Annotated in this window: 70 protein-coding genes and 2 pseudogenes; 37 read left to right on the top strand and 35 right to left on the bottom strand. The window is 58.0% G+C overall.

The window, feature by feature from the left end:
• Positions 1-344: 344 nt before the first annotated feature.
• Positions 345-941, top strand: a complete 597-nt coding sequence (locus GOB85_RS08805; RefSeq protein ID WP_173577122.1) for a thioredoxin domain-containing protein — start codon at positions 345-347, stop codon at positions 939-941.
• Here the strand turns inward: GOB85_RS08805 and GOB85_RS08800 are convergent.
• The 8 genes from GOB85_RS08800 to putA form a co-directional block, all read right to left on the bottom strand.
• On the bottom strand, positions 930-1,442 hold the full coding sequence (locus GOB85_RS08800) for a c-type cytochrome (RefSeq protein ID WP_242011392.1): 513 nt from the start codon (positions 1,440-1,442) through the stop codon (positions 930-932). The two genes, GOB85_RS08805 and GOB85_RS08800, sit on opposite strands and share 12 nt — an antisense overlap.
• Positions 1,420-1,893 (bottom strand): c-type cytochrome, encoded by a 474-nt coding sequence (locus GOB85_RS08795; RefSeq protein WP_173577123.1) that lies wholly within the window; start codon positions 1,891-1,893, stop codon positions 1,420-1,422. Before GOB85_RS08795 ends, GOB85_RS08800 begins: the two co-directional genes overlap by 23 nt.
• Entirely contained in the window at positions 1,890-2,480 is a 591-nt protein-coding gene (locus tag GOB85_RS08790; protein ID WP_173577180.1) for a methylamine dehydrogenase light chain, read from the bottom strand. Before GOB85_RS08790 ends, GOB85_RS08795 begins: the two co-directional genes overlap by 4 nt.
• A 13-nt stretch (positions 2,481-2,493) precedes the next feature.
• Positions 2,494-2,721 (bottom strand): hypothetical protein, encoded by a 228-nt coding sequence (locus tag GOB85_RS19265; RefSeq protein ID WP_242011391.1) that lies wholly within the window; start codon positions 2,719-2,721, stop codon positions 2,494-2,496.
• A gap of 368 nt (positions 2,722-3,089) precedes the next feature.
• Positions 3,090-3,614 (bottom strand): MauE/DoxX family redox-associated membrane protein, encoded by a 525-nt coding sequence (locus tag GOB85_RS08780; protein ID WP_338421682.1) that lies wholly within the window; start codon positions 3,612-3,614, stop codon positions 3,090-3,092.
• A complete protein-coding gene (locus GOB85_RS08775) occupies positions 3,611-4,804 on the bottom strand; it encodes an amine dehydrogenase large subunit (protein ID WP_338421683.1) in 1,194 nt (397 codons plus the stop codon). Before GOB85_RS08775 ends, GOB85_RS08780 begins: the two co-directional genes overlap by 4 nt.
• A gap of 219 nt (positions 4,805-5,023) precedes the next feature.
• The gene (locus tag GOB85_RS08770) at positions 5,024-7,453 is read right to left on the bottom strand and encodes a TonB-dependent receptor (protein ID WP_173577126.1); all 2,430 of its coding nucleotides are present in this window, start codon (positions 7,451-7,453) and stop codon (positions 5,024-5,026) included.
• A 489-nt stretch (positions 7,454-7,942) separates the two neighbouring features.
• Positions 7,943-11,473, bottom strand: a complete 3,531-nt coding sequence (gene putA / locus GOB85_RS08765; RefSeq protein ID WP_173577182.1) for a bifunctional proline dehydrogenase/L-glutamate gamma-semialdehyde dehydrogenase PutA — start codon at positions 11,471-11,473, stop codon at positions 7,943-7,945.
• A 182-nt stretch (positions 11,474-11,655) separates the two neighbouring features.
• On the opposite strand from putA, the pseudogene GOB85_RS08760 reads away from it, so the two are divergent.
• From GOB85_RS08760 to GOB85_RS08725, 8 genes and pseudogenes are all read left to right on the top strand, one after another.
• Positions 11,656-11,862, top strand: a pseudogene (locus GOB85_RS08760) (winged helix-turn-helix transcriptional regulator); the annotation flags it as partial.
• Between the two features lie 170 nt (positions 11,863-12,032).
• Entirely contained in the window at positions 12,033-12,701 is a 669-nt protein-coding gene (locus GOB85_RS08755) for a glutathione S-transferase family protein (RefSeq protein ID WP_173577127.1), read from the top strand.
• On the top strand, positions 12,694-13,824 hold the full coding sequence (locus GOB85_RS08750; RefSeq protein WP_242011389.1) for a glycosyltransferase family 4 protein: 1,131 nt from the start codon (positions 12,694-12,696) through the stop codon (positions 13,822-13,824). The genes GOB85_RS08755 and GOB85_RS08750 overlap by 8 nt, the downstream gene beginning before the upstream one ends.
• Before the next feature lie 230 nt (positions 13,825-14,054).
• Positions 14,055-16,661 (top strand): TonB-dependent receptor plug domain-containing protein, encoded by a 2,607-nt coding sequence (locus GOB85_RS08745; protein ID WP_173577129.1) that lies wholly within the window; start codon positions 14,055-14,057, stop codon positions 16,659-16,661.
• 693 nt (positions 16,662-17,354) lie between these two features.
• A complete protein-coding gene (gene panB / locus GOB85_RS08740) occupies positions 17,355-18,203 on the top strand; it encodes a 3-methyl-2-oxobutanoate hydroxymethyltransferase (protein WP_173577130.1) in 849 nt (282 codons plus the stop codon).
• Positions 18,204-18,208: 5 nt separating this feature from the next.
• Entirely contained in the window at positions 18,209-19,048 is an 840-nt protein-coding gene (gene panC / locus GOB85_RS08735) for a pantoate--beta-alanine ligase (RefSeq protein WP_173577131.1), read from the top strand.
• Positions 19,049-19,366: 318 nt separating this feature from the next.
• Complete coding sequence (locus GOB85_RS08730) at positions 19,367-19,924, top strand: VOC family protein (RefSeq protein ID WP_242011388.1); 558 nt, start codon at positions 19,367-19,369, stop codon at positions 19,922-19,924.
• Positions 19,924-20,439, top strand: a complete 516-nt coding sequence (locus GOB85_RS08725; protein WP_173577132.1) for a cupin domain-containing protein — start codon at positions 19,924-19,926, stop codon at positions 20,437-20,439. Before GOB85_RS08730 ends, GOB85_RS08725 begins: the two co-directional genes overlap by 1 nt.
• A gap of 275 nt (positions 20,440-20,714) precedes the next feature.
• Here the strand turns inward: GOB85_RS08725 and GOB85_RS08720 are convergent, their stop codons facing one another.
• The 4 genes from GOB85_RS08720 to zwf all read right to left on the bottom strand — a co-directional run bounded on the left by GOB85_RS08720 (position 20,715) and on the right by zwf (position 23,907).
• The gene (locus GOB85_RS08720; protein WP_173577133.1) at positions 20,715-21,107 is read right to left on the bottom strand and encodes a hypothetical protein; all 393 of its coding nucleotides are present in this window, start codon (positions 21,105-21,107) and stop codon (positions 20,715-20,717) included.
• A 120-nt stretch (positions 21,108-21,227) separates the two neighbouring features.
• Positions 21,228-21,872 carry a ubiquinol-cytochrome c reductase iron-sulfur subunit gene (petA, locus tag GOB85_RS08715; RefSeq protein ID WP_173577134.1) on the bottom strand — a complete coding sequence of 215 codons (645 nt, stop codon included), beginning with the start codon at positions 21,870-21,872 and terminating at the stop codon, positions 21,228-21,230.
• Between the two features lie 50 nt (positions 21,873-21,922).
• Complete coding sequence (locus GOB85_RS08710) at positions 21,923-22,390, bottom strand: hypothetical protein (RefSeq protein WP_173577135.1); 468 nt, start codon at positions 22,388-22,390, stop codon at positions 21,923-21,925.
• The gene (gene zwf, locus GOB85_RS08705) at positions 22,390-23,907 is read right to left on the bottom strand and encodes a glucose-6-phosphate dehydrogenase (protein ID WP_173577136.1); all 1,518 of its coding nucleotides are present in this window, start codon (positions 23,905-23,907) and stop codon (positions 22,390-22,392) included. The genes GOB85_RS08710 and zwf overlap by 1 nt, the downstream gene beginning before the upstream one ends.
• Before the next feature lie 258 nt (positions 23,908-24,165).
• Here zwf and GOB85_RS08700 point away from each other — a divergent pair, with 258 nt between their 5' ends.
• Both GOB85_RS08700 and GOB85_RS08695 read left to right on the top strand, forming a co-directional pair.
• Positions 24,166-24,438: a DUF2312 domain-containing protein gene (locus GOB85_RS08700; RefSeq protein ID WP_173577137.1), complete on the top strand. Its 273-nt coding sequence runs from the start codon at positions 24,166-24,168 to the stop codon at positions 24,436-24,438.
• 128 nt (positions 24,439-24,566) lie between these two features.
• A complete protein-coding gene (locus GOB85_RS08695) occupies positions 24,567-25,391 on the top strand; it encodes a hypothetical protein (RefSeq protein WP_173577138.1) in 825 nt (274 codons plus the stop codon).
• A 121-nt stretch (positions 25,392-25,512) separates the two neighbouring features.
• On the opposite strand, the gene GOB85_RS08690 is transcribed toward GOB85_RS08695, so the two are convergent.
• The 4 genes from GOB85_RS08690 to GOB85_RS08675 all read right to left on the bottom strand — a co-directional run bounded on the left by GOB85_RS08690 (position 25,513) and on the right by GOB85_RS08675 (position 28,308).
• Positions 25,513-26,715 carry an ATP-binding protein gene (locus GOB85_RS08690; protein WP_173577139.1) on the bottom strand — a complete coding sequence of 401 codons (1,203 nt, stop codon included), beginning with the start codon at positions 26,713-26,715 and terminating at the stop codon, positions 25,513-25,515.
• 127 nt (positions 26,716-26,842) lie between these two features.
• Complete coding sequence (locus GOB85_RS08685; RefSeq protein WP_173577140.1) at positions 26,843-27,205, bottom strand: chaperone modulator CbpM; 363 nt, start codon at positions 27,203-27,205, stop codon at positions 26,843-26,845.
• Entirely contained in the window at positions 27,202-28,143 is a 942-nt protein-coding gene (locus GOB85_RS08680) for a DnaJ C-terminal domain-containing protein (protein WP_173577141.1), read from the bottom strand. The genes GOB85_RS08685 and GOB85_RS08680 overlap by 4 nt, the downstream gene beginning before the upstream one ends.
• Positions 28,144-28,308, bottom strand: coding sequence for a hypothetical protein (locus GOB85_RS08675; RefSeq protein ID WP_173577142.1), 165 nt, complete (start codon positions 28,306-28,308; stop codon positions 28,144-28,146).
• Between the two features lie 344 nt (positions 28,309-28,652).
• Between GOB85_RS08675 and GOB85_RS08670 the strand changes: the two genes are divergently transcribed.
• Positions 28,653-30,536 (top strand): Na+/H+ antiporter, encoded by a 1,884-nt coding sequence (locus GOB85_RS08670; protein WP_173577143.1) that lies wholly within the window; start codon positions 28,653-28,655, stop codon positions 30,534-30,536.
• On the opposite strand, the gene GOB85_RS08665 is transcribed toward GOB85_RS08670, so the two are convergent.
• Together GOB85_RS08665 and GOB85_RS19260 are read right to left on the bottom strand one after the other, a co-directional pair.
• The gene (locus tag GOB85_RS08665) at positions 30,530-31,378 is read right to left on the bottom strand and encodes an EipB family protein (RefSeq protein WP_173577144.1); all 849 of its coding nucleotides are present in this window, start codon (positions 31,376-31,378) and stop codon (positions 30,530-30,532) included. The two genes, GOB85_RS08670 and GOB85_RS08665, sit on opposite strands and share 7 nt — an antisense overlap.
• A gap of 1,285 nt (positions 31,379-32,663) precedes the next feature.
• Positions 32,664-32,813, bottom strand: a complete 150-nt coding sequence (locus GOB85_RS19260; protein WP_242011387.1) for a hypothetical protein — start codon at positions 32,811-32,813, stop codon at positions 32,664-32,666.
• Here GOB85_RS19260 and GOB85_RS08660 point away from each other — a divergent pair.
• The gene (locus GOB85_RS08660; RefSeq protein WP_242011386.1) at positions 32,803-35,631 is read left to right on the top strand and encodes a TonB-dependent receptor plug domain-containing protein; all 2,829 of its coding nucleotides are present in this window, start codon (positions 32,803-32,805) and stop codon (positions 35,629-35,631) included. The genes GOB85_RS19260 and GOB85_RS08660 overlap by 11 nt on opposite strands.
• Before the next feature lie 448 nt (positions 35,632-36,079).
• Here the strand turns inward: GOB85_RS08660 and aspS are convergent, their stop codons facing one another.
• Complete coding sequence (gene aspS / locus GOB85_RS08655; protein WP_173577146.1) at positions 36,080-37,873, bottom strand: aspartate--tRNA ligase; 1,794 nt, start codon at positions 37,871-37,873, stop codon at positions 36,080-36,082.
• A 299-nt stretch (positions 37,874-38,172) separates the two neighbouring features.
• Between aspS and GOB85_RS08650 the strand changes: the two genes are divergently transcribed.
• Positions 38,173-38,367 (top strand): helix-turn-helix transcriptional regulator, encoded by a 195-nt coding sequence (locus GOB85_RS08650; protein ID WP_173577147.1) that lies wholly within the window; start codon positions 38,173-38,175, stop codon positions 38,365-38,367.
• A 369-nt stretch (positions 38,368-38,736) separates the two neighbouring features.
• On the opposite strand, the gene GOB85_RS08645 is transcribed toward GOB85_RS08650, so the two are convergent.
• Positions 38,737-39,243: a hypothetical protein gene (locus tag GOB85_RS08645; protein ID WP_338421686.1), complete on the bottom strand. Its 507-nt coding sequence runs from the start codon at positions 39,241-39,243 to the stop codon at positions 38,737-38,739.
• A gap of 380 nt (positions 39,244-39,623) precedes the next feature.
• On the opposite strand from GOB85_RS08645, the gene GOB85_RS08640 reads away from it, so the two are divergent.
• The 3 genes from GOB85_RS08640 (at position 39,624) to GOB85_RS08630 (ending at position 46,086) form a co-directional block, all read left to right on the top strand.
• Positions 39,624-41,174: a M81 family metallopeptidase gene (locus GOB85_RS08640; protein ID WP_173577148.1), complete on the top strand. Its 1,551-nt coding sequence runs from the start codon at positions 39,624-39,626 to the stop codon at positions 41,172-41,174.
• Between the two features lie 534 nt (positions 41,175-41,708).
• Positions 41,709-42,995: an efflux RND transporter periplasmic adaptor subunit gene (locus tag GOB85_RS08635; RefSeq protein ID WP_173577149.1), complete on the top strand. Its 1,287-nt coding sequence runs from the start codon at positions 41,709-41,711 to the stop codon at positions 42,993-42,995.
• A gap of 1 nt (position 42,996) precedes the next feature.
• Positions 42,997-46,086, top strand: coding sequence for an efflux RND transporter permease subunit (locus GOB85_RS08630; RefSeq protein WP_408737060.1), 3,090 nt, complete (start codon positions 42,997-42,999; stop codon positions 46,084-46,086).
• 448 nt (positions 46,087-46,534) lie between these two features.
• On the opposite strand, the gene GOB85_RS08625 is transcribed toward GOB85_RS08630, so the two are convergent.
• The 5 genes from GOB85_RS08625 to GOB85_RS08605 form a co-directional block, all read right to left on the bottom strand.
• On the bottom strand, positions 46,535-47,188 hold the full coding sequence (locus GOB85_RS08625; protein WP_173577151.1) for an ABC transporter ATP-binding protein: 654 nt from the start codon (positions 47,186-47,188) through the stop codon (positions 46,535-46,537).
• On the bottom strand, positions 47,185-48,414 hold the full coding sequence (locus GOB85_RS08620) for a hypothetical protein (RefSeq protein ID WP_173577152.1): 1,230 nt from the start codon (positions 48,412-48,414) through the stop codon (positions 47,185-47,187). Before GOB85_RS08620 ends, GOB85_RS08625 begins: the two co-directional genes overlap by 4 nt.
• A 237-nt stretch (positions 48,415-48,651) precedes the next feature.
• Positions 48,652-49,722: a tartrate dehydrogenase gene (locus GOB85_RS08615; RefSeq protein WP_173577153.1), complete on the bottom strand. Its 1,071-nt coding sequence runs from the start codon at positions 49,720-49,722 to the stop codon at positions 48,652-48,654.
• Positions 49,723-49,765: 43 nt separating this feature from the next.
• The gene (locus tag GOB85_RS08610; protein WP_242011385.1) at positions 49,766-50,932 is read right to left on the bottom strand and encodes an amidohydrolase; all 1,167 of its coding nucleotides are present in this window, start codon (positions 50,930-50,932) and stop codon (positions 49,766-49,768) included.
• A gap of 4 nt (positions 50,933-50,936) precedes the next feature.
• Complete coding sequence (locus GOB85_RS08605) at positions 50,937-52,415, bottom strand: aldehyde dehydrogenase family protein (RefSeq protein ID WP_173577154.1); 1,479 nt, start codon at positions 52,413-52,415, stop codon at positions 50,937-50,939.
• A gap of 238 nt (positions 52,416-52,653) precedes the next feature.
• Here GOB85_RS08605 and GOB85_RS08600 point away from each other — a divergent pair, with 238 nt between their 5' ends.
• The 13 genes from GOB85_RS08600 to GOB85_RS08540 all read left to right on the top strand — a co-directional run bounded on the left by GOB85_RS08600 (position 52,654) and on the right by GOB85_RS08540 (position 66,943).
• Positions 52,654-54,033 carry an aminotransferase class III-fold pyridoxal phosphate-dependent enzyme gene (locus tag GOB85_RS08600; RefSeq protein WP_173577155.1) on the top strand — a complete coding sequence of 460 codons (1,380 nt, stop codon included), beginning with the start codon at positions 52,654-52,656 and terminating at the stop codon, positions 54,031-54,033.
• A gap of 71 nt (positions 54,034-54,104) precedes the next feature.
• A complete protein-coding gene (locus GOB85_RS08595; protein WP_146891284.1) occupies positions 54,105-54,404 on the top strand; it encodes a (2Fe-2S)-binding protein in 300 nt (99 codons plus the stop codon).
• Positions 54,389-55,774 (top strand): FAD/NAD(P)-dependent oxidoreductase, encoded by a 1,386-nt coding sequence (locus tag GOB85_RS08590; RefSeq protein WP_173577156.1) that lies wholly within the window; start codon positions 54,389-54,391, stop codon positions 55,772-55,774. The genes GOB85_RS08595 and GOB85_RS08590 overlap by 16 nt, the downstream gene beginning before the upstream one ends.
• Complete coding sequence (locus tag GOB85_RS08585; protein ID WP_173577157.1) at positions 55,771-56,925, top strand: NAD(P)/FAD-dependent oxidoreductase; 1,155 nt, start codon at positions 55,771-55,773, stop codon at positions 56,923-56,925. The genes GOB85_RS08590 and GOB85_RS08585 overlap by 4 nt, the downstream gene beginning before the upstream one ends.
• A gap of 186 nt (positions 56,926-57,111) precedes the next feature.
• A complete protein-coding gene (locus tag GOB85_RS08580; RefSeq protein ID WP_173577158.1) occupies positions 57,112-57,780 on the top strand; it encodes a haloacid dehalogenase type II in 669 nt (222 codons plus the stop codon).
• A 99-nt stretch (positions 57,781-57,879) separates the two neighbouring features.
• Complete coding sequence (locus GOB85_RS08575; protein ID WP_242011384.1) at positions 57,880-59,430, top strand: ABC transporter substrate-binding protein; 1,551 nt, start codon at positions 57,880-57,882, stop codon at positions 59,428-59,430.
• Positions 59,427-60,389, top strand: coding sequence for an ABC transporter permease (locus GOB85_RS08570; protein ID WP_242011383.1), 963 nt, complete (start codon positions 59,427-59,429; stop codon positions 60,387-60,389). Before GOB85_RS08575 ends, GOB85_RS08570 begins: the two co-directional genes overlap by 4 nt.
• Positions 60,386-61,201, top strand: coding sequence for an ABC transporter permease (locus GOB85_RS08565; protein WP_173577160.1), 816 nt, complete (start codon positions 60,386-60,388; stop codon positions 61,199-61,201). The genes GOB85_RS08570 and GOB85_RS08565 overlap by 4 nt, the downstream gene beginning before the upstream one ends.
• Entirely contained in the window at positions 61,201-63,027 is a 1,827-nt protein-coding gene (locus GOB85_RS08560) for an ABC transporter ATP-binding protein (protein WP_173577161.1), read from the top strand. The genes GOB85_RS08565 and GOB85_RS08560 overlap by 1 nt, the downstream gene beginning before the upstream one ends.
• A 23-nt stretch (positions 63,028-63,050) precedes the next feature.
• Positions 63,051-64,511, top strand: coding sequence for an NAD-dependent succinate-semialdehyde dehydrogenase (locus GOB85_RS08555; protein WP_173577162.1), 1,461 nt, complete (start codon positions 63,051-63,053; stop codon positions 64,509-64,511).
• Between the two features lie 76 nt (positions 64,512-64,587).
• Complete coding sequence (locus tag GOB85_RS08550) at positions 64,588-65,085, top strand: Lrp/AsnC family transcriptional regulator (protein ID WP_173577163.1); 498 nt, start codon at positions 64,588-64,590, stop codon at positions 65,083-65,085.
• On the top strand, positions 65,082-65,969 hold the full coding sequence (locus tag GOB85_RS08545; RefSeq protein WP_242011382.1) for a GNAT family N-acetyltransferase: 888 nt from the start codon (positions 65,082-65,084) through the stop codon (positions 65,967-65,969). The genes GOB85_RS08550 and GOB85_RS08545 overlap by 4 nt, the downstream gene beginning before the upstream one ends.
• A gap of 44 nt (positions 65,970-66,013) precedes the next feature.
• Complete coding sequence (locus GOB85_RS08540; protein ID WP_173577164.1) at positions 66,014-66,943, top strand: 2-hydroxyacid dehydrogenase; 930 nt, start codon at positions 66,014-66,016, stop codon at positions 66,941-66,943.
• Between the two features lie 81 nt (positions 66,944-67,024).
• Here GOB85_RS08540 and GOB85_RS08535 read toward each other — a convergent pair whose 3' ends face one another.
• From GOB85_RS08535 to GOB85_RS08515, 5 genes are all read right to left on the bottom strand, one after another.
• A complete protein-coding gene (locus GOB85_RS08535; protein WP_173577165.1) occupies positions 67,025-68,308 on the bottom strand; it encodes an NAD(P)/FAD-dependent oxidoreductase in 1,284 nt (427 codons plus the stop codon).
• Between the two features lie 20 nt (positions 68,309-68,328).
• Entirely contained in the window at positions 68,329-69,657 is a 1,329-nt protein-coding gene (locus GOB85_RS08530) for an MFS transporter (RefSeq protein ID WP_173577166.1), read from the bottom strand.
• 12 nt (positions 69,658-69,669) lie between these two features.
• Positions 69,670-70,380 (bottom strand): HAD-IA family hydrolase, encoded by a 711-nt coding sequence (locus GOB85_RS08525; protein ID WP_173577167.1) that lies wholly within the window; start codon positions 70,378-70,380, stop codon positions 69,670-69,672.
• 24 nt (positions 70,381-70,404) lie between these two features.
• Positions 70,405-72,936, bottom strand: a complete 2,532-nt coding sequence (locus tag GOB85_RS08520) for a TonB-dependent receptor (protein WP_242011381.1) — start codon at positions 72,934-72,936, stop codon at positions 70,405-70,407.
• A 471-nt stretch (positions 72,937-73,407) separates the two neighbouring features.
• Complete coding sequence (locus GOB85_RS08515; protein WP_173577168.1) at positions 73,408-73,932, bottom strand: hypothetical protein; 525 nt, start codon at positions 73,930-73,932, stop codon at positions 73,408-73,410.
• 578 nt (positions 73,933-74,510) lie between these two features.
• On the opposite strand from GOB85_RS08515, the gene GOB85_RS08510 reads away from it, so the two are divergent.
• The gene (locus GOB85_RS08510; RefSeq protein WP_173577169.1) at positions 74,511-76,148 is read left to right on the top strand and encodes a glycosyltransferase family 39 protein; all 1,638 of its coding nucleotides are present in this window, start codon (positions 74,511-74,513) and stop codon (positions 76,146-76,148) included.
• Positions 76,149-76,325: 177 nt separating this feature from the next.
• Positions 76,326-76,628 (top strand): hypothetical protein, encoded by a 303-nt coding sequence (locus tag GOB85_RS08505; protein WP_173577170.1) that lies wholly within the window; start codon positions 76,326-76,328, stop codon positions 76,626-76,628.
• A 120-nt stretch (positions 76,629-76,748) separates the two neighbouring features.
• Here the strand turns inward: GOB85_RS08505 and GOB85_RS08500 are convergent, their stop codons facing one another.
• Positions 76,749-78,692 carry a CocE/NonD family hydrolase gene (locus GOB85_RS08500; RefSeq protein ID WP_173577171.1) on the bottom strand — a complete coding sequence of 648 codons (1,944 nt, stop codon included), beginning with the start codon at positions 78,690-78,692 and terminating at the stop codon, positions 76,749-76,751.
• Between the two features lie 443 nt (positions 78,693-79,135).
• On the opposite strand from GOB85_RS08500, the pseudogene GOB85_RS19255 reads away from it, so the two are divergent.
• From GOB85_RS19255 to GOB85_RS08485, 4 genes and pseudogenes are all read left to right on the top strand, one after another.
• Positions 79,136-80,221 (top strand): annotated as a pseudogene (locus GOB85_RS19255) (carbohydrate porin).
• A 30-nt stretch (positions 80,222-80,251) separates the two neighbouring features.
• Positions 80,252-80,434: a hypothetical protein gene (locus tag GOB85_RS19250; protein WP_242011380.1), complete on the top strand. Its 183-nt coding sequence runs from the start codon at positions 80,252-80,254 to the stop codon at positions 80,432-80,434.
• A 179-nt stretch (positions 80,435-80,613) separates the two neighbouring features.
• Complete coding sequence (ppk2, locus tag GOB85_RS08490) at positions 80,614-81,510, top strand: polyphosphate kinase 2 (protein ID WP_173577172.1); 897 nt, start codon at positions 80,614-80,616, stop codon at positions 81,508-81,510.
• Positions 81,511-81,705: 195 nt separating this feature from the next.
• Positions 81,706-83,124, top strand: a complete 1,419-nt coding sequence (locus tag GOB85_RS08485; protein ID WP_173577173.1) for an FAD-binding oxidoreductase — start codon at positions 81,706-81,708, stop codon at positions 83,122-83,124.
• A gap of 27 nt (positions 83,125-83,151) precedes the next feature.
• Here the strand turns inward: GOB85_RS08485 and GOB85_RS08480 are convergent, their stop codons facing one another.
• The 4 genes from GOB85_RS08480 to GOB85_RS08465 all read right to left on the bottom strand — a co-directional run bounded on the left by GOB85_RS08480 (position 83,152) and on the right by GOB85_RS08465 (position 88,694).
• Positions 83,152-83,706, bottom strand: a complete 555-nt coding sequence (locus GOB85_RS08480) for a cytochrome b (RefSeq protein ID WP_173577174.1) — start codon at positions 83,704-83,706, stop codon at positions 83,152-83,154.
• Positions 83,703-84,803 carry a catalase family peroxidase gene (locus GOB85_RS08475; RefSeq protein WP_173577175.1) on the bottom strand — a complete coding sequence of 367 codons (1,101 nt, stop codon included), beginning with the start codon at positions 84,801-84,803 and terminating at the stop codon, positions 83,703-83,705. Before GOB85_RS08475 ends, GOB85_RS08480 begins: the two co-directional genes overlap by 4 nt.
• 193 nt (positions 84,804-84,996) lie before the next feature.
• The gene (locus tag GOB85_RS08470) at positions 84,997-86,085 is read right to left on the bottom strand and encodes a glycosyltransferase family 2 protein (RefSeq protein WP_173577176.1); all 1,089 of its coding nucleotides are present in this window, start codon (positions 86,083-86,085) and stop codon (positions 84,997-84,999) included.
• 215 nt (positions 86,086-86,300) lie between these two features.
• Positions 86,301-88,694, bottom strand: coding sequence for a TonB-dependent receptor (locus GOB85_RS08465; protein WP_173577177.1), 2,394 nt, complete (start codon positions 88,692-88,694; stop codon positions 86,301-86,303).
• 369 nt (positions 88,695-89,063) lie between these two features.
• Between GOB85_RS08465 and GOB85_RS08460 the strand changes: the two genes are divergently transcribed.
• Positions 89,064-89,549, top strand: coding sequence for a protoglobin domain-containing protein (locus GOB85_RS08460; RefSeq protein ID WP_173577178.1), 486 nt, complete (start codon positions 89,064-89,066; stop codon positions 89,547-89,549).
• The last annotated feature ends 153 nt before the right edge of the window (positions 89,550-89,702 follow it).

The following is an 89,702-nucleotide window of genomic DNA, read 5'->3' as shown; positions in this document are numbered from 1 at the left end:
ACTGCGCTCGGGTGATTTCAGTCCAGGCCATCTTGATCTCATCAGGTTATCGCAAACCCATGAATCATAACCCGCTGAAATCACTCAACTCATTTTCGGTCAGACACTCAGACAGCAAAAATAACTCACTCACAGGTTCGTCTTTCTACGAAGACCTGTGAATTACCACTTCCGCATCATTTCAACAAATTAATAGATCCTGAACCTAACCATTCACATAAAACTGTAATTCGTGGGACATAAAATCTGCTTTTGTCGGTCGAATGAAATATCATCGACCGCTAGCCATGAATTTGCGATAGTCCGAATTGTGATAATCGGGCAAAAGGAAAGACGGGCCAACCATGACGGAACTGATTGTCGCGCAGGGAACACTCTGGTTGCTTTTGGTAACGGTAGCAATGACGATGCTGCTGTTACTTTGGCGCATTCGCGAGTTTTATCGGCATGTTGCGCCTCTTGGAGCACTTACTCCGGCTCAACCTTCTGTCAGTCATCTGGAAAGGCATACTTTTATCGCATCGGACGGCTCCTGCTGTACCATCGGCGGTATCCGTCCTGATGGGCAACGCCAGCTACTGCTGTTTATATCCGGGACGTGTCCTGTTTCAAAAAAAATGATACCCGTCACACGTAGTTTTTGTGATCGGGAAAATATCAGTCTTATCTTTGTAACTGATGACACTGCAGAAGGCGAACAAAAGCTTGTCAGAACATTGGATATTGATAGTGGTCATCTGATCAATAATACAGAGACAGGACGCATGCTCGCAGTTGATCGTGTGCCGTTTGCCGTGCTTCTGAAGCAGAGCGGAGATGTCGAAGCACGCGGCCTGGTTAACAATCGTGAGCACTTGGAAAGCCTGCTGACCGTCACCGAAACCGGATATGAGTCTATCCAGTCCTTTCTTGCCGCTCACCCGCACGCTTTAGCCTCCTGAAACATTCTTTTCTGTGGATTTAAGGCAGAGCGCACGCGCACGCTGAATTACTGCTATGCGAAGTGTCATGATATCTGTCGTCGCAACCGGCTGGCGGCGCAGTTCGTGAATTTCCTGTACTGAGTATGGCTTTGTTCCAAGCGGGGTGCTTTCTCCCCCCATTCGGAACAGAACCAGATTCAGCACATCCGCGAGTTCCTGATCGTTCCGGATCAATGACATTGAGACGCCGGGAACGCGGGCAAGATAATGACGCCCTTCTTCTGAACAGGCGAACACACCGACGTGGTTACGAAGTTCGGGAACAAAAGTGCGACCAGAGATACCTTCAATGCCGTGACAGCCACCACAATGCGTCAGATAATTCGTTGTCGCGCGGTCCAGTGTTGCGGCCGGAGACGGCGAGACCGTTCCGACCATCATCATAATTGCTACCCGCATAATATGCAGGAGAGTAGCTGATGTCCCTTTTCGCTCTTTACGGAATAGGATGAGTAGCATTCAGGGCGTTCCGCTCTGCAAGGATCTCCTGATTTTTCTTTGGTGCGGCTCGCGCTGCGGCAATGTCGCCAGAACTGATAACCGGCGCAGGTTTTGTATCACCGAGGGATGACAGATAGGTCAGAATAGCAGCAAGTTCATCGTCAGAACGGGCTTTCATGGGCGTCATAAACCCGGCGTACGATGTTCCGCCCGCCGTTATGGGGCCATGCAGACCATTCAGCACCACATCGGCAAGATAAGTCTTTCCTTCCGCAGACGAACCAATTTTATCCACCCTCCCTTTCAGGACAGGAAACTGACCGGGCATACCGGCACCGGCGCTTTGATGGCAGACAGAGCAATTCGCGTTGTAGAGCGCGAGGCCGTCGGTGGCTGCGCTGGTGGATGTTGCAAAAAACGGCGTTGTGCCGGCGAGGGCAGCGAGGAGGAAAGACGCTTTCCTGATCATGTAGCATTCCCAACGATAACAGATGTCGAACAGTTGTAGATTAACGCACCGGTACCAAAGCACCAGATGATGTCATTATTTGCTTGCGGCCGGTAGCTGGGCTGGTCCCCCTCCATTCCGAGACATGGCGGCTGGCTGCATGCGTCCTGACCGCAGCAATCCCGATAGGCCACGAGATAGGAATGACCATCGGCAGGGTTAAAACAAGTACCGATCCAGGATGTCGGCGACGGACTGGTTCCTGGAGGGCAGCTATGCACACCACCACCACAGGACGCACAAAGATATCCATCAATGGCGCAGTATCGCCAGTAATTGCATGCTGTCGGATCGGTGGTCTGTGCCTGTGAGGCAAAAGGGGTTGGTGGTTTAGGCTTACCCCTGGCCTGTATAGCGGGAGATGCGGCAAATGCACGACTCACTGGCAGGGTCGGAATCAGGCTTCCAAATGTCAGCCAGGCACCAGCCCGACCCGCGAAGCTGCGCCGGGAAGAGTGACTTGCCATCTGGCGTGTCAGGTATTCCACCATATGGTCCAGAAGGCCGCTTACGGCCCGGACCGGGCGAACTGCTGCACGCTGTCCCATCAGATCGAACCTGTCAGACTGCGACATGAAGAGCATCCTCCGTTCGGGCCATTTCTGTGGCCGGGGGCAAGGTGGCAACCAGAGCTTCGATTTCCGAACGGGTTCCGGCCAGATCCCGTGCAACGATAACACCTTGCGGATCGAGAATGATCAGAGTGGGCAGGCGGTCAATCTGCATCAGAAGAAGAAGTTCGATGCTGGTCAAAAGCGGTGTGCCATGCAAGCGGGTCTGCTGTGTCATAACTAGGAGAGCTTCGACATTCCCTTCTCCCACAAGAACCAGATCAGCACCCCGCTTCTCTGCCGCAGCCTGAACTACTGGAAATGCCCTTTTGCAAACCGGGCAATCAGCGGACACAAACATCAGAATCGTAAACCGCCCAGAAGGATTAAGGCCGCCCACTGGAAAAGGAGTTCCATCCAGGCAATGGGCAACGATCCGGGGGAGTACCTGCCCTGATCTGAGGCCTGACAGGATCGGCTGCACACCAATTGGTGAGAGCCTTTCATGGAGCACGCCGATCTGTCGCGCCAGCACAAAGACAGAGGCAGCGAGTGCGAGGACACAAACCGTAAGCAAGACCGTTGAGACTGTCAGCACGGCCAGCATCACTCGCGAACTTCGCGGACAGAGAGATGCATCACGGCCAGAGCCAGCAGCAGCAGTGTCATCCCCAGACAGGCACCTTCGATACGCAACAGGATCGACGTAATAGCGTTGCAGAAGCCCGAAAGGGCCACAAGCACAGCCAGCACAATGTTACGCAGAACAGTATACCACGAAATACGAGCATCGGCGCCGGGAAGACAACCACAGTCCAGACCTGTACGACCCCGCAGAACGTTGACTGCCATTGCCCCGGCAAAAAACATAAACATGAACGCAGCTACGATACCGGCGCCAAGCGGATTCATACCTGAAAGCAGCCAGCCTCCAAGAAGGATTTCCACCCCCGTCAAAATACGGGCAGCCGGAAATGCGACGTCGAGAGGCAGCAGGCGCCAGGCGGCGATCCCGGAAGCTGACTGCGCCACATCAGAGACACGAGCAAAACCGTTTCCGAGGAAAAGTGCACCTGTGGCACTCCGTATCAGCATTCCGGCCATCGCCATGAAAGAAACGAACAGACTCACTCTCCGAGGGCCACAGTGAAATAAAGATCCTCGCCAAGATGAGGGATCTGGCGCAGGAATTTTCCGGTGGTGGCGTCCCAGATGCAGAACGCTCCGGCCTTATCCGTTGTAAACATCAATGGTCTGGCATCCTGGGTCACACCCACCATCGTGCTTGGATGTGGCAACCTGATGCGACGAAGAAGTCTGTGTGTATCGACTTCCAGTTCCCACACTTCGGTTCCGGCCTGCTTATGAGTCCAGAATGTCCCCATATGCATCAGAACGAACAGATGACCGGATGCATAGTGCAGAGCAGAAAGCTGCCACCCGCCAGGACGCCAGGTTTTCACGAAAGGCGCCTCCGCAGCGGGAGCCCGTTTCATACCAGCAGCTTCCTGAAGTGACCAGGCGGCCTCGATTTTTGTGTTGGCGGATAATGAGGCCGGATACACAAGCCCGCTATAAGAAATAAACCAGGTCCGGCCATCCGGGCGTCTTGTCGGGCTGTGCTCGAATACGGCATCTTTTTCAGGATCAAAGAAGGGCGTGGTATGTTCTGCGGTGGCGTGGTTGCCGCTGAGCGAAACATTTACCAGACCGCCATCCGCGCAGATCGACGTGAAGCCAGAATTACCCCAGGGATAAGTCAGCGAGCAACCGGGGACATCGACTGTCTGCGCGACTTTGTGGCTGATGCTCTCGACGACGTAGACAGCACTTGTCGGGACCATGGAAAAAACATAAATGTTTTTCCCATCATTACTGATTGAAAGATCGTTTTTCTTCGGCGTGATGAGCGCACGCCCAGGCAGCACTTCATCATTGGTGATTGTCAGGGTCTGAGGATCATACGCAGGCAGAAGATCAGCGCGGTCGCCACGGTTCCCCCGAGACCAGACCGTCTCTGCAACATAGAATGCCTTCCCGCCCGGATCCTGCACGACATTTGCATTATAAGCGGCCTGTACCATGCCCAGGAGCTTACCGGCATCGGCATCCACGACATACACGCGACCATCTTTCGCGTGCTCTCCGACCACATCCTGCACCAGGATACGATGAGAGGTGACTGGAGGAAGACGGATGACGTCACTTTCCTCCTCCTGCAGCACAGGTTCACCAGCAAGCGCCGGATCGGCCACGCTGCCGACCATGAAGGCTGTGGCCAGCATCACTGTCACGAAATAAAACCTCTGCGACAGGCTCACGATACTGCGTTCCTTACCTGATAAAACTGAAGAATGATCCAACATATTCTGATATGAAAAGAGCCTTTTCATGATCACACGTCCTGTCGCGACACAGTCCATCCAGCCTGTATTATGACCGCGAGATCAGCGAACATGGCTAACAATTCATAATACGATATCGGACACATGCGCACCGATAGCAGAGCATCCGGAATTTTACCCGAGACCTCGTGCGGATCAGAATTCGGCACTGACCGTTCCAAAGAACTGACGCACGGCACCCCGTTCCAGAGACTGATAATCACCAGACATCGGATTGCCGTTCTGCCCCATCATTGAGACGTATTTAGAATTAAACAGATTTGAGACATCAAAATGTACAGAAAGGTTCTTTGCGAAACCAACCTGCCCGAAATCATAACGCGCCCCGCTGCTGGCAAGCCAGTATCCAGGAACGGAAGTATCATTGACATAACTGAAGTAGCGCTTCGAATAGTAATGAACATCGAAATGCACCTCAAGCTTTTTCCATCTATAGGATAGGTTCGCTTTATACATAAACTGTGGATAATTGACGATTTTCTTCCCCTTCGTATAGTATATCTGATCCGGGGTGACAATATTTCCACCATATGTTGAATGATTGTAGCTTACACTGTTATAGATCGCGAGACCTTTGACAGGCGTGAGAGTGACAGCAGCATCAACACCATTCATATGGACGGTTGTCGGGACTACGGTTGAGATCGGATCTGTGATCGTACCTTCTGTTGCGGCTTGCAAACGGTTTCGTGCATCAGAATGATATCCTGCGAGGCTGGCCTGGATCAGATTGCTTGTGTAGCGATACCCGACGGCATACACCCAGTCTTTTTCCGGCGAGAGGTTACGCCGCAGATCATTAAAAGCTCCCTGATCCTGAACGGACCATGCAGAATTTCCGACACCATTGGGAAGAACCTGATAAGTCCGCATATTTTCAGCAAGATCGAAATAAAACTCATGATGTTTCATGAAATTCCAGCTTGCGCCCACATGCGGAAGGAAAGCGTCTGAAGCGGTAAGACTGCCATTCGGCAGGGCATCAACGCCGGTGTAGTCTGAATTGTTATAATTCGCGCCACCTGATGCCGTCGAAAGCATCGATTTAAATCCTGCTGTCACCCGCAGATTTGGCAGGGGACGCCATGTATCCTGCAAATGATAGGTAAAATTATTCGTATTCCACTGGAAACCGTAACCCTGCATGAAGGCCGGACCGTAGGTATCGTAAGGGCCGACAGTCTTTAGTGGCGCACCCTGCCCTAATGTCGGCTCGTTATACCAGAACAGACCTGCAGACTGGTTGTTATTCTCATACCAGACACCACTATCGATCGTATGATTGGCAATTTTATACTGTAACCCGGTAGTCGCACCATAACGCTCCTGCCGGGTCTGCCAGACCTCTTCAGAAAACGATGCCTCTGTGTCTGCTGATGGCGTCGCGTAATCAGAATATGTGTAGTAACCAGTCTGGCTCGTGCCGTAGATGGTTGAACGCCAGCGAAGCCTGTCCGTCAGAGCAAGATCGAAGTTCAGGCCGCCCGTCATATCTATTTCGTGCTGACCGGCGTCATAAAGAAACGGCTCGTCGCCATTGGCGATAATGCCGTCGGAAACCGGGAACAAATAACCGCCATTCTGTTCGGCCGTCGCTTCGGCGGTCGCCAGTGCGTAATTCGGATAGAGATGCGGCGTGCGCCAGCCGAGAGTATGGATCATCGCCAGAGACGTATCAGGATAGCCCCACTCCTGAAGATCACTCCAGTTAAAGAAAGCTTTCATGACACTGTCATTGCCGATCGGCTGCACGAGCTTCGCGTCAACCTGCTGCTGGAACTGCCGCCCGTTACCGTTCCACTGTCCTTCATCGTTACGTGCATAGGCGACCATGAATTTAGTACCGGTGCTGTTGAGCTTCCCGCTGTCGATGCGGGCATAGGTACGCCAGGAACTATAACTTCCGAAACTCTGGGAGACCTTTCCACCCAGCTTATCTTTAGGGTCTCCTGTTTCGAACTGCATTGTTCCACCCAGCGTCGAGGTCGAAGGAACCTCAACACCCCCCGGACCTTCAGAGACAATTGTTCGCTCGATATCATCAGGGATAGCTGCCTGCACTATATTCAGACCGTTATTGCTCTCATACGTCTGATCATTAAGAGGGATACCATCCAGCGTCGCGCCAAGCTGATCCTGAAAAAAGCCGCGCACGTAGATGCTCGCACCCCAGAGATCAATCCCCATAGGATCAGTAGAACTGAAACTGACACCAGGAAGACGATCGATCACCTTTAATACCGACGTTCCGGGCATGAACTGTTCAGCGACGGCCCGGGAGACGATGTTATCCGCACCACGGGATACATTCCGCCGGACACTGACACTGACGGCTTCATCCGCTCCGGATCGGAGCGATTTATCAGATACTTTTCTGCCTAATACCCGATCTGAAGCATGGTTTTCGGCGGAGGCCGGCTTCCGGGAGGCAGAGTGAACTGAATGCCCGCGATGTGACGCGGGTATTTGTTCTGAACGGTCAGTCGATGCGGCTGAAGAGATTCCTGATGCAATTAGGCCAGGGAACGTCAGCGCCGAGAAGGACAGGATACGGTGCAGAGACATAATACGCCGGCGCGCGGCAGACGGAGCAGCGGACCTTATTTTTTCTCTCACGCGTCGATCTTCCTCTCTGGGAACTGCTGTATGGGACAATCATAATTTTGCGGAGCCCGGCGGCACTGAAATCCGTCTTCTCCTGCACAGCGACGGATGCCTGCCGGTAACCCGGCCCGCACAGTCATATGGTCAGTCGGATACGCATGGAAGAGCAATTCATTATAAGAATGATATGAAGACCGGATGAGTGCGGCAATAGTTTTGTTAATGAACGACGGACCCGTGAAAAGATTATAGGGATGGAATGTGATATTCCGGATACAAGACAGTTGACACACCCTCAATGCATTTTTTGACCTTATCCGCACTCCGGAACCTGGATAAAAACTTTCAGGTCAAACCACTAAACTGGTGGAATCCACCGCATCCTCTCCATCCGGCACAGCCAGTCACGACAAACACCCATACGACGTTGCAACAACGTCTCCGCGTTTGTCACAGCGTCATCAGAGCAACATTTCCGCCCGCTGCCGTCGTGTTGGTACTGACGACCCGCTCCAGGACAAGGCATTCCAACCGATAACGTCCATCGGCAGAAGGTGTATGCAGCCCTATGATTTGCCCGGGTCTTTCTGCCAGTTGTCGCAGAAAGACCAGACGCTCCGCAGCATTACCTGCGATGAGAACTGCGTCAAAAACCGTTCCACTCCGACTTTCCATGATGATATCGACCAGTTCAGGAGGCAGATGTCCGAGTTGTGCCAGCAGGACGGAAGGTACCGCAACGTAATTGCCGGTTGCGAGTGCCGCATCAATCTGGCCGGGAAGGTCATTCATAGTCGGGCCAGCACACAGCACGGTGCCGCGAGGGAGAATATCGTAGATATTTTCCTCACCCACGGGACCGGGAAGCCGGAGAGAAACACCAGCAGGTGTTACCGTATGCGGCAGCCCTCCCAACGCCCTGTCGTAGCGCCACTCCCGGAATCTGCGGGCAGCAACCGGGACAGAGCCCACGAGTTCAGCCTTAAGTGGAGGAGCAACCCGGAGCAGGCGACGCAGATAGAGCGCGCCACCGGCTTTCGGACCAGTACCAGAGAGGCCACGCCCGCCGAACGGTTGTACGCCGACGACAGCACCGATCAGGCTTCTATTAACATAAACATTTCCGGCATGAGACCGACTGGTCGCTTCTGCTGCCATTGCATCGATCCGGGTATGGATGCCGAATGTGAGAGCATAACCAGTGGCATTCACTGCGTCGATGACGGGTAGCATGGCATCACGCTCAAAACGGAGCACATGGAGCACGGGACCGAAAACCTCCCGCTCAAGTGAAAAAACATTGTCAATTTCGATCAATGTTGGCGGGACGAAATAACCGTTCCCACATTCATCTGATACCGGCGCCTGATGCACACGGTGACCGCGATGACGCATAGCCTCGATATAGTAGAGAATTCCAGCCTGTGCTTCCGCGCTGATCAGAGGGCCGACATCGGTATTCAACCCGTCCGGACGCCCGGTTCTCAGCTCTGACATAGCGCCTTTAAGCATAGTCAGCACATGATCTGCGCACTCTTCCTGGAGACAGAGAAGCCGTAACGCGCTGCATCGCTGCCCGGCACTGTCGAACGCCGAAGCCAGCACGTCGGCGACCACCTGTTCAGCCAGAGCTGAACTGTCGACAATAAGCGCGTTCTGCCCTCCCGTTTCCGCAATCAGGGGCACAGGCGCGTCATCAGGATTCAAACGGCGAGCAAGCTGCCCGCGAATGGAACGCGCCACATCAGTCGAACCGGTGAAGACAACCCCACGTATACGGGTATCGGCTACGAGACTTGCACCGGTTTCTCCCGAACCGGGGACGAACTGAATGACCGCAGGCGGAATACCGGCGGCGAGGAGGAGCTTTACTGCTTCGCGCGCGATCAGCGGCGTTTCTTCAGCGGGTTTGGCAAGCACGGTATTGCCTGCCGCAAGCGCCGCTGAAATCTGCCCGACAAAGATCGCCAAAGGAAAATTCCAGGGGCTTATGCAGACGACCGGACCGAGAGGCTTATGGATTGTGTTGTCGAAGTCATCACGCACCTGCGCGCCGTAATAACGGAGAAAATCGACGGCTTCGCGGATTTCACCAACCGCATTAGCGAGGGATTTTCCAGCTTCACGCACAATAAGGCTGATCAGACGCGGGGTTTCCGCCTCAAGCAGATCAGATGCCCGAAACAATATTTCAGCGCGCTTAGCGGGCAATGTCACACACCAGGAGGGGAAAGCCGAGACAGCGGCGGCGATGGCCGCATCTGCCTGGTTGGATGAGGCGAGGGCAACGTGCCCGACGATATCCCTCAGATCCGCCGGATTACGAATAGTTTCGCCTCCGGAATCAGGATCAACCGGCAACGTCGGAAGCGTGACACCGAGCTCGCGCAGGACGTTTTCATCCGTGAGATCGAGGCCTGCCGAGTTGGCACGCTGCGGCTGGAACAGATCCGGCGGCAGCGTAATATCGACAGAAGAGGTTTCAGATGAGACTGCCTGCGCAGGGTCAGCAATCAGGTCATCAATGGTGACGCCATGATCCTGTATCTGGTTGACGAAAGAGGAGTTGGCGCCGTTTTCCAGCAGACGCCGGACAAGGTAAGCGAGAAGCGTTTCATGCGTACCAACCGGAGCGTACACACGGACAGGACGGTTGAGTTTATCAGGACCGACGACTTCCTTATACAGGCTCTCACCCATGCCATGCAGACACTGGAATTCGTACCGCGTGTCAGAGAAATCCTGCCCGGCGATGCCACAGATACTGGCAAGTGTCTGAGCGTTATGCGTTGCAAACTGCGGAAAGACCGCGTCCGGCGCGGCAAGGAGCTTGCGTGCGCAGGCGATATAAGAAACGTCCGTGTGGACCTTTCTGGTGAAGACGGGAAACTGACTCATCCCCTCCATCTGCGCGCGCTTGATTTCGGTATCCCAGTAAGCGCCTTTTACAAGGCGAACCATGAGACGGCGGTCGTTGCGACGAGCAAGGTCGATGATCAGATCGAGAACAAACGGCGCACGTTTCTGATAGGCCTGCACGACGAAACCCAGACCATCCCAATTCGTGAGGTGCGGGCTGGATACCATGGCCTCCAGAAGATCGAGCGATAACTCCAGTCTGTCAGCTTCCTCGGCATCGACGTTGAAGCCGATATCATAGTGTGCGGCCAGAGCTGCCAGCGATATGACTGCTGGCAGCAGTTCCGCCATCACGCGGTCGCGCTGCAAGCGCGAATAGCGTGGGTGAAGGGCGGATAGCTTTACGGAAATACCGGGACCGCGATACACGCCCTGCCCGTTCGAAGCCTTTCCAATGGCATGAATAGCCTGCTCGTAATCCTGATAATACCGTTTTGCATCCACTGCGGTTGTTGCCGCTTCACCGAGCATATCATAAGAATATCGAAAGCCTTTTGCATTAAAGGAACGACTGTTCTTCAATGCTTCCTCGATTGTCTGGCCAGTAACGAACTGCTCGCCCATCATCCGTATCGCGAGGTCTATGCCGCCTCGAATTACCGGCTCTCCGCAGCGGGAAAGAAGTTGCGCAAGCACACCATTCAACCCGCGGCGTTCAGGGGCTGTAAGTATTTTGTCAGAAATAGTCAGCCCCCAGGTGGCGGCGTTCACAAAAAGGGATGATCCGACGCCGAGATGGCCTTGCCAGTTTCTGCCTGACAGCTTGTCGCGGATCAGCGCATCACGCGTGGCAGTATCGGGAATCCGCAGAAGGGCTTCTGCGAGGCACATCAGCGCAACACCCTCTTTTGTCGAGAGATCATATTCCTGCACAAGCCTCTGCACGATCCCGGCGGGCTTCGCACGACGAAGAGCCTGAACGAGATTCCGCGCCGTTTCTTTTACCTGAGCAGCCATTTCCGGCGAGAGAGTCGCTTCCTTCATCAGTGCTGCGACGCGAGGCGGCTCCAGACAACGGGTATGATCAGTAATGGCGCAGCGCAGAACGAGACGGAACGGCATTACGGAGGTTATCAAAAAAAGCTGTCATCAGGATAACTCGCACGGAGTAACATTGCACTGTGATAGAGCATCTGTTTCTGAATTACCTTCGAAAGATCGGTTCACTGGCCGGATTTAATGTTTATGGATAAACCTGATCGAAAAATACTGTAGATTCTGCAATGTGAAAGACGAATGTTGAACTCGCCCGAACAATTCATCTCAGCCCGGCCGCGACACTCGAACGCATTCGCCGTCTGGAGCAAGCAGGCACAATCCGGGGTTATCTGGCCCACCTCAATCCGGATGCTTTACAACCTGGCCTTCTGGTTTTTGTGGAAATCAGCCTGGACCGGACAGAAGATGATCTGTCCAAACGGTTTTCGTCGGATCCGGCACTACCTGTGTAAAAGATCACGCCGAAGCACGTAAACCAAAGGGATCGAGAGCCTTTTTAGACTTTCAGGGAAGGTCCGGTTGTTATGAATGGTCCTGAATGCGCGACGGCCTCACGGGTGGCATTGGGCAACTTCACGAATTCCGGTTATAATTACAGCCATTGCCTTGTATGGAGACAGAAATGGCTGACGGACGGCTTGTTATCGGAACCAGACGCTATTCGTCATGGTCTCTGCGCGGCTGGCTTTGTGTGCAGCTGGCGGGGCTGGATGTTGTCGAAGAAATAGTCCCTCTGGCTCAGGAAGACACGACGACGCGAATTGCGACGCTCTCACCCAGCGGGAAAGTGCCTTATCTTGAGCACTGGCGTGTTCAGGTGTGGGATAGTCTGGCGATTGCCGAATACTGCGCGGAGATTGAGCCCTCTCTCTGGCCGTCAGACCCTGTCGCCCGGGGATTTGCACGTTCAGTTTCGGCGGAGATGCATTCGGGATTTCAGGCGCTGCGCCAGTCCATGCCGATGAATCTCGGCCGCGAAAACCGGCCGCTCGCCAGCGTCGTATCCGAATCCGTTGCTCGGGATATTGCCCGGATCGACGCGTTATGGACTGAGGCACGGGACCGCTTCGGGGCGCATGGACCGTATCTGTTCGGAGCAACATTTGGTAATGCGGATGCGATGTTTGCACCGGTTGTATCGAGATTTCTGAGCTATGGTATTGTGCTTTCCCCAAAGGCACGACGATATGCGGAGGCTGTTCGGGCTCATCCGCTTCTTGCCGAATGGTACAGAGATGCGGCGACTGAGCCGAAGGCGTGGATTGCGGCACGATACGAGTCCGTTGACTGAGCATTCAAACGGGCCAGCGGTCACAGTTCTTCCTCCACGGGAACGTTTTGCGCCAGGAGAGGCGGGAGCCATTGCGTTGCTGGTGCATCGTCTTGCCGAACCCGGTGAAATTGTCGTTGGCCCGCCGACACGGCGACCTCCCTTTTCTGATGTCCGTTTCGTGTCGGCTGGAAATGATGGCCTTCTGACGACCCGCTGGCCGAGGGGAGTTTTCTGGCCACCCTTCGGACTGCGTTTCGGGCCGCTGCGTTATGCCGCCGCAGTTGCAGGACGGATTGCCTCTCTCCGGCCTTCCATGATTGAAATTCACAACCGACCTGAACTGGCCATCGCACTTCGGGCCTGGTTTCCAACGATTCCAATGCGCCTTGTGCTACACAATGATCCGCAGGGGATGCGTCGGGTGCGAATACCAGGCGAGAGGGAGACACTGGCACAGAGACTTGCGGTTGTCTGTGTTTCGGACTGGGTTAGTGACCGTTACTGCGAAGGAACAAAATTGCGCCCGTCGGATCTGTTCATTCTTCCGAATTGCCTTGATCTGTCTGCCCTCCCCTCCCCTCTGCCGGTGGATGAACGCCAGCCGGTGATTCTGTTCGCGGGCCGAATTGTCGCTGACAAGGGGGCGGATGCCTTTGTTACAGCCTGTGCGGAGGTTCTTCCTGAGTTGCCAGGCTGGCGGGCGGAGATGATCGGGGCCGATCGTTTCGGAGACGACTCCCCTGAGACGCCGTTTCTGGCAGCACTACGTCCGCGCGCCCTGACGGCGGGGATTACAATGACGGGCTACCAGCCTCATGAAGCTGTGATGATGGCGATGAACCGGGCAGCGATGATGGTTGTGCCCAGTCGCTGGCCGGAGCCGTTTGGTCTGACTGCCCTGGAAGCAATGGCCTGCGGGGCGGCGCTTATTGCATCCCCTCGTGGTGCGCTGCCGTCATTGGTCGGGGATGCCGGGATTCTGGCTGATCCCGACCGAAAGTCGGATCTGGCCGGAGCAATCCGACAGATGGCGATGGATGCTGACCTGCGAGAGCATTACCGAGATCTCGGACGACGGCGGGCCATGATGTTTGATGTTGGTTCAGCACGGGCCAGACGACGAATGGCACCCGCTTTCTGATCGTCTTACATGGCAATGCCATTGCGTCATGGAGTTCGCACGGACTTTCAGAATCAAAAAAGATCCCTGAGGGTAGCCTGTCATCCTGCGTCATCACCGTGTCACCAAAAAGCAACACTCACCACGCAAGACGATACACAATCGCAATTTTCCTATTGCGTAATGAGCAGGCTCCGTATTCGTTAGGCTCATCAGGTTTCAAAAAGACCACATGAGGGCCACACCGGATCATGACGTCACGCCGCAGACTTTTCACTGCAACAATTCTCGCCGTTCCCATGCTGGGAGCATCTGTTGCGGCGCAGGCCGCTTCTGCGGAGAAGGCGACCTCCGTTCATGCACGGACACATAAATCCACCCCCGCCAGTAGAGTGCCGGCCCGGTCTTCGCGAAATGCGACAACGGCTAAGCACGCGGCGACGCCTGCCTCTCCGCATACACGACCCACGAATTATGCTTCTGACGCGAATGAGGCGGTCATTGTAACGGGAACACATAGCACAAACCGTAAGGCCCGGCAGAGCATCAGTCCGGTCACGGTTGTCTCGTCCGCTGTTCTGCAGCGTTCGGGTATGATGAACCTCGCCGATGCACTGACGCGCACCTATGCGTCGATCAACGTAGAGACGATGGGTGCAGATGCGGCGGCTCTGGTGTCGTCAATTCACATGCGGGGTCTGACATCCAACCAGGTTCTGGTCCTGGTAGATGGCAAACGCCGTCACACCACGGCCAACATCACGGCTGATGCCGGCCCGAACTTCGGCGCAACCGGCGTTGATCTCAATATGCTGCCCGCGAACATGATTGATCATATCGAGGTGCTGGAAGACGGTGCCGCAGCGATGTATGGATCGGACGCGATTGCCGGTGTGGTCAACATCATCACCAAAAAGACCAATCACGGCGTCAATGTAAGCGCCCAGACGGGTGCAAATGCCTACAACGGCGATGGCTGGCAGTATCAGTTCAATGCGGATGGTGGCACCAAACTGGGTGATGACGGATACCTCCATGTCTATGGCCAGATGTATCATACGGATCATTTCGTGCCGAAGAATGTTCGCGATCATCGGCTGATCGGCAGCCAGCCAGCCGATGCGAGTGCCACAAGCTACACCAGTTCGACGGCGTCGATTCCGAGCACATCCAACCATATTATGAGCACCCCGGAAGAGACGCGCGAGAACTTCGGTCTCGACTGGGGTAAGCCGCTCAATGACGATGTGATGTTCTACGGCAACATTACCTATGCTCATCGTCATTCTGAAGCTTATGAAAACTATCGCGTGCCGAATGTCGGTGGTGGTGTCGCTGAATCTTACTATCCTTACGGTTTCTCCCCGCTTGAGACGATTGAGGAAAATGACTACGCCGCGACAGTTGGTGCCAAAGGCGACAACTTCATGGGCTTTCAGTGGGACGCATCCTCAACCTACGGTGCGGATTACGATAAAGTCGGCAACAAGAACACCATTAACACCGGCATGCTGCAGTCAACCTGTTCGACGGACGCATCAAGTAGCTATTACTCTTCCGCAGGATGTGGATCGAGCCCGACGCAGGCTCGGGCAGAGAGCTACAACATGGCTCAATGGACGAATAATATCGACTTTCGGCGGCCTTTCAATATCGGTCATGTCGTGCCAATGACGCTGGCTTTCGGTGCGGAACAACGCATGGAATCCTATCAGATCTGGGCCGGCAATCCGACATCCTACGCACTTGGTGGCACACAGGGTTATGCGGGTCTGGCGCCACAGAATGCAGGCAAGTGGTATCGTGATATCTGGGCCTGGTATATGGATGGAGACTTCCATTTCACGAAGAAATGGGAAGTCGATTTCGCGGGACGCTTCGAGCATTACACCGATGTGGGCAATACCGAGAACGGCAAGATCTCTACGCGTTACGACATCACGAAACGGATTGCCCTTCGCGGGACGATCAGCACGGGATTCCGCGCTCCGACACTGGCTGAAGAACACTTCAGCGCGATGAACGTTTCACCTACGGGTGCGTCCGGCATGTTGTCTGCAGCGTCTCAGGGCGGACTGAAGCCTGAGCGTTCAACCAGCGAATCGGGCGGTATCGTGGTCGAACCGATAAACGGGTTGCATGTCGAGGCCGACGTTTATCAAATCAATATTCGTGACCGCATTGTTCAGGGAGCGCAAATTCAAGGTGCGGCAGCGATCGCCGCCATTGAGAACATGGGCTTCAGCCTTCCCGCCAATTCCTATACCGATAGCAACATTCAGGCTTACTCCCTGACGAACGGCGCCAGCACGCGGACACAGGGCGTGGATATCAAAGCTGATTACACTTTTCATCTGCATCAGTATGGCAATCTTCTGCTAAGCATGCAGATCAGCCTCAATCGAACCCGGCTGCACCACAACGGGATCGGTGCTAACGGCCCATTGCTGAATGCTGAAAATATCGGATACATCACGACGGCTTATCCACGCAGCAAGATTATTCTGAATGCTTACTACACGTATCGGAACTGGGATTTCAATATTCGCCAGACCCGGTATGGCCAGACCACGAACATGCTGCAGTATGAGGACTGGGCGCCCACAGCTCTTCAGTACAGTCTGAAACAGTTCTACAAGTTCAATAACTCCCCACACTGGCTGACGGATATTGAGGTCGGTTATCGTTTCAACAAGACGTGGCATCTTGCTGTGGGTGTTAACAACATCTTCAATGTTCGCCCGCGTCGTGTGAACGAAATTGCAAACTACCTTGGAGCTGAGATTTATGACGAAGCGTCATCTCAAATTCCGATGACCGGCGGTTACTACTACGGACGTATCAATGCTTCGTTCTGACGAGAAAGATCTTACTTTTTCGTCTCGGGAACAGAAAGCAGGCTTTGGCCTGCTTTTTTGTTGTCTGTTTTTACCTTACATTTTCCTGTGTGGGATGCGTTCCGTTTCCATGATGTAGACTGATATTTTACCGGATTGCCGACGTGGTACGGCAGTACACTTTTGTCTTTTCTCTCCATATTTTGAAATTACTATCTGACTGACATGTCATTAACCATGGTTTTTCTTTACAATTCTGCCTGCACCTTTCTTATACATGGTTTTCATAACTATCTTCCATAATTTCAGCAGATATTCATTTATAATTACCATTTATACCTGTGCGATCGTATTGATATCAGAAGTCGAGCCTTCAAACCCGGAGGAGGGACGATTACTGTTCACGGAATTACTCCAGGTTGTCGCGAGATGTACGATTTGGTCTGCAGCTCTGGCGGAATCTGTTAACTGGAAAATCAGTCAGATGCTTACGCTGGAATATCACGAACCAGATCCGGATCAGGAAAGTCGCGCGCAACTAACTGCGGCCATAGTCTCTGACAGCTTTACAGGTCACGTTAAGCATCATGCCCGGAACAAGTCCGGACTTTATCCGGACAACCCTCCCAAACATGGAAGCTGAGTTGCCGTGCGGACTTGAGTGAGTCACAACAGCGACCACGGTTTAAAACAGAATAACCGACGGAGACGAGTGTGCGGAACACAATTGCAAACGTGCAGAAGATGAAGCAGCAGGGTGAGCGCATTGCCATGTTGACGGCTTATGATTGTGCCTCCGCGCTGATCGCCGAGCGCGCCGGGGTTCCAATGCTTCTGGTTGGAGACTCTCTGGGGATGGTGATGCTTGGATATGACACTACCTTACCTGTGACGCTGGATGACATGGTACGCCACTCCAGTGCGGTCATGCGCGTCAGTCAGCAGGCACTCGTGGTCGGAGACCTGCCCTTCATGAGTTACGCGACTGTAGAGGATGCTGTCACTTCCGCAAGACGACTAATGCAGGAAGGCGGCGTACAGGCAGTCAAACTGGAGGGTGGAAGCGCAATTGTCCCGCAGATCAGGCGACTGGTAGAATCTGGTGTGCCAGTAATGGGACACCTTGGTCTGACGCCGCAGTCACAACATCAGATCGGATTACGGGTGCAGGCAAAACGAGCAGTGGAAGCACGCCGACTGCTGGAGGATGCACTGGCGCTGGAAGCTGCGGGCACATTTGCTCTGGCTCTGGAGGTCGTCCCAGCGTCACTGGCCGAGGTTGTATCGAAACGGGTCAGTATTCCGGTGATCGGGATTGGTGCCGGCGCAGGCTGCGACGGACAGGTGCAGGTCTGGCACGATCTGCTGGGGCTATTCGACAGAAAGACACCGCGCCACGCCAAGCGTTATGCCGAAATAGGAACTGCGATGGAAAAAGCAGTGCGCACTTATGTTGAGGATGTACAGAGAGGCGCATTTCCCACGGCTGCACAGAGTGCGATAATGGACGAAACTGAGCTTAAAGCTGCGCTGGATGCGATCGACGCAGGAAATCGGAACTGAAGCACATGCAGGTTTTTTCAACAATATCGGCCGTTCGGGCAGCACGACCCCGGATTGGAACACTGGGATTTGTTCCGACGATGGGATTTCTGCATGACGGTCATCTCAGTCTCGTCAGACGTGCAGTCACAGAGTGCGATAATGTCGCAGTCAGCATTTTTGTAAATCCGACACAGTTTTGTCCTGGCGAGGATTTCTCGCGTTATCCGCGCAATATGGAGCATGATCTCGCACTTCTTCGCGAGGCTGGCGTCACGTTTGTTTTTACGCCAGAACCGGCCGAGATGTATCCCCCTAGGTTTGCAACAAGCATTGATGTTGGCGCTGTTGCTCATCCACTGGAAGGCGCTGTTCGACCCGGGCATTTTTCTGGTGTGGCAACTATTGTGTGCAAATTATTCAATATTGTGCAACCTGCACGAGCGTATTTCGGACAGAAAGACGCACAGCAATGTGCTGTCATCCGGCAACTGGTGGCCGATCTGAATCTGCCGATTGAGATTGTTACCGGCGAGATAATCAGAAATTCGGAGGGACTCGCGCTTTCAAGCAGGAATAGCTATCTGAGTGAAGCAGATCGAACACGGGCAACAGTTCTTCATGCGGCACTGCAGGCAGCAAGGACACAGGTAGAAGCCGGAGAGCGCAATGTTGACGTTCTTAAAACTGTAATCAGAGACATTCTGACACGAGAACCTGATTTTCTGGTTGATTATATCAGTATTGCTGATCCTGACAGCCTGCATGAACTGAGCCGAATAGAGCATAAGTCGCTGGCTTCACTTGCGGTCCGCGTAGGGCCGACGCGACTGCTGGATAACGTGATATTACAACCAGTCCTATAAAACCCCGAATGTTCTTACTGTGGTAGTGTTTCCTGCAACCGCAGATCTGTTTGTTCACTTACTGGCAGTAACCATAAAGCACCCATTTTTATTGAAATCGATGATGAATTGATACTATTACAATTCTCATCGGCACAGCATCGTAGCATTAAAATCGAATGTATTTGCTTTTAGTTTTAGTCGTTTTTCCCACTAATCCCCCACGTTTTATCATATCACTTCCGTTTTTTGTGTACGGGATAATAGTACGCTCCATTCACCTGCAAGGAACTCATCTGATGTGGAGGTGTTAAATCTTCTGAAAGGGAGGGCACTGCCTTGACGACAAAAATTCCGGAAGACCACTCAGGTCTGCCGCGTGGGATCGATCATGTCGGTGTCACGGTTCCAGACATCAATGAAGCCGTTCATTTTCTTGAACGAGCTTTTGGTGCAGTTCCACTTTACCGCAATGTTACGCCGGATCATGCTCAGAAGGGACCTGAATCCGAGACAATTCTTGGCCTCGCAGCCGGAACGATTGTCCGCGAGGTGTGCATGATGGCGCTCGGATATGGACCAGGAATTGAGTTATTCGAAATGCATGGGCCCGACCAGTGTCCGGCATCACGCCCCTGTGACTTTGGGCTGCAGCATTTTGCAGTTTATGTCGATGACATCGAAGAAGGATGTAAACGCTTCATTCGGGCGGGCGGAACACTGCTGACTGAGCCTCAAAAGCAGCCTTTTCTGGAAGAAGGTCCCGGCAATCTGTTCTGCTACGGTCGCTCTCCCTGGGGCATGATTGTCGAGTTGCTCGCGACACCGAGCCGTGGGCGTTTTGACGCTGTTTCACCTGAAAGACGGTACGAACCACCGTTACGGCAGGCTTCGTAATGCGTATTTCTTTTTTTCTCGCTGTTGTATGTATTCTGGGTTTTACCAGAATCGCTCATGCAGACAGCCCATTACCGCGTCCGACAATGTGGTATTGGCATAACTGGACTGACCATGAAGGCGTCAGTCATATGACCCGGTGTCCTGTTCGCAATTTTGATCTCAAGACGATGTCGAAACCGGCTGGGCCACAGTGGCAGGATCGATTGAGGGAAGGACAGTCTCAGGTGATCTTTACGGTTCAGCCAGCACACTGGGACGGGTCCTGGCACCCGGACCCGAAAGTGCAATGGATCATTCCGCTGAAGGGTTCATGGTACGTTACAGCAATGGACGGGAAAAAAGTGGTTATGGGACCGGGCGAAGTGTCACTCGGCGAAGATCAGATGAGCCGCAGAGATACTCAGGGACATATCGGGCATTTCGCCGGAAATGTCGGCGACGACCCGGTTGAATTGTTTGTTATTCAAACAGATGAAATTCCAACAGTCGGACAGCCCTGTCGATTTAAATAACCTGCATTATATATCCTGCGGCAGGGCAAAGAAAAAAGAGGAGCATCTCTTCCAATTCATTACCATCTTTATGTCTGAAGACAATTATTGCACCAGAAGTTAGTATTTAATCAGTCATAGCTTTGCATTGAAACCGAATAAATGTCTCCGACAACGATTATCTGAATCACAGAACTGGTGTTCAGTGTAATGGCGTGAATTAAACTCTCTGCTGGAAATCGGCTCCTGCCGCAGCAACATCAGTTATTCCGGTCAGGCTTCTTTTGCAGTTCACCTCAGAAGCGCGATAATGGCAGTTCAAAATGATGATCAGGTTTGTCACCGACCATTTTCAGAACACCAAAATTCTCTGAAGTCATAGTAAACGTGACGGTCACTTTGGTATCTTTTGCTTCCCAGGTGTTGTCTATGGTGTGACTCAGCGCAAAATCAGCCTGACCGCTTTTCTGCAAATTCTGCGGAAGATGTATGAGCAGACGGCTTGCCGGACCCGCAGCGCGATTAGCAGCGATGACAACCGGCGGCATGCCCATGGATGTCCATGTTCCCGCAATGGCGGGAGCAGAGTAAATCGTTTCCTTACCAGCCGGGATATCAGCCGCTGCCACAGGCAATGTGCAGAAGCTGGCAAGTGTGAGGAGCAGGGCAGCAAAGAGGGTCTTACGCATGGGAATATCCTTAACCGGTGGGTTGGCCGTTGTCAGCGTGACAGGTCCATGTTTCGCCCCGATAATGGCCTGTCTGATGTGCCGCACCCGGGCGATACCGTCCAGACCGCAAGACGAGGTTCAGATCTGCACGATACTGTCAAAGTCGAACGACTGCCCGGCCGGGCTCTCGCCAATACGAACACGCGTTGCCGAAAGCATGCGGTGCGGCGGAACAGGCAGATTGTAAGGTGCCGGCACGCCCGCGAAAACACGGCCAGCGAGATCGAATTTTGATCCGTGGCACGGGCAGGCATAGCCACGTTGACCGGGATCAGCATTGCCAGAGCCATAGGTCGGGACACAGCCGAGATGCGTGCAGACGCCAACAAGAAGTCCGTAGTCAGGGACCAGTGAACGATGCCAGTTTACTGCGTAAGGTGGCTGCTGAAGGATCTTTGACTCGGGATCGCGCAGTTTTGCCTGCAATCCGGGTGATTTCAGACGTTCAAGAGATTCCGGTGTACGACGGGTAATGAATATCGGATTTGCTCGCCAGACGACGACGATCTGCTGACCGGGGGCAAGAGCGGAGAGATCGACATCCACAGGAGCATGCGCGGCTGCATTTTCTGGCGGGATCAGGCTGTCAAGAAACGGCCACGCAACACCACAGGCTCCCACTATCACCGTCGCACTGGTGACAAGGGTGAGAATATCCCGACGTTGCGGATTGGCGGGGCCGTCTTCAGTGGACGCGCTGGTACTGGATGAAGAGCCGGTCATGTCTGCTCTGCTAGCGTCACAGCCCCTTTCCGGCAAGAGCCAAAGCGTTGTCAGGGGATCGGATGGAACGTACCGGACGAGCCCTGATCTGTTTCGACGCGCTGCGCGGGACGATCGACTCTGAGCGTAAACAGCTTTGGCAGTGACAGGTCAGGCTTAGGGCATGTTCCGGAATGTTTTTCCATTACGTCGATCATGGTCGCGGATGGAGGAGAATTGCCGTTAACGACGAAGAGCAGGCAGTCTGGCCGGTCTCCGGTCATGCCGTTTCGGGTAACAGTCAGCCTCAGATGCTGCACAAGCGCCGTATCATCGAACCAGCTCGTTGGTTTGAACGTATATTGATCGACGAGCCTGTCCATCAACCCCGATTTCGCCAGGATAATCATGAGCACCGTGAGCGGCAGAACGAGGATCAGCCGCCTCATAACGTGCTGCCGCAATGTCCGGCCTTTGAAGGGACCGCTGCTAAAACGGCGGGGCGCGTTAGTGTCTCCGGGTGTTCCTGGAGTTGCCATCAGGCTTTTTCCTTCCATACGAAACCGTCATCCCGGAGCAGATTATCGGACGAGGCGGGCCCTCGGCTTCCGGCGGGATAGGTTTCCATCGGGCGGGCATTTTCTGCCCAGCCGTTGAGAATGGGTTCGATCCAGCACCAGGAGGCCTGCACCTCGTCGCGACGAATGAACAGAACCTGATCACCTCTCACGACAGCCATCAGCAGATCCTCGTAGGAGTCCGGGTAACGTGTTCCGAACGCCTTTATATACGACACATCCAGACTGGCTTCACGCAAACGGAAACCTTCAGCAAGAGGATCCTTACCTGACAGGGAGAGTGACATTCCCTCATCCGGCTGGATCCGGAGCACGAGCCGACTGGGTTCGGGAGAATCAACAAAGATCGCCCAGGGCTGGGGACGAAACTCAATGACAACTTCGGTTTCCTTATGTGCCATTCGTTTACCTGTCCTCAGATAAAACGGTACACCGGCCCATCGGGTGGTACGGACCTCCGCCCGGATAGCGAGGAAAGTCTCGGTATTGCTCATATCTGCGCCGAGATCCGTCAGGTACCCATCAACGGCTTTGCCGTCTATCTCGCCTGCCGTATATTGAGCACGCACCGTGTCGCATGCGATGGCCTCTGTATCCATGGGCTTCAGAGCTCTCAGAATTTTCAGCTTTTCATCGCGCAGGTCCATGGCGGAAAGGGCAGTGGGCGGCTCCATGGCCACGAGGCTGAGCACCTGCAGCAGATGGTTCTGTACCATATCGCGAAGCGCGCCGGCCGTGTCGTAGTAAGGACCGCGCTTGCCGACACCGACTGTTTCAGCAGCGGTAATCTGGACATGCGCAATGGAATCAGCATTCCAGACCCGTTCGAGGATCGGGTTTGCGAACCGCAATGCGAGAATATTCTGTACCGTCTGCTTACCGAGATAATGATCAATCCGGAAAATCTGTTCCTCGTTAAAATGCCGCCCTACGCCGTCGTTGATGGCTTTGGCTGACGCGAGATCGGTACCGATCGGTTTTTCCAGCACAATACGGGTCACGTCCGTGATCAGGCTGTGATCTGCAATCGCATCAGCCGTTGCAACGTAGAGTTTCGGCGCTGTCGCTACATAAAACACCCGAACGCGGGCCGCGTATGTAGCGAGAAGCGTTTCAAGCGGACTCCAGTCGGCAGCCGTGTTACTGGCGTCCAGTGAGACATAATGAACGAGTTCAAGGAACTCTCTGACAGCTTTTTCGTCCTGAGGCGCTGAGGTAGCGAACTCTTTCAGGGCGGCTTCGGCTCGCTGCCGATAGGTTTCGGTCGAAAGGTCAGAACGGGCCACACCGATGATTTTTGAATCGGCGGCAATCTGTTTCAGCCGGAAGCGCTCATAAAAAGCCGGAAGTAACTTGCGCATCGTGAGATCGCCAGTCGCGCCGACGATTACGAAGTCAAACGATGCCGGCTGCGATTCGTCCGGCCTGCTGTCGGTCGCGGCATGCACAGTTCTTGCTTTACCGGCGTTTTCAGCCATCTGCGGTTTCCCTTCTGGGTGAAATTACCTGGGACCAGGCATTGCCTCGCGGCTGCGGCATCACGCGTCGCATATCCGGGTAAGATGCGGCAAGAGCGGGCTGTGAGTTTGCGGTCATCTCAAAAACGGAACCACCCCGGTGAGGTTCCATTGCGTACGGATCGACAAATTCCTCAATTGACCCGCAGGGCTCCAACGGGATAATCCCCCGATTCAAGCTGATCCCCGCCGGGGATCGTCTGAATCAGGAGAGCGGGAATGGATAGCGATGTGATGTCAAACGGCGACGATGCCGCAGTTGGTGGCATCGCAGCCGATCGGCTCCGCAGTATTATCGAGCGTGTCGAGCGTCTGGAAGAAGAGCGCAAGGCGCTGGCCGGCGATATCAAGGATATTTTTTCTGAAGCGAAGTCCGCCGGGTTCGATGTGAAGGTGATTCGTCAGATCATCCGTATCCGCAAGCAGGAGCCTGCTGAAGTCGAAGAGCAGGAAACCCTGCTCGACATTTATCGGCGTGCGCTGGGCATGTGAAGCTTCGGCTCTCACTGTTTCGTGTGATCAGTTATGGTGCATTTTTCGCAACTGCGCGATGATCGTATTCTCTGGCTTTCGCACTTGTGCGGATTGCCAGGGCGTCCTTACGGAGCGTTCGTCTGACAATGTCACCAGTGCTTCCTGAATGGCTGCCTCTCTGGGCGCAATTGCTTGTTCTCGTGGCGGCAGCCGCTTTTGGCATGGCTTTTCTGCTCATGCCATTTGCCGTGTTTGGGCTCAAAGGACGACTGGCCGAGGTCGAACTTCAGCTTACGGATGCCCGGGCTGAGCTCCGGGTAATCGCCATGCGGCTGGGTTCAGCGTCTCAGGAACCGGGCCGCCGGCCGGAACAGTCTGCCCCGGTGATACAGAAGGAGTGGGTTCCTCCGGCAAAACCCGCATCGGTAGCTACTGAACCGGAGTTCCGGCCTGCTACAGCGCAAAAAAACGATACTCCGCCGGTCGCACAGCCAGATCTGGATCCCTCAGCACCGCCTCCCAAAAATAGTAACAATGGTTACTTTTTCCCTCCCTCTGCCGGGGAAGCCAGCCAGAGCGACAGAAAAGTACGGGATGGTTCAGAAAGGATCTCTGTTGCGGATCGCGAAGCAACAGAGCGCAGGGGATCTGGTGAAGTCACACGACCAGATGCCGATACTGCGTCACGTGTCACATATGGCTTTTCGCCAGCACCCCATGTGTCAGATGCGTATGAGCCCCGCCAGAATGTTTTGCCTGAACTTCGCGCTTCCCGACAGGACGATGCCGGGCGCGACAGGGAAACCCACCCGACTCACGATCAGATCGGGGAGGCTCGCCGCATGCCGTGGCATCAGCCGCCTGCCAGATCGCGAAACGACAGCCCCGGCCCCACTGAAACAAACGATGGACGCCTGCCCGGAGAACGTACGGAACCGATGCTCCGCTGGCCGGCCCGTCGCCCTGAGTAGACACGTCTCCATCGGAGAGCACATGACCTGACCATACATTATTATCGGAGAAGAGCGGTGAATGTCGCACATTCGGAAGAGATGCTGTAATCCGTCACTGTTTCCGGAACACCGGACAAAATCAGGTCGGATTCAGAACCTGGCCTGGAGCCTGTGATGGCATACGGAACAGGAATTGCGTTAGTCTGCCTTCCGTTTCAACGTCAAGTCTGCCTCCGTGCTCATGTGCGATTTCAGAGGCGATGTATAAGCCGAGCCCGAGCCCGTGCTGCTTACCGCCGGAGCGACCGCGACAGAAGGGTTTAAACATCTCCCGCACGATTTCCGGCCTAAGGGGTTCACCCTCATTGGTAACGGACATCTCCAGTTCGGATGAACGGCTATTGACCCTGACAATGATCGGCGTTCCGGGCGTGCCATAAGAAATAGCATTGCGAAGAAGATTGGCCAGGAGCTGAGCGATGCGACCGGTATCACATGGCACGGGCATTTTGCAGTCCAGTTCGGACCTGATGACCGCTTCGGGGAAAGCCGTGCGCGCCTCCTCAATGATCTGTTCCAGAGCTTCCGCGAGAGTGGTGCCATCGCTCCGCTCCAGCATGAGCCCGGACCCAAATCTGATTTCAGTGACATCAAGAGTGGTGCGAATGAGACTGTTCATGCGCGCGGCCACGCGCCGGATCTGCGGGATCAGCTCCCCAATTCGTTCGGGACGACGTTCAAGTAGTCTCAGACCAGATTCAAGGGCGGTTAGCGGGTTCCGCAGTTCATGGATAAGGACCGCGATGAATTTTTCACGGTTCGTTCCGTGTTCCTGTTCCTGCTCAAGCGCCGCCTCGCTTTTCCGAAGACGGCCCAGTGACTGCAGATTGAAACCAACCAGTTCAGCGAAGAGTCGGAAAAGGTCGCGGGTCTTTTCTGAGCCGACATTGCAGTGATCCCGGCTGAAACCGCAGAGCGTGCCAAAAAAATCACCGCCGGGTAGCAGGATGGGAACAGAAATATAGCTTCTGATCCCATAGCTGGCCAGAATCTCGTGCTGATGGTCATCTGACTGCGCCGTCACAGTGTCTATGATAACAGGCTCTCGTGAAGTCCGGACATCCCGACACACGGTTCGGCTGACGGGCAGAAAATCTCCCGGGACCAGTCCGAATTCAGCCTGGTCCTCAACGGCACAGGCAACCCAGCGTGCTTCGGTGACGTGAGCGATTGAAGCGAACGAAACACCGGACGTACGGCACACGGCGTCAAGGATCGTTGATACGCCAGGAATCTCTCTTACGGCGACAACTTCCGGGGGGAGATCAGTTTCACGGGTCACGGCGTTTGAAGATGCTTCACTGGAGCGCCTCTCATCTCGCGGACCCTTTAACAGTCATTGAATGGGAAGTCGATCGCCGCATTCCTTTGAAAACCTTAGGAAAACCTCAATAATCTCGCTTTTGTGTTCAGTTTTCGCGCTCGCGAGGAACTCCTTGCAGGGCATGGAGCAAAGCGGCTCTGATCTCACTGACCGGACCCGCTTCGGCGATCCGTTCGCCTCCATTCAGTGCCGCGGCCAGGAGACGCATCTGCCGGCGCGTGGTGTAGAGCTGATCGAGAAGGGACAGTACGACCGGAACGGCATCTTCTTCCACACCGAGATCATCACGCAGCTCCAGGATCAGACGCGCTCTGGCTTCATCTACTTCCTGGAAAACGTAGTGGCCCGGAACACCATCAGCCCGGAGCCACTCCCGTTCTATCCAGCCTTCGATCTCCACAGTGCTTATCCGCCCGAGACGGACAGCGAGTGTCTCGATCGTGATCATTTACCCTCTCCGTCCCCTGCCTCCGCGAGATCGGGCGCAGGCGCATGGTCCTTCAGGAATTCCCTGAACCTGTCATCGACCTTGCCGACATGCACTTCAAGAGTCACGTAGAGATTTCCTGCCTCATGCCTGCCATGCTCCTTCACGCCGCGCCCGCGGAGACGCATGACGGTGCCAGTGTCCGAACCAGCAGGAACATTCATCCGCACGGAGCCTGACGGGGTTGGCACTGTGATGGGACCGCCGAGAACCGCTGTCCGGACATCGACAGGCAGACGCTCCCGCAGATCGCGTCCGTCCCTGACGTAACGGGCATCGGGCATGATCGTGATGGTGATCAGCGCATCGCCGGTGGGGCCACCCTGGGTGCCTTCTCCACCTTTGCCGCGCAGGCGCAGCACCTGACCGTCTTCGATTCCGGGCGGAATTTTGACGTCGAGCGTCGACCCGTTCGGCAATGAGACGCGAGAGGTCGTGCCGAGCACCGAATCAACGAAGTTGATGGTCAGCGCATAGGAGCGGTCGGGGCCACGCTCGGGACCTGCCTGACGCCTGCCGCCGCGATTGCCGAACATGCCGCCAAAGATATCACCGAGGTCTTCCTGTGAGAAACCTCCGGCGCCCGGGCCACCGCCGTAGCGAAAGCCCTGCGCACCCTCTGCGAAATCACGGTAGCCACCGTTCGCGCCGTAGCCTGGCGGGGCGCGTTCCTGGCCTGCAGAGTCGATTTCACCACGATCGTAGCGGCCGCGCTGTGTCTCGTCCGAAAGAAGATCATTCGCACGGCTGATAGCCTTGAACTTCTCTTCCGCTTCCTTATCGCCCGGATTCAGATCCGGATGATATTTCTTGGCCAGCGCGCGGTAGGCCTTGCGGATCTCGTCCTGGCTCGCGGTTCGCGCGACTCCCAGCGTCTGATATGGATCGCCTGCGCTCACTCACTCCCCTCCTTCTGGCGGTGTTTTGATGCCGAAACTCTCTGTATCGAGAAGATCGATCAGAACAGCCACAGCCACATCTGCTGTGATGCCGTTCCTTGCAGCCTCCGCGATCAGTACATTCAGGCGTGGCTCAAGAAACGCCGCCGCTTTTCCCAGGGCCATAAGCCTGCTCCGATTCCTCTGCGCGGTCTGACCGCGAATTCATCTTCAGTGACCTGTCACCGGCTCCCTGCACGAGGCGAGCCTGACGGGTCTGTCTCCTTCTGACCAACCCGACACCTGCGATTAAGCGGGCGCACTCTGGTTTTACGGCCTCTTTCTAAAAATAATGGGAACGCGGCCCCGTCGGGTCAATGGTCTGCACGAAATGAAAGCGAAGCATCGCACGTTGTTCCGGATTTTTTTACCACGCGGGCCACGCGGTTTTCTGCTGTTTCGGCGGTGTGGGATGGAAAACCTGACCGGCTCAGGGCAGAGAGTGCCGGTATCCGCATTGCGAGAAGTGCATGACCCCGACTCTGATCGCCATTACCCTGCTTCTTGTGACGGGCCTTACGGGCGCGCTGGCCCGGCTGTTGCCGCTGGCCATTCCCCTCCCCCTGCTACAGATCGCTGCCGGGACGGTGGCGAGCGTTGCGGGGTTCAGCCTGCCGCTTTCTTCTGAATTGTTTCTGCTACTGTTGATTCCGCCGCTGCTTTTTCTCGACGCTTACCGGATTCCGATGCGTGAAGCGGGAGAACTGCGGGGGATCATTTTCTCTCTGGCGCTTGGGCTTGTTGTATTCAGCGCCGTTAGCGGCGGGTATTTCGTTCACTGGATCATGCCGGCGATCCCGCTCGCCGCGGCGATTGCCCTGGCTTCGGCGTTGTCGCCCACAGATGCTGTGTCGGTCGGCAGCATGTTATCGGGCGGAAAGACGCCGGCGCGGATCGTGCAGATCCTGAATGGCGAGGCGTTGCTGAATGACGCTTCGGGCCTGGTCTGCTTCAAATTCGCGGTCGCAGCGGCGACGACCGGGCTGTTTTCGCTCAAGGCGGCGTCCAGCAACTTCGTTTATGTCTCCTTTGGGGGCGTCCTTCTTGGCGCGGCGATTGCGTGGGCGTTCTGCCGCCTTGAGATCTGGCTGATCCGGCGTGGCTATGATGATCCTCCGAGCCACATCCTGCTCTCGCTGATGCTGCCGTACGTTATCTGTCTCACAGCGGAAAGCGTCAATTGCTCGGGCATTCTGGCGGCGGTCGCGGGCGGGATGACAGTGCGGCTGAGTGGCGTGATGAGCGACACGCAGATCGAGACCCGGCTGAAAGCCACCATGCTCTGGGATATGGTGGGGTCGACGTTTAACGGGCTGGTGTTTGTTGTGCTCGGGCTCCAGCTTCCGCAGCTTGTAGCGGAGGCCAGTCAGGTTGTGCGCTCCGAGGGGCTGTCGCCATGGGTTCTGCCGCTGACGATCCTTGCGATTCAGATTGTGCTCAGTGTGCTGCGTGCGGTGTGGATCACTGTTACGGGGGTAGTCCGGTGTGTTGTGGGCCGGTTGCGGCACCGGTCGGAAATGATGCCGTCCTGGCGGGGTGTTCTGGTGCTGACGCTGGCCGGGACACGCGGGGCGGTAACGCTGGCGGCGATCATCTCGCTTCCGGCTGAGAGTGACCTGCCGGGGCGCACGGTGCTGGTGGTGCTGGCGACCGGGGTGATCATCACATCGCTGGTCAGTGCGGCTTTCGGTCTGCCTCAGGTGCTGCATCTGCTGCCGCAGAACGAGGGGGAGACGCCGGCACAGCGGGAACTGATGGAGACGCGCATCGCGCTCACCCGCTCGGCCATTGCCGCGTTGCAGGCGGAGCAGGCGCGCAGGCAGCCTGATGCCTCACGCAGCAATGATGCCGTGTCGCTTCTGATGACTGAATTCACTGACCGGCTGCGTCGGCTTGACGCCAGAGCTGCTGATCCTGATGGCAAGCGGGCGACGAGCGTGCGGCAAAAGCGTGAGGAGGTTGCCCTGCGGCTGCGCGTCCTTCGGTTGCAGAGGCAGGTACTCAGGAGTCTGCTGTCTGATCGGGTGATCAATGATGTGACGGAGCGGGCGATCGGGCGGCAACTCGACGTTCAGGAGCAGGATCTTCTGATTGAGGCGGGTGACATACCCCGCCTGCCCGAACTGGTGCCTGGCGTGGTGAAGCCGGCGGCTCCTGCCGTGCCGGTTGCGTCACAGGAAGATAAAGCGGCGTTGCAGATTGTCTCGGACAGCCTGGCGACTGAGGAGGCTATGCCGCCACCGCGACCGAAAGTGCCGGAGGCGCAACCGGCGCGACTTGCTGTTCTTCGTGCCCGGTTTGCTGACCTGCGCCGGAGGATAGGAAGACGGATGCGGTTCGGGCAGGATCAGTGAGGGCAGCGTGTGGGTGCGGGGCGCATCTCAAGCGTGCGGAGGGTGGCGAGGATGCGGGTGCTGCTGAAGGTCATTTCGACCTGATCTGAGACGCCATTCGCGAAGAGGCGTGCGGCCATCTCGAAATCAGGGGTCATATCATCGGAACCGCTGGCATAGGACGCCAGGTGGAAGCGTATGGCGGGAAGGCCGGACAGGATTGCGAAGGGCGGCGGATCTTTCGGGACGGTCCAGCCGAGGAGCGTGGCGTAGCTGTCTTCGGCGCCATCGGGTGTGGTGCCATCGAAGATGGGACGACTGAGGCCGGTTTCGCCGTGCTGTGCGGCTTCGAGGATGGCGAAATTCTGGGCTGTGGGGAAAAGTGTGCCCTTTCTGAGCGGGACAGTCTTCTTTTCGGGCAGAATGTAGCTGACCGCACCGGTTCCGTCGCGGGCGAGCGTGGCTTCGCCGCGGATCATGCTGTCCGTCTGACCATTGGTGACGGAGCTGGACGCGAAGGTCAGATGGAGGCCGTCTTTTGTCTCGAGGCTGGTGTTATCGCCGACGGAATGGAGGGTTTCACCGCTGCGGGCGAAAAGATCCAGTTCCATGTGCTGCTGTGTGGACCAGGCGGAGCAGACGTCTGAGATAACCCAGGTCATGGTGCCGGAAGCGCCGCTGAAGGAGCCACTGGCGCCACTGGCCAGGCTCAGATCGTAGACCGCGCGGTGGGGGGCGACTGTGATCGGGGCCGGAGTTGCCGCTGTGGCGAATGTGGTGAGCATGAACGTCAGGAGCGCAACCAGTCTGGCGGGAGGCCGGGATGGGGGAAGCGTTCGGGGGGCTGCTGCGGAGGCGGTCATTCTGGGACAGTGACGTTATCCGGTGAGGGGATGCAAGATCCGGGACATGTGTGGTGAGACTCCTGTGTGAGGAATTTTGTGGCAGGATGCCTGTCTCTGTCCGGAAATGGGTTATTGGTTTGTTCTGGAGACGGGACGGATCCTGAGATGATTCCAGAAAGTTCCGGACATTTTTGGTTCATTATCAAAACATATTGGATGACCGTCAGAGTGCGGGAGTGATCTGGTCTGACCCGGGTGGTTCTCGTCTGTGTGAGCAGGAATGGCCTTCAGTAAAAAGCCGTAACGAAACGCACAGGACGCCATATAACCATATAACCGGTTTATCCGCTGGAGCTTCCCCCGGCTGGGATTTTTGAAGGTCTGGCAGAAAAAGCTGGCCGATCGGAGCAACAGATAATTGATGCGATTCACCTGAAAGCACACCGGACAGCAGCCTCCCTGTTCAAAAATGGGCTTTTCCCCGCCATATCGGGCACATCCGTGGCGGCCTGAACTCAAAGCCGCTTACTGCGCCTGCGACGGAAAAGAACGGCCTGTCCATCGGCACCTGACGACAGGCCAGGTCAGCAATTACAGGGTAGCCAAATGTTTCCTGCTGATCTGCCCGAAGAGGCCAGCGCACGCATCGGCGACCATGGATACGACAGGCGTCTTCACACGTTCGTGGCCGCTATCCGTCTCGCAGCAGAGTGCATCTTCTGCCTCAGATAACACGTCAGGAATCTGGAAAATCTAGTTAATATTAAGAATATAATCCGATAAAACGCATTCCGTAATATTGTTTTTTCCGGTTGTTTCCCGAGGTGCGGTTGGTCATCTGCGGAAAGAAAAATCCTGGGCAACACCAGCAATACATTGTTGTTTTTCAGCAACATTGAGTCGGGAAATGTATAGTGAGCACTGTTATCACGTTGACAGTTCCGCCTCCTGGAGACGTAAAGTTACTCATATCGAGTTCGAAATGTAACGCCGTGCCCCGAAAAAGCAGGGCTGGCATTTCCGGACGCAATAGCAGGTGAAGTGCGGTTTACGGGCAATACCAGCACTTCCCGGTTACGTCGTTTTTTATGCCAGTCCTCGCTCCTGGCTAAACTTTCTGAAACCGAGCACGTCGGAAGCGAGGAAATATTCATGTGGAAGCATGCGGAATGACCCATACGCCACCAAAGACTCTCCGTCATCGGAAGCTGTTTTTTCTTACTTTTTCAGCTATGAGCGGGATGATCTGTTCTTCCGCCTTTGCCCAGAGTACAGACACGCAGACTCATACGACCACCAAAGCTCATACCAAAAAGGCCAGAGTGGCCAGTAAAACGCCGGCGACAAAGACTTCCGGGGCAAATCCTTCAGCGCCTGCCTCAACAGCCCCCGCAACGACTGTGCGGGCAACGAATGCATCGGTCGTCTCAAGGGCTGCGGCCATGCACAGCATGGAGGCCAATCCGTCAGAGTCAGAAAACGTCGTCGTAACGGGCACACTATTTCATGACCCGAACGCTGCCAGCGCGGCACCGATTGAAGAGTTGACATCCCGCGATCTTCAGCGCCGCGGCATCAAGACTGTGACCGATGCCCTGCAGCAGTTGTCCTCGAACGGTTCGGGCAGCCTGACCAATGCGTTCGGCTCCAACGGCGCTTTTGCTGCTGGCGCGTCCGCTCCGTCGCTGCATGGCCTGACCAGCGATTCGACGCTGATCCTGATGGACGGTCAGCGCCTGTCCTACTATCCGCTGGCCGATGACGGAGAGCGTGACTTCGTCGATACCAACTGGATGCCGAACTCGATCATGGAACGGATTGACGTGAAGGAGGACGGCGGCTCCGCGACCTATGGCGCGGATGCGGTGGGCGGCGTGATCAACTTCATTACCCGCAAGGAAATCAAGGGGTTTGAAGGTAACGCCGAAGGGGGCCTGAGTCAGCTCGGGATTGCGGGACACCAGCGGCTCTATGCGACCTATGGTCATGGCGACCTGGCGAAAGACGGTTACAATGTCTACGTCAATGCGGAATACCAGCAGGACGACGCCGTCTATAACCGGGATGTCGGCTATCCGTACAACACCTCCAATCTGACCGGGATCGGCGGTACGAACTGGATCAATAACAGCAGCAATCCCAGTGCGACTTACGGAAGCACGCAGGCCATCGTCGCGCCCGTGGTCAATGGGCAGGTCGTCGGTTCCTATCGACCGCTGAACGCATCAGCGTCGTGCGGAAAATATGGTTCGCCTTCAAGCGGGACTCTTGGCGCGACGAACAATTACTACGGCAGCGGTTCGGCTTTCACAGGCTGCAGCACCGACACGACCAAAGCATATGGTCAGATCAGTCCGTCGCTTCAGCGCATCAATACCACAGCGCACTTCACGGCCAATGTCACGCCGCGGTCACAGTTCACAGCGATGTTCACCTACTCGCAGACTCTGACGGTTGCTCAGGGCACAACACCGGCCACTCTGCAGTCGCAGACCCAGTCCAAACAGGACAGTTCGTATGATCTGCTGATCCCTGCTGTTCTGCCCAACGGACAACTCAATCCGAACGATCCGTTCGCGGCACAGGGCCAGGCCGCGAGCATGAATTATATGTTTGGTGATCTCGTCCCGACAACCACTTATTACAACCAGAATTTCCGTGGTTCGACGCGCTACAATGGCACAGCGGCATCGAAATGGGGATCGGACTGGAACTACGACTTCAATTTCGTCGGCATGAATTCCGCTCTGACGCAGACTTATACTGGTTATCCCACGATCAACGGGATCGAAAACGCAGTTAATAACGGGACGTATAACTTCGTCAATCCGTCGGAAAATTCAAAGTCTGTTCTCAATTCGATCGCGCCGAAAGACGTGGTCCATGACCGGACCCAGGAATATTCCTATGAAATGACGGCCAGCAAGGGTCTGTTCCGGCTTCCGGGCGGCATGGTGAATCTGGCCATCGGCGGGAACATTCGCTGGGAATCCCTGAACGCCCCTAATGCAAATCCATACAATACCGCCGATCCGGGAGCACAGTACTGGACTATCAACCCTGTCAACGCGAAGGGCAGTCGCTGGGTGGAATCCGGGTTCTGGGAACTCGGGCTTCCCTTCCATAAGATGCTGAAGGCCGACCTTGCCGGTCGCTACGACCATTATTCGACCAGTACCGGGGTCGATTATCACCATTATACGCCGCAGGCCAACGTTGTGTTCAAGCCGGTCGATGAGTTCGCGCTCCGTGGCACGTTCTCCCGTGGCTTCCGTGTGCCCAGCTTTTCTGAAACAGGCGGTGAAACTGTCGGTTACATCCAGAACAGCATCAGTAATCCCGCCTGGCTGGCGGCGCATAGCAACAATTCCTATACTCAGGCTTACTATGTTGGCCTGAACTCGGTTGGCAATCCGAACCTGAAGCCGGAAATCGCGACGAATTTCAGCGGCGGCGCGGTCATCAGGCCTCTTCCCTGGATAACCCTCAGTGCCGATTATTATTATATCAAAAAATCCAACTATATTATGGGTAATCCCCTGGGACAGGACGCGGCGACAATCAGCGAAGACTATGTTACGGGTGCCGCGTTGCCCGCGGGTGTAACGGTCACACCGGATACAGCTGATCCGGCGAACCCGACCGCGACTGCACGGCCCGGCCTGATCAACTACAGTTACATCAACGCGCCATGGATGCGCACGGACGGTGTCCAGCTCGGCTTCACCGCTTCCCATCGCCTGCCCGGTGTCCTGCATGAAGTGAACTGGTACAGCAAAGGCGAAATGACCTTTGTCCGTCGTTTCTCAGTCGCTTTGCCTGACGGCGGCGGAGTTGAACAGTTCGCCGGGACGATCGGCCCGTACAACACCACATCGGCCTCCGGCACGCCGCGCTGGAAGGCCAACTGGTCCAATACGTTCATGTGGCGCAAACTCGCGGTGACGCCGACGGTCTATTACACCAGCGGTTATAAGACCGTTGCGCAGGACGCTGAGGGACCTGGTGTCACGTCCTGCTCCGCTGGCCTTACCGGCTGGGACCAGGTGCCCTCCGGGCAGTGTCATGTCAAAAATTACTGGGATGTTGATCTGACCGTTAATTATCAGATCAGCCCACGCTGGTCAGTCTACGCTAACGTCTACAATCTGCTTGGTTTCCGTTCGCCTTACGACTACGCGACATACGGGTCGTATCTGTACAACTCTTCCTGGTCGGGGAAGGGAATTGTCTATCGTTCGTTCCAGTTCGGCGTCAACGTGAAGCTTTAATCGGAACGGTCTGTCGGGAGCGGTCTTTTCCGGCCGCTCCTTTTATTTTAGTAGTTTGAAAACTTCTTTATTCGGGCAGATGAGATATCAGGAGCAGGGCCTGTTAACGGACCTGCGTCAGGGCAGCGCCTGATCACTGATAGTCTGACGGAGGCTGTTGATGAAGAGGGACGATCTGCCCGCCTGCATCTGAGCGCAGACCAGCGCAGCGATTAAAGGGTGCCGAAATACTTCCTGCCGATTTGCCCGAAGAGGTCACTGAGTTCATCAGCGACGGCGGATACGACAGAAGCGTTCACAGATTCATGTCTACCATCAATCTCGCAGAAGCCTGAGCCTTCTGTCTCAAAGAACGATTCCTGAACTTCAACAAAGCGCAGGCTCTGCCCCGTCCGCCGGAGGACAGGGCAGAGCCTCGTGAAATGTCCGGTCAGCAAATCTGCTGCGTTCAGGCCTTTGCGGTGGGTTTCGGTTTTGGAAGGTCGAGGGCGATGGACAGTTCTTTCAGGCGGGCGGGTTCGACGGGAGCAGGGGCGCCCATCATAAGGTCTTCGCCCTGCTGGTTGAGGGGAAAGAGGATGACTTCGCGGATGTTGGGCTCGTCGGCGAGGAGCATGACGATACGGTCCACGCCGGGAGCGGAGCCGCCGTGCGGCGGGGCGCCGTAGCGGAAGGCGTTGAGCATGCCCCCGAAGCGGGCTTCGACTTCGCTCTCGGGATAGCCTGCGATTTCGAAGGCACGGATCATCAGGTCAGGGAGGTGGTTACGGATGGCGCCGGAGGAGAGTTCGATGCCGTTGCAGACGATATCGTACTGATACGCTTTGATCGTCAGCGGGTCCTGGGTGTTGAGGGCTTCGAGACCGCCCTGGGGCATGGAGAACGGGTTGTGAGAGAAGTCGATCTGCTTCGTCTCTTCGTTCATCTCGTACATCGGGAAATCGACGATCCAGCAGAAACGGAATGCGTTCTCTTCGATGAGGTTCAGTTCGGTGCCGATGCGGGTGCGGACGAGGCCTGAGAATTTCGCGACGTCATCACCCTTCCCTGCTGCGAAGAAGACGGCGTCACCGGCTTTAAGGCCGGTTTTCTCACGGATGGCTTCGACGCGGTCGGCTTCGAGATTTTTGGCGATGGGGCCTTTGCCGCCGTCTTCACCGAAGATGATATAGCCGAGGCCGCCTGCGCCGCTTTCACGAGCCCAGTTGTTGAGTTTATCGAAGAAGGCGCGGGGGCGGTCACCGGCTCCCGGTGCGGGGATGGCGCGGATTTCGCCGCCGTCGGCCGCGATTCTGGCGAAGAGGCCGAAGCCGGAGCCGGCGAAGGCTTCGGTGACGTTGCTGATCTTCAGCGGGTTGCGCAGGTCGGGCTTGTCGGAGCCGTAGATGGCCATTGATTCGGCGTAGGGGATGCGCACGAACGGGGCCTGGCTGACGGTGCGGCCGTTGCCGAACTCACGGAAGATGCCTTCCATGACGGGTTCGAGCGTGGCGAAGACTTCGTCCTGTGTGACGAAGGCCATTTCGAAGTCGAGCTGGTAGAATTCGCCGGGGCTGCGGTCGGCGCGGGCGGCTTCGTCACGGAAGCAGGGGGCGATCTGGAAGTAGCGATCGAACCCGGCGACCATGGCGAGTTGTTTGAACTGCTGCGGGGCCTGCGGGAGGGCGTAGAACTTGCCGGGATGCATACGGGCCGGGACGAGGAAGTCGCGGGCGCCTTCCGGCGAGGACGCGGTGAGGATCGGGGTCTGGAACTCGGTGAAGCCCTGTTCGATCATCCGCTTGCGGAGGCTGGCGATGACATCGGCGCGGAGCATCATGTTGCGACGGACCTTGTCGCGGCGCAGGTCGATGTAGCGATATTTGAGGCGAAGATCCTCGGGGTAGTTTTCGCTTCCGGCGACCTGGAGCGGGAGGACGGCGGCGGCGGACTGGACGACGAATTCCTTTGCCTGGACTTCGATATCGCCGGTCGGGAGGTTGGGGTTGCGGGTGGTTTCCTCGCGGAGGACGACGTCCCCCGTGATGGTGACGACGCTTTCGACGCGGATGTGTTCGGCGGTTTCCATGACGGGGGAGCCTGCCGGGATGACGATCTGCGTTAGGCCGGTGTTGTCGCGGAGGTCGATGAACAGGAGGCCGCCGTGATCGCGTTTGCTGTGCACCCAGCCGGAGAGGCGCACGGTTTTTCCGGCGTCTTCGGCGCGGAGGGCGGCGCAGCTGTGGGTGCGATACGGATGCATGATCTGGTCCTGTCCGGTTCAGTTGGTGTGGCCGCTGCGGGGTCCGTCGGGACGGGCTTTGCGTGGCACTTTAAAGTGGGGTCGGAGGAAGCCGGTCGGGGTCTGTTCTGTCAAGTCCGAAGGCGGGTTTGCCGGGCGAAGTGCTTCTGTCGGGGACACGTTTTCAGATGGACCGGGGTGTTTTTTGTGGCGGACCAGGGGTTGTTTCGATGAGGTGGGATGGGGGTTTGCGAGGGTTGGGTGGCGGGAGAGGCATGGGTGCGGGCGGCCGATCTGCTGCTGGCTTCTGACGGGTCTTCATGCTGGTGAAATCTGACGTCAACGTCTCGTACGCCGCGTTTCAGGTCGGCTATGAGAGCCCGTCCCGGTTCAGCCGGGAGTATGTTCGGAGCTTCGCCGCAGCGCGATGTGACGGAAATGAAGTCAATCGCGGCCTGACGCAGGTTCGAGAGGTGCTCTCGCGCGGCAGTGAGGTTTCTGAAAAGCTTTGTTAGCATCAGGTGCTGGCGCTTTCCCGGGGCTTTGCCCGCGATGACCACCAGAGGTCACAGACCTTTGGAAAGGCTCTGTTGTCGTTAGGTGTTGATCTGTGATTTTTCAAAGGGTTAGAAAAAGATCGGGCTCTGCCCGAACCCGGAAGGGGTCGCGGACCCCTTCACCCCAATCTGTTGATAAATAAGCATGTTTCCAAAGGTCTGTGACCTTTGGTGGGTTCCAGGGCAAAGCCCTGGGAAGAAGCCAGCACTTAACGATAACAGAGCCTTTGGAAACAGTCTCCCGGACTCCGAAAATTGTGGGTTCAGAGCACAAACGCCAGGCCCGGCGATATTCGCATACAAAAATTCTGGCAAAAATTCTGGTCTTCAGTCGTCTTCGAGGCCGAACTGACCGGGATACGGCATCGCGTTTCGCCCCAGTTTCTTTTTTTTCCACTCCGCCATCGCCCTGTTGTATTCGACATGACGCAAGACGAACTGAAGTGCTTCCACATGGCGTTCATCATTGGCGTCCATCGTTTTGCGACGCCAGCCGGCCGCGATCAGCCAATGCTCACCGGCAAGCTGCCAGGAGCCGGCCTGATGGTATTTCAAAGCAAGCCGTTCGAGCCCGTGATACTCGTTATTCGGGTTGGCGAGTGCCTTCGCACTGATGATGAAGTCGTCGCCTTTCCATGTGAACGTCGATTTCATGTAGGGAAACTGCCGCGTCAGGCCGCCCGGATCACCGAAATGATCCTTAATCAGCATTGGCACGAGCCTGTCGTAAGATCGACGCCATTCGCACTGCACAGGCTGCTCCCTGAAGATCCCGTTGATGAATATTGCCCCTATAACGAAGCGGCAGGTCAGTGTCGATTTTCTGACGCGCACTCACAATGCAATCCCGGGAAAGACGGACAAAATCCCTTTCTCAGGGCGGATCTGCCGGCCTGAAGCGGGACGGCCCGCTTCCCTGGCGAGACCAGCCCTGTCTGCAACCTGCTGTAATTGCATGCTTCCACAGATCGGGATCAGAGGAATGGTGTCTCTGTGCGAGGTTCGGAGCGACGCCCTGAAGACGGTCTGGCTGTTCGATGACGGGCTGCGCGGGGGGCTCTTTATCGGAACGATATGCTAACGGGTTTGGGGTTTGGCCGACGAGCCTTCTGTGCTTCCATCAAAACGGCTTCGAAACGTGTGAAGAGTTCCTGTGAGCGATGGCAGTTATTCGCCGGGGCGCGGAGGGACGACTGCCATGAAGGGATATCGTTATGCGTCGCAGACTTGTTTTGAAGATGCTTCCGGCGGGGGCTCTTGCCGGGATGGCTGGTTTTTCGGGTGTGGGGCGGGCGGTGGGGCTGGTGCCGGCTTTTAAGGGGACGCCCCGGATTGCGGTTGGGGGGATTGCGTCGGAGTGCAGCACGTATAGTCGCATCCGGTCGCGGATGGGAGATTTCACGGTTCTGAGGGGGCAGGAGGTGTTTGGGGCGCCGCTGTCTTTGCCGTTACTTCGGTATGAAGTGCCTTTTCTGCCGACGCTGGAGGCTTCGGCGCCTCCGGGCGGGCCGGTGGAGCGGGGGACGTATGAGTCTCTGAAGGCTGAGTATCTGGAGCGTTTGCGAAAGCTTCTGCCGCTGGATGGGATTTATCTGGCGATGCATGGCGCTCTGAGTGTTGAGGGCATGGAGGATGCGGAGGGGGACTGGTATGAGGCGACCCGTTCTGTTGCGGGGCCGGACTGTCTGCTTTCGGCGTATTATGATCTGCATGGCAATCTGAGCCGGCGGGCTGTTGATACGCTGGATGCGATGACGGCGTATCGCACGGCGCCGCATGTGGATCGGGTTGAGAATGTGATGCGGGCAGCGGACATGCTGACGCATTGTCTGCGTTACGGGATTCGTCCGGGGATTGTGTGGGCGAGCATTCCGGCGTTGCTGCCGGGTGAGCAGAGCAGCACGGAGTGGGAGCCGGGGCGTCGGCTGTGGTCGGATCTGAGCGAGTATAATCGTTTGCCGGGCATTCTGGATGTGTCTCAGCTTGTTGGTTACGTGTGGGCGGATGAGCCTCGGGCGGCGGCTTCTGTGGTGGTGACGGGAACGGACGTCGAGGCGCAGAAGCGGATCGCGGCGGAACTGGCGGGGCGTTACTGGGCTGCGCGGCATGAGTTCCGGTTTGGCAGTCCGACGGGGACGATTGAGGAGTGCCTTGCGCGGGCGATGGCGGCGAAGACTCATCCGGTTGTGATTTCGGATTCAGGTGACAATCCGGGTGGTGGCGGCAATTCGGATCAGACGTTCTTTCTTCAGGCTTTGCTGAAGGCGGGGGCGAAGGATGTGTTGCTGGGCGGGATGACGGATCGTCCGGCGACGGATGCGTGTTACCGGGCGGGTGTGGGGGCGATGTTGCCGCTTTCGATCGGGGCGACGCTTGATCCTGTGATGTGCCGGCCTGTGCGTGTGAAGGCGGTTGTAAAGCATCTGACGGCGGTGACGCGGCCGGAGGATGGTGAGGCGGTGGTTGAGTTTGACGGGATTACGGCGACGTTGTCGGCACGGCGGCGGCTGTATCATTCGGCGGAGGCGTTTCGGGATATGGGGCTGGACCCGGTGCGGTTCCGGATTGTGGTTCTGAAATGCGGGTATCTGCATCCGACGATGAAGGCTCTGGCCAATCCGGCGCTGATGGCGCTTTCGCCGGGGGCGATTGACCAGGACATTGTGCATATCGGCAACCATCGGCGCAGGCCGACATGGCCGTGGGTGTCTGATCTGGCGTATGAGCCGGCGCCTTATGTATCGGCGCGTTTTCGCCAGAGGTAAGGCCGGAGGCCGGGCGCTCCTCTGAGCCGGCAGGGACCCTGCATCCCGATTTGTTTATAATAAAATGGTCTCCAAACGCTCTGTTGTCATTAAGTGCTGGCTCCTTCCCAGGGCTTTGCCCTGGGACCCACCAAAGGGCGCCGACCTTTGGAAACCATTTTGTTAAACAGATCGGGGTGCAGGGGCCGTCGTGCGCAGCACGCCTTCGCGTGACGGTCCCTGCCGGGTCCGGGCAGAGCCCGAATTCCGCCAGCCCTTTGAAAAATCATAGATGAACACGTAACAACAACAGAGCCTTTCCAAAGGTCTGTTACCTTTGGTGAGTGCCAGGGCAAAGCCCTGACGCTTCCCTGCCAGCATCAGCGATCCAGGTATGGTTCCGGCTGTACCTTTTTGTTTTTGCGAATTATTTTCAATAATTTTCGTATTCCGGCGGGGCTGGCAGGATTGATGGTCCCGTCGTAATCATGCGGCGTGCCTGTGCAGTGCCATGCGGATTTTTTCTGTGCGGTCATGTTCCGGGGCCGGAGCGTGATGAGGAGGCCCGACGATGCGGAGTTGGATGGAACGGAACGAGCTGTGTTTATTTCCCGGCATGTGGTCGCTGTCGTGACAGGTCTCTCCCCTCCCCTGCTTCTCCGGTCGATTTTTTCCGGTGTTGTTTTGCTGCCTCTGGCCTGCGGCGTGGCGTGCGCAGAGGATGGTGGCTCATCACAACCTGCGCCGGTTGTGATGAGTGCCGAGGCGCAGAAGATTGAGGGGCTGGAGACGGCGCGGGCGGTTATGGGGACTGTTGAGCGCGTGTTGCCGGCGATGGCGCAGATCAGGCCGGATGAGCGGGGTGTGGTGACGATCCGGCCCGCGGGATCTGGCAAGATTGTGGCGGTGCATGTGATGCCGGGGCAGCCGGTGAAGCGTGGGCAGTCGCTGATCGATTACATCGACCATGCGCTGCATGTCGCGCATTTGCGGAAGGATCAGGACCGGGCGACTCTGGCAGCAGCTGTTGCGACGCAGAAAGAGGCGCGGCTGTCATATGACCGGGCGCGGGTCTTGTCTGGCGGAGCTGTCGCGGCGGGTGAGGTTCGGCGCCGGGCGGCTATTTTGCAGCAGGCGGATGCGGCGGTGACGGCGCAGGAATCGGCTCTGGGGATGATCAATCATCAGTTTCATGAGGAATTTACGTCCGTTACCGAGCGGATTGTGCGGGATGAGTTGTCCGCGCTGATTTCGCCGGTTGATGGGGTTGTGCTGGATGTGAAGGCGGCGGCGGGCGGAGATGTGACGCCTGGGATGGATCTGGCGACGGTGGCGGATCTGTCACGGGTGTGGCTGGTGGCGTGGATCGCGCCGGAGGACGCCTCGCTTCTGACTGTGGGGGCCGGGATGGACGGACGTCCGGCGGATCAGAACCAGGGACTGGCGGGGGGCGCTGGTGGCTGGACGGTGCGGGCGCGGATCACGACGATTGCTCAGGCGGCCGATCCGGTGACGGGGCTGTTGCGGGTGATTGCGGAGGTGCCGAACGGAAGCGGGGCGTTGCGTCCGGGCGTGATGATGGATGCTGGGCTGCACACGACGGAGCGGCAGGCGGGTGTGGTTGTGCCGTCTGAGGCGGTGCAGCGGAGTGGTAGTCAGGATGTGGTGTTTGTGCGGGCGGGGGCCGACCGGTTTCGTCCGGTGATGGTGCGGGCGGGGCTGGAGGAGGCGGACCGCACGGTTGTGCTTTCCGGACTGCGCGCGGGTGACGAGGTGGTGACGAAGGGGAGTTTTGCTCTGAAATCGATTGGCGCTCTGGCGACCCTTGGCGACAGTGACTGATCTGATGAGGCGTTTTCTGTTGGCGCTGCAGGGCAGCCGGTTTGTTTTGCTTGCGTTGCTCGCGGGGCTTCTGATCGTGGGTGTCGGGGCGCTGTTCGGGCTGCCGGTTGAGGCTGTGCCGGATATTTCACCGCGTCAGGTTCTGGTCTCGGTCGTCGCACCGGGGCTGGCGACCGAAGAGGTTGAGAAGCTCATCACCTTCCCGGTGGAGAGTGCGATGACGGGGCTGCCGTCGCTGGTTGATCTGCGGTCGGTCTCGCGGTCCGGTGTTTCGGTTGTTTATGTTCAGTTCAGCGATGATACGGACATTGACCAGGACCGGACCTGGGTGAACCAGCGTCTGGACATTCTGCGGGGCGTTCTGACCATGCCGAATGTGAGCACCCTGATGGGGCCGCGTTCGACGGGCATGGGCGAGATCATGCAGTTCCGTCTTGAGGGCGACGGGTATTCGCCGATGGATCTGAACCGGATCATGACCTGGGACATTGTGCCGCAGTTGCGTCTGATTCCGGGTGTGACGGATGTGAACGTCAATGGCGGAGCGGAGGAGACCTGGCAGGTTGCGATGAGCAATGCGCGGCTGGTGGCGTATGGTCTTTCGACTGGCGATGTTTACCGGGCGGTGGATGCCGGCAATGCGGTTTCGGGTGGTGGCTGGATTGAGCATCATGCCGGGCAGCAGATCGTCGTTGGGCGCGGGCTGGTGCGCAGTCTGGCGGATTTTGGCGCGATCCCGGTGAAGACTTCCGGGGACGGAATTGTGATCCGGGTGCGGGATCTGGGACCTGTTTCGGCGGGGCCCCGGACGCGGCTGGGGGCTGTGACGCGGGACGGACTTGGGGAAACTGTTGTTGGCGTCGTGATGATGCAGCAGGGTGCGAGTTCGGATGCGACGCTGGCGGCGATCCGGGCGCGGTTGCCGGCGGTGCGGCAGTCCTTGCCGGCGGGTGTGAGGCTGGTTCCGTTTTATGAGCGGTCGACGCTGACGAACATGACGCTTGATACGGTCAGGGAGAATCTGATTCTTGGCGCGCTTCTGGTCATTGCGGTTCTGATTGTGGTGATCGGTGACTGGCGGGCTTCGCTGGTGATTGCGTCGAGCATTCCGTTTGCGCTGATCTGCGCGATGACGGGAATGCGGGTTTTTGGCATCTCGGCCAATCTTCTGAGTCTGGGCGCGATTGATTTCGGGATGATTGTCGACAGTTCGCTGGTGGTGATCGAGCATGTGCTGGCGCGGCGGGCGGGTGAGCGGGATGTGCCGCTGACGGAGCTGGTGGTGTCGTCTCTGGAGCAGGTGATCCGACCGGTCAGTTTTGCGATCCTTGTCATTATCATGGTGTATTTACCGGTTCTGACGTTGCAGGGCATCGAGGGCAAAATGTTCCGGCCGATGGCGCAGACGGTGATCATGGCGCTGGTGGCGTCGCTGGTCTGGTGCGTGGTGTTTATTCCGGTCATCGCGGCGATGGTATTGCGGGGAAGTCCGGTGCCGGTGATGGCGGAGGGGGCGCATCACGAGACGCGGCTGATGGTGTGGCTGCGGCGTCGGTATGAGCCGATGGTCGCGTGGGGGGAGCGTCATTCCACTGTGATGTTTGCTTCAGCGCTCGGTATTTTTCTGGTTTCCGTGTTTCTGGCGACGCGGCTGGGCGGGGAGTTTATTCCCCGGCTGGACGAGGGCACGCTGACGGTGACGACGACGCGGTTGCCTGCTGCGTCACTGACCACGGTGCTGGAGGGGGTGACACGACAGGAGCGGATTTTACGATCTTTCCCGGAGGTGACATCGGTTGTCACGACGACGGGGACGTCTGCCATTCCGACGGACCCGATGGGGGTGAATGAGTCGGACAGTTTTATTTTCCTGAAGGAGCCGTCCGGGTGGGTGACGGCGAAGACGCAGGACGGGCTTGTTGAGGCGATGAGCCGGAAGTTGCGGGAGGATCTGCCGGATACATTGCAGAACTGGAGCCAGCCGGTTGAGATGCGGATGGACGATCTGCTTTCGGGTGTGCGGTCGCAGATTGCGGTTTCGGTTTACGGGGATGATCTGGCGGAGCTGAGCCGGCTGGCGCGTCAGGTTTCGGACACGATAGCGGCGATTCCGGGGGCGGCGGATGTGGCGCCGCAGGATGATGGTCAGGTCTCGTTTATTCATGTTGATCCGGACCGGGACCGGGCGGCGCGACTGGATGTTTCGGTGAGCGACATTCTCGATACGGTTGAGGCTGTGGGCGGACATATCGGCAAACCGGTGACGGTGGGGAATGCGATTATTCCGACGCAGGTCCGGTTTTCGGCTGCGGACAGCGCTTCGGTGGATCGGATCGGGCAGTTGCGGGTGCGGCGGGCGGACGGGCGCGGGAGTGTGCCGCTGTCTTCGGTGGCGCATGTTGTGGTTGAGGACGGGCCGCCGCGGATCAGTCGGGACGGGATCAGGCGACGGGTTATTGTGCAGGCGAATGTTCGCGGGCGCGATCTGGGGTCGTTTGTGACGGAGGCGGAGAAGCGGGTTACGAAATCTGTTGTTTTGCCGCATGGATATCGGATGGAGTGGGCGGGGCAGTTCCGTAATCTCCAGTCGGCGATGGCGCGGCTGGAGATTGTGGTGCCGATTGCGCTGGCACTGATTTATGTTCTGCTGGTGGCGGCACTGGGTTCGGCTGCGGCGGCGGCGCTGGTGTTTCTCAATCTGCCGATGGCGGCGACAGGAGGAATTTTTCTGCTGTGGGCACGGGGGCTGCCGTTCAGCATCTCGGCGGGGATTGGATTTATTGCTTTGTTTGGCGTGGCGATTCTGAACGGGGTGGTGCTGGTTTCGGCGATCAGTGTGTTGCGCCGGAGGGACGGGCTGGATGCGGCGACGGCGGCGTTCCGGGCGGCGGAGGAGCGGTTCCGTCCGGTAATGGCGACGGCCCTGGTGGCGAGCCTGGGGTTCTTCCCGATGGCGTTTTCGGGGAGTGCCGGGGCGGAGGTGGAGCGGCCGCTGGCAACGGTGGTGATCGGGGGGCTGGTGTCTTCGACATTGCTGACGTTGCTGGTGCTGCCTTCGCTTTATGCGCGGGTGATGCGGAACAGGGTTTGAGTTCCGGCTTGTGGTGTGGTGCCGGAGGGGCTCTGTTCGCGTTGCGTGAAGACCGGGCTCCGCCCGAAGCCGGAAAGGGTCGCGGCCCCCTTTCACCCCGTTATTAAATGGTTTCCAAAGGTCTGTGACCTTTGGCGGGATGCGGGACGGAGCCACGGAGCTTTCGTTCCGGTGCCAGCGCCAAAGCATACCGGAGGGTCTGGCCTTTGACCTGTGTGAGACTGGAAGTGGCAGGACTGGACCCGGCAAAGGCGAGCCTTTGCAAACCGTTTTATGATCAGCGAACCGGTGTGCGGGGACCTGCGGTCCCTGTCGGGTCCGGGCTGAGCCCGGATACTCTCATCCACAGGTCAGTCTTCACAACCTCTGGTATAACTCGCAGATATCCGGCCTGAGTAAAAAAATATCTGTCTGTATCGTGATCATTTCAGGCGGCATTGTCCGGTCTTTACGTTGTGGCGGGTTCGGAGTGCCGGAATAATGACTGCATTTCGATAGTGACGGCATCGCTTGCGGACGCGAGTGCGTCGTCATGGGTTGAAAACAGAATCACGCGTTCCTGGTCGGGCTGGCGGAACAGTCGGGCGAGATAGTCGCGGGCCGGGCCATCGAGGCCGTTGCCGGGTTCATCCAGAAGAATGACTCTCGGCGCGCCAATCCAGGCGGCGCAGAGCATGATTTTCTTTTGTGTGCCGAAAGACATCGCATCGAACCGCGTGCGCAGGATGTCGGTCAGACCGAATGTGTCAATCAGAGTACGCACGGTGTCATCAAGTGTCGTCTGCTTTGCGGCTGCGACGAACCGGAGAAACTCTTCGCCGGTCATAAATGGATAAACAGGACAGATATCCGGCACGTAAGAGAGCTGTCTTTTTGCGGTTTCCGGTGACGCCAGGAGATCGATTCCGTCTATGCGGATCTGGCCTGTCGCCGGTCGCTGAGCGCCGGCGAGGAGACGCAGCGCGGTCGATTTTCCGATCCCGTTTGGACCGCGCAATGCGAACACTCCTGGTTTCAGGGCGAGCGTGAGTGAGTGAAAGATGACGCGACTGTTGTAAACGGCGCTCAGGTTTTCGCAGGCAAGGGGTGAGATCGCGCTCATGGGGATACGGCAGCGAGGGCTGCTCCGGACCAGACGAGTGAGAGAAGAGCACCGCAGAGCAAACTGCGTCGTCCTCCGTGGATGACCGGCCAGCGCAGCAGCGCCAGCAGGATCTGCCAGGCGGCGATCAGAGCGGCGAGCGTGATCAGTGACAGATGGCCCTGGATGATCAGCGGTGTGGAGAGAATGGCGAGAGGGAGTGTGTTGAGCATCAGCATGAAGAGGATGTCGCGCATCGGCCAGTAATAACGCGGGAGAGGCAGCGCTGACAGATAATCGCGCATCGCGTGTCGCGGTGCATACAGAAGGCGGTAAAGTCCTGCCAGGAGAAGGCAGTTTGCTGTCATTGCCAGAACGAGCACAAGCGGGGACCGTGAGTCGAAACTGAAGATGCTGATCAGGCGGGCGGCGCCGGTGGCGAGCGCGAGTGTGGCGATGATCCGGAGAAGTGCTGGTCCCGGATGTTCGGCGAGTGTTTTGCACTGAATGAGCAGGGCTGGTGCCCGGCTCGCCAGAAGGGCTGTTCCGGCGGAAAAAAATGGTGATTTCCGGCGGTTCGGCGAGCGTTGTTCAGGGTTTCTGACGTGACGGCTCAGGAACAGGGTGGCTGCCGCGCTTGCGATTGCCAGTGTGAGCAGAAGCCAGCGGATGGGCGACACGGGCGTTGCGAGCCCCATGGCGAGTGCTGCGTTACCTGGGAGGATTCCGGGCAACGCCCGTGTCTGCCTGTTCAGGACGGCGTTCTGTGCGACCGCTGCCAGGGCGAGCATGACGAGAACGCTGCATAACGGGTAGGGGTTATGCTGTGTATCTGGCAGACCTGCGACCGCGAGTGCGGTGATGAGCAGAAAGGGGCTGTTCGCGGCGGCAAGAAGTGTGGCTTCGACGCAGGTTTGTGTACGGTGAGTGATGGGGAGTGTGGTGGCCCAGGTGCTGAACGGGCCACCGGACATTGCCTGTCTTTGCGGCAGAATCCACAGGACGGCGGCGCCCTCGAGACCTGTCATAATGAGCATGTGCTGCAACGGGTCCGGGCCGGGGCTGACTGATGCCTGCATCAGCATGGCCCCATCGAGGAAGAGTGACACGACCGGGATGCCGGGCACTATGATGCAGGCGAGCAGAATCCATTGCCAGTGTCGCAGAAGAAGGTGGCCGCTGGTTCGTGCGTACCAGCGCAGCCGCAGCGTCACGAGCGGAACATACATGCTGTGGGCGGCCCTCACACAACCATCATGCGGTCCACGATACGCGATCCCGGATGGCGGGCCAATCTTTCGGCGTCATCCGGGGTTCCGGAGGGCTCTGTTGTCATTAAGTGTTGGCTTCTTCCCAGGGCTTTGCCCTGGAACCCACCAAAGGTCACTGACCTTTGGAAACCATTTTATTATTAATCAATCCGGGTGCAGGGACCTGCGGTCCCTGCCGGGTTCGGGCAGAGCCCGGAGACGCTCATCGACAGGTCAGTCTTTGCCGATCTGCGCTTTGATTGCGGCGCCAAGCTCTTTTGTGCCTGCGGTTCCACCGATATCCGGTGTTCGCGGGGCATCGGGGCGGTCCAGGACTGTTTCAATCGCTTTCATAATGAGGTTTGCGGCTTCCGGCTCACCCAGATGGTCCATCATCATGGAGGCGGCCCAGATCTGACCGATCGGATTGGCGATGAACTGCCCGGCGATATCGGGGGCTGAGCCGTGAACCGGCTCGAACATGGAAGGATATTTCCGTTCCGGGTTGATGTTGGCGGACGGTGCGACGGCGATTGTTCCTGTCACGCCCGGGCCGAGGTCCGAGAGGATATCACCGAAGAGATTGCTGCCGACCACGACATCGAAGCGTTCCGGCGACATGACGAAACGCGCGGCGAGAATGTCGATGTGATACTGGTCTGTCCGGACTTCCGGGTAGTCTTTGCCGATATCCGCAAACCGACTGTCCCAGTAAGGCATCGAATGGAACAGGCCATTTGATTTCGTGGCGGATGTTACATGCGGGCGGCCGAGTTTGCGGGCGTAGTCGAAGGCGTAGCGCAGAATTCTGTCGGTGCCGTAGCGTGTGAAAACGGCAGTCTGCATCGCGCCTTCGGCGGGGGTTCCTTCTCCGAAAACGCCACCGATCTGCGAATATTCGCCTTCGCAGTTCTCGCGCACGATCCAGAAATCGATATCGCCGGGCTTTTTATTGGCGAGCGGACAGGGGATGCCGGGCAGCAGGCGGACGGGGCGGAGATTGACGTATTGATGGAACTCCCTGCGGATGGGAATCAGCAGGCCCCACAATGAAATATGATCAGGGACGGAGGGAAATCCGACGGCGCCGAGCAGGATGGAGTCATGCTGCGAGAGCTGGCTCATGCCGTCATCCGGCATCATTTTTCCTGTTTTGAGCCATGTTTCGCAGCTCCAGTCATAAGTGCGAAATTTCAGGCCAAAACCGCACAGCTCCGCTGTGCGCTCAAGGACGTGCAGCGCCTCCGGCATCACTTCAGTGCCGATGCCGTCTCCGGGGATGACGGCGATATCATAGGATTTCATGAAGGAACGTCTCCATTTCAGGCCTGAAATTCATCAGGGGATGTCACAGTGCCGTGGCGCAACTCTGTGCGAGCGTGTGCCAGTAGCGGATGCCACGGGGGATGATGGCGTCGTTAAAATCGTAGTCGGGGGCGTGGAGCCGGGCGGAGTCACCGTTGCCGATCATGGCGTAGGCGCCTGCTTTCCGCTCCAGCATGAAGCCGAAATCTTCCGAGGCCAGGCTTGGCACGATGTCCAGTTCGGGCGCGGGGCCGCCGTCCTGTTCCATGAGTTTCAGCATGGCGGCGCGGGCGAGATCGGCGGCGTCCGCTGCGTTGACGGTCACAGGATAGGGCTGATGAAAGTCCACCGAAATGGCGGTGCCGTGGGCTTGTGCCAGACCTGTGCAGAGGCGGGTGAGTCCGGCCTTCAGGTCGGTGAGGACGCGTGGATCGAGCGCGCGCAGGGTGCCTGCCAGCGTTGCGGTCTGTGGCAGGATGTTATCCGTTGTGCCTGCCTCGAAAATGCAGAAGGACACGACGGCGGCGACCATCGGGTCCGTGCGTCGGGCGACGAGCAGTTGGGCTTCCTGCACCAGAGCGGCGCCGATTGTCAGCGGGTCTGTTCCGAGATGTGGCTGGGCGGCGTGTGAGCCTTTTCCTGTGATGACGATACGGAACCGCCATCCTCCGGCCATGACCGGACCTGTGCGGACGCCCAGCCGTCCGGCTTCGAGACCGGGCCAGTTATGCAGGCCGAAACAGAACTGCGTCGGGAAACGCTCGAACAGTCCTTCATCAATCATCACTTTCGCACCGGCACCGCCTTCTTCAGCGGGCTGGAAGACGAAATGCACGATGCCGCGCTCCGGCGGGTCGGCGGCGAGGGTTTCGGCTGCGCCAAGGAGCATGACGGTGTGGCCGTCATGTCCGCAGGCGTGCATGATTCCTTCGTTGCGGGAGGCCCATGAGGTGGTTCCGGTTTCCCTGATCGGGAGAGCGTCCATATCCGCGCGGAGCAGGATGGCTGGTCCCGGACGTCCGGTGTCCAGGGTGGCGACCACGCCGGTTCCCGCGACGCCTGTCTGTGGTGTGTAGCCGAGACTGCGCAGGCGGGAGGCGACCAGGCCGGCGGTGCGCTTTTCCTCGAAACGCAGTTCCGGGTGGGCATGAAGATCGTGTCTCAGATCTGTGAGAAACGGGATATCGCTCTGCGAGGGTGTTGTCATCATACGCTCAGCCTGCCGCCATCAGCACGCTTTTGAGGCGCAGGTTCGCTTCAAAAGCCTGACGACCAAGATCCTTGCCGATGCCCGATCCACCGTAGCCGCCTGTCGGGATGACGAAATCGGATGACCGTCCGTAGCGGTTGATCCAGACCGTTCCGGCTTTCAGCGTGCGGATTGCGCGCATCACCCGGCTCATGCTTGCTGTGTGGACGCCTGCTGCCAGCCCGTAGACGGGGTGCTGCGCCAGAGCGAAGGCTTCATCGTCCTCATCGAAGACGCGGACGGACAGGACGGGGCCGAAGATTTCTTCCTGCCAGGCGGGGCAGTCCGTATCGGAGACCGAGAGGATACCGGGCGAGAGGAAGACGCCACCGTTGCCGTTGTCCATCCGTGCGCAGGTGGCCAGGCTTTCCGCGCCTGCGGTCTGGCTGTCGGAAACGATTTTCAGGATGCGGTCCGCCTGGGGCGCTGAGATGATCGGGGACCAGGCGGCCTCACCGTTCCATGGCGCGAGCGCACGCGGACGGGCGCATCGTTCGATCAGGGCTTCCGTAAGCTGGTCGGCGACGGAGCGGTGCACGATCAGCCGGGAGCCGGTGACGCAGACCTGGCCGGCATTGCCGGTGAAGGCGCGGAAGATGCGGTCGGCCACGTCAGCTACGGAGGGGATGTCACCGAAGACGAGTTGCGGGCTTTTGCCGCCCAGTTCCAGCGTGACCGGTTTTGGTCCGCTCTCGGCGGCGGCTTTCATGACCGCAATGCCGGTGCGTGTTGAGCCTGTGAAGCTCAGCTTGCCAATGAGGGGGTGGCGGCAGAGTGGTTCTCCCGTGATCAGGCCGGTTCCCTGAACGACGTTGAACAGGCCGGCGGGGAGACCTGCCTCGCAGGCGAGTTCGGCCAGACGCACGACGGAAAACGGCGTCATCTCGGAGGGCTTCAGAACCGTTCCGTTGCCGGCGGCGAGGGACGGCACGACTTTCCAGCTTGCCATGACGAGCGGAAAATTCCACGGGGCGATCGCACCGGTGACGCCGTAGGGTTCACAGATCGTCATCCCCAGCAGATCTGAGGACGTTGCGGCGACCTCTCCGCCGGTTTTGTCACAACATTCGGCGAAGAATCTGATTCCTTCGGCAAGGAAGGGGATGTCCCAGGCGAGCGTCTCCGCGATCGGGCGTGTCGAGCAGACGGTTTCCAGCCGTGCCAGTTCCACTGTGTGCTGGTCGACCAGATCGGCCCAGCGACGCAGCACGCGCGCCCGTTCACGCGGCGCGCAGGTGCTCCAGCCGCTTTCCTGCTGCACTTTTGCCGCCAGCCGGACGGCCTCGTCGACCAGTCCTTCTCCGGCCTCGGGCAGGCTGGCGATGACTTCTCCGCTTCCCGGACTGATGACGGCAATATCTTCTGCGCCCGTGATCAGTCTGCCCCCCAGGAAATGTCCGGATGGGAGCTGTATTTCCGCCGGGCTGAAGCTGATATCCGTCACAACACATTCTCCTGCGGCTGGTCGGAAGCCAGTCTGTTTCTTGCGGGACCGTATCTTTTTCCCATTGCCCCGGTCAGCGCAAATGTAAAATGAGATGAAAAGCGATTTGACGCACCCTTTCGTTGTCACCGGGCAGAACGGCACAATCTGCTTTTGCGTCCGGCCTTTCCGGTGACATATTCTCCACGGTTCCGCTCATAGCTCAGAAACCAGACACCACAGCGGACTGCAGAGCGCCATGACCCCCGAGACTCTTGCCAGACTTGATCGCGCCCACCTTATTCACCCGGTTTCTTCATGGCGCGATCAGGAAGAACACGGCCCGCGCCTTCTCAGCTCCGGTCAGGGGGCGTGGCTGAAGGACATGCATGGCCATACGCTGCTCGACGGGTTTGCCGGTCTGTGGTGCGTGAATGTCGGCTATGGTCAGGACAGCGTGGTGAAAGCCGCCACGGAGCAGATGACGAAACTGCCCTACGCCACGGGCTATTTCGGCTTTGCGAGTGAGTCGGCCATCACGCTTGCGGCCCGTCTGGCCGAGGTGACGCCGGGCGATCTGAACCGGGTGTTCTTTTCTCAGGGCGGATCGGACGCCGTGGACAGCGCGCTCCGCTTCATCCGGTTTTATCAGCATGCGCGGGGCACTGCGGGCAAACGTCATGTGATCGGTCTGGCCCGCGGCTATCACGGCAGCACCTATACGGGGGCCGGTCTGACCGCTCTTGCCGCTTTCCACCGGGATGCCGACGTGCCGCTGGCCTGGCAGCACCACATTGAGAGTCCTGATCCGTATCGCCATCCGGCCGGACCGGACGGCGAGGCCATTATCACCGCGTCTGTTGCGTCCCTGCGGGCGAAGATTGCGGAACTGGGCGGGCCGGAGCACGTGGCTGCATTCTTCTGCGAGCCGGTTCAGGGCTCCGGCGGCATTGTCGTTCCCCCGCGTGGCTGGCTGACGGCCATGCGCGAGTCCTGCCGCGAGATGGACATTCTGTTTGTGACGGATGAGGTCATCACCGGCTTCGGGCGCACCGGTCCGCTTTTCGCCTGTGAGCATGAAGGCGTGGTGCCGGACATGATGACCGTCGCGAAAGGTCTGACCTCCGGTTATGCCCCGATGGGCGCCGTGTTCATGAGCGAGGCCGTTTACAGCACGATCCGGGACGCGGCGCCGCCGGGCGTTGCGATCGGTCATGGCCAGACCTACAGTGCGCATCCTGTCAGTGCCGCGATTGGTCTGGCTGTGCTGGATCTGTATCAGAACGGCGTTCTGGAAAACGGGGTCAAAGCCGGGGCGCATCTGGCGACGCGTCTTGCGGGGATGAAGGATCATCCGCTGGTTGGTGATGTTCGCTCGGCGGGGATGCTGGCAGGGATCGAGCTTGTCACCGACAAGAAGAACAAAACAAAGCCAGCGGCTTCCCTTGGTATTTCGAAGAAGATGGCGAAGGCTGGCTATGAGCAGGGCGTGCTGTTCCGGGCCTTTGGCGACGACATTATCGGGCTGGCGCCGCCTCTGACCTGTTCCGTGGAAGAAACAGATATTCTGTGCGATCGTATTGAGGGTGTTCTGAACACGCTGATGGACGACAAAGAGATTGTCGCTGCCATCGTCTGAATCGGAAACAACAGGGCGCGGCATGAAACGCATGACCGCGCCATCACGTAAGCGAGGAGATTCCGGCGTCCATGACAGGACTTTTCAGGCGTGTTGCTGAAACCGGGCGACCGGAGATTGCCATTACGGTGGACGGACATGCGGTGACGGCGCTGGAGGGAGACACGATTCTCACGGCTCTGCTCGTTGCCGGGGACCGACTGCGTTTCAACGAATTTGATAAAATGCCGCGGGCAGGCTTCTGTCTGATGGGAGCGTGTCAGGATTGTCGCGTGTGGACGGAGGACGGACATGAACTCCGCGCCTGTTCGACGTCTGTGACACCGGGTTTGCGCATCGTCACAAAGGAAGTTCCATGGACGCGCCCGTAATCGTCGTTATCGGTGCGGGTCCGGCCGGAACCCGTGCCGCGCAGACCCTGGCCTGCGCTGGTCTGCGGCCCGTCATTCTGGATGAAAATCAGCGCCAGGGCGGGCAGATTTACCGTCGTCAGCCTAAGAATTTCACGCGACCCGCCACGAAGCTCTATGGTGCATCGGCGGCGTCCGCGACGGCTCTGCACACTGACTTCGAGGCTCTGCGGTCATCAGTCGACTATCGGCCCGAAACGATGGCATGGGGCGTTTCGGGCGACATGCTTCTGACCGAGTGCCGGGGCCAGGCGGATGCTCTCCGCTTTGATGGTCTCATCATTGCGTCCGGCGCGACGGACCGGATCATGCCCTGCCCGGGCTGGACGTTGCCGGGTGTTTTTTCTCTCGGCGGCTCTCAGATTGCCCTGAAGGCGCAGGCCTGCGCAATTGGCCAGGCACCTGTGTTCATGGGGACCGGGCCGCTGCTGTATCTGGTGGCGTGGCAGTATTTGCAGGCTGGCGTGAAGCCCCGCGCGGTGCTCGATACATCGTCGCTGACGACGCGGCTGCGTGGTCTTGGCGGTCTGCGGAGACGACCTGCCGTTCTGGCGCAGGGGTTGCGCTACATGGCCGATCTGGCCCGGTCCGGCGTCACGCTTCGGTCCGGCATCCGGCCTGTGCGGGTTGAGGCGCGGCAGGACGGGGAAACGCTCTGTGCCGGGGCTGTGGTCTGGAAGGACGGCCGGGGTCGGACGCATCGGACGGAGTGCGATGCTGTTGGCATGGGATATGGGCTTCGTTCCGAAACTCAGCTTGCCGATCTGCTGAAATGTGACTTTGCGTTTGACGCGACATCGCGCCAGTGGCTGCCGGTCACGGACAGGGATGGCGCGACATCGCGGGCGGGCGTTTATCTGGCGGGTGACGGCGCGGGCATCCGGGGTGCTGATGCGGCTGAAAGTGCCGGGGCTCTGGCGGCGCTGCGCTGTTTGCAGGATATGGGCCGTCCGGTCATGGAGGGTGAGATGGCCCGGCTTCGGGCCGCGCTCAAACCGATGAACGCGTTCCGGCATGGTCTTGAGACTGGCTTCCCCTGGCCGTGGCGGCATGCGGCTGATCTGCCGGACGACACGGTTGTCTGTCGGTGCGAGAACGTGACGGCGGGGGATATCCGTCGCGCGGCGGGGCCGCTGGACAGCCCGGAAATCAATCGCGCCAAGGCGTTCGTCCGGGTTGGCATGGGCCGGTGTCAGGGTCGTATGTGCGGACTTGCCGGGGCGGAAATTCTTGCCGCGGCGAGAGGAATCACGATCGAAGAGGCCGGGCGCATCCGCAGTGCTGCTCCGGTCAAACCGCTGCCTGCGAAAATCCGGGGTGTCGTGACATGAGTCTTTCCACACAGATTGCAGGGCGTGCTGACGTCATCATCGCCGGAGGTGGCGTGATGGGTGCCGCGACGGCGTTCTTTGCGCGGCAGCTTGGTCTTTCCGTGATTCTGCTGGAGCGTGATCTTGTCGGCCAGTATGCCAGCGGGACCAATTTCGGGAATGTGCGGCGTCAGGGGCGATTTCTGCAACAGCTTCCGCTGTCCAATCGCTCCCGCGAGCTCTGGGGACGTCTGCCTGAACTGATCGGGGAAGATGTCGAGTTTGTTGCCGCCGGGCATGTCCGCGTTTCCTTTAAGGAAGAGGACAGTCAGCGGCTGGAAAAATATGCCGAGGATTGCAAGCCTTACGGGCTTGATCTGGAGATTTACAGCGGACGGCAGGCGGTTGACCGCTTTCCGATGCTGTCGCCGGATGTGCATCTGGCGTCTTTCTCGCCGCTCGACGGGCATGCCAATCCGCGTCTTGCCGCGCCTGCTTTTGCACGTGCGGCGCGGCGGGCCGGAGCGACGGTTCTGGAACGCACGGAAGTGCTGAATATCAGCAAGAATTCCGAGGATTTTGTTGTTGAAACCTCGGGGGGGCAGCGTTTCGTGGCCCCTCAGCTCCAGATTTCGGTTGGCGCCTGGGCCCGCAAGGTTGCGGCGGCTTTTGGTGAGGATCTGCCTCTGGTTCCCAAAGCGCCGCAAATGGCTGTGACGGAGCCGGTGCCTTACCGGATTCATCCGGTGATCGGCTACGCTTCCTGGGTGGAGGAAGAGGGTGTCTATCTCCGCCAGGTCGAGCGTGGAAACATCGTATTCGGCGGGGGGCGGCGCAGCACGGTCGATCTGGAGGCAAAACGAGCCAGGCTCGATCCGCTCAATACGTTGCGGCAGATGCCTCATATGGAGCGCCTTCTGCCTGATTTCGCCCGTCTGCGTATCATTCGCACATGGGCGGGCATTGAGAGCTACACGGATGACGATCTTCCGGTGATGGGCGCGAGCAGTCTTGTGCCTGGTCTCTTTTATGCTTTTGGCTTCTGCGGTGCCGGATTCCAGCTTGGACCGGGCGTGGGAGCGACGATGGCGGATCTGCTGGCGACGGGACAGACGGAAATACCACTGGCTCCGTTCAGCATTGCCCGCTTTGCATCGGCTGCGGTGGCATGAATGGGCCGGCGGGGTCAGAAGCATATTATGCTTCTGATTTTTCCTCAGGTTTTTCTAACAGTATTTTCTGCTGCCACTTTCTGGTCATTCAAAACTCTCTGCCATAAAAAACGAAAAAGAAGTGGCATCCGCTTTCCTCCGCATGTTGTCATATCGCAACATTAACCAGCACGGACAGGACAGATCATGACGACGTTCAGGCCGAAATACGTAACGTTTGACTGCTACGGCACCCTCACCCGCTTCCGCATGACGGATATGGCGCGGGAGCTTTATGCCGATGTTGTGCCGCCGGAAGGCATGGAGCAGTTCTGTAAGGATTTCGCGGCTTATCGCCTGGATGAGGTGCTTGGTCCGTGGCAGCCCTATCGCTACGTTCTGCTGAACGCTGTCGAACGTACCTGCAAAAAATGGGGCATTGCCTTCGATCCGGCGATCGCGAACAGATTTTATGAGGCGGTTCCGACCTGGGGGCCATGGGATGATGTGCCTGCCGGTCTGTCGAAAGTTGCGAAAGAGGTTCCTCTCGTCATCCTTTCGAATGCGTCCAACAGCCAGATCCATTCCAACGTGGCGAAACTTGGCGCGCCCGTTCATGCGGTTTTCACGGCTGAGGATGCACAGGCCTACAAGCCGCATATGCGTGCTTTTGAATACATGCTGGACCATCTTGGCTGCGGTCCGGAGGACATTCTGCATGTGTCGTCTTCGCTGCGTTATGACCTGATGACGGCGCACGATCTGGGTATCCGCAACAAGGTGTTCGTGGCGCGCGGGCATGAGCCCTCCACTCCTTATTACGGCTACACTGAAATCAGGGACATTGGCGGTCTGCCCGGCGTTATCGGGCTCTGATTCGCGACTGTCTCCGCGGGGCTGTTCCCGCGGAATCCTGCCTTTCCTGGTCCTGTCGTTTCCAATGATCGGAGTCCGCGCATGCTGAGCCGGCGAGACATGATGAAACACGGAGCTCTGCTGGCGGTAGCCGGTGGCGCTGCGCTGCGCTCATGTCCCGCGCGGGCGGTGCAGCCGGTGCGCGGCGGGCATGTCCGGGTAGCCTCCACCACGGGATCACTCAGCGACACGCTTGATCCCGCCCGTGAGTCTATGGTCACGGATTATATACGGAGCGCCATGTTTTACGATGGTCTCGTCATGCTTGACGAGGCCCTGGTGCCGCGACCGGCCCTTGCCGAGCGGATTGAAAGTGACGATTTCCGCACCTGGACGCTGCGTCTTCGCTCCGGTGTGCAGTTTCACGACGGGGCCACGCTGACATCGGCGGATGTCGTGTATTCGCTGCTCCGGCATCGTGATCCGCTGGTAGCCTCTCAGGTGCGTTTTCAGGCCGCGGCGATGCGTTCTGTCCGGACGGATGGTCCGCTTGGTGTTATCATTGAACTCTGCGAACCCAATATCTCGTTCCCGTCCGTTCTTGGCATGAGTAATTTCGCGATCATCCGCAACGGCACGAAAAATTTCGAGACAGCAAACGGGACCGGGCCATTCCGCTGCGCCGCGTTTCAGCCGGGGATCCGTTCTCTGGCTGTCCGCAATCCTGATTTCTGGAAGTCCGACGGCGCATGGGTCGACAGTCTTGAAGTGATTTCGATCAGCGACGACATGGCCCGCCACAATGCGCTTCTCTCCGGTGATGTGGACATCATCGCGGAAGTCAATCCACGTCTGGTCGCGTTGCTGCGGCAACGCGGCATGGGCGTGATGGAAAGCCCGACCGGAACCTACACAGATTTTGCCATGCGGCAGGATATCGGTCCGGGGAAAAATGCGGATTTCGTTCAGGCGATAAAGCATCTTTTCAATCGTGATCAGATAGCGGATTCCGTCTGGCTTGGCTTCTGCCGCCTGGGCAACGACCAGCCGCTTCCGCCTGAAGACCGTTATTACAATCATGATCTCCCGCAGACGACTTTCGATCCCGATCGTGCAAAATGGCTTCTGAATAAAAATGGTTTTCTGCATCAGGATCTGCCGCCGCTGATCTGCTCACCCGCAGCAAATGCGTCTGTCGATATCGCCGTTCTGCTCCAGAACGAGGCTTCCCGGATCGGCCTGAGGCTCGATGTCCGGCGGATGCCGGCGGATGGCTACTGGAGCCAGTCATGGATGCATTTTCCGCTGGGTTTCGGAAATCTCAACGCAAGCGTGTCCGCCGACATGACGTTTTCAGTCGCCTTTGCCTCCGCCGCTCCGTGGAATGAATCTCACTGGCGCAGCCCGCACTTCGATGAGCTTCTGACACTCAGCCGCCGCGAAGCCGATGAGGAAAAACGCAAGGCGATCTACTACGAGATGCAAACTCTGATTCATAACGAATCCGGACTCTGCATTCCAAACTTCATTACCAGTCTGGATGGCTACCATCAGAGAATAAAGGGCCTTCATCCGTATCTGGGCGGCCATCTGATGGGGAATAATTTCTCGCGCTTTATCTGGGTCGATGACGGGGCCGGCGCGCGCCCGGCTGAAAGCGCGCCGGCATGACCATGGACGCAGCCCTCATCCGCGCGATTCTCCGGATTATCGGTGCGTCTCTGGTGTCACTTATTTTCGTGACTGTCGCTGTATTTTTCATTACGGCGGTGCTGCCGGGGGATGTCGCGGACGCGCTGCTCGGGCAGGCCGCCACACCTGATGCGGTCGCGGCTCTGCGTCATTCCCTCAATCTTGATAAGCCTGTTCTGGTCCGGTTTGTTATCTGGGTGAATGGTCTTCTGCATGGCGATTTCGGTGTCTCCCTTGTCAGTCGCCGGCCGGTTCTGGCGATGGCGAGCGAGCGGCTGATCCACTCTCTTCTGCTTGCGGGCGTGACGGCGCTTTTTGCCGTTCCGGTGGCGCTGGTGCTTGGCACGACTGCGGCGATCTTTCGCAACACGCTGTTCGATCGTGCTGTCTCGCTTCTTACGCTCTGTGTTGTTTCCGTTCCTGAATTTCTTATTGCTACCCTTGCCGTTTTCATTTTCTCTGTTCAGCTTCATCTGCTGCCGGCCCTGGCCAGCATCAGCGACATTCACTCCATCGGCAGCTTTCTGGCTTCGTTTTCCATGCCGGTGACGACACTTGCCTGTGTGATCGTGGGGCAGATGTCGCGCATGACCCGCGCTGTCATGATCGACGCGCTCGGGTCCTCGTGGGTGGAAATGGCTGTTCTGAAGGGAGCGTCGCCGGCGCATATTATTCTGCGCCATGTGATCCCGAACGTCATCGCGCCGCTGTTCAACGTTATCGCGCTCAGCCTGTCCTATCTGCTCGGCGGTGTCGTGATCGTTGAGTCGGTGTTCCATTATCCGGGCATCGCCAGTCTGATGGTGGACTCGGTCGCTGCCCGCGACATCCCGCTGGTTCAGATCTGTGCGCTGATTTTCTGCGGGGCCTATCTCTTCCTCACGACCCTGGCTGATATTGTCGCCCTTCTGTCCTCACAGCGGAGGCATGCTGCATGACTGTAGCGTCTCTCGCCAGGTGGTGGGCCGCGATCCCACGTATTCCGGGCGCGCTGATCCTGTTCTGGCTTCTGCTGGCGGTGCTCGGCCCCCTGCTTGCGCCTTTTGCGCCAGGCGAGGTGGTGAGCCGGACGGTTTTCGCCCCGATCTCGGCGCATCATCTGCTGGGCACGGATTATCTGGGGCGTGACGTGCTCACCCGCCTTCTCTGCGGCACCAGCAGCACGGTGCTGCTGTGTGCCACGGCGACGCTTCTGGCCTGTACCGGGGGTGTTTTTCTCGGCACGATTGCCGCGCTGAAGCAGGGTGTGACCGACACGCTTCTGTCACGCTTCATGGATGGGGTGATCTCCATTCCGTCGCTCCTGAGTGCTCTGGTCGCCGTGGCGGCGTTTGGTTCGTCCGTTCCGGTGCTTGTGCTGGCGATGTCACTTATTTACATGCCCGGCTCCTATCGCACGAGCCGGATGCTGGCGCTCTCCATTGTCCGCCGCGACTTTGTTCTCGCGGCCCGGATGCGAGGTGAAAAAGCGGGCTATATTGTTCTGCGCGAGGTTCTGCCCAACATGATGGGGCCGGTCATGGCCGATGTCGGGCTGCGGTTCATCTATGCCGTGCGCCTGCTGAGCAATCTGAGCTTTCTGGGTGTCGGGCTTCAGCCGCCTCTGACCGATCTCGGTTCGCTGACGCGCGAGAATCTGCTGGGCCTCGTCTATGGCGCGCCTGCCGTTATTGCGCCTGCGTTGACAATTGCGGTGCTCACGGTGGGGCTGAATCTGGCGCTCGACAGCAACAGAGGGGAGCCGGACTGATGACGGCGCAGAGCGGCATCATACAGCCCCCTCCCCTGATTTCCGTCCGGAATCTCCGCCTTACGGGGCGGCGGGGCCGTGGTCCTGAGACGCCGATTGTCGATGATGTGAGCTTCGATGTCGCGGAGAAGGAAATGCTTGCGCTGATCGGGGAGTCAGGCTCTGGCAAGACCAGCATTGCTCTCGCCCTGACAGGCTATGCAAGGCGGGGCTGCCGCATCGCGGGCGGGAACATTCGTGTTGCCGGTTATGATGTCACGAACATGTCACCTGCTGAACTGCGGGCCTTTCGTGGCAAAACCATTGCTTATATCGCGCAAAACGCGGGGGCTGCCTTCAATCCGGCCCTTCCGCTGATGGATCAGGTGATCGAACCGGCGCTGCTTCATCATATCATGCCGCGCCGGGTTGCCATCGAACGGGCGATTTTCCTGTTTGAGCTGATGGCGCTCCCGTCGCCTGGCACAATCGGTACGCGCTATCCGCATGAACTTTCCGGTGGCCAGCTTCAGCGCCTTATGGCGGCGACGGCCCTCATTACCGGGCCGGAGATGGTGATTTTTGATGAACCGACCACGGCGCTTGATGTGACGACCCAGATTGAGGTGCTTGAGGCTTTTCGTACCGTCAGGCGCGAAGAAGGGTTCACCGGGGTGTATGTCACGCACGATCTTGCGGTGGTGGCGCAGATGGCTGACAGGGCGGTCGTGCTGAAGAACGGCGTTGTGCAGGAAGAAGGGACGACGGAGCAGATCCTGAGCGCGCCGCGTCATGCCTACACGCAGGCTCTTCTTGCCGCCAACACGCCGCAGATCAGAAATGACACGGCGCAGGTTACGGATTCCGGGAAAGCTGTTCCGGTTCTGGATGTCCGCGATCTGGTGGTCGGCTATGGCGGGGCAGGCCCTGACGGGCGTCCTCGCCATACCATTCTCAGCAATGTCAGTCTGCCTGTTCTGCCGGGTGAGACAATGGGCATCATTGGCGAGTCCGGCTGTGGCAAAAGCACGCTGATTCGCGCGATTGCGGGAATTCAGCCCTGGACGAGCGGCGGGATCACGTTTGAGGGGGAGGCGCTCGCGCCACGGATCGAGGCGCGGAGTGCCTCTCAGCGCCGGCACATTCAGCTTGTCGCTCAGAATGCGGACCTCGTTCTCAATCCCGCGATGTCTGTCGGCGACACGCTTCGCCGCGTTCTCACGTTCAACGGCGATGCCGCCACGGAGGCTGAGATCGGGCGTCTTCTTGACATGGTGCGGCTTCCGTCCGTGCTTGCTGATCGTTTCCCGCCGGAGCTTTCGGGGGGGCAGAAGCAGCGCGTCAATCTGGCGCGCGCGCTTGCGGCGCGTCCGCGACTGGTGCTGTGTGACGAGATCACTGCCGCGCTCGACACGGTTGTTGCGGCGGCTATCCTCGACCTGATGATGGAGCTGAAGCGTGAACTGGGTATTGCGTGGCTGTTTGTGACGCATGATCTGCATGCGCTTCGTTCGGTCTGCGATCGCGTTGCTGTGCTTTATGCCGGACATCGCGTGGAGTTCACGCCGGTTTCAGCACTGGAGGCTCCGCCGCATCATCCCTATACCCGTCGCCTGGAGAACTCCGTTCCGGAGATGCGCGCGGACTGGCTGAGTGAGGTCATCGACCGGCGTGGCCAGACTAGTGATACCGTGTCTGCTCTATCTTCTTCCCCCGGGAAAGGCTGCTGCTATGCCGCCCGCTGTCCGGTCAGAATTGCTGTCTGCGAGGTTTCAGTGCCACCTGTCTGGCGCAGCCCCGCAGGCGCTCTGATCAGTTGTCATCTCGCGACGCAGGACCTGTCCTGATTCACTGTTTCCGGAGACTCATCATGACCCCTGAACTGAACGATTCCTCTCTTTTCCGCCAGGCGGCTTTTATTGCCGGGCAGTGGCGCGATGCGTCCGGCGATCAGCGGATTGACGTTGACAATCCGGCGGATGGCAGCCTTGTCGGCCATGTTCCGGCCTGCACGGCGCAGGACACGCAGGACGCCATAGAGGCAGCGCGGGTTGCACAGGTGGCATGGCAGCGCACGACGGGGACACAGCGTGGAGCCGTGCTGGCCGAATGGCACCGGCTTATTCTGGAAAATGTCGAGGATCTTGCCCGGATCATGACGGCTGAGCAGGGCAAGGTTCTGGCCGAAGCCCGGGGTGAGGTGCGGTATGCGGCCTCTTTCTTCAAGTGGTATGCGGAGGAGGCAACGCGCTCTGAAGGCCAGGTTCTGACGACGGCTGATCCGCACCGGCGTGTGCTGGTTCTGAAACAGCCTGTTGGTGTGACAGCGGCTATTACGCCGTGGAATTTTCCGCTGGCGATGATTACGCGCAAATGCGGGCCTGCCATTGCAGCCGGTTGCAGCATGGTCATCAAACCTTCGGAACTGACGCCGTTTTCCGCGCTGGCGCTGGCTGTTCTTGGTGAACGCGCCGGTCTCCCGGCCGGATTGCTCAGCGTTGTGACCGGCTGGCCGGCGGATGTGGGCAAGGTGCTGACAGACAGCCCGATTGTTCGAAAACTGACATTCACCGGCTCCACCGGCGTTGGAAAAATCCTGATTCGTCAGTGTGCCGACACTGTCAAGAAGCTCAGCCTCGAGCTGGGAGGCAACGCACCGTTTCTGGTATTTGACGATGCGCGTGTGGAACTTGCCGCCGATGGCATCATGCAGAGCAAATTCCGTAATGCCGGACAGACCTGTGTGTGTGCCAACCGGGTTCTGATTCAGGACGGCATCTGGGATCGGCTTCTGCCGGAACTGGCGTCCCGCGTTGAGACTCTGCGCGTTGGCCATGGGACTGATCCGGACAGCACGGTTGGCCCTCTGATCAATGAGGCGGCTGTGCAGAAAGTGCGGGGGCATGTTGAAGATGCGCTGGCGAAGGGCGCGCGTTATGTGGGGGCTCCGCTGCGCATTGAGGGACGCTTTGTCTGGCCGGTTGTGCTGGAAGGTGTCACAACTGACATGCGGGTGGCTCACGAGGAGACATTCGGCCCGGTTCTGCCGCTCTTCCGTTTCAAAACGGAGGAAGAGGCTGTCAGCATTGCCAACAACACGCCGTTTGGTCTGGCCAGTTATTTCTTCACCGATGACATTCGCCGGACCTGGCGGGTCGGGGAAGCGCTGGAATTCGGGATGATCGGCCACAACACGGGCTCGATTTCGATGGAGAGCGTTCCTTTCGGGGGTGTGAAGGAATCTGGTCTGGGTCGGGAAGGCGGCCATGCGGGCATGGAGGAGTTCCTGGAAATGAAAAGTCTGCATCTTGGTGGCCTTGACGTTTTCTGATCAGAACGTTTCGATTGTTCCTGGCTCAGCCTCGCGGGGAGGCTGAGCGCCATCCGTTCCGGAGACAGACTTTCTCATGCAGCCCGCCCCCAAGCTGGACAGGATCGATCTGAAAATCCTTACTCAGCTACAACGCAACGGACGCCTGACCAATGTCGAACTGGCCAACCGTGTTGGCCTTTCGGCCAGTCCGTGCCTGATCCGCGTCAAGCGACTGGAGTCAGCCGGGTATATTACCGGATATGGTGCGCAGATTGACGTTCGGAAAATCACGTCTGTTCTCACGGTTTTCACTGAGATCACGCTCTCCGATCACCGGCGGGATGATTTTTCACGGTTTGAGGCTCAGGTTCGCAAGCTGGATACGGTTGTCGAATGTCATCTTATCAGCGGTGGCTACGATTATCTGATGAAATTCATCACCAGGGATGTCGAGCATTACCAGACCATCATGGAAAATCTTCTCGATCTGAACATCGGTATCGAGAAATACTTCAGTTATATCGTTATCAAATCCCCGATTGTGAAACAGTCTTTTCTGATCGAGGATATTCTTCCGGAGAATGGCACTTGACCGGGACCGCCACCTACAGAGATCAGCAGGAAACGCAGATCGCGTTCAGGCCCATGCATCCGGACGATCTTCCTCAGGCGGCCCGGTTGTCGAAGGATCTGGCCTGGCCGCATCGGCAGGACGACTGGTCGCAGATGCTGGATCTGGGTCAGGGCACTGTCGCCACGACGCAGGACGGTACCGTGATCGGGACAATCCTCTGGTGGAAATGGGGCGGACAGGCTGCCTGCCTGGGCATGATTATCGTCAGTCCGGCATGGCAGGGGCATGGCATTGGCAAACAGCTTATGGCACTCGCCCGCCAGGCGTTGCCTGGCTATACGCTTTATCTTAACGCGACCTCGGCCGGCGTGCCGCTCTATGAAAAATCCGGCTTTCGCTACACGGGTGTTGTCGAACAGCACCAGGGTAATGTTGCTACCGCGCCGCTGATCCCTTTGCCGGAAGGTTGTCGCATACGCCCTGCCGGGGTGGCTGATCTTGAGGCTCTCTGCGCCATGGACGCTGCAGCGAAAAAAATGGACCGCCGGTCCCTCATTGAGTCCCTTCTTTCTGATGCACGGTGTATTATTATCGATTCAGAAAGTGGTATTCTGGGGTTTTCGTTCTGTCGCAAATTTGGCTGGGGGCAGGCTGCCGGTCCGGTCATGGCCACGTCCGAAAATTTTGCCCTTGCGATGGTCGCTTACTGGGCAGGGATCTGCGCCGGTCAGTTCCTGCGTGTGGACATGCCGCAGAATGATGTTATTGCGACGGCTCTCGACGAATGGGGGCTTCTGCGTGTTGGAACTGTCGTTTCGATGACAACCGATCGGGCGGATAGTGTGCCACCGCTTCCGGGCGAGGCGACCTGCTTTGCATTGTGTGGTCAGGCTTTCGGATAAGTTGTGCCATCGTCTTTCACCTTCCCATTACGGGGACTTAAAAAATGTCATTCCTGCTGAAATCGACAAAAGAACGAGCGGATGTCTGGGGGCCTCTCTTCCGGAGCGCGCTTCCCGATCTGCCCTTTCATGTCTGGCCCGAAACCGGGAATCCTGAGGATGTGCGGTTCCTTGCAACATGGCAGCCGCCAGCGGATCTGCTGACGTTATTTCCTAATCTCGAAGTAATTTTCTCTGTCGGGGCCGGTGTCGATCAGTTTGATATGACCCAGATTCCTGATCATGTGATGATCATTCGCATGATAGAACCCGGTCTGACTGACGGAATGGTGGAATATGTCAACTGGGCGGTGCTCACGCTCCACCGTGACATTCTGACCTATGTCAGGCAGCAGCGGCAGCATGAGTGGAAGCCACTGCACAACAAAATCGCTTCTCAGAGGCGGGTTGGTATCATGGGCATGGGAACGCTTGGCTCGCCTGTTGCAAGTGCCCTTGCCAGGGAAGGTTTCGTCTGTAGCGGGTGGAGCCGGTCCCGCCATGAGGTTGAAGGGGTCACGTCATGGGCCGGGCCGGATGAACTGGACGCGTTTCTGGCGGCTTCGGAAATCCTGGTGTGTCTGCTGCCACTGACGGATGCGACACGCGGCATTCTCAATACCAGCCTGTTCTCCCGCCTGCCGAAGGGGGCTCAGATCATCAACGTGGCTCGCGGGGCGCATCTTATCGTACCCGATCTGATCGCCGCGCTTGACAGCGGACAGCTCAGTGCGGCCATTCTGGATGTGACCAGCCCTGAGCCGCTGCCTGCGGAGAGTCCGCTATGGGACGATCAGCGTGTGCTGATTACGCCCCACGTAGCCAGTGTCAGTCAGACGGAAACTGCCGGGCGCGTTCTTCTCGATACGGTCCGCCGTTATCTCGCGGGAGAACGCAATTTCCCGTCCGCGGTCGATCGTTCAAAAGGTTACTGAAGCGGCATGGAGTTTTCGGGCAGGGGGTGTCATCCCCTGCCCGCCTGTCTCTGATGACGGGACAGACGTTCTGGTCTGTCGTTATTCCTTCATTTCCTGCACAAAATCCTTAGCCCGGTAAAAGGCCCCCACCAGGGGCAGGAAGTGAGACGCCAGGCCATAACAGGGGATTTTCTGCCATGCTCTGCCGGCCAGCGGGTTAGTGTCTGGCATCCCTGCCATCGCTTCCGCCATGCGCTGGCCCATATAGACCGACATCTGTGTTCCGTGGCCACTGTAGCCCATGGTGTAGAACACGCCGTTCCACTGTCCTGCGTGGGGCAGGCGATCGACGGTCATATCGACGTCACCGCCCCAGCAATAGTCGATTTTCACATCCGGCAGTTCCGCAAATGTACGGCGCATGGCGGCCAGAAGCATGTTTCCGCTGGCAATGTCTGTCGTGGTGCGCGAGCGGGAGAAGCTGGCTCGACCGCCAAAAATAAGTCTGTGATCTTCTGTCGCGCGGAAATAGTTATGGATATTCTGCATTGTTACGACATTCCGTCCGCCTGGCATGATCCGGCGTATGGCTGCCTCATCCATAGGCTCGGTCGCGACAATGAAACTGCCCACCGGCATGATCCGTTGCCGGAACCAGGAGGGGCTGTTCCGGCTGATCCCGGTAGCCATCAGCACTGATTTTGCGAGAATCTTTCCCCGAGGGGTCGTGATTTCAAAAGAGCTGCCATTCCGTTTCATACCGGTCATCGGCGTGTTTTCAAAAATCTGGCCGCCAGCATGCATTACGGCGTTCGCCAGACCCACTCCGAAACGTCCCATATGCATCCGCGCACTGTCGGGATAGAGCAGGCCGCTGCTGAACAGGTCTGATCCGAGTTCCTCGCTGACCTGATTTCTGTCCAGAAGGCAGGCTTCAGGGTCTGCTGCTGCTGTCAGCCGCGCATGATCGGCCTGAAGCGCCGCCGCATGAGCCTGCCGGTTGCCGACCTTCAGCTTGCCACATCGCGCGAAATCGCAGTCGATGTTGTTTTCCCGTGTGATGGTCTCAACGGTATCGACCGCGCTGTTAAACACCTTATACAGCCGTGTGGCAGTCTCTTCTCCCAGCTTCGCGCAGGATGCGGAAAAGCTGCCGGCCAGGCCATTATTCACATGACCGCCATTCCGGCCGGATGCTTCACCGATGACCCGGTCACGTTCCAGGACCACGACGGACGCCCCGAGCTGTCGAAGACGAAGGGCGGCTGAGAGGCCACTGAATCCTCCTCCTGCGATGACCGCGTCCACCTGTCCCGGCAATGCCGCCTGCGGCGTGCCGGTGAAGAGCGGTGCGGTATCGAGCCAGTAGGACGTGAGTTTCATAAGACGACTCCATAACCCTGTCAGGAGGGTGTGATGTGGCTGGCCTCGGAAAGGCTGAGTCCTGACGTCTCAGGGGCCCATCGCCACGAGATAAAGGCCCCGGCTGCCAGGATTGTGCAAGCCGCAAAAAGCGTTGTCCTGACACCATAATGCGACACACCGAGCGGCAGGAGAAATGTGCCCAGTGCGGCTCCCAGCCGGCTGGCCGATGACGCGAAGCCCACGGCCGTTCCGCGGATTTCTGTCGGGAACAGTTCGTTGGGATAGACGAACTGCAAACCACTCCCAGCTGCTTCGACTGCGGAATAGATAATGAACGCCGCAATGACGAGCCAGCCGACCTGACCTGGCCATGCAGCAATGAACAGAAGCGCCGCGGCGCCCAGAATGAACGACCAGATCAGCAGCGTGCGGCGTCCCATGACGTTGATCAGGCCGAACGAGACCGGAAGGATACCCAGAAACGTAAAGCAGGTCACCACGCATGCGGCCAGGAGCGGGTTGCGCATATGCATCTGCGCCAGAATCTGCGCCTGAAGAGTGTGAATGGAAAATGCTGGCGCGCTCTGGAGAATCCAGAAAGTGCATACGAAAAGCAGTGTGCCCCGATAGCGCGGCGAGAGGAGCATGGACAGGGCACGGCCCGCTCCTCCGCGCATGCGGTTTGTGCTCACGCCCTCGAAAGAGACGTCCGTGTGCAGGAACGTTTTTACGATGTGCCGCGCTTCCGTAACCCGGCCCGCGCCGGCCAGCCACAGAGGTGATTCCGGCATTCCGGCCCGGCACAGCAGGAGCAGGGAGGAAGGAACAAAACTCGATCCGAGGACCAGATTCCAGTTTCCGGGATACCAGGAGATCAGGACATAACCGATCAGGAAGCTGGCGACGTAACCGAGCCACCAGAAGGTGATCAGCCCGGCCAGGGCGGGGCCTCGCCAGCGGCGGGGCATGAACTCTGTCACATAGGCGGTTGCGATCGGATAATCGGCGCCGATAGCGACGCCGATCAGGAATCGCCACATGAGCAGGGATGTAAAACTGTCGCTGAAAAACTGAGCTGCAGAGAAGGCCGCAAACATGACAATGTTGACGGTGTAGAGGAGTTTGCGCCCGAAGCGGTCGGAAATCATGCCGCCTGACAGGCCGCCCACGAACACACCCAGAAGTGACGACGCTCCGATCAGCCCTGTCGCATCCGCGCTCAGATGAAAATCATGGACCAGCAAGGGCAGCACGATGCCGATCAGGCCAAGAATATAGCCGTCACAAAACGGGCCGCCTCCGGCGATCAGCGCAAGACGGAGATGGAAGGCGGAGGGAGGTATTTCATCAGGTGTCCGGACTTCCATTCCGTCCCCTCCTCAGGATCGCAGCATCAGCAATGCATCCTGATCCGCAAGGTCAGCCAGTTCCTTCAGTGTTGAGAAATGATAATCGGGCGTGGTGAGGTTTTCGACGGCTATTGTTCCGCCAAAGCCGCCTGCCCCTTTGCGGCGTTCGATCCAGCACACGGTGTAGCCCAGCTTTCTTGCGATACCGATATCATGGTACTGGCTTTGTGCGACGTGAAGAATATCGTCTTTCAGGATACCGTCGCGGCTGAGGCGTCCGCGTGCGAAACCGAAAAATGCGGTATCCGGTTTTTCGCAAAGCGCATCGTCCGCCGTGATCGAATCATGGAATGGCAGTCCGAGCGTCTTCTCCATACCGGAGAAGGCCCAGCGCTGTGTATTGGTCATGGCCACCAGCGCAAAATGCTGGCCGAGACGCTCCAGGGCTTCGACCGAGTCCGGAAAAGCCGGCCAGTCTTTTGCGGCGAGGACAAAAGCATCCGCGTAAGCCTCGTCTTCCGGCAGTCCGAACTGAGTGGCCAGAGTCTGATAAATCGGTTTCAGATCTTCCGGGAATGGCAGCGTTTTACCGCGTGCGCGCATTCCACGGTAGGCTGAGAGAAAGGCTTCACGGTCGATTTCTTTGTCGCACAGTGTCTGCAGAGCACGGATCATCCCCGTTTCAAAGTCGATCAGAGTACCAACGACGTCGAAAGTGAGGGCTTTTGGAAATCTGGTCATTACACGTCTCCGATTTTGATGCTTTCAGAAACCCACTGAGAAAGAGAGCACACCTGCGAAACCGCCGCCGACATAATACTGGGGCGACGATCCGGCCACTGAGTGGCCTGCCACGGAAATGCTGCGGGCATTGGTCTTGATGCTGCTTGTCCCTGACAGATAGCCATTGTTTCCGATATTCAGAAGATTGAGCTGAATCTGGGGATGTTTGGCGAAACCAAAGTTTCTGAAACGATAGCCGAGATTGACGTTGAATGTCTCGTAACCGCCGATCGATTCATCATTCATGAAGGTGGAGTACTGTTTGCCGATATAGTTCATATTGAACCCGCCAAACGTCGATCCGTCATCATAGTTCAAACCGACAGCGGCCGTGAATTCAGGTGTATTGACCGCAAGCTTTCCTTTTGTCGGCAGATTGACTGCCGTGCCGTCGGACGCAACCGCAGGGAGATTACTGTCAATCGTGGCGTGTTCATATTGCCCGGAGAAATAGGGACTGAAGTGATGCCAGCGCTTCAGTCCGACCTCGATCTGCGCGCCGCGCATGGTCTGACCGCCAGCATCAATCGACTCCGAGATCGGCAGGCCGTTCTGATAAGTTGTTGTGCTGAGCTGACGATGTGTGAAGTTGTAATTGAACAGGGCCACGTTGACATTGGCAAAACCACTGTGACGGAAACCAATTTCCTCACCGATAGCGAATTCAGGATTGATATCTGATGCGTGTTTTGATGACAGCTTTCCTGTGGAAACACTGTAGCGATCGGCATAGGTCATGATGGAGGCCGGCATACGGAAAGAAGCCGTGCCATTGATATAGATCTGATCGTGCGGCGTGATTTTGTAGCTTGCCATGAATTGCGGCAGCGGTTCTGCGGCGCTCTGGCCGGTCGCATAGGTCACGCCGGGCACATTGTTTGTCTGTGAACGGGTTACCATCACTTCCTTAAACCCGGCAGTGACTGTCAGCTTATCATTCAGCGCCTTGTAGGTGTCGTTGATGAAAAGCGCATTGGTCTGCTGGACAAGGTGAATGTCATATGTTCGCAGAATACTGCCGTTCTCTGTCAGAATCGGATTGTTACCCCACATGCTCGGCACGCCGCCATCCGGATTGACTGCCTGATAGCTCTGCGGTTCCGCCTGATCGAAATAGGAGTACCAGGCTCCGCCTGTCAGCGTATTATGGCCCTTTGTCCAGGACATCACGGCATTTATGCCGGAATATGCCAGAGTATATGTGTCGATTGAGGCTGCCACGATACTGTTGTTTGTTCCACCCACCTGCAACGGGCCAGCCGGATCGGGACCAAGATAACTGCCGTCCCGGCTCAGCGTTGAACCGCCGTTATCGTAGCCCCACGAATAGGTGAAATAAGGCGTGATATCCAGTGACAGTCCGTGGTCGAATTTCAGATTGACCGGAGCGCCCAGGATAAATTTCTTCATCCTGTTTTCTTCGTATTTATAGTAATTTGCCGGAGAACTCCCCAGCGGTGTGTCATTGTAGTTGAAATTGACACCATACTGATTCCACTGCGATTTCGTAGGCGCTCTGAGATAATACTGCTTTGCGTCGTTATAGCTCATCACGAAAGAGGCCCGGCTGCCGCCTTCCCACTCTTTCAGAAGCTTCATGTCAATATGATAGCGCCTTGTCCCGCCAACGCCACGCCATTCATCTGCCTGACGATGAGAGAATGAGATAAATCCGCGGATGCCGCTGTTTCCCAGTTCTCCTGTATCAACCCGGATAAAATGGCGCCGCAAACTGAACGAACCGTATGTGGCGTCAATCAGGCCGCCAAAATGATGTTCGGGATCACGCATTGTCTCTGAGAGTTCACCGCCAACAGCATTGTAAAGCGGGGAGCGCGTGTCCGGAGATCCCTGAGTCAGCGTCAGGGACTGAATGTTTTCATTATCGGCCGCGGCTGATGTGTAGGGCAGAAGATAGACTGGCGCAGCGGCCGGAATGCCTTCGAAGAGATAACCGATTTCCTGCTGATTCAGTCCGCGAACCGTCAGTCCCTGCTGATCGTCATTTGTCCCGAGCGGGTCATTGCCGGCATAGACCACGCCCGGAAGACTGGCCACGAGGGCGGCCGCGTTACTCGTCGGGCTCTGTTTTGCGATGTAATCGCGGGTCAGCCCGCTTCGTGATTTTGCGATCGTCTGAGGCGGCATCATACCACCACCGGGAGTCGTGTTTGTCACGCCGTTCGGCAGGGAGGCGCGCCCTGTCACTTTCACGGTTTCCTCACCTGAGGCCGTAAAATTCTGCGGTGGCTTTTTCTGCGGAGCCGATTGCTTTGTCGCGACAGGCTTCCGGGAAGTGACCGCTGATGAAGCCTGCTCATCCGCCAGCGGGTGATGCCCGGTCGCCGCTTCAGCCTTACCGGAAATACTACCGGAAAAACCATACATTCCGACCAGCGATGAAACGGAAAACAGCAGACGCAGGGATCGTGATACTCTGCCGGCAGCGATACCCGACGGAAACGGCGCTGATACAGAGCGCCACACTACGACAACGTTACGAGTGGTAGCCATATTTATTCCTCCGGGACGATCCTGAGAGACTGAAGAGCGTAAAACCTCGCCCTTCTTCGGATGATTGTGGGCGTAACGCGACAGAGGAAAACTCTGATTTCGTTACTAATTCAGAATATCATGTCGTTTTTATATCGGAATAAAACAGACTGCGACCTGAACTGTGCGCTTCGGGAGAACGCCGCCAGCAGCACGAGACTTTGCATCAGGTATCGCGGATGACGTTCCGGGACCTGAGGACTGGCTGTCCGGACACACTATGAAATTCGGGAGTCGTCTGGCGAGCACGGCGATCATTCCGATCTGTCCGCAGGCCGAGCGGAAAATCACGAACTTTTTTTACACGGCACTGACTGTCCCATGTCCACACCGCATCGCGACCGACGAGAAAGGCATCACCGGCATGAAATGTCTGTCGCTCTCCCCTCCTAGCTGACAAAGGTTGCACTTCCTTCATACAGATCCATAAATTCATAATGCACAGAGGGAACAGGGCACCGGAAATAGTGTGGACGCCCGTATTCCGCTGCAGAACTGTTCGTCAGCCGACCGCCATGCGGTGCTGCTTTCACGGTCTGACGTCGGACCGCTCAGATACGCCACCGGCGATGAAGAGGATGGGGACAACGGGGCATCCGCGTCCATGCCGATGATAGCCGGACTGTTGGTTTCGGACCCCTGAACCTGCATTCTGATCAGATTTGTGTCGGTGGACGCTTTCCGGTCGAACATCATTCCGGCTGTGATGATCAGCCCCTCATTCACACCGGCCTCTGTCCGGTTCAGGGAGAGATGTCCTTCAGGAACAAAGAGAAATGTATCGGCGGGCAGGCGTTCGACAGTGGCGTCCGCGGCCGGGACGATGACATCGACGGTGATACGGTCATCGGGAAACGGAAGGACATGCCGGGATGTCAGACAATCTCCGGCTGAGTCGGAAATTTTTCCTGCGAGATCTCTCTGATCAGTGACGCTTCTGATATCGGTCGCAGTCACAATATTCTTGTCTCCGGCAGGGGACGGCAACGGGAGTGGTCAGTTCCCGACCGACACGTTTCGACTACAAAAGGATAATACAGGTGACACATCGTAATCGTGTCTTTTTCACCTTCGCACAGTGTTCTGGCGATACAGAGTCAGCGCAATTCAGCATTTTCTGCTGTGGACCATGACGGCGCGAGGTTATCTCTGTACGACCTGATGCGGCGCCAGAGGTCGCGGCCCTCCGGATAGCTGGCACGCTCTGCCTCCTGTTCTGAACAGTCCGCAACAGACTGGCAGGGCTGGCGACGTGCGGCGGAAACATTCCGGGCCGGAAAAATGTGTTCAGACAGGGAGGCAGCGGATTTTCCACGATGAAGCTTCTTTGTCTGACGGGCGTCTCAGGGAGATGCCATTTTGTCTGAATGTGAGCAGGAAAACTGTGTCGCTTTCGGGTAAAGTGTTGTTTTTCAGAGTGGAGCACGCGGCAGTCTCTGCCTTCACTCCGTCGCAACCGCTTTCCGCCGGGTCTTTTTGTGATTTTCTGACATCAGTAGGATATCTCTTCCTGAGACTTAGCGAGGTGCTTCTGCATGATTGCCCGTTATCTGATCAGGACCGGAGAGGTGCGGCGTTGCGGATCGGCTTTGCCCCGGGTCATCGGACTGGTGATGCTGTTCGGGCTGGCGATGAGGCTTTATCATCTCGGCACACCTTCATTATGGCTGGATGAGACTTTCAGCGCGTGGTTTTCTTCCCGCGACTGGCGCTATCTCTGGCAGGAGGTACCCCGGTTCGAGACTCATCCGAGTTTCTATTATTCGCTTCTGAAACTGTGGCGGACAGCTTTTGGCGATGATGAATTTACGTTGCGGCTGCTCTCCGCGCTTGTGAACACCGTGACAATCCCGTTTGTCGCAATGACAGCTTATGTGTGCGGTGGTCGGCGGACGGGGTGTAGTGCCTCCATTCTGAGTTCTCTGCTTTTTGCCTGTTCAGCGACACAACTGACGGCGGCGCAGGATGCCCGGCCCTATGTGTTCATGACTCTTGGACTGTCGATCGCGTTGCTTTCAGCGATCGGCGTCATGGCTGCCGGCGGGCGGGCGGCGCAGCCGATGTCGCGGCTGCTGGCGCGAGATCCCGCAATGGCACTGTATTTCTCGGGCATCGGTTCTGGCATTGCGCTTCTGGCATGGAGCCACAATTTCGGGCCGCTGTTCGGGTTGGTGCTGGGGGGATGTTTGCTGTTCTGGTGGCTGACCGCTGGCGAACGGTCCGCGCCATTGCTGGTCAATCTTCTGCTGTCAGCGGCGCTGGCCGGGTTGCTTTATGCTCCCGATATTCCAATCATCCTGATGCAGATGGAAACGATGGGAAAGCAGGGGTTCTGGTTAAGCCGTCCTGGTATCGGGGACGTTTATCACGTGGTCGCACAGATGCCGCTGGGATATCCTTCTTCCGGGCCTGTCATGGCGCTCGTGGCGTTTCCGGTGATCGGCATCGGATTGACGGGGCTGTGGGCGCTGTGGCGGAAATCCGGTGACGGTGACATCCCGCGGGCTGTTCCGCTCACTCTGCTGGTCATGGCTGTAGCGCCCACACTGATATCCTTTGCGATCAGCCGGAGTGGCCAACCGGTTTTTCTGTTCCGGACATTACAGCCTTCGCAGGTACCGGTCATTATCATGATGGCCTGCGCGCCTTTAATCTCGGTACGGGCACGAAAGATCCTGATTATTACGGTGGCCATGATGGGAGCGGCCGCATCATGGTTTTTCTGGTCTGGTCCTGTATCAGCCTCTGAGGACTGGCGAGGGCTTGTGATCGCGATCCGTGACAATGCCCATGGGGAAATTCCGAAGGTTGTTATTCTGGCGGCAGATTCTGAACTTCCCTTTCTGTACTATACGGAACGGCTAAAGATCAGGATGGAATTATTACCGGTTCCGGGTCATTTCCCTGTTACCGGCCCGCATTTTTTCTATCCGGGTGGTGGAGGCGGCGATCCTGGCATTACTCCGGAAATGTTGCCTCCTTCTGAAGATAAGATCAAAGATGCCGACCAGATCTGGTTTGTTTCACGAATGGCCGGTATTTTTGATAAAAATACTCTGGTCGAAAAGGCATTACATTCCCGGTTTCCCTGTGAGTTGAGAAGGCAGGGATATGGCAGACTCCTTGCACGTGGAAAGGCGGACGGGAGTTGTCCGCCGGAGGGCTCGCAATGACCGGATCAGAGCTCATTCAGGTGCGGCGGGGCAGGAAGGCGGGAGGGAGCCTGTGTTACGGGCCGGCGACAGTGTCGGTCATCAGCCCCTGTTCAGGCTGTACCTGTGAGCAGGTGCGCGCAAAGCGGGCGGCGAAAGAGCTTTTGCGCCGCGGACGCAGCGAAGCGTCCCTTCCCCGTGAGACCTGTGACCTGGTGGGCCGGACTGCCTGAACGGAGACGCCATCGCGGTGATCTGGAGCGAGGTGTCGGCTCGGGCGATCCGTTATGGCGGAGACGATCCCGACATTCCGGAGCAAAGCCTTCGGGCCTCTGCACCCGGCTGGCTTATGACCTGAAACTTATGTTCCGGCGCTATCAGCAGGATGGAACGATGGCGGAACAGGCGGAAATCGATCGTCTCACGACGGTTCTCGGCCATGCCCCGCGTTCATATCGTGACTTTGCCGTTGCCATGGTGAAGCAGTGGGCGGTGACCTGACGGCCGGGAGCGCCGGAAGCAGCGACAGGTCGACAGGTCGTGACCGCTGCGTGCCGGCGGCCCTGCCTGCGCTCCGTATCCTCCGGCTTTGAGCTTTTCTCTGACGAATGATTTCTGAAGTCAGGGCGAAGCCGGGAGGACGGGCAGGTCTATGTGCGAGGCGGCCTGGGGGCTGGCGTAAACACGCTGGGTGGCAGGGCGGAAGCTGGATGCTTTAGCCTGGTAGATACTGGTGACCCAGGTTTGCGGGTTGCGGTCGATCAGGGGGAACCAGGTGGACTGGATCTGGACCATGATGCGGTGGCCTTTGAGGAAGACGTGGTCATGGTCGCGTAACGGGACGGGCCAGTCGGTGACTTTGTTGGGTGTGAGCGGAGCGGGGTGACTAAAGTCGTGGAGGTAGCGGCCACGGCGGACTTCCATGGCGATGGGGAGTTGGTAGCCGTTCATGGACTCTGCCCATGTGGCGGTTTCCGGGCTGGTCAGGGCGGTTTTCTGATCTTTTTCCGGGAAGGCATCGATCAGTTTCACGATGAAGTCGGAATCCTGGCCGGAGGTTGAGGCGAAGAGGTGGGCTTCGAGGGGGCCGGCGATGCGGAGGTCATGATCGAGGGGGACGCTGGTGAAGGTGAGGACGTCGGGGCGGTGATCGACGAAGCGCTGGTCATTGGTTTCCCAGGTTCGCCATTCGGGTGTCGGATAGGTTGGCGAGATGGGGCGGGCGCGGTAGGGCACCGGGCTGGCGGGGTCGGAGATGTATTGACGGAACGGGGTTTCGGCTTTTGCGGGTGGCGTGAAGGACAGGGTTCCGTCGGAGTGGAACCAGAGGGTTTCGGTTTTGACGTGTGCGTCCGGCCAGGTGGCGTAGCTGCGCCAGGTGTTTGAGCCGGTTTCGAACATGCGGGCTTTCCACGTCGGTTTTTCGCCTTTGTCGTGGAGGTAGTAAGCGAAGAACGGGGCTTCGATCTCTTCGCGGAATTCCGCGCCGGTTTTGTGGCCGCCCATAGGCAGGAGGCCGATCGTGTCGCCGTCGGTGCGTTGCCAGCCCCCGTGATACCAGGGCCCGGCGACGATGAGGTTTGTATTGTCCGGGTCATGCTGTCCGGCGGCGCGAAAGATCTGCCAGGGTCCCCAGGGGTCTTCCTGGTCCCAGAAGCCGGCGACGTTCAGGTTCGGGACTGTGGAGGCGTGGATCTTTTTGTACCAGGCTTCTTCTTTCCAGAACGCATCGTAGTCCGGGTGGGCCATGGTGGCGTTCCAGTAGCCGAGTTTGTTATGCAGGTAATGATCGTTGACGTTGGTGAGCGGGCCGAGGGCGAGATACCAGTCATAGACATCATGTGTGCTGAAATCGAAATGGGTGTTGGCGTTGCGGTCCGCCTCTTCCATGACTGTGTATTCGAAGGTGTAGCTTTCGCGCAGGGCGCCGTAATGGTGATCGTCGTCGTTCATCCACTGATCGGCGGGAGAGGCCTGTTCGCTGATGGCTTTCAGGGCTGGATGCGGGTTGAGGAGCGCCATGCCTGAGGTGAGTCCGGCGTAGGACACGCCGTAGAGGCCGACGCGACCGTTATTGTTCGGGATGTTTTTCACCAGCCAGTCGATGGTGTCCCAGGCGTCGTTCGTTTCATTGGGCTGTTTTGGGTTGTTTTCGTCGTATCGGGAGCTTTTCAGGAATTCGCCTTCGGATTTAAAGCGGCCACGCAGATTCTGGTACACCATGATGTAGCCGTCTTTCTGAAATGCGTGCCAGCTTGGCAGTTCCCGTGAGATCGGTTTGGGGGATTCCTGGTCGATCATGGCCTGATCGGGCACGCCGTAGGGGGTGCGCGTCAGGAGGATGGGGAGCGGGCCGGTCTGCCCGGCAGGGGTGACGATGACGGTTTGCAGGCTGGCACCGTCGCGCATGGGGACCATCACTTCTTTTGCGATGAAGGCGGCGTGCGGGGCCTGGGTGGTATCGGCAGCCAGGAGGGGGGCATTTGCGGCGAGGGGCGGCAGGGTGATGACGGCGCCCAGCAGCAGGTGGCGGAAGGTGAGGCGGCGAGCTGGCGTTACTGGCATGAGGTTCCACACGAATAATTTTGATACGATTGTGTCATGATTTTTAGGGGTGGGCAAACCGGCGATGCCTGTTGTCCGGGTGTGAGGAGGGCGGGGTGGCCTCCCTGCCCTGCTATGCCGTTCTTTGCCTGGTTTTCTGAGTGTCGTGGTTTGCGAAGCCTGCTGCCCGGGGGCCGGGTCGTCATAAAACTATAATGGCGGGGCAGTCCGGCCATGTGGTTACAGGAACCGTGGTCACTTAACGAACGGGCACACCGATGCTGGACAGGACTGCCGGACAAGCGGCCTGTGGCGCGACCGGATTTGGCGCTGTGGCGGGCATCCCTTGTTCCGGATATTTTTCTTTGCCGGTGCTCCGGCGTTGCCCGGTCTCCTGATGTGATCGGCGCAGGGCTCTGAGACGCATCGGGGACTGTCGGGATTTTCTTGCGACGGCGCTGGTGATGGCGGTTCCTGCGCTGGGGGCGGACCGTCTGGCGGTCACGGATATTCTCCCGTCAGGCGTTCCCCTGCCCTTTCCGTCTTCCGCTCTCGACAGTTCTTCGGAGAGCTGGGACACGACCATTATCGGCGATCCTTCCAGCCTCCGGTCCCGCATGCATGATTATGGAGTCCGTTTTAGTCTTCAGGATGTTGAGGAACTGTGGGGCGACGTTGCCGGAGGGCGAAGCAGGGGGGCGAGCTATAACGGCATGACGGCCATGATGCTCACGATGAATACCGGTCCGCTGCCGGGCTGGCGAAATGGTCTGTTCAATGTCAGCGCGCTTCAGATTCGGGGACGATCTTTTACGGGTGACAGGGTTGGTGCGCTGAACACCATCAGCGGCTATGATGCCGGACGATCGACGCGCCTGTTCGAGCTTTGGTATGGCCAGGGGTTTCTGGGCAATCGTCTGGATATCCGGCCTGGCGCCATCGACCCGGATACCGAATTCATTGTCAGTGACAATGCCTCCCTGTTTCTGAACGCGAGTTTTGGCTGACCTCTTTCGGGCGCCCCCAATCTCTATTCCGGCGGTCCCTCCCGGCCTTATTCCTCACCCGGCGTGAGATTTCGCGCTATTCCGACCTATCCGCTCGTTCTGCTAGTGGCTGTGACGGATGACAATCCCGCCGGGGGGCCGTTTTATGGCACAACCAGCCCGGCTGTCCGAAATGCTTCCGGCACCCGGTTTGATCTGTCCACCGGTGTTTTCATCATTGCGGAGGCGCAGTTTTCCGTGGATGCGGCACGCCGTCTGGGCGCTGACCATGCGATGCTGCCGGGCACGTGGACGGTTGGGGGTTTTTACGACACGGGGGCATTTCCTGACCGGAGATATGACGACCGGGGGCAGCTTCTTGCCAGCCCGACATCAACGGGTGTTCCTCTCATGCATCGCGGCAACTGGATGGTTTACGCCGTCGCTGATCAGACTGTCTGGCGCACGGACGAAACGACGCCGCGGGCGGCCAGTCTGTTTTTCAGAATCAGCGCGACCGATGGCTCGCGCAACACATTTCCATGGCAGCCGATGCCGGGGTGACGTTTCACGGGCTTGTTCCGGGCCGTCCGGATGACGTTTCGGGCCTGGGGGATGGGACAGTTTGGAGACCGGACGCTTGCCAACAGTCTGGATGAGACATTGCTTCACGCGCCGGACGCGGCGCCGCTTCATGCCGAACACCACATTGAGCTCACCTGGCAGGCGCCTGTGTGGAGGGGTGATCGACAGCGCGACGGGCCGGAGGATTCCTGATGCGGCGGTTGCAGGTCTGAATGTGACAACGAGTTTCTGAATTCAGGCTCTGTTTATGTCTGTTCCGTGAAATCTGACCCGCGGGCCGGAGAATGCCATGACGAACCCATGGTGATGGGTCAGAGTATGGTGATGCTCCGACAGGCAATCCGTTGGAACTGACAGTGAGTGAGAACAGCATGAACACGTGGTCTGAAACAGAGCGCAACCGGGTCCGGAACGAGATTATTGATGATCTTGACGAAGAGTTTGAACTCGGGCTCGACGATCGCCGGATGGACGGGGCCGGGAACGCCGAGGCCCGCGCATTCAGAAAAACGTATTTTCATGAACTGCTCCGGCTTCAGGGTGAACTGGTAAAGCTACAGGACTGGGTCAGGGACACCGGATATCGCCTGGTTGTTCTTTTTGAGGGGCGGGACGCGGCTGGCAAGGGCGGCGTTATCAAGCGGATTACCCAGCGTCTCAATCCCCGCGTCTGCCGCGTGGCTGCGTTGCCGGCTCCCAGTGAACGCCAGCGGACGCAATGGTATTTCCAGCGTTATGTCGAGCATCTTCCTGCCGGAGGCGAGATCGTTCTGTTTGACCGCAGCTGGTATAACCGGGCTGGCGTTGAGCGGGTGATGGGTTTTTGCACGGATGAGCAATACGAAGAGTTTTTCCGTTCCGTGCCTGAATTTGAGAAAATGCTGGTCCGCAGTGGGATCAAGGTTGTGAAATACTGGTTTTCGATTACGGACGAAGAGCAGGAAGCGCGTTTCGGGGCGCGTATCGAGGACTCTCTCAAACAGTGGAAGCTGAGTCCGATGGATCTGGAGAGCCGTGTGCGCTGGGAGGACTATACACGCGCCAAGGAGGTCATGCTGGAGCGTTCGAGCATTGAGGAAGCGCCGTGGTGGGTGGTTCAGGCGGTTGATAAGAAAAAGGCCCGCCTGAACTGCATCAGTCATCTGCTGGCGCAGGTTCCGTATCATGAGGTGGAGCGGCCGCTCGTGACACTTCCACCGCGTCTGTGCAATGAGGATTATGTGCGTCAGCCGACACAGGACTCCATGATTATCCCTGAAATTTACTAAGAAAAGTTGATTTTCAGCACGCAGACGCTCCCCCCGGAACATTGCGACTGAGGGAGCACGCGCCATGGCTCTGTCCGAAGTATCTGGCGGTGATGAGGCGGCGCAGTTCTGTCATGAGTGCGAACAGGTGACGGGAGGCTGACGGGGCTGCTACAGTCCCTGTTTTCTTCTCTCTGCTGACAGGGTGCTGTTTTCATGGCTGACGGTTCTGATTTGCCTGCGTCGCGTATCCGGCTTGTTATCACAGCGCTTCAGGAGCGAATGGGCGCGCGGGTCAGCACTGTCGGATCCGTGCGGGAGGAGCACAGTCACGGCGAGGCGCTGGATGCATCACGTTTGCCCGAGGCGGTGGTGTTTGCGGAAAGCACCGACGATGTCTCGGCTGTTTTAAATCTGTGTCATGAACATCGGGTGCCGGTGGTGGCGTTTGGCGCGGGAACATCGGTTGAAGGGCATGTGACGCCGCCGGAACATGCGATCAGTCTGGATCTGTCACGCATGACGGGGATTGTGCAGTTCAATCCTGAGGATCTGGACTGCCGGGTGCAGGCGGGACTGACGCGGCAGGGGCTGAACGCGCAGATTCGTGACGCCGGGCTGTTCTTTCCGGTTGATCCGGGTGGTGAGGCGACGCTGGGCGGGATGTGCGCGACGCGGGCTTCCGGGACGGCGGCGGTCCGGTACGGGACGATCAAGGAAAATGTGCTGGGGCTGACGGTGGTTCTGGCGACGGGCGAGGTGATCCGCACGGGCGGGCGGGTTCGGAAGTCCTCGACGGGATATGATCTGACGTCGCTGTTTATCGGGTCCGAGGGGACACTCGGGGTGATTACCGAGGTTCAGTTGCGGCTGTACGGGCTGCCGGAGAGTGTGGCGGCGGCGGTGTGTCAGTTTGAGACGGTGGACGAGGCGGTGCGCACGGCGGTTGAGGTGATCCAGTATGGAATCCCGGTCGCGCGTGTGGAACTGGCGGATGAGATGCAGATGGAGGCGTGTATTCGCTATTCGCATCTGGATGAGCTTCGGGCGTTGCCTACTCTGTTCTTTGAGTTCGCTGGCGGCCCGGGGGCGGTGAGCGAGCAGGTTAAGGCGACGGAGGAGCTTGCGCGGGAGAATGGCGGGCTGGGCTTTGCCTGGGCGGACACACCGGAGGAGCGGTCGCGGCTGTGGAAGGCGCGGCATGATGCTTACTGGGCTGCACGGGCGCTGGAGCCTGGGGCGCTGGTGATTTCGACGGACTGCATTGTTCCGATTTCGAAGCTGGCCGAACTGATTGCGGGGGTGCGCGAGGACATCGCGGCTTCGGGGATGCGGGCGGCGATGGTGGGGCATGTGGGGGACGGGAATTTCCACACGCTGATTCTGGCGGAGGACAATGCAGCGGGTCGGGCTGAGATTCTGGCTCTGGACCGGAAGATTGTCGGACGGGCGCTGGCGATGGGCGGCTCGTGCTCGGGTGAGCATGGTGTGGGTCTGGGCAAGCAGGAGTTTCTGGAGACAGAGCACGGAGCCGGGGCGCTGCGGGTGATGCGGGCGCTTAAGGCGACGATGGACCCGACGGGGATTTTGAATCCCGGGAAGCTGTTGCCGGCCGGGGAAGTTTATCGGGGGTGACGGATGTGTCCGGGAAGTCTCGCCTGTTCAGGGGAGATCACGTTCGGTTCGTCTGAAGGACACCATTGAGGGCCAGACGCTGTCTCGCAGAATGAGCGCGTGCAGGAGGGCCGCAGCGAGATGCAGCAGGATTGTCGCGAAGAGGAGGATGGCGAGCCAGGTGTGCAGGTGTCGGAGCGTGGCGAACAGGACGGGGTTATGCGGGAGGATCGGCGGCAGGTGGAATCCGCCCCACATGATGACGGGATAGTTTCCGGCTGAGAGCATGCCCCATCCGATCAGAGGCATGGCGATCATCAGGGCGTAAAGCAGGACGTGGGAGCCGAGGGCGGCGGCTTTCTGCAGGGGCGGCATGGTGTCCGGCAGCGAAGGCGGTGGCACGAGCAGACGGTTTGTCAGCCGGACGAGCGCCAGAAGCAGGATGGCGATTCCCAGCGGGCGATGCAGGCTGAGCAGTGTGTAATAGGCGGGGCCGGTGGTAGTGGCCATGAAGACGCCGACGAACAGCATGGTCAGTATCATGACGGCCATCAGCCAGTGCAGGATGCGGGCCAGTCCGGAAAAACGGATTGAGGTGCTCATGTTTTTTCTCCCGGCCGGATCATGGCGGGCGTGATGGCGCCCGGGGGTTTATGTTCACCTGAACGCAGGGTGAGTGAGCGGGCATAGGCGGCGGACCGTGCGGCGGGGATCGGGTCATCCGAGGGAGTGATGCCGGACGGGAGCACCAGCGGGTCATAGGTGAAATTGGTGCAGGGGCCTCCGTCCTCGCTTTCCGCAGCGTTCAGCGTCAGCACGCCGGCGTCGATCTGTGGCCGGGAAGAGGGCCAGGGGAGTGCGGGATCGGCGACGGGGTCTCCGGGCTCTGCCGGTGTGATCATCAGGTGCCAGCGCAGTGGTGCTCTGGCGAGCGCGGCGATGAGGTCGGTGAAGAGGTAGTCCCTGCCGTCATGCGTCTCATCGGGGCGTGGTTCGGATTGTTGCCGGGCCTGTTCGGGCACCATGGCCCAGCGCACCGGGGTTGTGGTTCCGTTCGGGCTGACGAACAGGAAACTGTCGAGGCTGTTATAGGTGTCGTTTGCGAAACCTGATGTGATGGGACGGCTCTTTATCAGGGCGATGGCCTGCGCTGTTTCCGGGTGGGTGGTCACGAAGGCGCCCATGCGGGCCGGATCGGGTTTGCCTGTTCGGGGATCGGGGCGCGTGGCGAGTGTGAAGGTGTTGAATTCGCTGACGTTACGGACGGGGAAGACCGGGATGTCGTTGATCCCCATTCGCCATTCCGCGCCATCGGGGGGCATGATGCGCAGGGCCATGCTGCGAACTTTCGCTGGCGCGTCGTTCTGATACGGCATGCCTCCGGCCAGGGCGAAGCGGCCGATGACGGGCGAACGGACGGGGCCGAACAGGGTGGCGCGGGACAGGTGCATTGCCTGTCCGCTGCTTTCGAACCAGCCCGTAACACACATACCTTTTGCGTGATTGCGTCGGAAGCCGGGGTGGAGGCCGTCGACGGCCTGGAAGGTGTTCATCAGGGTGGACTGTGTCAGCCGGTGTGGCGAGAACCATCCGGCTGCGCCGATGAAGGCGAGCCCGAGGACCAGCGGGACAGCGCCGACGACAGCAAGGCGAAACACGATGCCCGGTTCACCGGGGCGGTCGTCGGGCAGCATCTTCATGATGAGAGGCCTTCTGCGTTTTTTCGGGATAACCGGGACTGTCAGCGGGAGGGCGCTCTGGCGGTTCCATGATGGCCAACGGATGCTGGTGGCAGGAGTTCCTGCGTGGCGTGTGTTCATGGAGAAAAACAGGTAGATGAGGTTTTGTGCTGGCGCGCAGTGTTGCTGGCAGAGGAATTTATGGCGCAGGCTTTTAGTCCACGATCTCCTGCTCCACGACGATCGGAGGCAGGGACTGGCCGTTGGGCAGCCGGCCTTCGTCCCAGCCGCTGGTGATGTAATGCAGGAGAGGCCACTGTCCGTAGAAAGCGTCCTGAGCCACATCGGGATTGGTGGCGGCGTAGAAGGCGGCGTCAAACTGGACGAAGCGATGTCGTCGTTCGTCATCATCCGATTTGTGGACCAGAAATCCGGCAGGCGGTGTGACCGGCAACTGCACGCCGCCGGTTCCGAGAAGTCTGTGCCAGTCTATGCCAATTTCTTCAAACCAGGAGAGCAGGCCGGGGGCGTAGATGTCCGGATGGTCACGATACTGCTTCAGGAAATCCGCTTCCGGTATCCGGAAATAGGAATAGAGATGATATCCTTCCGAAGTTGGTGAGACGGATGCGGGGTCGGCATCACCGATCAGGTGGCGCAGTTTTTCGTGGGCGGCGCGCTGGATATCCGTGAAGCGCGGTCGGTTATGCAGGTGCAGGCAGGCGAGCAGGGACTGGCCCCAGCGATCGGGATAGATTGTGCCCGGATTATGAAAACCATGATCGAGTGAAACGATGGTGTTGGCGGCGAAGATCGCCCGTCGGATGATTTGCGGGCGGAAATAACCTGGTCGGGAGGGGACGTTGAGCAGCACGCGGTTGTTGACGAAGGTTGCCTGCTGGTCTGCCATCCGTGCCAGCGCGGCGAACACTGAATCGCGGTCCCACGCCAGGCTGCCGGTCATGGTCACAATGAACTCGTCACAGTCGAGCGGCAAAGCGAACGCGTAGCCGCCGTCACGGTCCCAGCCCCGGATCACATCTGCAACGATATCGCCTTTTCGGACGAAGTCTTCCTTTGTCGCGTAGTCTCTGAGAACGGTGACTCCGGAGGCCTCGTAGCGACGCAGGATGTCGAGCACGACGGGATCATCCGAGCCGTTGTCGATCACGGTGAGAGCGGAAAAGCCGAACAGGGCGCCGTGATGCAGCAGCCATGGTTCGAGCAGCGTCGTCTCATTTTTTTGCATCGTGACGCAGCGTGCGGCGAGGGTATGGGTCGGCGAATGTGGCGAACGGGTCATGGATTTACGCTATCTGATAGCGTGCCGGTTGCAAACAGCTTCGCGGTGGTATCTGGTCTGTCGGCTACGGTCCTGCAGGTGGGAGGAGGCCGGGGAGATCCGGGCGGTTCCCGGACCTGACAGGAGCCTCGGGGCCCCGTGCCCCGGTTTATTAAGATAAACGATTTCTGAAAATGTGAAATTCTGGTGAATTTTATTGAGAATTTATGGGTGTTTCAGAAATCGCATGAGAGTCTCGCACCGATGAAGCGTGGGGTGCCGGGGATGTACATATAGACTGTTGTGGCCTGACCGCCGGACTCTGAGTAGTGGCGATTGAGGATGTTCTGGGCGTAGAGGGTAGCCTGCCAGTGGCTGGAAGCGGGACGGAAGGTGACGTGAGCCCCGAGGAGGAAGTAGGGCGGCAGACGGTAAAAGCCGGTTCCGCCCGGTGTCATGGCCTGACTGCCGCGATAGAGCCAGTCGGGACCGAAATCGAGACCATAATGATGGCCGAGCGGCTGGCGCCATTCGGCTGAGCCGTTAAGGGTCAGTTTGGGCTGGCCCATATCAACACCGCTGAAATTGTCGTTGATGGCCCTCCAGATGCCATGTGCTGCGTAGTACGCATTGGTTTTGGCACGGTTGACGGTCGGGAAGTTCTGGAAGGTACCGCGCTGCCAGCCGAAATTCTGGGTGATGAACAGGCGTTCGACCGGACGGGCTTCGATGGTGCCCTCGAAGCCCCAGCTTTCGGATTTCGGGGCGTTGGTGATCTCGCTGTCCGGACCGTAATTCGGGATGAGGACGGTGCCGAGGATCTGCTGATTGTGATAATCGTTATAGAAGGCAGCGCCATTGATGCGCAGACGGTTGGGGATCGGATCACTTTTGAAACCAACCTCGTAAGTGAGGACAGTTTCCGGTTTGAACGGATCGAGCTGGGCCTGAAGCTGGGTATTATTGGCAGTGAAGCCGCCGGGTTTGAAACCTTTGCTCATTTTATAATAAAGCATCGCGTTCTGCGTCATCTGCCAGGAGATGCCGATCTGTCCGGCGAACTGGTTTGCGGCGGTGCTTTCGCCGTGAAAATTCCTTGTAGAACCACCATAGATGACGGATTGCAGGTTGCTGATACTGCGATCGTCGAGTTCGTGGAGCAGGCCGGCCCAAAGGGTGATGTTATGGGGCAGTCTGTAACTGATATTTCCGAACTCTGATGTGCTTTCCTGATTAAGCCCGAAGGTGGTGGACATCATGTAGCCGCGGGCGGGGACATAATCGGTATAATCGAAGAAGAATCTCTGGTGCATGCGGCTTCGTTCGTACATCGCGCCGACAGTCCATTGCAGGCGGTCTTCGGAGTGCGATGAGGAGAGACGCAGTTCCTGGGTGAAGACATTGCTGTCGATGTCGCGGTAGGTATCGGCCTGTGACTGGGCGGTTGCATCCTGATCGGTGTATTCGCCACGGCGTTCGGTGTTGAAGGCGCTGATGGAGGTGAGGGTCGCGGGGCCGAAATCGTGGCTGATGTTGAGGTCAGCACCCCAGTACTGATTATGTTCGCCGGGCTTGAGGCCGGCGGGGCGGCCGATGAGTCTGGCGAATTGTGGGCGCATGCCCCATTCGGCCTGCTGCCAGGCGAGTTTGGGGAGGGCGGCGGTTCCGATCAGGCGGTCGATGGGAATGCCGGTGACGACCTGGCTGTCATCCTGGGTGAAATGGCCGGACAGGGTGATGGTGGTGTGGCTGTCCGGTCTGTAGCGGAGTTTGCCACGGAGCGCCCAGAGGTCGGCATCGCCGAGATGGTCGCCGTTGAGCGGATTGGTCTGCCAGCCGCCACCCTGCTGCGTCTGGCCGGAGAGGCGGAATGTCAGACCTTTGGCGAGGGGGCCTGAGACATAAGCTTCGGATCGGCTACGGGCGTAGGAGGCGATGTCCTGTTTTGCGCCGGCATGCCAGGTGTCAGTGGGGTCAGCAGTGCGGAGCATGACTTCGCCGCCGGTATCAGACATGCCGTGTTTTGTGCCAACGGGGCCTGGAGTGACGGTGGCGCCGGCCATGTCGAACATCATGCCGTCAGTCATGCCGGAGTAGATGAAGGGTACGTCATCGAAATAGGTGAGGACCGGCCCCATATTGTTTTGTGTAAAATCATTGAAGCCGACGCCCCGCAGGTAAAAATTGGTTGAGGCTGTGCCGTTGATGCTCTGGATGGTGAGGTTGGGCGCGATGTATTCGAGGCCGCGCAGGGTGACGATGCCGCGGGAGAGCAGTCGGTCGGCGGTGACGCGGGTTGAGGCGTCAGGGGTATGCTGGGCTTCGGGGTAGCTGAAATCGCGACGCTGAGCGGTGACTTCGACGGTTTCGGGTTTTGCGGCGAGTGTTGCGCGCGGCGGTTTTTGCGGTGATTGGGATGGCGCTGGTCTGGCGTGTTTTCCAGGTGCGGCGGGACGCAGTGTTGCCGCGTGTGCTGCGGCTGTCGTGATGACGCAAACGCCCAGAACGAGGGATATGCCAGCGGGAACGGCGCAGCGTGCGGCAGGAAACAGGCGTTTTTGTCTGGCGCCATGGGCTGCCGGGTGCGGAAAACAGCGGGAGACAGACCTGAAGGGACCGTTCGGAGGCACGGGGGGAGAATACTCCTGACATATACGAGATTCTGATATGCGGTCAGCCCTTACACGGTATTGCCGGGCGGGTCACCGCAAACCGCTTCTCCGGGATTATTTTCCGGAGCGCGGACGCTACTACCGCGAAAAATCCTGCGGATGGTGCCAGTCTGTGTATCTCCGTGCTGATACGCAGGGAGCCGGTTTTCCTGTGAATGGCGGCGGCCCTGCGCATCGCCGGCCATGTGTACCATAAAATATCATCATCGCGGCCTGACCGTCTGAGTTTCAAGGCTTCCTTAATAAAATGTTCGGAGAATAAGTGGCTCCTGGAGCGCGGACTGACGGGTATTATGCCCGGAGACTGGATATTTTCGGAAGGTTTGGATGGATATCCCATCGGTTTCACCTGAGGGTGAAATACCCGCGCGCAACAAAAAAGAATGGAGCACTGTCATCAGGGATGTTGATGACGGCGTGCGTTTTGAGGTGTCACGCCTTGTCGCCGGTATTGCTCATCTGTGTGCAGATTCATTTTATGACACTCTTCTGAGCAATCCGGAGGCGGCGATTTATATTTCGTCGGAGACGGTTCATGAAAGGCTGCATACAGCACTGACGAACTGGCTTATTTTTCTGTTTCCGGAAAATCAGCCGGATGTTGACGCACTCATTTCTTTACAGGAACGGGTTGGCGTTGCGCATGCACGCATGCGGATTCCCATGACGCTGGTGCTTCAGGGGATACGGACTCTGAAGCAGACATTGCGCCGGCGTCTGTTTGAACTGGATATGTCGCGTGACCGGCTTCTGGCGGCGCTGTCCTATATGATGACGATTGTGTTGAAAAAGCCTTGTTGTGATTGCGGATGAAAGCACCGTGGGGTTAGCCTGATTGGCCTCTTCACCTCACCCTGCCGCCATCGCCTCCCGCGGTGGGACGAGCCTGGCCATCTTGCGGAGGTTCTGGGCGGTTGCGGCGAGGAGGAACTCGTCATGAGCGCCGTTTGGGCCACGTAATCGCAG

The sequence above is a fragment of the Acetobacter fallax genome, from assembly GCF_011516735.1.
Taxonomy (GTDB): domain Bacteria; phylum Pseudomonadota; class Alphaproteobacteria; order Acetobacterales; family Acetobacteraceae; genus Acetobacter; species Acetobacter fallax.
The sequence above is the reverse complement of the archived record's forward strand: the minus strand, read 5'-3'. Positions and strand labels throughout refer to the sequence as shown.

Excerpts from the sequence above, each read along its gene's own strand:
- GOB85_RS08805 (WP_173577122.1), top strand. The coding sequence starts at position 345 with ATGACGGAACTGATTGTCGCGCAGGGAACACTCTGGTTGCTTTTGGTA.
- GOB85_RS08800 (WP_242011392.1), bottom strand. The coding sequence starts at position 1,442 with ATGCTACTCATCCTATTCCGTAAAGAGCGAAAAGGGACATCAGCTACT.
- GOB85_RS08795 (WP_173577123.1), bottom strand. The coding sequence starts at position 1,893 with ATGATCAGGAAAGCGTCTTTCCTCCTCGCTGCCCTCGCCGGCACAACG.
- GOB85_RS08790 (WP_173577180.1), bottom strand. The coding sequence starts at position 2,480 with ATGGGACAGCGTGCAGCAGTTCGCCCGGTCCGGGCCGTAAGCGGCCTT.
- GOB85_RS19265 (WP_242011391.1), bottom strand. The coding sequence starts at position 2,721 with ATGACACAGCAGACCCGCTTGCATGGCACACCGCTTTTGACCAGCATC.
- GOB85_RS08770 (WP_173577126.1), bottom strand. The coding sequence starts at position 7,453 with ATGTCTCTGCACCGTATCCTGTCCTTCTCGGCGCTGACGTTCCCTGGC.
- putA (WP_173577182.1), bottom strand. The coding sequence starts at position 11,473 with ATGCCGTTCCGTCTCGTTCTGCGCTGCGCCATTACTGATCATACCCGT.
- GOB85_RS08755 (WP_173577127.1), top strand. The coding sequence starts at position 12,033 with ATGGCTGACGGACGGCTTGTTATCGGAACCAGACGCTATTCGTCATGG.
- GOB85_RS08745 (WP_173577129.1), top strand. The coding sequence starts at position 14,055 with ATGACGTCACGCCGCAGACTTTTCACTGCAACAATTCTCGCCGTTCCC.
- panC (WP_173577131.1), top strand. The coding sequence starts at position 18,209 with ATGCAGGTTTTTTCAACAATATCGGCCGTTCGGGCAGCACGACCCCGG.
- GOB85_RS08725 (WP_173577132.1), top strand. The coding sequence starts at position 19,924 with ATGCGTATTTCTTTTTTTCTCGCTGTTGTATGTATTCTGGGTTTTACC.
- GOB85_RS08720 (WP_173577133.1), bottom strand. The coding sequence starts at position 21,107 with ATGCGTAAGACCCTCTTTGCTGCCCTGCTCCTCACACTTGCCAGCTTC.
- petA (WP_173577134.1), bottom strand. The coding sequence starts at position 21,872 with ATGACCGGCTCTTCATCCAGTACCAGCGCGTCCACTGAAGACGGCCCC.
- GOB85_RS08710 (WP_173577135.1), bottom strand. The coding sequence starts at position 22,390 with ATGGCAACTCCAGGAACACCCGGAGACACTAACGCGCCCCGCCGTTTT.
- zwf (WP_173577136.1), bottom strand. The coding sequence starts at position 23,907 with ATGGCTGAAAACGCCGGTAAAGCAAGAACTGTGCATGCCGCGACCGAC.
- GOB85_RS08700 (WP_173577137.1), top strand. The coding sequence starts at position 24,166 with ATGGATAGCGATGTGATGTCAAACGGCGACGATGCCGCAGTTGGTGGC.
- GOB85_RS08695 (WP_173577138.1), top strand. The coding sequence starts at position 24,567 with ATGTCACCAGTGCTTCCTGAATGGCTGCCTCTCTGGGCGCAATTGCTT.
- GOB85_RS08685 (WP_173577140.1), bottom strand. The coding sequence starts at position 27,205 with ATGATCACGATCGAGACACTCGCTGTCCGTCTCGGGCGGATAAGCACT.
- GOB85_RS08675 (WP_173577142.1), bottom strand. The coding sequence starts at position 28,308 with ATGGCCCTGGGAAAAGCGGCGGCGTTTCTTGAGCCACGCCTGAATGTA.
- GOB85_RS08670 (WP_173577143.1), top strand. The coding sequence starts at position 28,653 with ATGACCCCGACTCTGATCGCCATTACCCTGCTTCTTGTGACGGGCCTT.
- GOB85_RS08665 (WP_173577144.1), bottom strand. The coding sequence starts at position 31,378 with ATGACCGCCTCCGCAGCAGCCCCCCGAACGCTTCCCCCATCCCGGCCT.
- GOB85_RS08660 (WP_242011386.1), top strand. The coding sequence starts at position 32,803 with ATGCACAGCATGGAGGCCAATCCGTCAGAGTCAGAAAACGTCGTCGTA.
- GOB85_RS19260 (WP_242011387.1), bottom strand. The coding sequence starts at position 32,813 with ATGCTGTGCATGGCCGCAGCCCTTGAGACGACCGATGCATTCGTTGCC.
- aspS (WP_173577146.1), bottom strand. The coding sequence starts at position 37,873 with ATGCATCCGTATCGCACCCACAGCTGCGCCGCCCTCCGCGCCGAAGAC.
- GOB85_RS08650 (WP_173577147.1), top strand. The coding sequence starts at position 38,173 with ATGCTGGTGAAATCTGACGTCAACGTCTCGTACGCCGCGTTTCAGGTC.
- GOB85_RS08640 (WP_173577148.1), top strand. The coding sequence starts at position 39,624 with ATGCGTCGCAGACTTGTTTTGAAGATGCTTCCGGCGGGGGCTCTTGCC.
- GOB85_RS08635 (WP_173577149.1), top strand. The coding sequence starts at position 41,709 with ATGAGGAGGCCCGACGATGCGGAGTTGGATGGAACGGAACGAGCTGTG.
- GOB85_RS08625 (WP_173577151.1), bottom strand. The coding sequence starts at position 47,188 with ATGAGCGCGATCTCACCCCTTGCCTGCGAAAACCTGAGCGCCGTTTAC.
- GOB85_RS08615 (WP_173577153.1), bottom strand. The coding sequence starts at position 49,722 with ATGAAATCCTATGATATCGCCGTCATCCCCGGAGACGGCATCGGCACT.
- GOB85_RS08610 (WP_242011385.1), bottom strand. The coding sequence starts at position 50,932 with ATGATGACAACACCCTCGCAGAGCGATATCCCGTTTCTCACAGATCTG.
- GOB85_RS08600 (WP_173577155.1), top strand. The coding sequence starts at position 52,654 with ATGACCCCCGAGACTCTTGCCAGACTTGATCGCGCCCACCTTATTCAC.
- GOB85_RS08595 (WP_146891284.1), top strand. The coding sequence starts at position 54,105 with ATGACAGGACTTTTCAGGCGTGTTGCTGAAACCGGGCGACCGGAGATT.
- GOB85_RS08590 (WP_173577156.1), top strand. The coding sequence starts at position 54,389 with ATGGACGCGCCCGTAATCGTCGTTATCGGTGCGGGTCCGGCCGGAACC.
- GOB85_RS08585 (WP_173577157.1), top strand. The coding sequence starts at position 55,771 with ATGAGTCTTTCCACACAGATTGCAGGGCGTGCTGACGTCATCATCGCC.
- GOB85_RS08580 (WP_173577158.1), top strand. The coding sequence starts at position 57,112 with ATGACGACGTTCAGGCCGAAATACGTAACGTTTGACTGCTACGGCACC.
- GOB85_RS08575 (WP_242011384.1), top strand. The coding sequence starts at position 57,880 with ATGATGAAACACGGAGCTCTGCTGGCGGTAGCCGGTGGCGCTGCGCTG.
- GOB85_RS08570 (WP_242011383.1), top strand. The coding sequence starts at position 59,427 with ATGACCATGGACGCAGCCCTCATCCGCGCGATTCTCCGGATTATCGGT.
- GOB85_RS08565 (WP_173577160.1), top strand. The coding sequence starts at position 60,386 with ATGACTGTAGCGTCTCTCGCCAGGTGGTGGGCCGCGATCCCACGTATT.
- GOB85_RS08560 (WP_173577161.1), top strand. The coding sequence starts at position 61,201 with ATGACGGCGCAGAGCGGCATCATACAGCCCCCTCCCCTGATTTCCGTC.
- GOB85_RS08555 (WP_173577162.1), top strand. The coding sequence starts at position 63,051 with ATGACCCCTGAACTGAACGATTCCTCTCTTTTCCGCCAGGCGGCTTTT.
- GOB85_RS08550 (WP_173577163.1), top strand. The coding sequence starts at position 64,588 with ATGCAGCCCGCCCCCAAGCTGGACAGGATCGATCTGAAAATCCTTACT.
- GOB85_RS08540 (WP_173577164.1), top strand. The coding sequence starts at position 66,014 with ATGTCATTCCTGCTGAAATCGACAAAAGAACGAGCGGATGTCTGGGGG.
- GOB85_RS08535 (WP_173577165.1), bottom strand. The coding sequence starts at position 68,308 with ATGAAACTCACGTCCTACTGGCTCGATACCGCACCGCTCTTCACCGGC.
- GOB85_RS08530 (WP_173577166.1), bottom strand. The coding sequence starts at position 69,657 with ATGGAAGTCCGGACACCTGATGAAATACCTCCCTCCGCCTTCCATCTC.
- GOB85_RS08525 (WP_173577167.1), bottom strand. The coding sequence starts at position 70,380 with ATGACCAGATTTCCAAAAGCCCTCACTTTCGACGTCGTTGGTACTCTG.
- GOB85_RS08520 (WP_242011381.1), bottom strand. The coding sequence starts at position 72,936 with ATGGCTACCACTCGTAACGTTGTCGTAGTGTGGCGCTCTGTATCAGCG.
- GOB85_RS08510 (WP_173577169.1), top strand. The coding sequence starts at position 74,511 with ATGATTGCCCGTTATCTGATCAGGACCGGAGAGGTGCGGCGTTGCGGA.
- GOB85_RS08500 (WP_173577171.1), bottom strand. The coding sequence starts at position 78,692 with ATGCCAGTAACGCCAGCTCGCCGCCTCACCTTCCGCCACCTGCTGCTG.
- GOB85_RS19250 (WP_242011380.1), top strand. The coding sequence starts at position 80,252 with ATGACGTTTCGGGCCTGGGGGATGGGACAGTTTGGAGACCGGACGCTT.
- ppk2 (WP_173577172.1), top strand. The coding sequence starts at position 80,614 with ATGAACACGTGGTCTGAAACAGAGCGCAACCGGGTCCGGAACGAGATT.
- GOB85_RS08485 (WP_173577173.1), top strand. The coding sequence starts at position 81,706 with ATGGCTGACGGTTCTGATTTGCCTGCGTCGCGTATCCGGCTTGTTATC.
- GOB85_RS08480 (WP_173577174.1), bottom strand. The coding sequence starts at position 83,706 with ATGAGCACCTCAATCCGTTTTTCCGGACTGGCCCGCATCCTGCACTGG.
- GOB85_RS08475 (WP_173577175.1), bottom strand. The coding sequence starts at position 84,803 with ATGAAGATGCTGCCCGACGACCGCCCCGGTGAACCGGGCATCGTGTTT.
- GOB85_RS08470 (WP_173577176.1), bottom strand. The coding sequence starts at position 86,085 with ATGACCCGTTCGCCACATTCGCCGACCCATACCCTCGCCGCACGCTGC.
- GOB85_RS08460 (WP_173577178.1), top strand. The coding sequence starts at position 89,064 with ATGGATATCCCATCGGTTTCACCTGAGGGTGAAATACCCGCGCGCAAC.